Raw genomic sequence first — 115343 nt, 5'->3', positions numbered from 1 at the left:
TGTTCGCAAACCAGTTTTCTAATGCTTGGGAGTGTGTCGCTCCTAATTGTCCTGCCGAAGCCGTTGGACCACGAAAAACGATAGGCACATTAAATTGTCCACCAGTCATCTGACGCATTTTGGCAGCATTATTTATAATTTGGTCAATCCCAACTAAACAAAAATTGAACGTCATGTATTCCACAATCGGTCTGCATCCATTCATGGCTGATCCTACTGCAATACCAGTAAAACCAAGCTCAGCAATAGGAGTGTCAATCACTCTTTTTGCACCAAATTCAGCAAGCATTCCTTTAGATGCTTTATAGGCACCATTATATTCAGCAACTTCTTCACCCATTAAGTATATGGACTCATCGTGACGCATTTCTTCACTCATCGCTTCGCAAATGGCCTCTCTAAATTGTATCGTTCTCATATTATATGTTGTATGTCTATTTTTCGAAAAGCAAAAATAAATATTTTAAACCACTTAAAAGCATAAATTAACCTAAATTAATTCAGGATTTATAGTGATATTTTTCAGGAGCCATTTCCGGCTTTCCGCTGTATCTTCCTGTGGTTAAAGAAACCACAGGAAGGATGCCGCTCCTATCCGGGCTACGAAATCGAAATAGTATTAAAAAAATATTATGCATGCATAGTATATTATTCGAATTAATATTTTAAATTTGTAAAAGAAATTAAGAATAATTAAATATATACTTATGAAAATATTAGTTTGCATCAGTCACGTTCCTGATACTACTTCAAAAATTAACTTTGTCAATGGTGATTCTGAATTTGACACCAATGGAGTACAATATGTAATCAATCCAAATGATGAATTTGGTTTAACGCGTGCTATTTGGTTCCAAGAACAACAAGGCGCAACGGTTACTGTTGTAAATGTTGGAGGACCAGAAACAGAACCAACTTTAAGAAAAGCATTAGCAATAGGTGCCAATGAAGCTATTCGTGTGAACGCAACTCCTACTGATGGATTTTTCGTTGCCAAACAACTTGCTGAAGTAATTAAAAACGGAGGTTACGATGTAATCATTGCCGGAAAAGAATCTCTAGACTATAACGGTGGAATGGTTCCTGGAATGATTGCTGGGATTTTAGGATACAACTTCCTAAATTCTTGTACCAACCTGACTGTTGACGGAACAAACGTAAAAGCTGTTCGTGAAATTGATGGTGGAAAAGAAACCGTTGCTACTACTTTACCATTAATCATTGGTGGACAAAAAGGATTAGTGGAAGAAAAAGACTTGCGTATTCCAAACATGAGAGGAATTATGACTGCAAGAACAAAAGCATTGACAATTCTAGAGCCTGTTGACGCTACTGTAAATACAAAAGCAGTGAAATTTGAAAAACCAGCTCCTAAATCAGCCGTGAAATTAATTGCTGCTGACAATTTAGATGAATTAATCAATTTATTACACAACGAAGCGAAAGTAATTTAGTAATCAGTTTTCAGTCTCAGTTTTCAGTTGCAAAACTTTAAACCTGACCCGAGAGCTTTGCTCGAACAGGCGAAGCAAACTTTAAACTTTAAACAAAAAATCATGTCAATATTAATATACGCAGAATACGCAGAAGGAAAATTTAAAAAAGTAGCATTCGAATTAGCTTCTTACGCAAAAAAAGTAGCAGAATCATTAGGAACAACTGTAACTGCGGTAACTGTAAACGCAGGAGATGTTTCTGAATTATCAAAATACGGAGTAGATAAAGTTTTAAAAGTAAACAACGATAAATTATCAGGATTTACTGCAAAAGCATATGCTGATGTAATCAAACAAGCGGCTCAAAAAGAAAATGTAAAATTAGTTTTACTTTCTTCAACAACAGACAGTATTTACCTTTCGTCACTTGTTTCAGTGGCTTTAGAAGCTGGTTATGCATCAAATGTGGTTGGATTACCGGTTTCAACGTCACCTTTTCAAGTAAAAAGAAATGCTTTTTCAAACAAAGCGTTCAATATTACTGAAATTGCAACAGACGTAAAAGTGCTTGGACTTGCTAAAAACTCGTATGGGATTTTTGAAACACCTTCAACATTAACTGAAGAAGATTTTAACCCAACTATTGGAGACAATGATTTTGGTGTAAAAGTAGAATCAGTTGAAAAAGTTTCTGGAAAAGTTTCCATAGCTGATGCTGACATTGTAGTATCGGCTGGTCGTGGATTGAAAGGTCCTGAAAACTGGGGAATGGTAGAAGAATTAGCAACCGTTCTTGGTGCAGCAACTGCTTGTTCAAAACCAGTTTCTGATTTAGGATGGAGACCTCACGGAGAGCACGTAGGACAAACTGGAAAACCGGTTGCTACAAACCTTTACATTGCGATTGGAATTTCTGGAGCAATACAACACATTGCGGGAATCAACTCTTCTAAAGTAAAAGTTGTAATCAATAGTGATCCCGAAGCACCATTTTTCAAAGTGGCTGACTACGGAATTGTAGGCGATGCTTTTGAAATTGTCCCTCAATTAATTGAAAAATTCAAAGCTTTCAAGGCACACAACTCTTAAAGCATAAAGCAATAAATCGATTTATTTGCTACTTAAAAACAAGATATTTGTATCTTTGCTTTTAAGTAGCATTTTTTTGTAAAAAAATCGCACCCTATTTATTAAAAAATAAGTATAACGTACTTACCCATTTAAAAAACTATGAGCTTAGTTAAATTATCCATAAAAGGAATTTCATATAGTCAGACCCAAAACGGAGCATATGCCCTGATTTTAAATGAGGTTGACGGGGAAAGAAAGCTACCTATAGTAATTGGCGCTTTTGAGGCGCAGTCAATTGCTATTGCCTTGGAGAAAGAAATAAAACCACCGCGTCCTTTGACACATGATTTATTCAAAAATTTCGCAGAACGTTTTGACATTGTGGTCAAACAAGTCATCATTCACAAACTGGTAGATGGCGTTTTTTATTCTAGTATCATTTGCGAAAGGGATAAAATCGAAGAAATCATTGATGCAAGAACTTCAGATGCAATTGCTTTGGCGTTACGTTTTAACGCTCCAATTTTTACTTACAAAAACATTCTGGATAAAGCAGGAATCTATTTGAAGGCAAATCCTTTGGAAAGCAATAATGATTCTCAGGAAATAGATGATGTCCTTTCAAATCCTGACACTTTTGGTCTTGAGGAAGAGAGCAATCAATCTGGAGAAACCTATTCTAAACACAGTCTGCAAGAATTGAATGAACTGCTCGATCAAGCAGTTTCCCATGAAGATTATGAAAAAGCAGCTAAGATTAGAGATGAAATTTCGAAGAGAGAATCGTAAATCGTTAATACGGTTATTTGTCAATTTGATTGCAAATAACTAATTAAAAAATCACCGAACCAACCAAAAATGAAGCAATATTTAGATTTAGTGCAACACGTGATGGAAAACGGTTGTCAAAAAGGAGATCGGACAGGAACAGGAACAAAAAGTGTCTTTGGATACCAAATGCGTTTCGACTTGAATGAAGGTTTCCCAATGGTTACAACTAAAAAACTGCACTTAAAATCTATTATCTATGAATTGCTTTGGTTTTTAAAAGGCGACACCAATATCAAATATCTTCAAGAAAACGGTGTTAAAATCTGGGATGCTTGGGCTGATGCCAATGGCGATTTAGGACCTGTTTACGGACACCAATGGCGCAACTGGAATAGTGAAGAAGTTGACCAAATCACGGATCTAATTAAAGAACTAAAAACCAACCCTAACAGCCGCAGAATGTTGGTTTCGGCATGGAATCCTTCTGTTCTTCCTGATACCACAAAATCATTTGACGAAAATGTAGCCGACAATAAAGCCGCTTTGCCTCCTTGTCACGCCTTCTTTCAGTTTTATGTTTCTGATGGTAAGTTATCGTGTCAATTATACCAACGTAGTGCTGATATTTTCTTAGGCGTTCCTTTTAATATCGCTTCTTACGCCTTACTTACCATGATGATTGCACAGGTTTGCGACTTCGAACCCGGCGAATTTATTCACACTTTTGGTGACGCGCACATCTACAACAATCATTTTGAACAACTCGAATTGCAATTGTCACGTGAACCAAAACCATTGCCAAAAATGATTTTGAATCCTAATATAAAAGACATCTTCGCATTCGATTATGACGATTTCACTCTCGAAGGTTATGAACCGCATGCCTTGATAAAAGGCAGTGTTGCGGTATAATGCAATAAAAAACGGTATTTTAGTTAGACTACTAAAACACCGTTTTCGTTTCCTGCAAACTCATTCCATTTGAAAGAATCTGCTTCCGGTTCATTGACAAACGTACCGTCAATTACATATTTAAATTCGTAGGCCGCATCTTTGTTTACCCCAAGCTGGTGCGAGCATCTTGCTCGTACACGCAATCTAATTCATGACGATTTCTAAAATAGAATGGTCGTTATTACCGTAGTTCCTAGAACTGCTATATTTCCAATCTATTGAATCGATTACAAATCCTGTTTCAACGGAATTGTTATGTATGTAATTTAGTTTTTGCTCAAATACTTTAAATGACCAAATTTCAATTGGCATATTATTTTGTTGCCAAAATTGTCTGTGTTTTACATTGCTATTTTTTATTCCAGCTCTTTCAAACATCCACAACATCCATTCCTTTCCGCTTTCTTGTGCATTTTCTTCAATAATTTTCAGCATTTTTCTTGAAGTATATCCTTTAAAATCTCTCATTAGACCAGAAGGGTCTCCTAATGAAGAACGGAAAATTAAATGAACATGATTGGGTATTAAGCAATAACCATAAAGTTCCATACCTTTGTTTTTTCTACAATGCTCTAACGATTCTATATACAATCAAAATAGGCAACTCTTGTAGAAACATCGATCCAATTGACCGTTGTAAATGATACAAAATATGCTCCGTTCTTTTCTCCAAATTTATATTTCCTACTCATAGATAATGCAATTTAATAAAAAACTACAACTTTTTAGGGTTGTAGTTTCTTGTGTTTTTACTTTGTTTGTGTGTACGAGCAAGATGCTCGCACCAGCGTTTGTGTTTATTTCTGCTCGCGCTAGCTGTGAGAAAAGCCTGCTCATTTTATTTGGCAGTCTTTTAAAAAATTATTTAAATAATTAGTTATAAATATAATCTCCCATTACTCGAACAACTATCCATTTCTTTTTTTCTTTTTTCATAATTACAACTTGTGGTCGTGTACTACCAAAGAAAGATACTATATCAAAATAAAACATAATGTATTTTTTATTCATATAATACATTGGCTCAGAAATAATTACAACTTCCTCAATTCTACTGTTCATATATTTAATAAGAAAATCTTGTTTTAATATTAAACCTGTCCCTTTTTCTAAAACAAAATTATACTGGGGAAAATCTTTATTCTTCCAATACCTTTTCAAAGTATCTTGTGCATATTGAGCATATATTTTATTCCAATGTTTGGCTACAAATAAACCATTTGTATAATCTATTGGATCTGTTGGGTCGATAATATGTTCAGCCCCTTCACCTCGGTTAAAGAGCCTTAAAGCTTGCTTGTTGCTTTCTTTATCGCTTTGTAGGATATATTTTCTATTTTTGTCTAGTTTTTGTGTTTCTAAAAATACATTTATAGGCTCATAATTTTTAATATATGGGCTTCTCGCACAAGAAAATATAAAAAAAGGCAGTAATATCCAGATTTTTTTTAAGAGTTTCATTGCTATTATTTTTTACAAGGTGTTCCTACTGGAGAATAGATACCATATTGCGAACCTATTTTCTCTGTATTTATTCTGGAAAAAATTCTTTCGCGGTCTTTATAGTTTTTATGGTTGGGATCATTAGGATAGTTTTTGTTGAATATGTAAGTCCTATCAAGTCCTCCCCAAGCCATATCGAGATAAACCTGACTGGGAAAACCTGAATCAACAGATTGGCCTGTATGAAACTCCTGAATAGTAGCTGCTATTGAGTAAACATAATTGTTAGCAATTAACTCATGATGGGCATCGGGCGAAACATTAGGATCTTTGGTGATTTGGTAAGCCACGTATGCATCATAAATGGTCGGAAAATCGCAAATACCGGAAGCACCACAGGCTTTATTTTCACCAAGTAGGCTTATTAAATAAGCATGAATTATCTCGTGAGCCATGGTAGTTGCAACGGATAAATCTGTCGGAGGAGAAGGATTTCCCACACCCTTGATATAGTTTTCGTTAAAAACCATATTAATGTCAAAATTTGACCCACTAACTGGCTTGGTTTCAGCTAAATTATTTTGATTACTTACTTGTCCAGTCACCATATTAATATTAAAAATAGAGCCTGGAGCACTAAAACGGCTAATCATTTCGGCAATATCGCTTTGGTTCAAATTTTTCAGCTTAGCTAATACTCCTTTCGTACACTCATCAAGTTGTGAGTCGTCAATTTGATCTTCTATGGCTTGTGCAATAAGTTCATCAGTTGCTGGTACGCCTACCCAATTCCCTGATGCTGCATCGTAAGTATAAACAAAACCATCACCGTAAACTTTACGTTCAAATGTTGGCCAAAATATAATTAAATAAGTGTAAGTTTCGGGATTCCTACTAACTGCAACTGGAGAAAGACTAGTTAAAACAGCTACCCATTTTCCATTTTTATATATTTCTCTAACAAACCTTTCCAATTCGTCTATATATTCAAATACTTCATTTTCTACTGGATTGTCAGGATATGTTATACCACCTGCACTACCGCTACTAGTGCCTCCACCCCCGCAAGCATTTGTCATTCTATATTCCTGCTCTTCGCAATCATTGCAAGTAGTATACAAAAACGCTTCTGTCGTAGTACCATCTGAATACGTAGTCACCCAATACCAATCTGTACATCCTTGGGTTTTACCCAAAATATTCTTTTTGTTTTTTTTTCTTGCAATTCCATTTTCAGTAAGTACTCCATTTTCAAATACATCTGACAACTCTAAGTATTGAAAAACAGTGTAGAAAGAAACTTTCCCCGAATAGTTCCCTTTCTTCTTATCCATATTCCAAATGGAGCGTATTACACTGCTATATTGATTAAAAGAATTTTTATTTTTAAATGTAACAATATTCGAGCGAACAATTTTATTATTATTTAGAAAGAAAATCACTTTGTTACTGTTTGAATCTTCAAAACCTTTCAACGATTTCAAGTCAGCGATAAGTAATTTTTCTGTGGTTTTTAAGTCATATATTTTTACCGTATTGTAATCAATAGCTTTTGTAAGTATGTTGATTTTTACAATTTGATCTTTCTTAGAGTTTACAGTAAATTGTTTGAGGTAATTTGATATCACATCATTATAAAGCATCGTGCTACTGTTATCGGCACTTGTTTGATCTTCTTTTTCACAAGCAGAAAAGGAAAACAATACTAAAAAAGTAATTAAGTAAGTAAGGTTCTTCATTATTAAATTAAAATTTAGATTAAGTAGTTAAAATCTTACTCCAAATATACTTAAAACAATAATAGTCTTACAAGTTTTTTATTGATTAATCGAATCAATATTAATTTATCAGTCGTTTTTAGTCCATAAAAAATCCGCTTCACAGCGGATTAATTTTTCATTAGACATACAGAACACTATTCTCTGCTCCGGCAAATTCGTTCCACTTAAAAGAATCGGCTTCCGGCTCATTGACAAATGTTCCGTCAATTACGTATTTAAATTCGTAGGCCGCATCTTTGTTTACATCGAAAACCCCTTTGAAAGTGCCATTTTTTAATTTGCTTAAAGCACCTTCAGCAACATTCCAATTGTTGAAATCGCCAACAACAGAAGCTTGACTTGCCTCTTTTGCCACTACCGAAAAAGTAACTTTACAAACTGGTTTTGTTTTTACAAATTGTTTCTTAATTGCCATAACTAACTCATTAATAGATTTATAAAACAAAGTAAACGAAACATATTGGAGTTTCAATAGCCAAAGTAAAGATTTAATGAAATACGATAAACAATGTTAATTTTTGACAAATTAAATAATTTAAACCCTTTTAAATTTACTATTCAAAATTCAGAAAACGTTTTCTTCCAAAATAATACAGAGTCAAAAACAGTGACTTTACAAAATAAATTTTACCTTTATGAACTAAAATACGATTGATGGAAAAAGAATTACACGAACAATATGAATATGCGAGAAGAAGAATAAAACAAAAGAAACGATTGTATTATCATTTTGTTCTTTTCGTTTTAGGAAGTTTGTTATTATTTGTTGCCCATAATTTCCTTGATAGCACTGTAGTTACTGATTGGTATCTTTGGATCATTACAATCTGGCTGTTCCTATTTATTCTTCATTTTATAAAAATTTTCATCACAGACCGATTTATGAATAAAGATTGGGAAAGAGAACAAATAGACCGTCTTGTCGCTTTGCAAAAAAAGAAAGTAGATCAATTGCAAACACAAGTAGCTAATGACGAACTTAAACAATAGCAAATAATAATTATGATAATAATGATTGCGGCTGTTGCCGAAAATAATGCACTTGGGAAAGGCAATAAATTAGTCTGGCATTTGCCAAATGATTTCAAAAGATTCAAAGCACTAACTTCCGGGCATCATATCATAATGGGAAGAAAAACATTTGAAAGTTTCCCAAAACCATTACCTAACAGAACCCACATCATCATCACCAGACAAAAAGAATATCAAGCTGAAGGATGTATGATTGTTGATAGTATGGAAAAAGCACTTGAAATTTGCCCCAAAGATGAAACCTCATTTATAATAGGTGGTGGAGAAATTTACAACATAGGACTTCCTTATACTGATAAAATAGAAATTACACGAGTACACCGTGACTTTGAAGCGGACACCTATTTTCCTGAAATAGATCCTAACGAATGGAAGATAATACTATCCGAATTCAATGAAAAGGATGAAAAACATCTTTACGATTATACTTATCAGACTTTCACTAGAAAATAAAACAAAAAAACATCCTTTTTACGGGATGTTTTTTTTTAACCATGATTAGAAGAAATGAACTACTCTTGAAAGAGTATTTGATAACATAAAATAAAAATTACAAATACTAATAAGACTCCAGAAATGGAGATTACAATATTTGATGTTTTTTGAGAATACATCTCAAAAAAGCCTTTAATACCAAATACCACGAAGGTACTAAAGACGAAAAAAATTAAAATTTCCAAAAACAAATTTAATCCTAAGAACGTGTGTTGCGCTTTAACTACAATACTGCTTTGTAAAACAGTATTTTCAAAACAGCTAACAAGAACAAATGAGATGATTAGCACTAAAAACATCCATTTGATTTGGTTCACTGACTCTCTTTTAATCATTTAATATGGTTATTTCTTGAACACAAATTTGTACAATAAAAACTGGAGTTGCAATACCCACTTTTAGTGATATTTCAAATAAAAGCATTTTTTGTTTTTTAAAAGAAATAAAACTCGATTCAAATTTTTGAAACTCATTTTTAGTTCATCAAGTTTGTCCTATATTTGTACAAATTAAAAAAATGTCAGAAAAGATAACTCCCTATAAAGATTCTGCCTTAGGCAAAAAAGAACAAGTTGCGCAAATGTTCGACACTATTTCAGGAAATTATGACAATCTTAATCGTGTCATCTCTTTCGGTATAGATATAAAATGGCGTAAAAAAGTATTGCAAATGGTTGCCAAATCCAATCCTAAAATAATTTTGGACATTGCTACGGGAACTGGTGATTTAGCTATTTTGATGGCACAAACCAATGCTGAAAAAATTATTGGTTTAGACATTTCTGCTGGAATGCTGGATGTGGGAGAAAAAAAAATCGCTGCAAAAAATTTATCTGGCATTATTGAAATGATTTTAGGAGATTCCGAAAACATGCCTTTTGAAGACAACTACTTTGATGCAATCACAGTTGCTTTTGGTGTCCGTAATTTTGAAACATTAGAAAAAGGATTAGCAGAAATTTTACGAGTTCTAAAGCCAAATGGCGTTTTTGTAATTTTAGAAACTTCAGTACCTGAGAAAACACCTTATAAACAAGGATACAATTTTTATTCTAAAAATATACTTCCAATCATTGGCAAAATATTCTCAAAAGACAATGTTGCTTACGGTTATTTGTCTGAATCAGCAGCTGCATTTCCTTATGGCGAAGCATTAAACAATATTTTGAGAAAAATTGGGTTTATAGATGTTGTAGCATTACCACAAACTTTTGGCGTTGCTACCATTTATTCAGCTTCAAAAAAATAATACTGGAAATTTTCAGCATGCATATGAAAAAAATTTTTGTCTTACTTTTACTTTCCTCAATAACAAAAGGATATCCACAGTTTACTAAAAACATATTTAGTAAAGACCCAATTATTAATTTGGAAAATTTCCAAAAGCAAAAATTACATTTTGGATTTTATTTAGGATTCAATTCTTACGATTTTAAGATTGATTATAAAACCGAATCACCCGATATCCTTGTCAATAAAACTACCGGTTTTAATGTAGGACTTGTTACTGATTTAAGACTGCACGAATACGTAAATCTTCGTTTTGAGCCTGGATTATATTACACTAAAAGAGATTTAAATTATGATGAAAGCTACTTTAGCACAACAAATGTTCCATTCACATCATCAAACAGGCTAAGAGAAGTCAACAGCACATATATTAATTTCCCTCTTTTATTGAAATTTTCATCATTGAGAACAGGAAATATTCGTCCATTCCTTCTGGGAGGCGCATCAGCAACCTTAAATTTATCCAGTAATTCTAAATCTAAGGATGATAATTTAGAACAACGATTTAGGGTAAAATCTTGGACTACAAATTATGAGTTGGGATTTGGAATCGATCTTTTTTCAGAGTATTTCATCTTTTCTCCTTCGGTAAGAGGTGTTTTTGGATTAAATGATGAACTAATCAGGGACAAAGATCCAAACAGCCCTTGGACTGGCAACATTGAATCTATGAAAACGAGAGCGGTATTCATAAATTTTACTTTTCATTAAAAAGAGAAAATTTGTCCTTGATAAAGAAATTAAATTAAGAATTTCTTCGAAACTCACTTAGAATTATAGCCGTAGCAGTCGCTACATTTAAACTCTCCGTTTTTTGCAGCTCTCCAAAACGAGGAATTGTAAGTCGGTTTGAAATTAGCTCTTCCAGTCCCATTGAAATTCCATTAGCTTCATTACCCATAACAATAACTCCTTCTGTTGGCAAAATAGATTTATATATACTCACCCCATCCATAAAAGTTCCATACACAGGAAGGTTTGTTTGAGCCACAAACACATTCAAATCAACATAATTCACATTAACTCTAGCTATTGAACCCATTGTTGCCTGAACCACTTTTGGGTTGTAAAGATCAACGGTTTCTTTTGTACACAAAACCTGTCTAATACCAAACCAATCACACAATCGCAATATGGTCCCTAAATTTCCCGGATCACGAATGGAATCGAGAGCTAAAATCAAACCTTTTTGGATGATTTGTTTTTCATCTGGCATTTTAAACACTGCCAAACAGGAGTTTGCGGTCGACAAAGCACTTATTTTTTTTAAATCGGCATCGTCAATAATTGTTTTTCTTTCATTGGAAACTTCCTCAAAATCATTTTGAGTTGAATACAAATGTTCCAACACAAAATTAGATTCCAGTAGTTCGCGAATCACTTTTACACCTTCGGCAAAAAATAATTTATTAGCGGTTCGATATTTTTTTTGCTGTAAACTCGTTATAAGCTTTATTTGGTTTTTACTAACCATAAAATAATGTACTTTTGAATTAAATATTATAGAACAATTGAAAAAAGTTTCCACAAAAATAACAGCATTTATTCTAATTGCAATACTAATTTCCGCTTGTAACGCTGTAAAAAGAGTTCCTGATGGCAAACACCTGCTTACAAAAAACGAAATTCTAGTAAATAACAAAAAAACAAGCGAAGAAAATGTCTTCAATCAATTGTATCAAAAACCCAACAGCAAGCTCCTTGGCTACCGCTTACGATTGAATTTATACAATTTAGCCAATCTGAATCCAGACTCTACCTATCAGGCAAAATTCACAAATAATCCAAAAAAATATGACCATATGTCCAAATGGTTATCGGCAAAACAAGTGGACAGATTAGGCAAATCTTTTTGGTACAAAGGCATTCATGATTTTTTAAAAAGCACAGGAGAACCTCCGGTCATAATCGACAATGCAAAAACAGATAAATCCATATTACGCTTGAGATACTATTATTTCAATAATGGCTTTTTTAATGTAAAAGCTACTTATAAAGTAGACAGCTTAAAAGCAAAAAAGGCCAAGATAAATTATGTAATTACAACTGGAGAACCTTATTTTTTAGACTCATTAAACACTACTATTTCAACCCCAATTTTAGACTCATTGTATGCGATTGAGAAAAATAATAGTTTTATTAAATCCGGAAAACAATACAAAACCGAAGATTTTGAGAACGAAAAAAATCGAATCACCACACATTTCAGAAACAATGGTGTTTATTTTTTCCAACCCAATTACGTGAATTTTGATATTGATACAATCAAAAAAATAAATAAGGCAAATGTAAATTTAATCATAAACAATTATTCATATCAAGAAAGAGATTCCAGTAAAACAGAACCTTTTAAAATGTATAGAATCAGCGATGTAAACATTTATACGGATTACTCCGCTAGTACGGCAAATGAAAAATTTACAGACAGCGCGACATACAATAACTTTAATTTATTTAGTCACAAAAAATTAAAATACAAACCTAAGGCTATAACAAATGCAGTTTTCATCACAAAAGGCGGGTTATATGCGGATTACAAAACTGTTTTAACGACTCGATATCTAAATAATCTCAAAATTTTTAATTACCCATCGGTTCAGTATGAAGTGGATAAAAGAGACTCTACCGCAAGTTCCTTGATTGCAAAGGTATATTTGACTCCAAGAAAAAAATACAGTTTTGGAGCCTCTTTTGACGTAACACACTCAAACATACAGGATATTGGAATTTCATTTAGCCCTTCTTTATCGATCCGAAATGTATTTAACGGTGCTGAAACCTTAGAAATTTCAGGTCGGACCAATATTGGCTCTTCAAAAGATTTAGCCAATCCTAACAATCAATTTTTTAATGTCTCCGAGTATGGACTTGATTTCAAATTAAACATTCCACGTATTTTCATGCCATTTAGAACTGAAAAAATCATTCCCAAAAGCATGATTCCTTCCACATTAATAGCAGTAGGTTTCGCTACACAAAAAAATATTGGATTAGACAAAGAAAATTTCACTGGTGCATTCACTTACAATTGGACGCCAAAAAGATATTATACAGCCCGATTCGACCTGTTCAACATTCAATTTGTAAGAAACCTAAATCCACAAAATTATTTCAATGTATATAGTTCTTCGTACAGGGCTTTAAATAGTTTGGGTAAAGAATACAATACGGATCCTTCCTATTTTAATAATAACGTTGATAAAGATTTAATAATTGAAAAAGGAACCGCTGGATTTACTAATGACGTGTTATCCGGTAATGCTAACTTTTTGAAACCAATTACAGCCGAAAATTTTCAAACAATAAAAAGCATTGAAGAGCGAAGACTGAGACTTACTGAGAACGATTTTATTTTAGCTACAAGTTTTACTTTTTCAAAGACGACTAAAAAAGACTTAGCTGACAAAGGATTTTATCTTTTTAAAACTAAAATAGAATCTGCAGGAACACTTTTATCTCTATTTGCAAAAACCACTAATCAAGATAAAAATTCAAATGGAAATTATGATATATTCAATTTAGAATATTCAGAATACATAAAAACAGAATTTGATTATATCAAACATTGGGATTTAACCAAAGAAAAAATATTTGCAATTAGAAGTTTTTTTGGAATAGCAATTCCCTTTGGAAACTCGGACAACATTCCTTTTTCAAGAAGTTATTTTTCTGGGGGATCCAACGACAATAGAGCTTGGCAACCCTATAGCTTAGGCCCCGGAAGTAGCGGAGCAACGAATGATTTCAATGAAGCCAATCTTAAAATTGCCCTTAGTGCCGAATATCGATTTAAAATATTAGGTAGCCTTAAAGGAGCACTTTTTGCAGATGCAGGAAACATCTGGAATGTACTTGATAATGTTGAAGATGAAAAATCAAGTTTTACTAGTTTGAGTGACTTAAAAGAGATTGCATTAGGTTCTGGATTTGGCTTTCGATACGACTTGAGTTTTTTTGTAATCCGTTTTGATTTCGGATTTAAAACCTACAATCCATCCAGCGAAATAGGCAAAAGATGGTTTCGAGAATACAATTTCGGAAACTCAGTTTTAAATTTCGGAATAAATTATCCGTTCTAATGCTAATTAATTCTTATTTTTGCAAAACTAAAAACTAAAAAAATAACTAAAAAAATCACAATGGCACATAACATAAAACCAGGCGTAGCTACAGGAGATCAGGTACAAGAAATTTTTAATTATGCTAAAGAAAAGGGATTTGCACTTCCGGCAGTAAATGTTACCGGATCAAATACTATCAATTGCGTTCTTGAAACTGCAGCAAAACTGAATGCTCCGGTTATTATTCAATTCTCTAATGGAGGAGCACAATTTAATGCTGGAAAAGGACTTTCTAATGCAGGTGAAAAAGCAGCTATCGCTGGTGGAATTGCTGGCGCATTACACATTCATACATTAGCGGAAGCATACGGAGCAACGGTAATTTTACATACTGACCATTGCGCAAAAAAATTATTGCCTTGGATTGACGGTTTGTTAGATGCTTCAGAAGCACACTTTGCCAAAACCGGAAAACCATTGTACTCTTCTCACATGATTGATTTATCTGAAGAGCCAATCGAAGAAAATATCGAAATTTGCAAAGGCTATTTAGCCCGAATGAGCAAAATGGGAATGACACTTGAAATCGAACTTGGAATTACTGGTGGTGAAGAAGACGGTGTTGACAACTCAGATGTTGACAGTTCAAAATTATACACGCAACCTGAAGAAGTTGCTTACGCTTACGAAGAACTTTCTAAAGTAAGTCCTAGATTTACAATTGCTGCTGCTTTTGGAAACGTACACGGGGTTTACAAACCAGGAAATGTAAAATTGACTCCAAAAATCTTAAAAAATTCTCAAGATTTTGTTCAAAATAAATTCAATACAGGTCACAACCCAGTGGATTTCGTTTTCCACGGTGGTTCAGGTTCTACATTGGAAGAAATCAGAGAAGGAATTAGCTACGGTGTAATAAAAATGAATATCGATACTGATTTACAATTTGCTTTTACGGAAGGTATTCGTGATTATATGGTCAAAAACATCGACTATTTAAAAACTCAAATTGGAAATCCAGAAGGTGCTGATGCTCCAAACAAAAAATATTACGACCCAAGAAAATGGTTACGTGAAAGTGAAATTACTTTCAATACAAGACTTGAACAAGCATTTGCTGACTTAAACAACGTGAATACATTATAATAAAAAGTTTAAAGTTTCAGGTTTAAGGTTTCAAAACTTTAAACTTTAAACCTGAAACAACAAAAACAATAAAATATGGCTTGGTTTAAAAGAAAAGAAAAAGGGATTACTACAGCTACCGAAGACAAAATGGATATTCCAAAAGGACTTTGGTACAAATCTCCAACTGGAAAAGTTATTGATGCCGAAGAACTAGCTCGTAACTTATTTGTAAGTCCTGAAGATGGTTTCCATGTTAGAATTGGAAGTACAGAGTATTTTCAAATTTTATTTGACAACAATGAGTTTGTTGAATTAGATAAAAACATGACTTCTAAAGATCCTTTGCATTTTGTTGACACAAAAAAATATGCAGATCGATTAAAAGATGTTATGGAGAAAACTAAACTTAAGGATGCAGTTCGCACTGGAGTTGGAAAATCCAAAGGAAAAGACATTGTGATTTGCTGTATGGATTTTGCCTTTATCGGTGGTTCTATGGGAGCTGTTGTAGGTGAAAAAATTGCCAGAGGAATTGACCATGCGATCAAAAACAAACTACCCTTTGTAATGATTTCAAAATCCGGTGGAGCACGAATGATGGAAGCGGCTTATTCTTTAATGCAATTAGCAAAAACATCTGTAAAACTCGCTCAACTTGCCGAAGCAAAACTTCCGTACATTTCATTGTGTACAGACCCAACAACCGGAGGAACAACTGCTTCTTACGCGATGCTGGGTGACATCAACATTTCTGAACCAGGCGCATTAATAGGATTTGCAGGACCAAGAGTTGTAAGAGACACGACAGGTAAAGATTTACCAGAAGGTTTTCAAACTGCAGAGTTTCTTCTTGAACATGGTTTCTTAGACTTTATTACACCAAGAAAAGAATTGAAAGACAAAATCAACTTGTACATTGATTTGATTCAGAACAATAATATTAGATAAACAAAATAATCCCGATAATTCAGGGTTGTTTGTTTAATCGAAATACTTATTACATATTTAAAAAAGGGCTTCTAAATAATTATTTAGAAGCCCTTTTGTTTGATCAAATTCGAGAGTCAAATATATTACATCCCTGTTCTAATTGCCTCAACTGGATCCAATTTAGAAGCAGCTATTGCAGGAAGAATTCCAGAAATCAGTCCGATTAAAGCAGCCAGACCAGTCCCTAAGAAAATATTACCCATCCCTAAAACAAATTCAAAATCTAAAGCTTTTGTTACAACAAGAGCAATAACCCAGACCAAAAGCAGTCCTATTACCCCTCCAATAACAGATAAAATTATGGCTTCGAATAAAAACTGAAACAATATAAACCTGTTTTTTGCTCCCAATGATTTCTGAATACCAATTAAGTTGGTCCGTTCTTTTACGGAAACAAACATAATATTAGCGATCCCAAAACCACCTACAAGCAGCGAGAACCCACTTATCACCCATCCTACCAAATTCATTTGTCCTAAAATCCCATCAATAAGATCTGTAAAACCCGAAAACACATTAATAAAAAAATTATCGATTTCCCCGGCTTTTAACCCTCTGAAACTTCTTAATTTCTGAGATATTTCCCCTTTATAAGCGTCCATATCTACTCCTTCTTGAGGTTTAAAAATAATAACATTTACTAAAGAAGTATTGTTATCGCCGTACAATTGCCGAACAAAATTGACTGGAATAAAAGCCGAAGTATCATCACTATCTCCAAACAGACCTGCTCCTTGCTTTTTTAAAACACCAATAACTGTAAAACGCTTACCGTACAAACGTATGTTTTTCCCAATGGGCTCTGAACCCTCAAATAAGGACTTTGCAATTTCATTTCCTAACACAACAACCGTAGTTCCTGAATTAGCCTCAGATTCATTGTAAAACCTTCCTTTTTCAAATTCTAATCCCTGAATATCGATCAGTTCATGAGAAGCAGGCACTATGTTTACGTCACTAACCGTTTTAGAATCGTATTTAATAGATTCCCTTCTGGTAAATATTTGATACCCCATTTGATCTGTATTCGTCATTGCTCCTTTCATGTAAGTATACTCATCATACTTTACATTAGGAAACTGCTCTCTTTTCCATTGCGGAATATCTGATGGTCCGAAAGAAAATTTCATTAAATAAATCGTGTTTTTATCCAGACTGCTTAAATCTTTGGTGATTTTCCTATCCAAAGAATCTACAGCAGCAAGCACAGCTATTATTGAAAATATCCCAATAGTAACCCCTAATAAAGAAAGTAAGGTTCTTAATTTATTGTTCCGTAAAGCATTCATTGCAAAACCAAAACTCTCTTTTAATAACCGAAGATATACTAACATAAAAACTTTTTTGCGTTAAGGTAAAATTCTATATATTTTTTTCATAAACCTAATAAAAAACCACCTACCAATTGGTAGGTTTTTTTAAGATAATGTTACATAAATTCATTGAAATTTATAATCAAAAAAAAACTATTTTTGCATTTTATAATTATAACTACACAATGAACACAACAAAAACAATTCAATCTGCACTAATCTCGGTTTTTTCAAAAGAAGGTCTTGAGCCAATTGTAAGAAAACTACACTCTCAAAACGTAACGTTTTATTCAACTGGAGGCACCGAAGATTTTATAAAAAATTTAGGAATCCCTGTAGTCCCTGTTGAAGATGTAACTTCCTATCCTTCAATTCTTGGAGGAAGAGTTAAAACATTACACCCAAAAGTATTTGGAGGAATTTTAAACCGTCAGGACAACGATAGTGATGTGCAACAAATGCAAGAATTCAATATCCCTCAAATTGATTTGGTAATTGTTGACTTATATCCTTTTGAAAAAACGGTTGCTTCAGGAGCAAGTGAAGAAGATATTATTGAAAAAATAGATATTGGCGGTATTTCTTTGATACGTGCAGCTGCAAAAAACTTTAAAGACACCGTAATTGTAGCTTCGGTTGACGAATATAGTTTGCTTTTGGATATGATTACGGAACAAAACGGAGCAACTACTCTTTCCGATAGAAAATTATTGGCAACAAAAGCATTTCATGTTTCATCGCATTACGATACTGCAATATTCAATTATTTCAATACGGACGAAACTATATACAAACAAAGTATTGCTAACGGTCAAGTTTTAAGATACGGTGAAAACCCACATCAAAAAGGATTTTTCTTCGGTGATTTTGATGCTATGTTCAAAAAAGTTCACGGAAAAGAATTGTCTTACAATAATTTATTAGACGTAGATGCCGCAGTAAATTTGATTAATGAATTCAAAAATGACGGTCCTACATTTGCCATATTGAAACACAACAATGCTTGTGGTTTAGCAACAAGAAAAAACATCAATGAAGCCTATTTAGCCGCATTAGCTTGTGATCCTACTTCAGCTTTTGGAGGTGTTTTAATTTCGAATACAAAAATTGATGTAGCAACTGCCACCGAAATAAACAAATTATTTTGCGAAGTTGTCATTGCTCCAGAATACGACACAGAAGCCACCGCAATTCTACAAGAGAAGAAAAACAGAATTATATTAGTTCAAAACGAAGTAGCATTACCGCAAAAACAAGTAAGAACTTGCTTAAACGGAATTTTAGTTCAAGAAAGAAATAACATAACTGACAATAAAGAAGACTTAAGAACCGTTACTACTACAGCACCAACTGAAGAAGAAATTCAGGATTTAATTTTTGCTTCTAAAATTTGCAAAAACACAAAATCAAATACGATTGTTTTTGCAAAAAACGGCACACTTATTGCGTCTGGCACAGGGCAAACATCAAGAGTTGACGCCTTATTGCAAGCTATTGAAAAAGCAAAAACTTTTGGGTTTGATTTACATGGGGCGTCTATGGCAAGCGATGCTTTCTTCCCTTTTCCAGATTGTGTAGAAATAGCTAAAGAAGCAGGAATAACTGCTGTAATTCAGCCTGGAGGGTCCATTAAAGACGAATTAAGCATCAATTATTGTAATGAAAATAAAGTTACAATGGTATTTACAGGAACTCGTCATTTTAAACATTAATTTGTTTAACTTTGCGCGTCACAAATTTATAACTTTTTAACCCTTAAAAAACTTATGGGATTTTTTGATTTCATGACCGAGGATATCGCGATAGACCTTGGTACCGCTAATACTTTAATCATACATAATGATAAAGTCGTAATTGACAGTCCCTCAATAGTTGCTCGTGATAGAGTTTCTGGTAAAATCATTGCTGTTGGTAAAGAAGCCAACATGATGCAGGGAAAAACACATGAAAACATTAAGACGATAAGACCATTGAAGGATGGTGTAATTGCTGATTTTGATGCTTCAGAAAAAATGATTAGTATGTTTATCAAAAGCATACCAGCATTAAAGAAAAGAATGTTTACACCCGCATTAAGAATGGTTGTTTGTATTCCTTCTGGAATTACCGAAGTGGAAATGAGAGCGGTTAAAGAATCATGTGAAAGAGTGAATGGCAAAGAAGTATACTTGATACACGAACCTATGGCAGCAGCAATAGGTATTGGTATCGACATCATGCAACCTAAAGGAAATATGATTGTAGATATAGGTGGTGGAACAACTGAAATTGCCGTAATTGCCTTAGGTGGAATTGTATGTGACAAATCAGTAAAAATTGCGGGTGACGTATTTACAAATGATATTGTATATTATATGCGTACCCAGCACAATCTTTTTGTTGGAGAAAGTACTGCAGAGAAAATAAAAATTCAAATTGGTGCCGCAATTGAAGACTTAGAAACTGCACCAGAAGACATGTCTGTCCAAGGTAGAGATTTGCTTACCGGTAAACCAAAACAAGTGGAAGTTTCCTATAGAGAAATTGCCAAAGCTTTAGACAAATCAATTCAAAGGATTGAAGATGCCGTAATGGAAACTTTATCTCAAACCCCTCCAGAATTAGCAGCAGACATCTACAATACCGGAATCTATCTTGCAGGTGGAGGATCAATGTTGAGAGGTCTTGACAAAAGAATTTCGCAAAAAACAGATTTACCTGTTTACATTGCTGAGGATCCGTTAAGAGCTGTAGTTCGTGGCACTGGTATGGCTCTCAAAAACATTCCTAAATTTAAAAGTATATTGATAAAATAACAACTTTTAACACTATTAACGCCTATAAAATTTAAAGGTTTTGATAAAGCATTAAGGTTAGAACTTAATTTGAAATAATAAAATAGGAAATGCAGCAAATATTTAATTTCATATATAAAAACAGTAATAGATTACTGTTTTTGCTGCTTTTGGGTATTTCGTTGTCATTAACAATACAATCACATTCTTTTCATAGAAGCAAAATGATTAGTTCCGCCAATTTCTTAAGTGGTGGTGTTTATGAGAGGATCAATAACTTAAACGAATACCTTAACCTAAAAGTCCAAAATGATGCCTTAGCATCTGAAAACGCTAAACTTAGAAGCATTTTATTTAACGTTAAAGACACTTCAAGCATTGCCAAATTAGACAGCATAAAAGGCGTTAAAAATGAAAATATTTTAATTTCAAAAGTGATTCATAACTCCTATAATGTTCATGAAAATTATTTGACTTTAAATTCAGGAGAATTACAAGGTGTAAAACCAGACATGGGAGTAATCAACAGTTTGGGGATTATAGGAATTATAGACAACACTTCCCCCCATTATTCAACTGTAATTAGCATTTTGAATAAAAAATCTCAAATCAATGCTAAAATTAAAAAATCAAATCATTTTGGATCACTTGTTTGGGATGGAAAAAGCACAGGCTTCGTTCAATTAGTTGATGTTCCAAGACTTGCATCAATCAAAAAAGGAGATACTATTGTTACAGGCGGACAATCCGTTATTTTTCCAGAAAACATAGGCATAGGTACAATTGCTAATATCTATACTGAAAAAGAAACAAATTATTATAAAATAAACGTTAGACTATTCAATGATATGACAAATTTAGGTCATGTCTATATCATAAAAAGTAAAGATCGTGAAGAACTTACCAACTTAGAAAAAAGAGAAAAAGATGAATAGCGCCTTGTTAGTCAATATTTTCCGATTCGTTCTGTTATTGGCACTTCAGATTATCATATTCAATAATATGAATTTTTTGGGCTATATCAGTCCTTTTCCTTATATACTATTCATCATACTTTATCCTGTAAATGGCAATAAATCCGGCTTGATAATTGCCAGTTTCTTACTTGGACTTATCATGGATATGTTTAATAATTCTGGAGGAGCACATGCAACAGCCTGCTTAGTTTTAGCATATTTCAGACCATCTTTGTTTAAATTTGCTTTTGGTCTGAGTTATGAATATCAAACAATAAAACTAAATGATGTTTTAACTCCTGAACGATTTTCTTTTATATTATTATCAGTACTGATTCATCACCTCACCCTATTTTTATTGGAAGCATTCCAATTGAGTTTTATATTAGATACCCTCGCAAGAACGTTATTAAGCACAGTATTTACAATCATTATCTGTATTATCACAATATATCTTATTAAGCCAAACAAAAGATGAGAAAAGTTTTATTACCTTCCTTAATCATTCTTGCGACCTCTTTGCTTGTAATACGAATCTTTTATTTGCAGATTGTTGACGATACCTTAAAGTTAAAATCCGAAAACAATGCCATTAAGAAAAAGTACGAATATCCGGAAAGAGGATACATCTATGATAGAAAAGGAAAACTATTAGTTGCTAACCAAGCATCGTATGATATTATGGTCATACCTAGAGAAGTAAAAAATACAGATACTTTAGAATTTTGTCAATTACTAAATATTACAAAAGAAGACTTCATTAAAAAAATTGAAAAAGCTAAAATATACAGCCCACGTTTACCATCTGTTTTCTTATCGCAATTAAACAAAAGTGAATTTGCAGCTTTTCAAGAAAAAATAAGAAAATATGAAGGTTTTTATTTTCAGAAACGTTCTCTTCGCGATTACGAAGTGAATTTTGGTGCTAATATTTTTGGTTTCATCACTCAGGTAAATGAAAAACTAGTAGCAAAAAACCCATATTACAATAGCGGTGATTTAATAGGAAGACAAGGCGTTGAAGAAAGTTACGAGGATCTTTTGCGTGGAATAAAAGGTATAAAATATATCCAAAAAGACAAATACAACAGAGAAATCGGCTCTTACAAAGATGGAAAATACGATACCATCGCTGTTCAGGGAGAGGATATAAACCTCACCATTGATGCAGAACTTCAAAAATATGGAGAAGAATTGATGATTAATAAACGAGGTGGAATTGTTGCTATTGAACCGAGAACCGGCGAAATATTAGCACTCGTAACTGCTCCATCTTATGACCCTGGAATACTGGTAGGAAGACAAAGGTCTAAAAATTATACTACATTGTACCGTGATTCTATAGCAAAACCACTTTACGATAGAGGTTTATTGGCTGAATATCCTCCCGGTTCACCTTTCAAAATCCTCACCGGACTTGTTGGACTGCAAGAGGGTGTTGTAAATGAAAATACTACTTACTCCTGTTATGGTGGTTTTAGTTACGGTCGTGGTCGATTCCAAAAATGTCATTGTAAAATTTTTGGACCTGTAAAATTACATAATGGAATTTTTAGATCTTGCAATGCTTATTTTTCGAATGTCTATTTGCAAACCATTGGTAAATACGCAAAACCAGCGTATGCAGTTGATGTTTGGAGTAATCACATAAAAAGTTTTGGATTAGGACAGTTCATGGGATATGACTTACCAACTGGCAAAAAAGGAAACGTACCCAATTCTAAAACTTATAAAAAAGTGTATCCCAACGGTGGCTGGCGGGGGACAACAATTATATCAAATGCCATCGGACAAGGAGAAGTTTTGATGACACCCATTCAATTAGCCAATATGATGGCCACGGTTGCAAATGAAGGCTATTATTACACGCCTCACATCATCAAAAAAATTGAAGGCCATAAAATCGACAAAAAATTCACAACTAAACACGTTACCACAATTGACAAAAAGTATTACAAACCAATGATCAGTGGCTTATTTGATGTGTACAACCAAGGAACCGCATTTGGGTTAAGAGTGGAAGGAATCGATATTTGTGGTAAAACAGGAACCGCAGAAAATTTTGCTAAGATCAACGGCGTAAGAACAAAACTGGAAGACCACTCCATATTTGTGGCTTTTGCACCAAAAGACAACCCAAAAATTGCCATAGCAATATTGGTTGAAAACGGAGGCTATGGAGCAGCTATAGCAGGTCCAATAGCTAGTTTGATGATTGAAAAATATCTGCGACAAAAAATTACCAGAGTTGACTTGGAGAAAAAAATCCTGACTACAAGTTTACAAAGTCGATATGCGAAATTAGGTGGACTTTCTGAAGCGATTAAATTACAATTAAGAATAAGTGATTCTCTGCTAAAGAAAAAAAAAATCATTCCAAGCGTGAAAGTAAAAATTGATTCTACGAAGGAGAATAAACAAGCTATTTAATTCAAATGAAAAACCAAAGTATAACAAATAATATCGATTGGATCAGCATAGTCATCTATGTTGCATTAGTTATTTTGGGCTGGTTAAATATCTATTCATCTTCATTGTCTTCAATGCAAGATACATACGAAAAACAATTAATATTTATTGTCTTAACTATTCCTTTAATATTCATCATACTTGCAGTCGATGGTAAGTTTTACGAGAAATATGCTAGTATAATTTTCGGGATTTCCCTCCTGACACTAGCTGGATTATTTTTATTCGGAAAAACCATAGCAGGACAACGTTGCTGGTATGCCATTGGAAGTTTTACAATTCAACCTTCAGAATTTGCCAAAGCCGCGACATCTTTGGCGTTAGCAAAATTCTTAAGCGACACTCAAATCAATTTAAAAGATACGAATAGACAAATACAGGCTCTAGCAATAATCCTTTTACCTGTTTTGCTTATACTGCCGCAACCGGATCCAGGAAGCGCTTTAATATATAGCATATTCATCATTGTTTTATACCGGGAAGGTCTTCCTGGTTGGTATGTATTGACAGGATTCGTTACAATACTTTTATTCATATTAACACTGTTATTAGAGCCCCAATATGTGATTCTTATCGGATTAGGAGTGCTGATCATCGTCCATTTAAAATCAAGATTAGCCGATAGAAACATCGTTTTGAGCAGTATTCTTTTAGTGTTGATTTCTGCATTCGTATTATCTGTAGATTATGTATTTGATAATTTATTCAAACAACATCACCGAGATCGGTTCAATATCCTTCTAGGCAAAGCAGTTGACCTTAAAGGCATTGGATACAATACCAATCAATCAGAAATAGCCATTGGATCAGGAGGCTGGTTAGGAAAAGGATTTCTCGAAGGCACACAAACCAAAGGTGGATTTGTACCAGAACAACATACGGATTACATTTTTACAACAGTGGGCGAAGAATGGGGATTTGCAGGTTCATTAGTGGTAATTGCGCTTTTTACAGGCTTATTTCTTAGAATTATATATCTCGCTGAAAGACAAAAAACAAAATTCAGTAGAGTATACGGATATTGTGTTGCCGGAATATTATTTACACATTTCTTTGTAAATATCGCGATGGTTGTTGGTATTTTCCCCACAATCGGGGTACCTCTTCCTTTCTTTTCCTATGGAGGATCAGGTCTTTGGGGATTCACAATATTGCTTTTTATATTTATAAAAATGGATGCCAATAAAGTAAATGAGTGGTAATTAGGAAACTTTAACCTAAAATAAATTCTCAGCAACCTCACCATTGACTACTACTCTTCGATTTTAATCAATGATTTAAACAATGAATGTATTCATCTTATTACCAATTCAGTTGAATCTGAAGATTATTGATTCTCAACCAAAATTCAAATGGTAATTTGCAATAAATCCGGTCTTTGATCAGATACATTTCGGCAAACTAAATTGTAAACAAACAGCATCAATTTACTTATCTAATTTTCCTCCAAAAAGTTACATAAACTTAAAATGATGCAACATAAATAAAAATGCCCTATAAATTCTTTCGAATTCATAGGGCATTCCTATTATTATGACCTAAACCTTTTACAAAAAAACACTTAAGATTTAACTAATTTATCTTTTTTCAATTTAACCGGAATTCCTTTTTTAGTAATGGCTTTCGATTGTAAATCATCCAATACATTTAAAGCTTCTTCGACATAAATATCTTTAGCTAAAGATTCATGCCATCTATCTCTTTTCTCTTTTAAAACAGCATCTTTATTAAGTTCTTCAATCTCATTGGGTAGAGAATTAAATTTCAAACTATTTTTATACTCGAATATAGGTTTATACTTTTTAGCTTTCTCTTCAATAGAATTTTGAGCAACTTTGAATTTATCAATATTTAGACTGTATGTATTTTCTTCTGATCTACTGTCAATCCATTTTGCATTATCCTCAATCAATTTAAATTGACCGTTTTGGGCTATCCTCATTTTACTGTTAACAATAGCTTGGTTAAATTTAGCATTGTCATTCCAAGTAGTATATTCGGCTGCATCAATTTTATCCCATGGCATTGCATTTTCCACATCACGTTCTCCCATTTTTAAATAAGCATATCTATCCGGCATGACCACATCACTACTTACACCTTCAAGCTGAGTAGATCCGCCATTTATTCTATAGAATTTCTGAGTCGTGGTTTTCAATGCCCCCATGTCTCCCATAGAAGTATTACGAACAAATTGGTTCAAGTCAATTACATTTTGAACCGTTCCTTTTCCATAAGTCTGTTTACTTCCAATAATAATTCCTCGTTTGTAGTCTTGAATAGCAGCAGCTAAAATTTCAGAAGCGGATGCAGAGAAACTATTTACCATAATTACCAACGGTCCATCCCATTCAATTTTAGGATCCCTGTCGTAAAGCACTTCTTTTTTCTTACCTGCCGATTTTATCTGAACGATTGGCCCTTGTTCAATAAACAATCCTGCAATATCAACAACGGTTGAAAGAGACCCTCCACCATCATCACGGACATCTAAAACTATTCCATCAACACCTGCTGCTTTTAATCTTTCAACTTCTAAAGCAATATCTTTTCCGGCATCTCTTCCGTCTTTATTTTCAAAATCAATATAAAATTTTGGCAAATAAATCACACCGTATTTGAATCCATTTTTATCAACTATACTTGACTTAGCATAGGTTTCTTCAATTTCTACAATATCTCTAATAATAGAAATTATTTTAATTGTTCCGTCTACTTTTTTCACGGTCAGACGTACTTCAGAGCCTTTAGGTCCTTTGATTTTTTTTACCACGTCATCTAAACGCATCCCAACTACATCAACCGGCTCACCATTACCTTGCGCCACTTTCATAATTAAATCACCAGATTCCAATTGTTTTCCTCTCCAAGCTGGACCACCGGATATTAGCTCTGAAATTTCTGTATAATCATTTTTCTTTTGAAGACGCGCTCCAATACCTTCCAATTTCCCACTTATACTGACATCAAAACGCTCTTTTTCTTCTGGAGCAAAATAATTAGTATGCGGGTCAAATCGGGAAGTAATTGAATTTATATAAACAGAAAACCAATCATTTCTGTCCAAATCATTCATAAAACCAAAATATTCATCTAAAGATTTTTCAGCATTTAACCTGGTTTCTTTTTCTAATTCTTCAAAACTTTTAGGCGTACTATTTTCTATACTTTTATCCGTTTTGGCATTATCTGATAGATCAACTAGATTAGAATCTGACTCAATCGCTGTAGTTTCATCACTACCTTTAACTTTAGTTTCCTGAATTTTTAAACGATCTGTCAATGAGGATAAAGTAGACAACTTAATTTGCTTTCTCCATCTTTCTTTTAACTCTGAAAAATTGACTGCGTACGGAGATTTATCATAATCCGTATTAAAACTTTCATCAATAGAATAATCAAATGGTTTGGCAAGAATATCTTTATACACTTTTTTACCTTCTAACATTCTTTTCATCAAACGATCATAAGTAAGATTAAAAAAAGTTAAATCCTTACTCATTAAATGGTCATCTAATTTCGTTTCATATTTTGAAAATTCATCTATATCCGATTGTAAAAAAAATCGTTTAGATGGATCTAAAGCCTGAATGTAATCTTTATAAACCCCCTTTGAAAAGGCATCATCTATAACGGCAGGATTATAATGTCCTTTTTCTATCACAAAAGTCAGCAATTCTAAAAGCAATTTATCTTTTTCAGGATCGTTATCTTTTTTTGCATTACTATTAAACGCAAAAAATACTACCGAAAGGCATAAGATAACAACGAGGATTTTATAATTTCTTTTCATAAAGTTAAGAATAGTATTCATCAATTTTTTAATCTAAATTACGGTAAAAACTATGCCATCAATGGCAAGCTCCCTATAAATTTTTGTTAAAGATATAAAAATGTTTTTTTGTTTTATGTTATAATCAACCTACATAACAAATTTTTATCTTTTGTTTACTAATTCCCATTCTGTGTCATTACATTTGCCATCAAAATCATAAAATCAACCTTTTTTTGCCATATTAATAATGAAAAAAAACAGACCTTTAATTTTAATAACGAATGATGATGGCATCTCTGCTCCTGGACTTAGAGCCTTAATCGCTGTGATGGCAGAATTAGGAGAAATAGTCGTGGTTGCTCCAGACACACCACAAAGTGCCATGGGTCACGCCATTACCATCAACAGCACATTATATTTGAATAAAATTTCAAAAGACACGGATCCTTTTTTAGAATACAGTTGTTCCGGAACACCGGTCGATTGTGTAAAACTAGCCGTTAACGAAATTTTAAAACGAAAACCTGACTTGTGTGTTTCCGGTGTGAATCACGGTTCAAATTCTTCCATAAATGTAATTTATTCTGGAACAATGAGTGCCGCAGTTGAAGCAGGAATAGAAGGAATTCCCGCCATTGGTTTCTCGTTATTGGATTACGATTGGAATGCTGATTTTGATACTATAAAATCTTTTATCCGAAAAATTTCGGTAGAAGTTCTTGAAAACGGACTTCCGGAAGGCGTAGTGTTGAATGCCAATTTTCCTAAATTAAAAAAAGAAGATATCAAAGGAATTCGGATTTGTCGTCAAGCGAAAGCAATCTGGGTAGAGAAATTTGATAAAAGAAAAACGCCGCAGGGAAGAGACTATTACTGGCTTGCCGGGGAATTTGTAAACCAAGATAAAGGAGAAGATACAGATGAATGGGCTTTAGAAAACGGTTTTGTATCCGTGGTTCCGGTACAATTTGACTTAACTGCGCATCACGCGATACAACAACTTAATACCTGGAAATGGAATGAATAAAAAAGACGTATTGCTCGGGTTTTTCATAGGGTTTGCAACAACCCTACTTGGATCGTATCTATTTATAACCTTTTTTACGGAGTTTAAATTTATCGCCGGAATTCAAATCATGAAATCACAAGGTAATTTAGGCAAAATTATCACATTGGGATCCATTCTGACATTAATTTCATTTGGAATTTTACTCAAAATGAATAAAGAAATGATGGCTCGCGGTGTGGTTTTGGCAGTCATTGCTTTGGCTATACTCACTTTATTTATTTAAGTTTATCTTTGCCGAAGAATAAAATGATTGCAGCGAAAATGATTTTATCCGTTTGATTTTAAAAATTCCAAATCGAAAAAACATGAAATATTATATAATTGCAGGAGAAGCATCTGGTGATTTACACGGTTCTAATTTAATGAAAGAGCTGTACAAAAAAGATCCAACTGCTGACATCCGATTTTGGGGTGGTGATTTAATGAAAAATGTTGGCGGAACTTTAGTGAAACACTATCGTGAGTTAGCATTCATGGGATTTATCGAAGTGATTTTTAATCTAAAAACGATTCTGAACAACATCAAAATCTGTAAAAAAGACATTCTTGAATTTCAGCCTGATGTACTTATCTTCATTGATTATCCTGGTTTTAATTTGCGAATTGCAAAATGGGCGAAAGCATTGGGAATGAAAACCCATTACTATATTTCCCCGCAAATCTGGGCTTGGAAAGAAAGCAGAATAACAGACATCAAGCGCGATATTGATAAAATGTACGTGATTTTGCCTTTCGAAAAAAAGTTTTACGAGGAAAAACATCATTTTCCAGTGGAATTTGTTGGTCACCCTCTAATTGATGCAATTCATAACCAACCAACAGTTGATCCGGTTCTTTTTAGAAAAGAAAACCAACTGAATGACAAACCAATTATCGCTATTTTACCGGGTAGCAGAAAGCAGGAAATCACAAAAATGTTAGCCGTGATGCTAAGCGTTGTCAAAGATTTTCCAGACTATCAATTTGTAATTGCGGGTGCTCCAAGCCAGGAATTTTCTTTCTATCAAAATTTTATCACTCAGGAAAACATAAAATTCATTTCTAATAAAACCTATGATTTATTGCGAAATGCCACTGCCGCTCTAGTCACATCCGGAACTGCAACACTGGAAACCGCATTATTCAAAGTTCCTGAAGTTGTTTGTTATAAAGGAAGTTGGGCTTCCTACCAAATCGCAAAACGAATTATCACGCTGAAATACATTTCATTAGTAAATTTGATTATGGATGAAGAAGTGGTAACCGAGTTAATTCAAGAAGAATGCAATACAAAACGCATTCGGGAGGAACTCGAAAAAATATTAAAAACGGACCATCGCAATACGCTTTTAGAAAAATATGCGTTATTAGAAGAGCAATTGGGCGGAATTGGAGCTAGTGAAAAAACGGCTGCATTGATTGTAAATGACTTAAAATAATCTACAGTTTATTTCCGAACTTTAAAATCAACTTAAAAAAACTCTTTTGAAACGTTTTGTATTCCTCTTATTCCTTGTCATCTTTTTTACGGCTTGTAAATCCACATCACCCATTGTAACTTCGAAAAAAGGAGCACCAAAAGAGAAAGTATCTCGATCCGAAAAGAGAAAAACAAACCAATTAGCAGAACAATTAATTGACGCAGCTGCTGATAATTTGGACATAAAATATAAATATGCAGGAACAACTAAAGCGGGTTATGATTGTTCAGGATTAATGTACAGTATCTTTAATGCAGAAAACATTACTCTTCCGCGCAACTCATTACAACAATCAAAAATAGGGGTTGTTTTAAATCCAAAAAAAGATCAAGCTCAAAAAGGCGATTTGATATTTTTTAAAACCAATAAAAACAGAGAAATAAATCATGTTGGAATTGTGATTGAAGCATCCGATGAAGAAATAAAATTCATACATTCCTCCACTTCAAAAGGAGTAATTATTTCCTCGACCAAAGAACCATATTACCAAAAAACCTTTGTCCAAATTAACAGAGTACTTTAATTCAAACTCTTTTGAGAAAGAAGTTAGTTTTTAATTACAAGAATCTAAGAAAAAAATAAATCTGTTTCTTACTAAAAATGTGTACTTTAGATTTATGAAAGTACTACAATTCCCACTGGCAAGAATAACAATCGGGTTTATATTAGGTTTACTTTTTGCTTTTTACGTGCATCCTTCTATTTCTCACGTTTTTATTGCACTTATTACATCCGTCAGTATTTTTGTTGGGCTTTATTTTTTATCAAAAAACAGAAACCAGCTCTCCCTTTATTTTGGTGTCGGAACTTATCTCTTGTCTTTTATAATCGGTATTTCAACCCAAATAGCACATACCGATTATTTCCAAAAAAGCAATTACATTCACAATACCGCTATTTTTGAACAACCTCATTTCATTTCTTTAACGATTCGAGAAAAAATGAAAAGTTCTCCGTTTAGCGATCGTTACCTCGCCATTGTGAATCATATCGATCAGAAAGAACAAAGCGGCAGAATCATTTTGAACATACAAAATGACAGTTTGCATCATAATCTACAAGTTGGAAATTCGCTGCTGATAAAAGGCACATTAACAAAAAACAAACCGCCCAATAATCCCAATCAATTTGACTACAGCAAATACTTGGAAAACAAACAAATCTATGCACAACTATATGCTGATGTTGCCGACATAAAAATTGGAACTGAAATAGAGAAAAACATCTGGTACTATTCGTCCAAATTACGAACAAGAATTATTCGGAATTTAGAAAAAAATAACTTCAACAAAACAGAATTAAACGTTGCCATTGCCTTAATAATGGGACAACAACAAGATATTTCACCTGATATTATTCGGGATTATCAATATGCGGGAGCTGTTCATATTTTATCCGTTTCCGGATTACACATTGGATTTATATTGCTATTTGTAACCTTTATTCTAAAACCAATCCCAAACACAAAACGAGGATCTTTTATCAAACTAATCACAATCCTTATCTCTTTATCCATGTTCGGTATAATTGCGGGTTTAGCGCCTTCGGTAGTGCGTTCCGTGACGATGTTTTCCTTTGTCGCCATTGGAAATCATCTACGCAGAAGTGTCAACATTTACCACACATTGTTAGTTTCTGTGTTATTGATTCTGCTTTTTGAACCTTCTTTCCTATTTGATGTTGGTTTTCAATTAAGCTACATTGCGTTGTTTTTCATCATTTGGCTGCAGCCACTTTTATCCTCCATTTGGAAACCGAAATATAAAGTTTCAAAATATATTTGGGACATATTAACCGTTTCTTTTGCCGCCCAAATAGGAACTCTACTACTGAGCATTTACTATTTCCACCAGTTTCCGGGTTTGTTTTTTATTACTAATCTGATCATTATTCCGCTTCTGAGTATCATTATGATATTAGGCGTTTTGGTGATGCTTTTGGCGGCTTTCAATATGATTCCAGTATTCTTGTCGCAACTGTTGGAATGGAGCATTTACTATTTAAACAAAATCATCAATGCAATTGCCTCATTAGAACAGTTCATTATTCAGGACATTCCACTTCATTTTTACCTGTTGCTTAGCAGCTATTTACTACTGTTTACGGTAATCTTTTGGTTCAAAAAACCGAGTTTTAATAGATTGGCTGTGATTTTAATATCCATCACTATTTTACAATTATCTTATTTTAAAATACAGTATGAAATTCAAAACGAAGAGGAATTAATCGTTTTCAACAGTACAAAAAACACCTTGATTGCGGAAAGAAAAGGAGAAAATATTATTGTTTATGACAACGACAGCATTTTGAAAACCGCTAAAAAGAACAGTCTTTTAAAATCCTATCGAATTGGAAACTTAAGTACTTTGGAACAGAAAAAACGACTTCAAAATTTCATATTCTTTAATGGAAAAAAGATTTTTGTATTAGACAGCTCCGCAATTTATCCAAAAAATATACAACCAGATATAATCGTATTGACACAATCTGCTAAAATAAATTTAGACCGTTTGTTCCAAGAAATGAAACCCAAATTAGTTGTTGCTGATGCATCCAATTTTAAAAACATACAAAAACTATGGAAAGCCAGTTGTGAAAAACAGAAAATCCCTTTTCACGCAACTGGTGAAAAGGGATTTTATAAATTGAATTAAGAATTTTTATTTTTTCAGAAAACCATTTGCTACAGCTAACCAAGCTGATGGACCACCGGCAACATAACCTGTACTTCCAATGCCTTCAAAATTGACTTTGCCCTCTTTTGTGGTAGCATTTGCTAGTATAATGGTTGGAAATCCTTGAATTCCAAAAGCCATTTGCAATTCATTATTTTGTTTTTTAATGTCCTCCGTCTGTGGCGCTTTCCTTGGATAATCCAATTCTACTAAAACCACATTCTCCTTGGCCCAAGCCGCAAATTCAGGAGTTTTCAAAACTTCTTTTTGCAAACGGATACACCATCCACACCAATCGCTTCCCGTGAAAAATAGCAATAATGGTTTCTTGGTTTCAGTAGAAATTGCCATTGCCTTAGTGACATTGGTTTCCCAAACTAATTCTTGTGCTTCGGCGGCAAATGAGCCAGCAAACAATAACAAAGCAACTATGATTTTCTTCATATTTATAATTTTATTGATTCAAAATCAAAAATGATGCCTAAAATTTATCGAACACCGTGCATCAATTTTTTAATAACCGGAGTCATCGCAACAGAGAATAAAGCAACTACAATGGAAATGATAGTCAACATCCAAAAGAAGTAACTCAATCCGTGTTCATTGGCAATTTTATCAATATTTTCTCCAAACATACCTGCACCTTTCATACCAATTGCTACCGCTAAGTACCAAACACCAAACATGAATGCAATCATACGAGCCGGAACTAATTTACTCACGTAAGATAATCCAACCGGTGATATACACAATTCAGCCATGGTATGGAAAAGATACACTAGAATCAACCAAATCATACTTACTGAAGCGGTTTTTGCACCTGCTTCGATTCCGCTTGCGCCAAAAGCTACACAAGCCATTCCAAGCGCTAATAATCCCATTCCGATTCCGTATTTCAAGTTTGCAGAAGGATTGTATTTACTTTCCCACCATTTAGAAAATAACGGTGCTAATGAAATAATAAACAAAGAGTTTAAGGTCGAAAACCAAGTTGCAGGAACTTCTGTTAATGCAGTAGTAACTTTGTCAATTTTTAAAGCTTGCAAAGTTGAATCTGATAATGATAAATATCCTGCTGTGTAATAATCTTTTGTCAACATCCAGATTGCTATAGCCCAAATAATGATAAAACTTACGCTTAGAATAATATTTGCAAGAGCATAAAATTTAAAGGTCTGTTTGAATAATAAGATTAAAACCCAAGTGATAATAACTAAAGGTAAAATGGTAATCAATGAATTCATCACTAAAAACACTACACTCCAATTGCCTGTTAAAACACGATCCGTATAATCACTGGCAAAAATCGTTAAACTGTTTGGTGATTGTTCAAAAATCGCCCAGAAGAAAATAGTCAAAAATGCGAAAAATGTAACCGCAATTAATTTCTCCTTGGTGATTTTAGAATATTGAGTAAATCTGTAAACCAACAATATAATAAACACAACTAAAGCGGAAACAATAGCTATAGAGTTTCCATTAGGACCTAAGAATGAAAAAATATTCACTTTACCTCCCGATATTTTTGAAGCTGGATCATTTACCAGCCATAATAAAGCTAAAATAGAAGAGAAAGCGATTGCTGCTAATTGTATTGGAGAAAAAGGATTTCTTTTATCAGTATCCAAAGCTTCTGCTTTTGCTTTACTTTCTTTATTTGGTTTCAAACCAATATCTCCAAAAATATTTTGAGACAACCAAAACTGTAACATTCCAAAAAACATGAAGATTCCGGCTAAACCAAATCCATATGTCCAACCTACTTTTTCACCTAAATAACCACAAAGTAAAATTCCGAAGAATGCTCCGGCATTTACACCCATGTAAAATAAAGTATACGCACCATCTTTCTTTTCAGGACGGTCTTTATACATTTCAGATACGATTGAAGTCATGTTTGGTTTAAAAAAACCATTTCCAAAAACCAATAATACTAATCCTAAATAAATAGAAAATTCTGTTTCGACAGCCATAGAAGCGTGTCCTAAAGTCATTAAAGTGGCTCCAACAACAACAGCCCATCTAAAACCAATTACTTTATCTGCAAAATAACCTCCCAACATGGTAGATAAATAAACCAAACCTACGTAGGATCCAAATAATGCAGAAGCATTTTCACGAGTCCATTCCCAACCACCATCTGTAAAGGAAGCTGTTAAAAATAATATCAATAAAGAACGCATTCCGTAGAATGAGAAACGTTCCCACATCTCTGTGAAAAACAAAACGAATAATCCCGCAGGATGCCCTAAAACGGTACTTTTAAAAAATTGATCTGTAGTATTTTGACTCATATTATTAATTGTTTAATTCTTTATCTACTCCGTGCATTAATTTTTTTATTACTGGCGAAAGTACTAATAGTAGTAATCCAAAACCAAGTCCTGTGTAAAATAAATATTCAAAAAGCACTAAATAACTCTGTTTAGCTAAATTCAAATCTGGTGCTGTACCATTTGACGTATCGACAGAAGCGATATTCGCTAAAATGGAAGCAATAAATTCAGAACTGGCTGTTGCCAAAAACCAAACGCCCATCATGAAACCAACTATTTTTGCCGGTGATAATTTAGTCACTGCAGAAAGTCCTACCGGCGACAAACTCAATTCGCCACAAGTGTGTAAAAAGTAAGCTAATATCAACCAAATCGCAGCAACTTTTCCTGCTCCAGAAAGATTTATCCCCATCACTAATGCTCCAAAGCCTAAGCCAACGAAAGCTAATGCGAAAGCAAATTTCACGGCAGTATTCGGATTGTATTTTCCTAATTTTGGCCATATCCAAGCAAAAACTGGAGCTAACAAAATTATAAATAAGGCATTAAAACTTAAGAATTGTCCAGCAGATACTTCATATCCAAATATAGTTCGGTCTAAAATTCGGTCAGCAAATAAATTCATCGAAGTATACGCTTGTTCAAACAATGCCCAGAAGACAATCGTAAATACAATCAGAATAGTCAAAGCGATCAATTGGTGACGTGCTTTACCATCGAGTTGCGTTGCTGCGTAATAAACGATATAGATGAAAGAAATTCCACCTGCAATTTTCAAAGCCCATGAAACTGCATCGTGATTTTGGACCATTTGCCAAAACAATAACGTTGACAAAACACTTCCAATATAAATCAACCACTCATTTTTAAGTCCAAACGATTTGTTTGCTAAGAAAGATGGGTTGTTTGATTCTCCTTTTCCCATCAATAATTTTCTTCCGGAAATAAAGGTCAATAATCCAAAAAACATTCCGACTCCAGCCGCACCAAAACCATAGCTCCAACCGTATTTTTCGCCTAGCCAAACACAAATTAGTGTAGCCATAAAAGACCCTAAGTTGATTCCCATGTAAAACAAGGTAAATCCGGAATCTCTCCTTTTATCTCCTTTTTCATATAGTTCTCCCACTAATGACGAGATATTGGCTTTTAGAAAACCAACCCCAACAATAATTAAGGATAATGAAAAGTAAAATATTTGCAATGCGGTTTCGTCCCGCGTAATTTCACCTGTAATGGATTGAGTTGCGGCATTTCCTTCATAAGCCATTCCTATATGACCTAACACTAACATAATCCCACCAAAAACGATGGCTTTTCTAAATCCCAAATACTTATCGGCAATAAAACCGCCTAACACTGGAACGGCATACACCAAAGCAGCATAGCTTCCAATCAATAAATTCCCAGAAGAATCCGAAAACAAATGGTACTTTGTTAGATAAAAAATCAACAAGGCTTTCATCCCGTAGAACGAAAACCGTTCCCACATTTCGGTAAAAAACAATATAAAAAGCGCCTTTGGATGTCCAAAAAATTCTTCCTTATTCAATGCGTCGTTTGTCATAAAGCGCTGTTATAAATTTTCTTTAATAAAATTAGTCATTTTTGTGTACAACTGAACTCTGGTTTTTCCGCCGTAAATCCCGTGATTATTGTCTGGGTAAATTTGGGAATCAAATTGTTTATTGGCCTGAATCAAAGCTTCCATCATTTGCATGGAGTTTTGAACATGCACATTATCATCACCCGAACCATGAATCAAAAGGAATTTCCCTTTCAATTTATCAACATGATTTATTGGTGAATTATCATCGTATCCACTCGCATTCTCTTGCGGTGTCGTCATGTAACGCTCCGTATACACACTATCATAAAAGCGCCAGTTCGTTACCGGAGCCACAGCAATTGCCATTTTAAAAACATCGTTTCCTTTCATGATACAATTAGACGCCATAAAACCACCATACGACCAGCCAAATATACCAATTCTAGCTTTATCAACAAATGCGTAATTTCCTAATACTTTAGCAGCATCTATTTGATCTTCTACTTCGTATTTTCCTAATTGTAATTGCGTTACTTTCTTGAAATCAGCTCCTTTAAAACCAGTTCCGCGTCCGTCAACACAAGCCACAATGTATCCTTGTTGTGACAACATCATAAACCAATAATCATCCGTGCTGTTCCACTCATTGTTTACTTGTTGGGAACCCGGACCAGAATATTGGTACATGAAAACCGGATATTTTTTTGCTGGATCAAAATCTTTCGGTTTAATCATCCAAGCATTTAGTTCATTCCCTTTTGCTGTTTTCAAAACAAAAAACTCTTTAGCCGGTAAATCATAGCTTTTTAGCTTTGCAGCCAAAGATTCATTGTTTTCTATAACCTGAACTTGTTTGCCAAATTTAGCATCGTTCAACGTGTAAGTCGTAGGCTGAGCCGCGCTAGAAAAAGTATTGATATAGTATTGAAAATTTGGGCTGAAAGTCGCCGCATTAGTTCCTGTAAATTGTGACAAACGAACTTTGTTCTTGCCATCAAGATTTATTTTATAAACATCTCTGTTGATGGATCCATTTTCTACAGACTGATAGAAAACAGTATTTGTCTTTTCGTCTAAACCATAATAATTAGTTACTTCCCACTTTCCTTTGGTCACTTGATTTTTTAATTTTCCGTTTTTGTCATATAAGTAAATATGATTGAAACCGTCTTTTTCGCTGGTCCAAATAAAACTGTTGTCTTTCAAGAACGTCAAATTATCAGTCACATCAACATACGCTTTATCTTTTTCGTTCAAAACTACTTTTGCAGCTCCTGAATTTCCATCGATAAATAACAAATCTAAATTGTTTTGGTGACGATTCAATACCTGCGCAGACAATATATTTGCGTCATTAGTCCATTTCATTCTGGCGATATAAAAATCGTTGTATTTCCCTAGGTTAATATCTTTCACCGCATTTGCATTTACATCATAAATGTGCAACGAAACTAATGCGTTCTTTTCCCCTGCTTTTGGATATTTAAAGGTTTGCATCATTGGATACAACTCTTTTCCAAACATAGACATCGAAAATTCCGGAACTTGACTTTCGTCAAAACGAATGTAGGCTACTTTTTTGCTATCAGCGCTCCAGTCAAAAGCTTTCACAAAAGCAAATTCTTCTTCGTAAACCCAATCCGTAATACCGTTAATAATGCTGTTTTTTTGTCCGTCTGTAGTTATTGGAGTCGATTTATTAGAAGCTAAATCATATACATACAGATTATTTCCTTTGGCGTAAGCAATCTTTTTTCCATCAGGTGAGAAAGTAGGCTCCTGAACCTGAAAATCAAATAATTTTCTTAATTTTTTATTTGCGATATCATATAAATAATAATCAGCAGTAAACGAGTGGCGGAAGATTTGATTGGTATTGCAAGCCAATAAAATCATTTTTTCTGAAGCGTCAAAAGTGTAACTGTCAATCCCACCAGATAATTCTCTGTGCGATTTTGTATCGATTAATGTAGACACTTTTTTTAATGTAGCAAAATCATACAAATCAATCTGCATGCTTCTGGACTGCCTGTCAGCATTCAAAACCGTGTACTGATTTGTGTTTTTCAAGGACTGCAATTCATCCATTCCCTGAGCACGAAATGTACCGTTATAAAGTTCATCAATTGTGATTTTTTGTTGACCAACAACCGTAAAACACAAGAATAAAAATAATGCTATAATTTTTTTCGAATACATACTATTTATTTAAAGATAAAAACCATCAATTTTAGTGAAAAAATTACAATTATCGGTCATTTTATATGTTAAATGTAAAAAGCAATATGAAAAATAACCTTTCACTGAATATAATTTGATTGTAAATAAAACGGCTAAAACCGTATATTTGCAACTAATTACACCATAATCAATTGAGAATGAACAAGGCTATTAGCGGATTTTCTAAATTATCCAAAGAAGAAAAAATTAAATGGATTGCCAATCAATATTTTTCAACACCTACAGAAGCCGTCGCCTTGCTGAAGAACTATTGGAATTCTGATGAAAAAATACAGAAATTACACGATGAATTCATCGAAAATACGATAACAAATTTCTACATTCCACTGGGAGTTGCTCCCAATTTCCTGATTAATGGAAAATACAGCACCATTCCGATGGCCATTGAAGAGAGTTCTGTGGTTGCCGCTGCCGCAAAAGCTGCTAAGTTTTGGTCCACGCGCGGCGGATTTAAAGCAACTGTAATCAATACCGAAAAAATTGGTCAGGTTCATTTTATTTATAAAGGCGATGTGTCAAAACTGAACTTGTTTTTTGCTCAACATAAAAGCAAATTTTTCTCAGAAACCGAGTCGATTACCACAAATATGCAAAAACGCGGTGGCGGAATTTTAGACATTATTCTAAAAGACAAAACCGATCTATTGCCTAATTATTTTCAGCTACATGCCACTTTTGAAACCAAAGACAGCATGGGAGCCAATTTCATCAATTCGTGTTTGGAACAATTTTCCAAAACATTAAAAGAAGAAGCACATAATTACGACTTGTTTACAGAAACAGAGAAAGAGATTGAAGTGGTAATGAGCATACTTTCGAATTATGTTCCAAATTGCATCGTGAGAGCCGAAGTTTCGTGTCCAATAGAAGAATTAGAAGAAAAACACATTCTAAACCCTAAAGAATTTGCCGAGAAATTTGTACAAGCCGTTCAAATCGCCGAAGTTGAGCCGTATCGTGCCGTTACGCACAATAAAGGAATCATGAACGGAGTGGATGCTGTAGTTTTGGCCACAGGAAATGATTTCCGTGCTGTTGAAGCAGGAATTCACGCTTATGCTTCCCGAAACGGAAAATATTCCAGTCTTTCTCATGCTAAAATCGAAAATAATATTTTTACTTTTTGGTTGGAAATTCCTTTAGCATTAGGAACTGTTGGCGGCTTAACTTCCCTGCATCCATTGGTAAAATTGTCACTGGAAATGCTGGAAAAACCGTCTGCCAAAGAATTAATGCAGTTTGTAGCCGTAGCGGGTTTAGCACAAAACTTTGCCGCTTTACGTTCCTTGACTACAACCGGAATTCAGGAAGGACACATGAAAATGCATTTGAATAACATCATCAACCAGTTTGAAGCCACCGATGAGGAACGCATTTTAATCCAGAAATATTTCAAAAAAAATACCGTATCGCATAGCGCCGTGGTAACTTATATTGAAAGTTTAAGAAAATAATATAGATTTCCGACATCCCTATCAGGGTTTTGAACCCTGATAGGGATTAAAATAAGACTAATGAAAAAAACATTCTACAGTAACGGAAAACTTTTAATCACAGGAGAATATCTGGTTCTTGATGGTGCAAAAGCCTTTGCATTACCCACAAAAATGGGACAAAATCTCATTATAGAAGAAGGAAGCAACAAAGAAATCATCTGGAAAAGTTACGATGCCGATGGAAGCATTTGGTTTGAAGGCACGCTTTTATTTTCTGATATTTCTAAAGAATTTAATCCTGAAAACGAACCGGTCAAGAATACACTTACGACCATTTTGCACGAAGCTTTTAAACTAAATCCTGACTTTATTCTAAATTCAGATGGATACACAATCACTACTGAACTTGGATTCCCAAAAAGCTGGGGTTTGGGAACGTCATCGACTCTGATAAACAACATTGCCCAATGGTTGCAAATCGATGCTTTCACATTGCTTAAAAACAGTTTTGGAGGTAGTGGTTACGATATTGCGTGCGCACAAAACGACAGTCCAATTGTATATCAATTGGAACAAGGAAATCCTACAGTTGAAAAAGTATTCTTTAATCCGGATTTTACGGACAATCTTTACTTTGTATATCTGAATAAAAAGCAAAGCAGTAAAAGCGCAATAGCTGCTTACAATATGAATAAAAAGAATAATCTGCCGAGGACAATCGCTTTAAATGACCTGATAACTTCTGAAGTTTTGAATGCTACTACAATTCAATCTTTTACTGCAGCAATACAAAAACACGAAGTACAAATGAGTATTATTCTGGAAACACAAACGATAAAAGAATCTTTGTTTCCTGATTTTAATGGTGTGATAAAAAGCCTTGGTGCTTGGGGAGGCGATTTTGTGATGGTGATTTCAGAGGATAATCCAAAAGACTATTTTGTTTCAAAAGGATACGAAACTATAATTCCATATAATGAAATGATATGGTCTTAGTTGCTATAATTAATCATATTCCTCAAAAAACCTATTAAAAGCAAAATCCCGATACATGTAGCATGTATCGGGATTTTTATTATAACTTATTACTCTTTTAACTAGTAATTAAAATCTTGTCTGTTATCTTCAATTTTAGCATTAGCTTTCAATGCAGGAATTACTCTATTTGCATCTGAAGCACTTTGTGCTTTCAACTTAGCAACGTATGGTGCATGACTTTTCAATGCTGGCGCTTTTACTGTACTTGTGTTTTTTACCACATAAACTCCAGTATTCCCTTCAATTGGAGCAGACATTTTATTTGCTGCTAAAGCAAATGCATTTCCAACTACTTTTGGCTCTGGACCAACATTTGGTAACATTGTATTTTCCATAGTAAGACCAGTTGCTTGTTGCACCGTTCCTCCTACTGCTTTCGCAATTGCTTCAAGTGAAGAACCATTCATTTTAGCTTTGATCAGTTCTGCTTTTTTCTTGTTTTTTAGTATTTGTTCTACATAAGGTCTCGCTACTGAAACGGCAACTAAACCTGATTTATCAATACTTTTCAACTTTGCAATAACGTGTCCAACATTAGCCACTTCAAATCTTTTTACAGATCCTTCTTTAACTCCGTCTTCAAATGCCCATCTCACGATAGTTCTCTGATTTCCTAATGTTCCAAAGTTCTCATCCATTCCTTTTACAGAAACAGCTGGAGCAACTTTAAGTCCCATTTCTTTTGCAACTTTATTAAAATCTTTATCAGCAGCATCCATTTCAAATTTGGTTGCTTGTGTAAATATTCTATCAGAAGTAACTTCTGAAGCTTCTATCTTTTGAGCTACAGTAGCTAAACGAATTCCGTCTTGTTTGTCGGTAATTTTAATAATATGAAAACCAAAATCAGTTTCAACTAAACCAACTTTACCAATACCGTTATTAAAAACAAAATCATTGAAAGGTTTCACCATTTGGTTTGGACCAAAATAACCTAAATCACCACCTTGTTGTGCTGATGAATCATCAGAATTAGTGAATGCCAACATCAAGAAACTATCTGGACTAGCATTTACTTGCGCCAAAATACTTTCTGCTTTTGCTTTTGCTTGCTCTTTTGTTCTTTTTTCTTTTTGGTTAGGAACTTGTGATCCTTCGTAACCAATTAAAATATGGCTTGCTTTTGCATTAACTCCTGATTTCATTCCCATAGATTTTGAAATACAGTAGTAGTTCCCAAACATATATGGACCATAAACTGCACCTGGGGCAAGATTAAATAATTTATCTGCATCTATAGCCGGTAAATCTTTTTTAGCAATATAAGTTGAATCGTAAGGAACATCTGAATTTGAATTTACAAACTCAATTGTATTGGTCGTTGTTCTAAATCCAGGCAGAGTATCATTCTTTCCAGTTGCTTGGTTGTACACCACACTTCCTGTCAACAATGAATTTATTTTTGATTTCACTTCAGCTTCATCCGCAGGAGATGCTTTGTCTTCAATCAAAACATATTCTACTTCACGAGATTCATCTGCTTTGTATTTTTTCTCATTCTTCTTCATGAAATCCACAATCTCCGAATCAGTGATTTTTACTTCACTGTCTTTAATTGTTGAATATAAACCGGCAACATAAGCAAAGTTTACTTTATTAGCTTCCATTTCATATTTCAACTTCCCTTCGCTTTCAGTTGTAAAAACTGCCGCTTTAATCATTTTATTGTACATTTGATATTTAGCGTTTAAGTCAGCGTCTTTTTCTCTGTCTTTCAAAAACTGAGCTTGTGCAGGATTAGCTTTGAAATATTCTTTGAATTTAGCAACATCAAAAACACCGGCAGCATTTAAAAACAATGGATTTCCACCAATATTTTGATCCGCTTTCAACACTTCCAATAAATGCTTTTCACCAACTCTCAATCCTAATTTTTCAAATTCAGAAGTTAGCAAAGCAACAGAAACTTCTTGCTCCCAAACTCTGTTAGCTGCTTCAGTTGAAGTTATCCCTTGACCACTTTTTTCAACATTACTAACTTTAACTCTAAAATCTTCGAATGAAATATCTTTTCCATCGATGCTTCCTACATCTTTTGATGTACTGTTGAAACCACCACTGTTGAATATATCACCTATGATAAATGCTAATAAACAAAACCCGATAACGAGTATCAGAAGAAGTGAACGTTGTCTAATTTTTTGTAAAACTGCCATTTTATTGTTGTTAATTTTTATATTCAGTTTGCGAAAATACAATTATCTAATTAATAATTATACTAGTAGCGTTTTATTTTGCAAGAATTTTTATTTTCATAATAAAAATCACTCTTGCACGGTCATTTTTACTAATTCTATTTTCTTATTTGTAGCTTCCTCAACAACAAAACGATAGATTCCAATGGTGATTATCTCCCCTTTTTGCGGAATTTCTTTTGTAAAATCAACAATAAAACCGCCAAGTGTTCCGTAAGAATCACTCTCTGGAATTTGAAGCTTATAGGTTTGATTTAAATATTCCACATCAAAGCGAGCTGAAAACACAAAAACACCTTCGCCCAACTCTTTTTCGATCAATTCCTCATCTGAATCATGCTCATCCTCAATCTCTCCAAAAAGCTCTTCCACAATGTCCTCAATAGTAACAATACCTGACGTTCCGCCATATTCGTCCAATACAACAGCAACACTTTTTCGCTTTTTGGTAAGCAAACTCATAGCGTCTTTTATGAACATTGTTTCGGGCACAAACTCTACCAAAATAACAATTTCATTGATACTATTTGGTTTTTTAAACAAATCAAATGAATGAACATATCCAATAATATCATCGAGTGAATTTTGATATACTACTATTTTAGAATAACCCGTTTCTATAAATAATTCTTTCAGTTCCACGATTGAATCAAACAAATCAACGGCTATTATTTCAGTGCGGGGCGTCATCACATCTCTGGCCTTAACACCTGAAAATTCCAATGCATTTTGAAACATTAATATTTCAGAATCTACTGTTTCGTTATCTTCCACGCTGCTCATTTGTTCCGTAATATAATTCCCAAGTTCGATTTTACTAAAATAAAGCTGTACATTATCTCCTTCTGTTTTGAAGAATTTTTTCAAAATAAGATCGGAAACCCAAATAAAAAATGTAGAGATAAAATAGAAAAAAGTGTAAAAGAAATAGGCTGGAATCGCAAAGAATTTAAACAGCGAATTGGCGTAAATTTGAAAAAAAACCTTAGGAAAAAACTCGGCAGTAATCAATACTATTATCGTAGAGATGAGTGTTTGTAATACCAAATTTAACAAATCAGAAAATTGATATCCCAAGGCAAGAAACCATCCCATTACTAGTTCGCCCATAAAAAAACCATAAACCACCATCACTATATTGTTTCCAATGAGCATGGCAACAATAAATTTAGAGGGTTTTGCGGTAAGTTTGGTGAGAATTTTTGAAAGAAAATTATCTTGTTTTTTTTCAATCTCAAGATAAATCTTATTAGAAGAGACAAAGGCTATCTCCATTCCTGAAAAAAAAGCACTTAGTATTAGACAGAATATGATAATACTAACTTCCATAAATTAGGATTTTTTATTTCGTTCTTCGGCTTTTTTAGCAAATTTTCTTCTGAAGAAAAACATAAAAATCGCCAATCCTGCAACCATAAAACTCAACCACGGTGTGCCAGCAGGATCATTTAATTTAGTAAAGCCATCATAAATAAAAAAGGCTCCAAAAATAAGATAAACGTATTGTGTGTATTTTAAATAATTCATAATTATTATATTATTCGGCGGTTTCTACTTCGCCCGTTATTTTTTGTGAATTAATCACTTTAAAATCTTTACTAAAATCGATTCCTTGACCATTCGAAACGCCTTTGGGATCTGAAAATTTAAATTTCCTTTCCGTAAAAAACCATTCATTTTTTTGATCAAAATACAACTGCTCTGTTTCAAGAGTTTGACCCTCTTGCGTAAAAATTTTTACTTTTCCTTGTAAATCAATAATGCTGGTGCCTTTATAAGAAATAGCATAATTTGACTTAATAAATGTTTTCTTCGCTTTTTTATCAAATAAAGTAACATCTATCCCTTTTGGAAACTCCGTGAAAGGAAAATCAATATTCGAATAATCCAACATTTTCGAACTGATCAAAATAGCCGTGATACGACCTGAATCCGTGTATTTCAGATTGACAACATCCGCATCACTTGTAGGTATAAATTCCGAAAAATTTATCTTTTGTATTTCTTTAAAATTACTTTCACACCCAAAAAACAGTGTCACAGCAAAAACTGTGACAACTGATTTAATATAATATTTTTGGACTAAAGTCATATGCTATAATCGACAAAGAAGTTTGGCAATACTTACCCAATTCTTGTTTTTAATTAAATTTTCGTTTTACGAACCATGTATCATTAAGTGAAAAACTGACACTCAAATTAGTATAATTCTCTTGCACCAGATTAGACTCTGTCGTCCCTTTTTTTCCTAATTCGAAACCAATATTTACGTTCGAAAATGTTCCATTCAACGGCAATCCAAGTCCAAGAGTCAATCCCATATCATTAATAGATTGTGAATTCACCATTAATCCCGTTTTTTCATATCTCAAACCACCTCTGTAAACAATTCTTTTTGCGTAACTAGTAAATGAATTGTAATTTGGAATATAATAACCTCCCAGACTTACACTTCCATACCTACCGTAACCAACATTGTCTGCTATATTATAATAATTTTGCTGTCCTGAATTTTTTTGATACGCTATTTTTCCTCCAAAAACCCATTTTTTAGATTCTCCAATACCTGCAGAAACAGACAACCTGCTTGGCAACTTTACGTCTGTTTGATTTGTTTGTTCCCCAAGTGGATCTACAATTTGCAAATTAAAACTGGAATCATAAATCACCGTAGCAATATTTCTGGTGTTTTGAGATTTTAAATTACCTTGCAAAGTATAATTCACACTACTAAAGACGCTTAATTTTTTATTAATTTTAGTCTGATACATCATCCCAATATTAAAATTTACCCCAGACAAATCTGCTGAATTAAATTCACTGGTCCCTGCGGATACATTAGGAATAAATTCCAAACTATTCGTTTCAATTTTTCCAAAATTATAATTAACATCCGCACCAATGCTAAAGTTTGTTGCTATCTTATATCCAACTCCTAAAAAAGCTTTATTAAGCCCCCCAGTTCCATTAAATCTTCTACTATTATCAGTATTGTCTCCAGATATAGATTCAATTTTATACCCAACAGATGAATATGGAATCAATCCAAATCCCACTCCAAATTTACCTAAAGGCAAACCAACTGCTAAATAATCCAAGGTAGTTCTTGTTGCCTTTGCAGACTGAGAATCTGTTTTTAGATTTGTAGAATTATAAGTTCCTCCAATAGTGAATGACGTTAACTTTAAATTAGAATAGCTTGCCGGATTCTCTAAATTAATATGAATACTATCTTGCTCAACGGCTACGCCACCCATAGAACGACTCTCAACGGTTCCTTTGAACCTTATATCACCTATTCCATAAAAGGAGTACGGGGATGCAGTTCCTTCTTGAGCAAAAGATACTAATGACAAAAACAGACATGCAAATATTATAATTTTTTTAATCATTTTTAATTTTATATTGAAATGTTTGGTTTAAACTCTCTAAAAGAAAATTTGAATTGGCAAATATGGTATTTTTTAATCGTTTAGCCAAAAAATCTGTGTCCCCACCCGTTAAAATTATTATAAAATTTAAATACCGAGCCCTATATTCATTTATGAAACCATCAATTTCATAGACTAATCCATTTACCACACCCGAATGAATGGAATCTGAAGTTGAATTTCCAATTAAATTTTCTGGGTTTTCCAATGCTAACAAAGGCAATTTCGCAGTGTAATTGTGTAAGGATTCGTACCGTAATCGTAATCCTGGTGCTATTGCTCCGCCAAGATAATTATTATCTTGATCTATAAAATCGTATGTCACACAAGTTCCTGCATCAATAACCAGTCTGTTTTGATTCGGAAACTGCAATGTCGCTCCGGCAGCAAGTACCATTCTGTCAATTCCCAAAGTTTGTGGTGTGGCATATTTATTCTGGAACGGAAAAGGATCCGTATTCGAAATAAAATGAACATTTAACATGTTCTCAAATGCTAGAAAAGATAGTTTTTCGACATCACCCACTGATGAAACCACTAAATCTGATACTTTTTCAAAATTTTTTAAAATATTTTCAATATTTTTTTGAAGTTCAATTTTGGTAAAAACAAAAATTTCCAAAAGTATAGGACCCTCAAATACAGCGCCTTTAATTCTGGTATTTCCCACATCGATAACTAAAATCATAATTTGGTTTTTGATGTTGCGAAGGTACGAATTGATTTTTTTTAAAAAATGTTTTGGATAAACTAAAAATCATTCTATATTTGCACCCGCAATAGCGAGGTACCTTAGCTCAGATGGTAGAGCAATGGACTGAAAATCCATGTGTCCCTGGTTCGATCCCTGGAGGTACCACAAAACCCGAATAGAAATATTCGGGTTTTTTGTTTTTATACCTTTCTCTAAAATATCCTTAATCTTCTTAAATAAAGATTCACACCAATACGAAAGAATATTTCTGTTTTTTAAACGACTATTAAATTCCCACACTCGTTTAGTGAATTCAAAAAATACAGCTTATCTCTCCATATATGTTGAAAATTATTCCATCAGACAACGATTGGTTTTAAAAAATCAAACTCTTTCACAAAGCAATTTAATTTACTAAAAATGCACCAATAATCGAACAAAAATAAAGGGTTCGTATTTATTTTCTAATTTTTTTGCGAAATTCAAATAAAAATAGTTGCTAATTTATTATATTTATGCAAAATTTATATATATGGAGATTTTAACCTGCCCGAAATGCCAAGGTAACCAAATCACAAAAAGCGGCATAATCAACAGTAAACAAAGGTACTTATGTAAAAAATGTAATTATTTTTTTACAGTCAATAAAATTGGAAAAAAGATAGATGATTATTATGTTACCAAGGCATTACAGCTCTACCTTGAAGGCTTAAGCTTTCGTGAAATAGAGCGAATTATAGGTGTTTCCCATGTCACTGTAAGCAACTGGGTCAAAGCCTTTAATATAAAAAAACCATCGCACGCCAATTACCATCCTACTTATAAGATTTTAAGCCATTTAGAACTTATTGAATACCTCAAAAACAAAGAACTTCTTTCCGGAGCAGGAATGATTATAACAGAGCTTGGAGACAAATTTATGCTCATAAAATGGGAAAGATTCAAAGATTAGCTATATACTTTACACATAAATATATCTAAATTTTTTTTTAGAATAAAATAATAGAATTTGGCACTTTATTAACCAACCATTTAATAACCAAAATTTTATTTATGAAAAAAATATTTTTTATAGCGGCAGTACTCTTACTGTCACTAAAAAGTTTTTCACAAGGCTCCACTGATTACGGCAGCGGGATGAAATTCAATTTGAACGAAGATGGTTCAAAATACATGCGATTTATTGCATGGAACCAAATATGGTTTCGTTCCAGCCAAATGAACCCTGGAACAATGATTGGAAATGAAGCCGCCACAACCGGAACCGACATTGGAAATAGACGTTTGCGTTTTCTGGCCTACTCTCAATTATCCAAAAGGTACATGATTGTAACGCATTTTGGAATCAATAACCAAACCTTTACAAATGGTGGAGCAGCGGGAACTTCTGGAACTGGCGGATACGGTGCCGGTAAAAAACCGGGTTTATTTTTTCACGATGCTTGGAATGAATACGCATTAGTTTTACCTGAAAAAGACAAAAAATTCAGCTTATCTCTTGGTGGAGGATTGCATTATTACATGGGATTATCCAGAGCAACAATGGCCTCTACATTGAATTTCCTAACCATTGATGCGCCTATCTTCAACTGGCCTTTAATAGAAAATTCAGATCAGTTTGCTAGACAAATGGGTCTATTTGCTAAAGGAAAATATGGTAAATTAGAATACCGTTTGAGTTACAACAAACCTTACGCCACAAACTTAGTTCCTACTGACGCAACTGTAGCAGATAACGCAGTAGCAGTTGACAACAGCGGAAATACGAAATGGTCAAAAGCCGGTTATTTCGAATATCAATTTTTAGATCAGGAAGCTAATTTATTGCCTTACAAAGTAGGAAGCTATTTAGGAACTAAAAAAGTATTCAATATTGGCGCTGGTTTTTATACGGCACCTGACGCAACCAAATCTTCGGTTAACAGTACTATCAGCAAACACAACATCAATCTTTTTGCAGCAGATGTTTTTCTTGATTTACCTATTGGAAAAAAAGAAAACAAAATGGCTGTAACCGGATATAGTGTTTTCTATGATTATGATTTCGGTCCAAATTATTTGCGTAACGTAGCCATTATGAATATTGGATCCGTTGACCCAAACTTTACAGGAAGCAGAGCTTTGGCGGGACCTGGAAATGCACAAGCTACTATCGGATCAGGAAATATCTGGTACACACAAGCGGGAATTTTATTGCCAAGCAAAGTAGACAAACCTAAAGTACGCGTACAGCCTTTTGGAGCTTTTACTTACAAAAGTTTTGACGCTTTAGATAAGTCCAGTACCCAATTTGATCTTGGAACCAACTTTTTCTTGGATGGACAACACGCAAAAATCACCGCACAATATTCAACAAGACCCGTTTACACCACTCCATCCAACATCTCAGGATCAAAAGGAGAATTCATTGTACAACTTCAAATCTATCTATAAACTAATTTTAAAAAAATATAATTTATGAGTACTAAATCAACAAAAGGAATTTGGAAAGTCATTTCCGCATCCTCAATGGGTACAATGATCGAATGGTATGATTTCTACATCTTTGGCAGTTTAGCCGTTGTAATTTCAACTAAATTTTTCCCTTCAGATAATCCTACAGCAGCCTTCTTATCTACCTTGGCAACATTTGCAGCCGGATTCGTAGTGCGTCCTTTCGGAGCCCTTTTCTTCGGAAGATTAGGAGATTTAATTGGAAGAAAATACACGTTCATGGTGACGTTGTTATTAATGGGTGGTGCAACCTTCCTGATTGGATGTATCCCGAGTTATGAAACAATCGGATTCATGGCGCCTTTATCAGTATTAATTCTTCGTTTGCTTCAAGGTCTTGCTTTGGGAGGTGAATATGGTGGCGCCGCAACCTATGTGGCCGAGCACGCTCCCGTTGGACAACGAGGATACTGGACTTCTTGGATTCAAACTACTGCAACGGTGGGTTTATTCATCTCTTTGATGGTTATTTTAGCCACGAGAAACATCCTTACACCAGAACAATTTGACGAATGGGGATGGAGAGTTCCGTTCTGGGTTTCTATCATTATGGTTGGAGTTTCCTATTTGATTCGAAAAAACATGGATGAATCTCCAGTTTTTGCTAAAGCGAAAAGCGAAGGAAAAACAAGTACCAATCCATTGAAAGAGAGTTTTGGAAATCGCTACAACTTGAAATTTGTATTGTTGGCTTTATTTGGAGCAACAATGGGACAAGGAGTTGTTTGGTATACTGGACAATTTTACGCCATGAGTTTCATGAAAACAGTAATGTCAATTGATTCTTCTCAGGTAGATACTTTATTAGGAATTTCATTGATTCTTGGTACACCATTTTTCATCTTTTTTGGTTGGTTGAGTGATAAAGTAGGTAGAAAATACATTATGATGGGCGGAATGTTATTGGCCATTTTATTATACAGACCAATCTACAAACAAATGTACGAAACCACATCGGTGAAAAACAAAACCGAAATGGTCGAAAAAACTACGGTACTTGCTGAATTGAAAGAAAATAAAAAGCAAACCATGGATTCTATCTACACCACTAACAAAGAGTATGTGGATGGAACTACTTTTCAAGAAATAAAAACCGTACATTTAGAAAACGGAGCAGTAATAATTGTGGATGGTAAACCAAAAGTGGACACCAAAACAACTATTAAAATTAACTCTAGTGACAATTGGGCATTGATATTTCTAGTATTTGTACAAGTGATATTTGTAACGATGGTTTATGGACCAATTGCAGCGTTCTTGGTTGAAATGTTCCCTGTAAAAATCAGATACACTTCGATGTCATTGCCATACCACGTAGGAAATGGTATTTTTGGAGGATTGCTTCCTGCTATTTCAACCTATTTTGTGACCAATGCAAAAGACTTAGGCCATCCTGAATTTTACCTCGAAGGACTTTGGTATCCAATTGTTATTGCTGCAGTCAGTTTTGTAGTTGGAATGGTTTACATTAAAAATAAAGATAAAAACGCTCACGTATAAAAACACAGCTATGAATCAAATAAAAAGAGTTTTAGGATTAGTTTGGATCGCATTAGCAGTAGCTTCAGCCTATTTTTGCATCTTCACTTTTGGATTACCCAAATTTATGTCAGGAAAACAAGAGGATTTAGTATTCGGAATTATTATCCTTTTTGTACTTACGCCATTAATCGTTTTAGGATTAGGAACCTTTGGTTACTATGCCTTAATGGGAGATTATGACGAAAAAAAATAATTAAATTTCCAATAGACAGTCTCTGCATGAACTTGCAGAGATTGTTTATTTTTTACTTTAAAAGCACAGGTTCGAATACAGAATCTTTAAAAAACAAAAGCACATTCCGCTGCAAAGCAAACTGCATCTTCTTATGAAAAAGAGACATGAACAAAAGTTGGTTATTCTTTCAATGCTAATGCTATTAGCTTTGAACGTCCCACTCTTGCTGTTATTTGACAGTTCGCAACCACTTTTTGGATTCCCAATTATCTACATTTATATCTTCTCGGCATGGCTGTTTTCAATCGCCATATCGTACCTAATCATAAAAAGATATTATGAATAGCATTGGACTCTTATTAATATTAGTGCTTTATTTGTCGATTCTTTTTTACATTGCCTATTGGTCCGAAAAAAGAAGCCATTCTAAATGGACAAATAATCCCTACATCTATTCCTTTTCATTAGCCGTATATTGTACCGCCTGGACCTATTACGGAAGTATTGGTGTTGCTGCAGAATCCGGTTTGAGTTATTTACCCATTTATTTAGGCCCTATATTAATTATCCCAACGTGGATGATTATTCTCAAGAAAATTATCCGAATTTCGAGAGTAAATAAAATTTCCAGTATTGCAGATTTTATTTCTTTACGATACGGAAACAGTAGATTTCTGGGAGCAGTGGTAACTATCATTTGTATTTTTGGTATCTTACCTTACATTTCTTTACAGCTAAAATCAATTTCAGACACTTTTCATATTGTCACCAAAACGCAGGCAAGTTCTAATATTTTCACTGACACCACAACCTATGTTTGTATGGCTCTGGCATTATTTGCTTCCTATTACGGAACAAAATATGTAGATGCTTCCGAGAAAAGACGCGGAATAGTAACCGCAGTGGCCATGGAATCTATCCTGAAGTTAGTTTTCTTTTTGATCGTGGGTATTTATGTCACCTATTTTGTTTTTGACGGTTTTGATGATATTTATCAAAAAGCGGCTGTCCTTAAAGATTTCGACAAAAAAAATACAATTGGCGGCATCACAAACGGAATCAACTGGTTCTTTCTTTGTATTTTATCGATGTTTGCTATTTTCCTTTTGCCAAGACAATTCCACACTGCGATTGTCGAGAACAATAAAGAAACCCACATCCGAACAGCGATTTGGCTTTTTCCGTTGTACCTGCTACTTTTCAACCTTTTTGTTTTTCCAATTGCTTGGGGCGGCAATATTCTTTTTGAAGGAAAAGGGCATAATTCAGATACGTATTCTCTATTGATTCCACAATTTTTTGACAATAATGTATTGACAGTAATGGTTTTTTTGGGCGGATTTTCAGCAGCCATTTCGATGATTATCGTATCTTCAATTGCGCTCGCCACGATGCTGAGTAACAACTTACTGATTCCGTATGGCTTCATTGGTTCACTAGAAAATTCTTCACAGAAAAAGAACAGTAAACGGATTGTAAACAGCCGAAAAATAGGAATTTTTTCGCTTATCATTTTGGCGTATGCCATCTATAGAATATTCATTTTGGACTATTCTTTGGTTTCCATCGGGTTGGTTTCCTTTGTCGTTATAGCACAACTGGCTCCTTCCTTTTTTGGTGCATTATTCTGGAGAAGAGGTTCTAAATATGGTGCGGTTACCGGAATTATTCTTGGGTTTTTAACCTGTTTTTATACGCTGCTAATTCCGTACGCTATTGGAATCACAAAATCAACCAGCCTGTTTATTCAGGAAGGGCCTTGGGGAATTGAATTGCTAAAGCCTTTTCAACTTTTTGGTTTGGATTATTTAGACCCTATTCCACATGCTGTTTTTTGGAGCTTATTAATAAACATTCTGAGTTATGCTGCGGTTTCAGTGAGTTTCAAAGGCAATTACAGAGAACGCAATTATGCCGAAATGTTTGTGGATATTGACAAATACATCACCAATCACGAAAACGCTTTTGTATGGAAAGGAACTGCGTATATTTCTGATATTCAAAAAGTGTTGCAACGCTTTCTTGGCGAAGACCGAACAAAACGCGCACTGACTATTTTTAATTTAAAATACAACATTGACAAAGACATTACCACAGCAGATGCCCGATTTATAAAATTTGCCGAGAATTTATTGACGGGACATATTGGTACGGCTTCCGCCAAAATATTAATATCGAGTGTGGTCAAAGAAGACAAAATCAGTTTGCCCGAAGTATTGCGAATTTTGGAGGAATCCAAAGAAAACATCATTATCAATAAAAAGTTGACAGATACTTCGAATGAATTAAAAAAAATATCAGAACAACTCAAAAATGCGAATCAGGAATTAGTCAATAAAGACATTCAAAAAGATGAATTTCTAGACACGGTTACCCATGAATTGAGAACGCCAATAACCGCAATTCGTGCCGCAAGCGAAATCCTTCACGATGATGACGACATTCCCGAAGAGTTGAGAAAGCAGTTTTTGCAAAACATAATTTCCGAGTCGGACCGATTGAACCGCTTGATTGATAAAATTCTGGATTTAGAAAAATTTGAAACTGGAAAACAAAAGATTTATTTGTCTAAAAATAACATCACAAGAACGATTAAAAACACATTGGGTTCTCTCCAACAATTAATAAAAAACAAAAATATCAGCATTGAATTTGAGGATGCCTCCAAAGAAATAAAAGCTTTTTATGACGAAGAAAGAATCGTTCAGGTCATTCATAATTTAGTTTCAAATGCTATAAAATTCTGTTCGGAAACAGACGGAAAAATAGTGATTTCCATTGATGAAAATAAAGACAATATCGAAGTCAAAATACACAACAACGGCAAGGGAATTAAAAAAGAAGATTTTGAAGCCATTTTTGATAAATTCTATCAATCTCGAAACCAAAACGTAAAAAAACCCATAGGAAGTGGACTGGGTTTAGCCATTTGTAAACAAATTATTGAACATCATAAAGGTAAAATTTGGGCTGAAGATAATGTAGCTGAAGGAGCCACTCTCATCTTCACATTACCCAATTATAATACAGCAGAAAATAGTTAAAAAATGAAAAAGATTTTAATTGTAGATGACGAACCAAACATTGTAATGTCACTGGAATATACTTTCAAAAAGAACAATTTTGAAGTTTTCATAGCACGTGACGGCCAGGAAGCACTGGATATTTTACAAAAACAACTTCCGGATGTCATAATTCTGGATGTCATGATGCCCATGGTGGACGGTTTTGCCACATTAGAACAAATAAAAAAAGACGAACGACTGCGGCATTGCAAGGTCATTTTCCTTTCGGCAAAAAACAAGGAAAAAGATATTGAAAAAGGACTTTCATTAGGCGCTAATTTATATGTTGTGAAGCCCTTTTCAGTTAAAAAATTAATAGATCAAGTTCATGAATTAATTCAATAAGAAACAAATTCAACACAATGGAATACAAGGAAATTTATGAGAACAGCATTGCGCATCCAGAAAAATTCTGGGCAGAACAAGCTGATGCAATTGAGTGGTACAACAAACCGGAGACAATTTTATCGAAAGACGAAAATGGATATCCGCTTTGGTACAAAGATGGAGAATTGAACATTTGTTATTTGGCGTTAGACAAGCACATTCAGGATGGTTGTGGAGATCAGGTCGCTTTTATTTATGATTCTCCGGTGACACAAACCGTAAAAAAATATACTTTTTCGGAAGTAAAAACCGAAGTCGCAAAACTCGCGGGAGGCATGCAATCATTGGGATTAAAGAAAGGCGACACGGCCATAATTTATATGCCCATGATTCCTCAAACCGCTTTTGCGATGTTGGCTTGCGCAAGAATTGGCGTGATTCATTCGGTTGTTTTTGGAGGTTTTGCGCCACATGAATTGGCCATCAGAATTGACGATTGCAAACCCAGAGCGATTATTACTGCTTCATCCGGAATTGAAGTCGACCGTCTAATTGCGTACAAACCTTTGGTAGATGAAGCTATTGCATTAGCGAGTCACCGACCAAAAAAAGTAATCGTTTTCAATAGAAAATTAGGTGCCCGAATTCCGTTTAAGAAATATGATGTAGATTACGATGCATTGGTTTACGGCTCCGAAGAAACGCCTTGTGTTCCTGTAAATTCGAATCATCCGCTGTATATTTTATACACCTCCGGAACAACAGGAAAACCAAAAGGAATTGTAAGAGATACTGGTGGATATGCAGTAGCATTGAAATTTTCGATGAAATACATTTACAATGTAAAGGAAGATGAGACTTTTTGGGCGGCATCGGATATGGGTTGGGCAGTTGGGCACAGCTACATTCTGTACGGACCATTATTAAACCGAAATACCACCATAATTTTTGAAGGAAAACCGATAAAAACTCCGGATGCGAGTACGTTTTGGAGAATAATTTCAGAACATAAAGTAGGCACCATGTTTACCGCTCCAACCGCCATTAGAGCTATCAAAAAAGAAGATCCTGACGGAGAATTCATCAAACAATACGATTTAAGCGCTCTTAAAAATCAATTTTTGGCGGGAGAACGTTGTGATAATGCCACACTGGAATGGTACCAACAACACATTCCTATTCCCGTAATTGATCATTGGTGGCAAACAGAATCAGGCTGGCCAATGATTGCCAATTCTCTTGGTATTGAAAAAATGCCGGTGAAATCCGGTTCAGCCACAAAAGCAGTTTGCGGATATGATATTCGAATTTTTAATGAAAACGGCGACGAATTAAGCGCCAATGAAGAAGGCTTGGTTGTTGTAAAACTACCTTTACCTCCTGGAAATATGTTGGGTATTTGGGAAAACGAAGCACGTTTCAAAGCTGGTTATTTCAGCAAATTTGACGGTTATTATTTATCTGGCGACGGTGGTTATAAAGATGAAGACGGATATATTTTCATCACCGGAAGAACCGATGATGTGATAAATGTAGCTGGACATCGATTGTCAACAGCAGAAATGGAAGAAGTTGTTGCTTCCCATCATTCGGTGGCTGAATGTGCAGTTATTGGAATTCAAGATGAGTTGAAAGGGCAAATTCCTTTGGCATTGGTGGTAACCAAATCAGGAGATGAAATCGAACATTATCAATTGGAACAAGAAATCATTAAACTGGTCCGCCAGCAAATTGGCGCAGTTGCTTCGTTGAGAAATGTAGTGATTGTACAGCGATTACCAAAAACGCGCTCGGGGAAAATCCTCCGAAAACTAATGCGCAGCATTACAGATGGCGAGGAATTCCAGATACCGTCCACCATTGATGACGAATCCATTGTGGAGGAAATCATTACCACATTAAAAAAGTATAAAATAGGCGTTTATAATATTTAAAATTTACCAAAATCATGAGTTACTATAAAATTAATAATTTAGAAGAGTACTTTAAACATTACAAAAAATCAGTTCGTGAACCCAAAAAATTCTGGGACAAAGTGGCGTCTGAAAATTTTACTTGGTACCAAGAATGGGATAAAGTTGTAGACTTTAATATGGCTGAAGCCGATATAAAATGGTTTACCAATGCGAAAGTAAATATTGTAAAAAACTGTATCGACAGGCATCTTGCCAAAAAAGGAGATAAAACAGCCATCATTTTTGAACCAAATGATCCAAATGAAGAGGCATTGCATATTTCGTATAATGAATTGTACGAACGTGTTTGCAAAATGGCGAATGTCTTAAAAGAACAAGGCATACAAAAAGGAGATCGCGTTTGTATTTACTTACCAATGATTCCTGAATTAGCGATTACTACTTTGGCCTGCGCCAGAATTGGAGCCATTCACTCGGTTGTTTTTGCAGGATTTTCTGCCTCGGCAGTTGCAGCAAGAATCAATGACAGCGAATGTAAAATGGTAATCACTTCCGATGGTGGATATCGTGGGAACAAAACCATCGATTTAAAAAGTATCGTTGATGAAGCCTTATTAAATTGTCCTTGTGTAGAGAACGTTTTGGTTGCTAAAAGAATCAACTCTACTATCAAGATGAAAGAAGGTCGTGACCAATGGTTGCAGCCTCTTCTAGACCAAGCTTCGGATAATAATGTGGCCGAAATCATGGATGCCGAAGATCCTTTGTTCATCCTTTATACTTCCGGTTCAACAGGAAAACCAAAAGGAATGGTACACACCACAGCGGGTTATATGGTGTATTCCGCCTATACGTTTAAGAACGTTTTTAATTATGAAGACAATGATATTTTCTGGTGTACTGCTGATATTGGTTGGATTACCGGACATTCTTATATTCTTTACGGGCCGTTATTGAACGGAGCTACGACGGTAATTTTCGAAGGCGTTCCGTCTTATCCTGATTTCAGTCGCTTTTGGCAAACTATCGAAAAGCACAAAGTTACCCAGTTTTACACTGCACCGACAGCTATTAGAGCCTTGGCAAAAGAAAGCATCGAATACGTGCAAAGGTATCAATTGACTTCTTTGAAAGTAATTGGATCCGTGGGAGAACCAATCAACGAGGAAGCTTGGCACTGGTACAACAACCACGTAGGCGATAAAAAATGTCCTGTGGTAGATACTTGGTGGCAAACGGAAACAGGAGGAATTATGATTTCGCCAATTGCGTTTGTAACGCCAACAAAACCTACTTATGCTTCGTTACCGTTACCGGGAATCCAACCTGTTTTGATGGATGAAAAACGCAACGAAATCGAAGGCAATCAGGTTACAGGAAGTTTATGTATTAAATTCCCTTGGCCGGGAATTGCCAGAACGATTTGGGGCGATCATCAAAGATACAAGGAAACCTATTTTTCAACCTTTCCAGGTAAATATTTCACTGGCGACGGTGCTTTGCGTGACGAAGTTGGATATTACAGAATCACGGGCCGTGTAGACGATGTAGTTATTGTTTCCGGACACAATCTGGGAACGGCACCGATAGAAGATGCCATCAATGAGCATCCTGCGGTTGCAGAAAGTGCTATTGTTGGATTCCCTCATGATATCAAAGGAAATGCTTTGTATGGTTTTGTAATCCTAAAAGAAACCGGAGAATACCGCGACAGAGAAAACCTTAGCAAAGAGATTAACCAACACATATCCGATCATATTGGACCCATTGCAAAATTAGATAAAATCCAGTTTGTTTCCGGTTTACCAAAAACCCGTTCCGGAAAAATCATGCGTAGGATTCTGCGTAAGATTGCCGAAGGTGATTATTCTAATTTTGGCGATACCTCAACGTTGTTGAATCCTGAAATTGTGGATGAAATCAAAGACGGTAAAATTTAATTTTTAGTTTTAATTTGTTGTTGAAAAACTGCTTCATTTCTGGAGCAGTTTTTTTATACAAAAACGGCTGTCTTTTTAGGGACAGCCGTTTTACACTAATTCAACGTATTCTTAATTTTTCAACAGTTTCAATACCTTCATTTCATTATTTTCATCAAATGCTTTTACGATGTAAAGTCCTTGATTCAAATCACTAACCGAAAATTGAGATCCTGCCGTTTTATTAGCATCAAAACTTTTTACCAATTGTCCTGTTATAGAAAAAATCTGCACTTTAGAAGTTGTTTCATTCAATGTAAAATAATCAGAAGCTGGGTTTGGATACAACACAATCGTTGATGATTTTTCATAATCGGCTATAGCCAAAAAAGCCGTTTTGTTTCCATAGATTCGGTATTCACCAGCCGGAATTGTTATAGGATCATTTACATTAGTCACTGTGATTGTTGTATTATCCATCAAATTGTACCACTGTCCAGTATAAGGAAATCCAGTGGCCACATTTTGTGTGGTTACATTAAAATTAGCCAAGATCAAAACATCCTTAAGTTGGCTTGACGCCAAAGCACTATTAGTAATTCTGATATTTGGATACAACGAACTGGTATTCGACATGGTTGCAGTTCCTGAAAAAACAGGCTCTACAGTTTTCATCGTTATCATTTTGGCCCAATCATTATAAATTTTACTCCTATTGGCATCTCCAAGCCAATTATTTACCCATTGCGGCTGTTGTTTAGTATCTAATTTACAATCCCCAGATGTAGCATCTGACGAAGTATTTACCGTTCCATTGTTACAAGCAAAAATAGAATTTTCCCAACCCAATTCCCCAAAATGCCAAATCATCTTTGGTCCAGGAACCAATAAAGAAACCGCTCCAATTGCTGACATTCTAGACAATGCTACATTTAATGTTTTTACATTATGGGCAGCATTGGTACTATTCCCGAATTGTAAATTTTTATACATTAGTCGTTCCTCATCATGACTTTCGGCATAACCCATCAATCTATTTGAGGTAAAGCCTCTGCTCGAACTATTCATACGAGAAATATTTCCAGAATACCCCATAGACAATTCATTGTATTGGCTGGTCATTATTCCCCACATCATAATTCCTTTACTTGGCGTTTCATTAATCTTGTAATTCGCCCAAAGCTGCTCTTCATCATCATTCCCTAAGTGTTCAAAAATAGTATAATGTGTTGGGTCTAAACTCCAAGAATAACTGGCATATTTTTGCAATACTTCTACTCTATCTTGTTGTTTAACATTGGTACATGGATCTTGACCTCCAGCAACATCAGAGGGGCAATTTTGAGTAAAACCTTTGGTTAAATCCCAGCGGAACCCGTCAATTTTATATTCTTCAATCCATTGTTTAATGACGCGTTGCACATAGTTTTGAGTTCTTGGCTGTTGATGATTAAAATCTTCTCCTACACTATAACTGTGCATTGCCGTTGTATTAAAATAAGGATTTTCTGTTGAAGGAGAACCCCAACCATCACCATCAGGATCATTCATCCACATACGAAGCATTGGGTTTCTACCAAAAGCGTGATTCAATGCCACATCAAGAATAACGGCAATTCCGTTTTGATGACACAAATCAATAAACTCTTTTAACTTATCCGAAGTTCCGTAGAATTTATCCAAAGCCATGTGAAAAGAGGTATTGTATCCCCAACTTTCATTTCCTTCGTATTCCATTACAGGCATCAACTCAATCGCATTTATTTTCAAATTTTTGAAATAATCAATTTTATTAATCAAGTCTTGATAGGTTCTATTGGCATCAAAATCACGAACCAACAATTCATAAACCACTAAATTTTCTTTTTCTGGTTTAACAAAATTTGTTGTGGCACTGCTCCAAACGTAAGGCGTTTTTCCTGTTTGTAATACCGTCACCTCACGTTCCTGACCTGCAGGGTACGCCGGAAGATTTGGATAACTGGAAGCAGGAATAAAAGGATCGTCATTAGGAGATAATACTAACGTCGAATACGGATCAGCAGTCTTCACTAAAGAAGGTGTTCCAGCAATAGGTGTTGCATCAACTACCCAATACTGGTACGTATAATTTGTTCCTGAAACTAATCCGGTTAATTCTAACCAAAACTTGCCCGAAGCAGGATCTTTTTTCATGGCAAAAGAACTTGTTGGTTGCCAATTGTTGAAACTTCCCGCTACGTAAATAAAATCTTTGAACGGCGCATCCAGCACTAAAGTTGCTTTTGAAACATCTACAACATTGTAATTAATTCCGTCTAATAAGCCAGCAGGCATGGACTCACTAACAACATTTGGATTCACTATAGCGCTAAACTTTTTAGTAATTACAGTTGTCCCTTGAGTAACCTTCAATTCGTAGTTTTGATTCCCTGTGATATTTGTATGATTAAAAGCATAGCTAGAAGTAGCTGTATTTGTGTTTATAGTTGTCCCATTTGCCTTTAAAACATAACTGGCATTTCCGCCTGTATTAGTAGCTGCAATGTTCAAACTCCCACCAGATGCAATAATTGTAGAACCATTTTCTGCGGGTGTATTTAGAGTCACTTGGTACGCACCCACTTCAACAAAATTATCTTGCGATTTTTTGTCTCCGGTTCCATCCTTTGCCTTAACAAGAAAACCTATTTTACCAATACCATTTCTGTTATAGAAAACATTTGGTGTAAATGTCTTGGTATAGGTATCTGTAGCCGAATTATAGGTAAAACGATTCGCCTCGTTAGATGCGTTCCATATCCCATTCGTAGGGCAATCAATACTGTTCGCGTCATTGATATCAAAAGACCAGGTCCAGATATATAATGCGTTTCCGTTAACTCCCCAGACACCTTCATTTACTGAGGCGCCATTGATGCTAATGGTAATAGCAGTTGTCTCCTCAAAAGTAGCTGGACTAACAGAATAAACTACCGACTGTTGTTGCCCAATCGCGATAATTGAAAAGAAAAGCGATACTAAAAGTATAATTTTTTTCATAGTTTTTTGCTTTTATAAAAAAAGGGCTATCCATGAGATAGCCCTTTTACATTAATTAAAAATTACTAATTCTTAACAATGGTATACGTTTTCGCAGTAAAATCGGCTACAATAGTATAATTCCCTGCTATTTGAATCGGAATATTAGATCCACCTGACTCTAATGTTAAATTATTTCCATCATCTCCAAAGTTTGTTGCCCATGCGTCATCTAATCTAAATTTAATTTCTCCAACTGCTAAATCAATTGTGATTGAATATTTTTTAGTAGTCAATGAATAATCTAAATTTACATCTGAAGCCCAACCATCACCACCAGTTGTTGCTGCTGTTGCACTACCAATCATACCCCAGTTTGGCCAAGCTGGATAAGGCGTTACTTTGATAGTAAAAGAATTAGACACTTGAGGAATCGAACCCACTCCACCTACAGTAGATTTGATACGCACATCGATTTGAGCTTCAACAAAAGGTGCAAATCCAGCATTTAAAGCAGCTGAGTTCAGTTCCCCAACGGTAAAGCTTTTAAATTTATCGGTTGTTGTTCCAGCAACAGAAGGTGTTGCAAAATCAGTACCGGCTTTTGCCATTTCGATTGTGTAGTTTACCACAGTACTGCTTCCTTCGTATTGTGCATCATCCCAAACAAAAGTTGTTGCTAAATTTCCAGCATTAGTATTTTGGAGTACTATATTAAAATCTCCTTGAGGAGTAAGCAATACAGGAGCTGTTGCTTCAGTAATTACTGGTCTATTTTCAACATCATCACCAGAGCATGACACGGCTAATACGCCAATAAATGCGATTAAAATTTTATTTATGTTTTTCATTTTATTATGTTTTAAAATTAGTTAGTATCCAGGGTTTTGAATTAAAGTTGGGTTAGCTTGAATTGCCGTTGCAGGAATTGGCATAAGATTACGGTAAGATGCTGTAGAAGTACCGTTTTTAACGCCACCTTTCCATTGCCATATTTTACTTGAACCTGTAAATTTGTCAAATCGAATTAAATCTGTTCTTCTGTGACATTCCCAAAACAATTCTCTACCTCTTTCCGCTAGAATAAAATCAAGGGTTAAGTCTGTAGCTGTAACTGCAGTTGCACCAGCTCTTGTTCTTAACTGGTTAATATAAGTAACCGCTGTTGGAATAAGTCCACCTGCACCACCTCTTAATGTAGCTTCTGCATACATTAAATAAACATCTGACATTCTAAACATTGGGAAATCAATATCAGGAATATCGTTTCTTTGAGCAGGGCTACCATCTGCTTTTTTGTTGATATATTTTGTAACAGCATAGCCATTTGTAAAGGTACCTACTGCATCAATATCTAATGTTTGACCGTTAGTATAAAAAGTACCTCTTTTATCAGCAGTTCCTGTTTCATCCGGGAAGGATTGAACAAATTCTTTTCTTGTTCTAATTCCTTGCCATCCGCCATCCATACCTCTGTCACCTGCAACCATAGATCCTCCAATAGAAGCGTGCATAATAAAACTCATTCCTGCACCTGTTGCTCTGATTAAATTACCATCACTTACTACAGGAAAAATGATTTCATTTTGAGAACCGTTAGTATTGTTATCCGCAGAAAATAAATATCTGTAAGGGACATTTGCAAAAGAGTATGCTGAATTTATGACATCATTACAAGCAGTAATACATTCTGTGTTTTTTGCTGTACCAGTATACACTTTTGCGTTCAAGTAAATCTTAGCTAATAAAAACTTAGCGGCTGTTTTATCAATTCTTCCGTATTCATTAGCTTTAGATGCTTTTAAACTATTATCTAAATCTTTCAATTCGTTTTCAACGAAAGCGAATACTTCTGCTCTTGATTTTTGAACTGGATTATAAAATCCTACTGGATCAGCCTCGGTTGTAATAGGCACATTTCCAAATAAATCCATTAATTGAACATAGTCAAAAGCTCTTAAAAAACGAGCTTCTGCTCTAAAAGTGGCGATTTCTGCTTTCAGAGCAGCATCAACTCCTCTAGCCTCTAATTTATCATCGCTTGTCTGTCTTAAAAACTCATTCGCAAGACTGATCTGATAAAAGGATCTGGAATATACTCCATATAAAAACTCATTATTCGGAGTCCATGTTTGAGTGTTCATAGTAGGCAGTGAACCATCAGCCCAAGCAATAATTGCTTCATCAGTTGTGAACTCTTGCATCACAAAAAGCAATCTTAAGTAACTGCTAAAATCGCCTCCAATTCCAGAGATATCTCCGCTAGAATCTCCATCATTTCCTCCTACATATAAACCAGCATACAATTTTGCTAATACTTTTTTGTATGAACTAGGATCTTTAAAGAAAACTTCTGATAGAAATTCATCATCATCTTTTGGAGTTACGTTAAGGTCATCGCTACATGAAGTAAAAGCGATATTCATTCCTAAAATCATTAGAAGTAAATAACTTATTTTTTTAAATGATATTTTCATTTTATTCGTTTTTAAATTTTATTTATATAAAAAATATATAATTAGAAATTAGCATTTACGCCAAATACAAAAGTTCTAGCGCGTGGATAGACAGAACCGTCAACACCTGAGAAATTTTCTGGATCTAATCCGTCATATTTACTAAACACTAAAGCATTTTGAACCCCTAATGAAAATCGTAATGACACATCTTTAAGTAATGATTTATCCATACTGTACCCAACAGTTACGTTATCTAATTTTATAAAAGAAGCATCTTTTACAAAATAATCAGATAAATAACGTTGTGTACCATTGTCTTCAAAAGTGAAGCCTGTTGCATAATAATCAGGTGTAATATTTGCTAAATCAGAATCTCTTCTCAATGCAGCTTGTAAATATCCTTTATCAGAATTAATGTTATCGAAGATGAAATTTCCTAGACTTGCTCTCCAACTCATTGTAAAATCGAATTTTTTATAATTCAAAGTACTAAACAATCCAAAAGTATAATCGGCATTTGGTTTATGAAAACGGTATCTGTCGCTATTATCGATTTTACCATCTGCGTTTCTATCTACATAAGCACCTTGGATAGGTCTCTTGTTTGTATCATATAATTGCTCAAAAACATAAAATGCACCCGGATTAAATCCAACTGAATTAATTTTCACTTTATTATTACTCCCTCCTGCAATATTGTCGCCCGTTTCATAGCCTTGAAATCCTGGAACTGTAAGTCCTAAATCCGTAATTTCTTGGTGTATGTAAGCCGTGTTAAAAGCAAGATTCCAGTTCAAGTTTTCATTTTTAACAACATCTGCATTAATATTGAATTCAATACCTTTAGTTGTAACACTTCCGATATTTGAAAAACCCGAATTTCTTAAGTTTGCACCATCAGGATAAGCGATATCAGCTAAAAGATCATTTGCCTCTTTCTGAAAATAATTCACTGACCCATTGATTCTGTCATTGAATAAACCATAATCTAAACCAATATTAATCTCACTGGTTTCTTCCCATTTAATATCCTTATTATATCCTTCCGTTTTTGCTACCTGGTATGCTGTACTTCCAAATATGTAATTTGAATTAACCGTACCCAAAGTAACTCTTCTCAAGTAGTCATAAGATGCAGAAATATCTTGTTGTCCAGTTGTACCGTATCCTACCCTTAATTTCAAACCAGATACTGTTTCGTTATCTTTCAAAAAAGACTCTTCAGCTATATTCCAAGCAAAAGCAGCTCCAGCAAAATTACCCCATCTGTTCTCTTCTGAGAAACGAGAAGTTCCATCTCTTCTGTAATTTAGAGTAATCAAATACCTACTATCATACCCTAAATTAGCGCGGCCAAAATAAGATTGTAAATTTATATCTGGATCTGTAGCAACATCTTGAGCTGGATTTGGACGTCTTAAGTCTCCACTTACATATCCTTCTCTTTCGAACATCTGATAGTTATAACCTCCCGTTAAATCTACTTTGAATTTCCCAAATTCCTTAACATAATTTAAATAAGCATTTAAATTTTTGTTTTGACGTGTATCAGTATATTTTTTATAATCACCTGCATTAGTCCATTGCCCTGAAGAAAAAGTATTTAATTGAAATCCAGTAATACTATTAGTACTGGTTTCCTCAAAACCATTGCTGTCAAATTTATCAATTCCTAATTCAGCAACTGCTCTTAATTCTTCTAAAAAATGAAATTTATAATCAACTCTAATATTACCCCATTTTCTTGTAGATGTAGACCTTCTGTTATTTTGATTCAATAAAGCTACTGGATTTTTTGCTGCCAATAAATTCACGTCCCCATTAGCTTCTAACCATTCAAAATACCCTCCATAACGAGAACCATCTTGATAAACAGATTGCGTAGGATCAAACCCTATTGCGCTTCCAATAACTCTTCCTTCATCTTGAAATTGATTTTTACCAAATGATAAATTTCCATTAATGTCAATCTTCAAATGATTATCAAGAAAAGTTGGATTTAAAGATAATGATGTAGTAGTTCTTTCAAAACTAGTATTTTTCAAAATACCGGGCGTATTGGTGTTCCCTACAGAAATTCTTGCTGGAAGTTTCTTAAACAGAGAGCCGCTTACAGCAATATTATTGTCCGAAGTAAAAACATTGCTAAATATTTCATCTTGCCAATCCGTATTAGCAGTACCTAATTTTGCTTTTTGTGCAGCAGACCCATTGGCATTAACCAAAGTACGAAACTCATCCGCACTTAAAACATCTACTGTATTTGCTACTGTACTTAAACCGGTTTGCGAATTAAATGAAACTTTCAATCCATCTTTAGAACCTTTTTTAGTTGTAATTACAATTACCCCATTTGCTGCTCTTGATCCATAAATTGCAGCTGCAGAAGCATCTTTTAAAACAGTAAAAGTTTCAATGTCATTAGGATCTATTGTAGATAATATACTTGTAGAACCATTTGGAACAGCATTACTCAATGGCAATCCGTCTAAAACAATCAAAGGTTCATTGGAAGCATTCAAAGATGACCCACCTCTAATTCTAATGTTAGCTTTTGCACCAGGGGATCCACCTCCGGTAATACTTACTCCCGCAACACGCCCTGTAATCAAACTTTCAGCAGTAACATTTTGTCCTTTATTAAAATCTTTAGCCGCTAAAACTGTAACCGCACCGGTCGCATCTTTTTTCTTAACAGTACCGTATCCAACCTGAACTACAACTTCTTGTAATTGATTGGCATCTTCTTCTAAAGAGACATTTAATGAATTCTGAGTAACATAGTCTACAACAGTATTTTTGTATCCAATGTAAGAGAATACGATTTTATCGCCTTTCTTAATTTTAGTCAACTGGTATTTACCATCAAAATCAGTAGAAACACCATTTGCGGCACCTTGCACATTTACATTTACTCCCGGAATAGGCTGTCCTGACACTTTATCAAGAACAATCCCACTAACTGTATTCTGAGCCAGAATACTAAAAGGGAGCAGCAGTAATAAAATCAACAACTTTTTATAAATTGTTTTCATACTTTTTGTTTAAATTAATTTAATTTTTGGTTTATTTTTCATGCTTAACTATTACTTCGAATGTTAAATTTATGTAAATTTTGTTACGCTCGACAACAGCACTTTTTATTTGAGTTACGAAAACGTAATAGTGTTGAAAACTTTCTGATTTATATAAATTTTTACCACTTTAATTACCATTTGTAAAATTAAATTTTACCTTTAGTAAGAAATAAATTTTTACCACATCTTCACCATGAAAAGGAAAATAACACTTAAACAAATTGCTAAAGAACTTGACGTTTCAATTTCTACCGTTTCAAAATCTTTAAGAAACAGCTTAGAAATCGGTGAAGAAACTAGACTCAAGGTACAGGCTTTTGCTAAATTCTACAATTACAAACCTAACAATATTGCCCTTAGTTTAAAAAATAGAAAAACCAAAACGATTGGGATTATCATTCCTGAAATTGTACACCATTTTTTTTCAACTGTAATCAATGGTATAGAGCACGTAGCCAATGAAAACGGGTATAGCGTTATCATTTGCCTGTCTGACGATTCCTTTGACAAAGAGGTACTTAATATGGAAATGTTAGCTAATGGCAGTATTGACGGCTTCATTATGTCACTTTCAAAAGAAACGCAGTTCAAAGCAGATTTTCATCACATCACAGAGGTTATCGATCAGGGAATGCCCGTAGTAATGTTTGACAGAGTCACTAATGAAGTCCTTTGTGACAAAGTAATTATAGACGATAAGTTAGCAGCTTACGAAGCAGTTCAAAGTTTGATTGATAAAGGTCGGAAAAAAATTGCCTTGGTAACTACAGTAGATTACGTAAGTGTCGGAAAACTTCGAACTGACGGCTACGTAAAAGCATTACTTGACAATGAAATACCATTTGATGAAAACCTGATTATAAAAATTGAAGATGTGGACACTTGTGAAATCACCATTGGAAAACTTCTCGAAGACAAAGCTATTGATGCCGTTTTTGCAGTGAACGAACTTTTTGCAGTGACGATAATTAAAACAGCTAACAAAATAGGATTAAATGTTCCTAAAGACCTAGCAGTCATTGCTTTTACGGATGGAATTATTTCAAAATATTCTACTCCAACCATTACCACCGTAAGCCAAAGCGGAATAAAAATGGGAAATAAAGCAGCTAAAATGTTAATAGACAGACTTGAATCTGAAGATGAGGATGAGGACGAAAACTATAAAACCGAAGTAATAGAAACTCATTTGATAGAAAGAGAATCTACAAATTAGATGAGCTAGATAAAATTCTGAATTTAAAAATATTTATTTAGGTCTAATTCAAATTACCAATTTTGGAAACTAATAATCTAAGAAGTCTAAAAATATAACTAATCTAAGTAGCCCATTCTGTATTTTATTCAGTACTACAACCTTGTAGTTAAAAATGTTTCTTTTTTTTTGTTTCTGAAAAACAAAAGTTTGAAATATATTTTTATATTTACCCCATCAAAGCTTTAACTTTTACTTCGAAAATAAGATAAGTTTTGATAAGCATAGCGCTTATCGTATTCATTTTTAAATTACGATAATGGAAAAGCGTAGATTAAGTTTCTGGGAAATTTGGAACATGAGTTTTGGTTTCTTGGGAATACAGATGGGTTTTGCCCTTCAAAATGCTAATGCCAGCAGAATTCTTCAAATTTTTGGTGCTGATGTTCACGAACTTTCTTGGTTTTGGATCATTGCTCCTCTAATGGGACTTATTGTCCAACCGATAATAGGACATTATAGCGACAAAACTTGGGGTAAGTTCGGCAGAAGAAAACCTTTCTTTTTAGTAGGTGCTTTACTAGCATCCGTTGGTTTAATATTAATGCCACAAGCCGAAATTTTTATTGCATTTCTTCCTGCCTTATGGGTTGGTGCCGGAATGCTGATGATTATGGATGCCTCTTTCAATATTGCCATGGAGCCTTTCAGAGCTTTAGTGGGAGATAATTTAAGAACAGACCAAAGAACACTTGGGTTTAGCGTACAAACCGCATTAATTGGCTTTGGTGCCGTTATTGGTTCATGGTTACCCTATGTTTTAACGAATTGGTTTGGCGTTTCTAACCGAAATGAGGATGGCGGTGTTCCTATGCACTTGATTTTATCATTTGTAATTGGAGCCATTATTCTTGTAGGCTCGATCCTGGTTTCCATATTTACGACCAAAGAATATTCTCCGGAAGAATTAGTACAATTTGAGGATGAAATGGCACATCAGGAAACTAAAATTGCAGATGCCAATGCTAAAGAATCCAGTTTATTAGACATTTTTGATGATTTTAGAAAAATGCCCACCACCATGCGACAATTAAGCTGGGTACAATTTTTCTCTTGGTTTGGTCTTTTTGGAATGTGGGTTTTTACCACTCCAGCCATAGCCCATCATATTTATGGCTTACCTATTTCAGACAGCAAAAGTGAAGCTTATCAAAACGCAGGAGACTGGGTTGGAGTCCTTTTTGGAATTTACAATTTAATTTCTGCTTTCTATGCCTTTGCACTACCGTATATCGCAAAAAAAATAGGACGAAAATTAACGCATTCCATTTCCTTAATTATTGGTGGACTCGGATTAATTTCCATCTATTTTGTACCCAATGAAGACTGGCTTATCTTATCCATGATTGGTGTTGGAATCGCTTGGGCAAGTATTTTATCTATGCCATATGCCATATTAGCCGGATCAATCTCTCCAATGAAAATGGGAGTTTACATGGGTATTTTCAACTTCTTTATCGTTATTCCCCAAATCATCAACGCCTTGATTGGCGGACCGTTAGTTAAATATTTATACAATGACAATGCCATATTTGCATTAGTTACCAGTGGAGTCAGCTTCTTGATTGCTGCTATTTTAGTAGTGAAAGTAAAAGATGTTGATGACGTAATAAAACAACAATAATGAATACAAAAGCATTTATATTCGACCTTGACGGAGTGATTGTTGACACGGCTAAATACCATTATTTAGCGTGGCAAAAAATCGCAAATGAATTAAATATCGAATTTACACACGAACATAATGAATTATTAAAAGGAGTAAGCCGCGTGCGCTCTTTGGATATTATATTAGAATTAGGAAAAGTAACGGCCTCACAAGAAGATAAAGACAGATGGTTAGTTCAAAAAAATGAGGAATACTTATCCTATTTAGTTGACATGAATGAAAGTGAGATTCTTCCTGGAGTCTTTACTATTTTAAAATTTTTAAAAGAAAACAACCAACCCATCGCATTGGGTTCAGCCAGTAAAAATGCCAGACCTATTTTGGAGAAAACAGGATTGCTGTCTTATTTTGATGCTATTGTGGATGGAAATGATGTGACCAATGCCAAACCAGATCCTGAAGTTTTCCTAATGGCTGCAAAACTATTGAACATCATTCCAGAAAATTCAATTGTTTTTGAAGATTCAGTGGCGGGAGTTCAAGCGGCGAATATTGGTAATATGACCAGTATAGGAATAGGGGAAGCAACTACTTTGCATGAAGCAAAATACATCTTCAACGATTTTACAGCTATCGATACGCACTTCATAGAAGAATTAATTAAAGAATAAAAAACAAGATTCAAAAACAAGAAAAAGGATCAGATTGTATGTGACCAACAACAATCATTGAATTTTTAATCATTGAATTTTTAAATAAAAAAAGAATGAATCAAGATTATATAAAACCAGACAATTGGTCTATCATAGAAGAAGGATTTGATGCCGAGTGTGTAAAATCATCTGAAAGCCTGTTCAGCATCGGTAATGGTGCTATGGGACAACGTGCTAATTTTGAAGAAAATTATAGCGGCGAAACATTTCAGGGAAGTTACATTGCCGGAATCTATTATCCTGATAAGACTAAAGTGGGCTGGTGGAAAAACGGATATCCGGAATATTTTGCCAAAGTTTTAAATGCGCCAAACTGGATTGGAATCGACATTGAAATCAATGGTGAAAAATTCGATTTGAATACTTGTTCCGAAGTCAAAAATTTTCGTCGTGAATTAAATATGAAAGAAGGTTGGTACAATCGTTCTTTTGAAGCCACTTTGAAAAACGGGACTGAAATTTCAGTTACTATTCGTCGCTTTCTTTCTATCGTTTTGGATGAAGTTGGGGTTATCAATTATGAAATCACACCTTTGAACAAAGATTCAAAAATAATTTACAAACCGTATATCGATGCAGGTGTAACGAATGAAGATGCCAACTGGGAAGAAAAATTCTGGGAACCACTTGATGTGAAAAAGTCAGGAAATGAAGCTTTTGTAACAGCACAAACGTTCAAAACACATTTTAAAGTAACCACATTCATGCACAACAGCATTTTGAATAATGGTGAAAAAACGGCTATTTCTCCTTCTAATATTGATGCAACTGCTGATAAAATTCAATTCAGTTATGATGTAATTGTGGGGCAAGGCCAAAAATCATCCATCCAAAAAATTGGCGGGTACACGGTTTCCTTAAACCATGAAAACACCACTACTGCTGCTGAGAAAGCTATTCAATCCGCTTTAGCAGTAGGATATGAACAAATGTTACAGGACCAAATTGATGCTTGGGCAAAAATTTGGGAAATGTCAGATATTACCATTGATGGTGATGTAAAAGCACAACAAGGAATTCGTTTCAATATTTTTCAATTGAACCAAACCTATTTAGGAAAAGATTCCCGTTTGAATATTGGGCCAAAAGGTTTCACTGGCGAAAAATACGGTGGATCTACGTATTGGGATACCGAAGCCTATTGCATTCCGTTTTACATGGCGACCAAAGATCAGGAAGTGGCTCGGAACTTATTGACATACCGCTACAATCAATTGGACAAAGCCATTGAAAATGCCGCAAAATTAGGATTTACTAATGGTGCTGCTTTGTATCCAATGGTGACCATGAATGGTGAAGAATGTCATAACGAATGGGAAATTACTTTTGAAGAAATTCATAGAAATGGAGCCATTGCATTTGCTATTTATAACTTTTACAGATACACAGGTGATTACAGTTACATTCCTGAAAAAGGATTGGAAGTATTAATAGGAATTGCACGTTTTTGGCATCAAAGAGCGAATTTTTCGACTAATTTAAACCAATACGTAATTCTTGGAGTTACCGGTCCAAACGAATATGAGAACAACGTAAACAATAATTTCTACACGAATTATATTGCAAAATGGTGTCTGGAATACACGTACGAACAAATTCAAAAAGTGTCTCTGGAATATCCTTCGGACCACAAAAGAATTTCGGAAAAAGTGAAAATCTCGGATTCCGAATTACAATCTTGGAAAAAAGTTTCGGATAATATGTACTTCCCTTTTTCGGAAGAACATAATGTATATTTGCAACAAGACGGTTTCTTAGATAAAGAATTGGTTCGCGTAGCTGATTTGGATAAAAGCCAAAGACCAATCAATCAAAAATGGTCTTGGGATAGAATTTTGCGTTCCCCTTATATCAAACAAGCCGATGTTTTGCAGTGTTTCTATTTCTTCGAAGATCATTTTTCGAAAGAAGAATTGAAAAATAATTTTGAATTTTACGAATCCTTTACGGTTCATGAAAGTTCACTTTCGCCTTGCGTACACTCGATTCAAGCCGCTTTATTGGACAAAATGGACATGGCATACACGTTCTATTTAAGAACGTCACGTCTGGATCTTGATGATTACAATAAAGAAGTAGAAGAAGGCTGTCATATTACCTCAATGGCCGGAACTTGGATGAGCATCGTAGAAGGTTTTGGCGGAATGAGAGTTAAAGAAGACACGCTTCATTTCTCTCCAAAAATCCCGAAAGAGTGGGAAGGATATTCGTTTAAAATTAATTTCAGAAACCAAATTTTGAAAGTAGCAATCAATCATAATGAAACTACTTTCTCTATTGTTGGCGATACCGATTTGGCAATCGTAGTAAACGGAAAATCCGTTTTAGTAACGCCAGAAAGTTTAGCTACCGTTTAGAAACAATTACTAGAACTTGTAGTTCATTCTATAACTTGATCCACGCTTTAACAGGCAACATAGCAATCCCAATTCACATTGGGATTGTTTATATAAGACTGATTCTTATTCGAATTATCCAATACATAATTCCCTGAAACAGCAATTTTTTTTATAATCCTCATTAAAATTTAATGTAAACAATCTATTTCACCATGAATAAAATTATTTCTTTACCTTTCCAAAATAGGAGCTTTCTAAAAAAAATAACCTTATTCCTTTTTTTTATGTCTGTAACGTTACACGCTCAAATCGATAAAATGGAGCCGCCGTTTTGGTATGCAGGAATGCAAAATCCAGAACTGCAGATTCTTTTTTACGGCAAAGACATTTCTCAAAACCAAGTCACCGTTTCTAATGGCATAAAAATAACCAACGTAAAAAGAACCGAGAATCCCAACTACATTTTTGTTACAATCGACACTAAAAAAGTTGCGGCATCTGATTTCGTTTTTACTTTTAAAAGCAACAACAAAGAAACATTCACACAAAAATATTCTCTGAAGCAAAGAAGAGAAAACTCAGCGCAACGCAAAAGCTTTGATTCTTCGGACATGATGTATTTATTGATGCCGGATCGCTTTGCTAATGGAAACAGGAATAACGACAGCGAAAATTCGACACAAGAAAAATATAACAGAGAATTACCGGGCGGAAGACACGGTGGCGACATCGAAGGAATCATAAAAAATCTGGATTATATAGCAGAACTAGGTGCAACTACTATTTGGAGCACGCCGTTATGTGAGGATAACGATGCTAAACATTCTTATCATACTTATGGTCAATCTGACGTTTATAAAATTGATCCTCGTTTTGGAACCAATGCTGATTATGCTCGATTGGCTGCCGAAATGCACAAACGAGATATGAAACTGGTGATGGATTATGTGACGAATCACTGGGGAATTGAGCATTGGATGATGAAAGATTTACCTACAAAAGAATGGATTAATCAATTTGAAACTTACACGCAAACTAATCATAAAAGAACGGTCATTCACGACACAAATGCTTCAGAAATTGATAAAAAAAACGCTATTGACGGTTGGTTTGTTCCATCGATGCCCGATTTAAATTTAAAAAACCCTTTGACTTTAAAATACCTGATCCAAAATGCGATTTGGTGGATTGAATACGCTGATTTGGATGGTTTCAGAGTCGACACCTATAACTATTCAGATCCAAAAGGCATCGCACAATGGACAAAATCCATCACCGATGAATACCCAAATTTTAATATTGTAGGGGAAGTTTGGATGCAAAGTCAGGCGCAAATGGCGTATTGGCAAAAAGACAGTAAAATTGCTGAAATACAAAATTACAACTCCTATTTGCCAAGCGTAATGGATTTTACTTTATATGAGGCAACTACCAAAGCTTTCAACGAAGATGAAGGAACTTGGGACAAAGGAATGGTGAAAATGTATGACAATTTCACCAATGATTTTCTGTATCCAAATATCAATAATATGTTGATTTTTGTCGAAAATCACGACACCAATCGCATCAATCAAACTTACTCAAACGACATTAGAAAATACAAAATGGCAATGACTTTGATGGCTACCGTCCGTGGGATTCCGCAATTGTATTATGGAAGTGAAATAGGAATGGCCGGTAACAAAGACAAAGGTGATGCTGATATTCGTCAAGATTTTCCTGGCGGTTGGGAAGGCGACGAGAATAATGCTTTTGTCAAAGAAGGAAGGACTCCGGGACAAAGTGAGTATTTTGACTTTACCTCCAAATTATTCAATTGGAGAAAAACAAAAGCGGCGGTACATTTTGGAAAAATGACACATTACATTCCGGAGAACAATATTTACGTTTATTTTAGATACAATACGAATGAAACGGTAATGGTTTTAATGAACAACAGTAACGAAACCAAAACGGTAAAAACCAATCGTTTCAAAGAAAACATCAAAGACTTTAAAACCGGAAAAGATGTAATTTCTGAACTTACATTTGACGTTACAAACGAAATAATAATAGAACCTAAATCGGTTTTGATTTTAGAGTTGAAATAATTTAAACCATATAAGGCATTTAAGAAAAAAAGAAGAACTAATCTTTAAACTTAAATCAACTTACATGCCTTATATGTTTCAAAAAAAAATAATCATTTAATCCTAAAAAAAATGAAAAAATATTCAATCCCACTTTTACTATTAACCATGACAATTATAAGTAGCTGCTCCAGTACAAAAACGGTCGCTGAGAGTAACAAAACACCTTTCGTTTGGGAAGGAGCCAATGTTTATTTCCTAATGACAGACCGTTTTAATAATGGTGACACTTCAAATGATATAAACTTCAACAGAAACAAAACAACGGGGAAACTTCGTGGTTTTGAAGGTGGCGATATCAAAGGTATTTCTCAAAAAATTGACGATGGTTATTTTGATAAATTAGGAATAAATGCTATTTGGTTTACACCAGTAGTGGAACAAATTCACGATGGCGTTGACGAAGGAACTGGCTTGAGTTATGGCTTTCATGGCTATTGGGCCAAAGACTGGACAAACTTAGATCCTAACTTTGGAACCAAAGAAGACTTGGCTACATTAGTTCAAAAAGCACACGCTCATGGAATCCGAATCATTCTTGATGGCGTAATCAATCATACCGGTCCCGTAACTCCAGAAGATACCGTTTGGCCAAATGATTGGGTGCGAACAGGACCCAATTGCGATTACAAATCTTTTGAAAACACAACCGCCTGTACGCTGGTTTCTAATCTTCCGGATGTAAAAACAGAAAGCAATCAAGCTGTAGCGTTGCCTCCTTTTTTAATCGAAAAATGGAAAAAAGAAGGGCGTTACGAACAAGAAATGAACGAACTGGATGCATTTTTTGCTCGTACAGGTTATCCAAGAGCACCAAAATATTACATCATCAAATGGTTGACGGATTATATTGCGGATTACGGAGTTGACGGTTACAGAGGCGACACCGTAAAACATACGGATGAAACGGTTTGGGCTGATTTTAAAACCCAATGTGATTATGCTTTTGCAACTTGGAAAAAAAATAATCCAAGAAAAGTTTTAGACAATAATCCTTTTTACACGATTGCTGAAGTATACAATTATGGCATCAGCGGCGGACAAGATTTTGATTTTGGAGACAAAAAAATAAACTATTTTAAAAATGGTTTCAACAACATGATCAATTTCGAATTCAAATGGGATGCACAAAAAGACTATGAATTTATATTCTCCAAATATTCAGACAAGCTGAACAATGACTTGAAAGGATATAGTGTTTTGAATTATTTGTCTTCACACGATGACGGCGGACCATTTGATGCAAATCGTACCAAAACTATAGAAAGCGGAACAAAATTATTACTGAGTCCTGGACTTTCTCAAGTATATTATGGTGATGAAAGCGCTCGTTCTTTAGTTATACAGGGCACTCAAGGCGACGCAACCTTGCGTTCGTTTATGAATTGGGAAGCCATTAAATCAAATCCTGAAACCCAAAAAACACTGTTACATTGGCAGAAATTAGGTCAATTCAGAAAAAATCATCCATCAGTTGGAGCAGGAATTCACAAACAAATTTCGGCTCAACCGTATACTTTTTCCAGAACTTTCTCTAAAGGAGATTTTACGGATAATGTTGTAGTTGGATTGGATTTGGCAATTGGTACCAAAGAACTTTCAGTAGATTCAATTTTCGCAAACGGCACCTTATTAAAAGATGCGTATTCCGGAAAAGAAGTACTTGTTGTGAATGGAAAAGTGACAATCGATTCTGAATTTGATATCGTTTTATTGGAATTGAAAAAATAATTCGAAAATAATTTCATCCAAACGCCTTTAGAAATGAAGGCGTTTTTTTTATGTTTACCTTTACCAAAAAATAAAAGACAATGCTCAAAATTGGACATCGTGGCGCAAAAGGATATGAACCCGAGAATACCTTTGTTTCGTTCCAAAAAGCATTAGACATGCAAGTGGACGGCATTGAACTCGACGTGCATTTAAGTGCTGATGGCGAAATAATCGTAATTCATGACGAATCCATTGACAGAACGACCAATGGAAAAGGATTTGTAAATGCTTTATCTTTGCGCGAATTGAATGCTTTTCGAATAGATGGGAAATACGAAATTCCAACTCTGAAGGAGGTTTTTGATTTGGTAAACCAAGACTGTTTTATCAATATTGAACTCAAAAGTTATGAAGTAACAGATAAAGTGGTTTCACTGATTGAAAAGTATGTCGCTAAAAAAGGCTGGAAATATGACCGTTTTCTAGTTTCCAGTTTTGATTGGAATGCGCTGCAACAAGTGGCGTTTTTAAATGATAAAATTCCTATTGGCGTTTTAACGGAAACCGATTTAGACTTGGCTTTGGCTTTCGCCAAATTCATTCAGGCAAAATCCATTCACCCGAATTTTCATTTATTGACAAAAGAAAACACGGCGCAAATACAAGAAAAAGGATTGCAGGTTTTCCCATGGACCATCAATGAAACAGAAGACATTCAAAAAATAAAAACATTCAACGTAAACGGAATCATCACTGATTTCCCAAATAGAATATGAACCAGAATTTCGATATAATAATAGTAGGCGGTGGCGCAGCAGGTTTTTTTACAGCGATTAATATTGTGGAGAAAAATCCAAAACTGAAAGTCGCGATTTTAGAACGAGGTGCAGAAGTATTGCAAAAAGTTCGGATTTCCGGTGGCGGAAGATGCAACGTAACGCACGCTTGTTTTGAACCGAATGAATTGGTAAAATTTTATCCACGTGGCGAAAAAGAATTACGCGGTCCTTTTCATCAGTTTTGTTCTGGCGATACGATTGAATGGTTCGAGAAACATGGCGTAGAACTCAAAATTGAAGCGGACGGACGTATGTTTCCCGTTTCAAATTCTTCACAAACCATTATCGATTGTTTCCTAAAAGCCACACAAAAACTGGGAATCGCAGTACTTACAGGACAAAGTGTGCAATCTATTTTCAAAAAAGAAAGCGAATGGAAAATCGAAACCCAAACTGAAAACTATCTTACCGAAAAACTGATTCTGGCCACAGGAAGTAATCCTAAAGTATGGGAAATGCTACAGACTTTTGGACATGCTGTTGTCAGTCCGGTTCCTTCCCTATTCACTTTCAACATCAAAGATTCCAGAATAAAAGAATTACCCGGAGTTGCGGCACAAGTAACCGTAAAAGTAAAAGACACCAAACTTACTTCAACGGGACCGTTGTTAATCACGCACTGGGGAATGAGTGGCCCAGCGATTTTGAAACTCTCCGCTTGGGGCGCCCGAATCTTGCATGACAAAAATTATCAGTTTACTATTTTGGTAAATTGGTTGAATGATGAAGACACTGCTGATGTCGAGAAAAAGCTAAAAGTATTAAAACAAGAACACGCAAAAAAATCAGTTTCCAAGAAATCCCCATTCGAATTAACCAATAGATTATGGGAAAGTTTAGTGCTCGCTTCCGGAATTGAATCAGAAACTAAATGGGCTGATTTATCTAAAACACAATTGCAAAATCTTGCGAATCAGTTGACAAACGGAACTTTTCAAGTGAATGGAAAAAGTACCTTTAAAGAAGAATTTGTGACGGCAGGCGGAATTGATTTAAAAGAAATCAACTTCAAAACCATGGAAAGTAAATTACACGAAAACCTATATTTTGCTGGAGAAATCGTAAATATTGATGCTATTACAGGCGGATTTAACTTTCAGAATGCGTGGACAAGCGGGTTTATTGTGGCAAGCGCTATATAAAACCAAAGTCATTAAATCTCAATACTTTAATTAAGATAAATTTAGTTTTAGCTTAACAAGACTTTACCATTCTGTTTTCATTTTCATGAAACGATTTGAATATGTTTGTAATCAAATCACTACGAATGATTAAAAATTACTTTTTTGCTTTCTTACTATTATTTGTATTTCAATCTGGTTTCTCGCAACGCGAAAAATTAATCACCGGAAAAGTTTTACACGGGCAATTTCCCTTAGAAAAAGTTGACGTTATAAATAAAACAACACAAAAAAGTACTAGTACCGATATCAAAGGTGACTTTGTATTATCAGCCAAAACCAATGATAGTATTATTTTCTATAGAAAAGAATATTATTTAAAGGAAATTCTATTAAGTCTAAACGATATTGCGACCAATAACATTTCAATTTCAATGGTTAAAAAACCAGAAGAACTGGAAGAAATTATCATAAAACAAACTCCAAAAATTGATTGGAATTTAAACACAAAATGGGAGCAAGTAAAGAGAGATGAAATTACTGCAGAAAGAGATGAAAAAAGACTGAAAAATACAAGGATTGACGACCTTACCATTGACAAAGGACTGAATTTAGCTCGAATTGGAAAAACTATATTTAAGGCTTTGTCGAAAGAAAAGACCAGTAAAAAAGAACCTCAAATTGAATTCAAACAATTGGCAAAAAGTACCTGTGATGAAAAGTTTTACATCAAAACTTTAAAATTAAAACCAGACCAAATAGAGCTGTTCTTGGAATTTTGTGATGCTGACCCAAAATCAAAAACACTACTGGAAAATAGTAATGTTTTATCTATGATGGATTTTTTATCGTCCAAGAATATTGAATTTAAGAAGTTATGAGACTTTAAAAAAAACTAGCTTTTAATCCCTAAATAAACTGATTAGTGCGACTGAAAACCGCCAACTATCTATTCAACCACCAAATACTTCCATTCAAAACCGCTGCAAAACTTACCCACGCTAAGTACGGAATGAATAAATAACCCGCAATTTTATTGATTTTAGAAAACTGAATGTACGTTTCAAAAATCATCAACCACAATACAATAATTTCTAATCCGGCTAACATCGGGTTGTGTAATCCAAAGAATAAATAGGACCACAAAGCATTTAGTGCTAATTGTATTGCAAAGAAAATCAACGCTTTTTTCACGGCTTCTTTCTCAACTTCAATTCGGTCCCAAACTAACCCTGCGGCAACACCCATCATTACGTACAACATACTCCAAACTGGCGCAAATATCCAATTGGGCGGATTAAAACTTGGTTTTATCAAAGTGGGATACCAAGTAGTAATAGCAGAACGAGTAACCGTTCCAGAGAAATATCCAATCGCAAGACACGTAACAACAACAGCTAATATTCGGGTGATTTTATTCATTTTTATAATTTTTAAAATGTACTATTTTCTTGAAACATATAAGCCATTTAAGAAACAATAAGTGTATTAATTATCTCGTAAACTTTATATTTCTCACAATTACGGAATTAAGAAAAATTAAGCTCAGTACCTAATGAAGCTTAATTCCTCAATGGTTAAAAAATCCTTGGTGGACTTATATGATTATTTTTATTGTCCAAATTTACTTAAATCTTTCTAACGATTAACCATCTAATCGAATAAACAAATAACGCAAAAAAAGTATCTTTGCGTAAATTTTTCATTTTATGATTTCAGTAAACGATTTTATTCCATCAAAATATATGCATTTAGTTGAAAACGGAAATTTTCAATGGAGCGCACCCAGCAACATTGCCCTTGTAAAATATTGGGGAAAAAAGGACAATCAAATTCCAGCGAATCCTTCGGTGAGTTTTACGTTGAATAATTGCAAAACAATCACCAAATTGGCTTTCGCCAAAAAAGACATTTCGACTGCGCTCAATGTAAAGGGTAATAATTTCTCTTTTGATTTACTTTTTGAAGGACAACCAAAAGAAGATTTCAAGCCGAAAATCCAAAAATTCCTGGAGCGAATTGAAATCTATTTGCCGTTTCTAAAAGACTACCATTTTACGATTGACACGGAAAACACCTTTCCGCATAGTTCCGGAATTGCTTCATCGGCATCTGGAATGGCAGCTTTGGCGATGAATTTGATGAGTTTAGAAAAAGTATTGAATCCTGAAATGACTGAGGAATATTTCTATCAAAAAGCGTCCTTATTAGCGCGTTTGGGTTCTGGAAGCGCTTGCAGAAGTGTAAAAGGACAAGTAGTAGTTTGGGGAAATCATACTAATATCTCCGGAAGTTCTGATTTATTTGGAGTTGAATTTCCAAATGCAATTCATGCCAATTTTAAGAATTTTCAAGATACTATTTTACTGGTTGATAAAGGAGAAAAACAAGTTTCAAGTACCATTGGACATGATTTAATGCACAACCATCCTTTTGCCGAAAGGCGGTTTGCACAAGCGCATGAAAACTTGGACCAATTGATTTCAATTTTTGAAAGTGGAAATCTGGAAGAATTCATCAAAATTGTAGAGAGTGAAGCTTTGACTTTACATGCCATGATGATGACATCGATGCCTTATTTTATATTGATGAAACCAAACACTTTGGAGATTATAAATGCAATTTGGAAATTTAGAAATGAGACTAAAATTCCAGTTTGTTTCACACTGGATGCTGGTGCAAATGTGCACGTTTTGTATCCTGAAAATGTTGCCGAAACAGTTTTACAATTTATTAAGAACGAATTAGTTGGCTATTGTCAAAATGGTCAGTACATTTGTGACGAAATTGGAAATGGCGCTGTGTTGATTTAAACTATTTTTTTCCTATCTTTATTTTTTAAAGAGCTGAAATTATGGATATTCAATCGGAGAAATTAGAATTGATTAAGTTATTGTTAGAAACGAATGACAACGCTATAATCGAGGCTGTAAAAAATATTTTCAAAGCACAAAAAAAAGACGTTTGGAAAGATTTATCTCCCGAACAACAAGAAGAAATTGACCTAGGAATCTTAGAAGCAAATCGCGGAGACCAAGTTGATTTATAAAATAGCATATTAAAAAACACCTAATTACCAACCCCAAATTGTTAATTTACAACACTATATGAAAGGACCTTTGTTTTACTCAAAAATACTACTCTTTGGAGAATACGGAATTATTCGTGACTCAAAAGGGCTTTCAATTCCTTATAATTTTTACAACGGAGCACTTAAAAAAGAAGAAAATCCATCTGACGAAGCGATTAAATCAAACGGTCACTTGAAACGATTTGTAACGTATTTAGAAACGTTACAAAACGAGCAACCGGGTTTAGTAACTTTCGATTTAGACATGTTGAAAAGCGATGTTGAAACTGGAATGTATTTTGATTCCAGTATTCCTCAAGGATACGGAGTGGGCAGCAGTGGCGCACTTGTAGCCGCTATTTATGATAAATATGCTCACAATAAAATCACGGTTCTAGAGAATTTGACTCGTGAAAAATTATTGCAATTAAAAAATATATTCTCCCAAATGGAGAGTTTTTTCCATGGAAAAAGTTCTGGTTTGGACCCATTGAACAGTTATTTGAGTATCCCGATTCTTATTAATTCGAAAGATAATATTGAAGCAACCGGAATTCCTACACAAAGTTTTGACGGAAAAGGCGCTGTCTTTTTATTAGATTCAGGAATTGTGGGCGAAACTGCTCCGATGGTAAATATTTTCATGGAAAGCCTAAAAGACAAAGGTTTCCGTGCGATGTTGAAAAATCAATTTGTAAAATATACAGATGCTTGTGTAGAAAATTTCCTTGGTGGAGACATGAAATCATTGTTCATGAATACCAAGAAATTATCAAAAGTAGTTTTGAATAACTTCAAACCAATGATTCCGGAACAATTTCACGGAATTTGGCAACAAGGAATTGACAGCAATGATTACTATTTGAAACTATGCGGTTCTGGTGGTGGCGGTTACATCTTAGGTTTTACCGAAGATTTAGAAAAAGCCAAAGCATCGCTGAAAGATTATAAACTTGAAGTAGTATATCAGTTTTAGCTCCTAACCTCTGAAGGGGAATTTAAAAATTAAATTATATTTCTATAATGTTAAGCAGGCAGCACAAACTTCTCCTAATGAAAATTGCAAGTTTGTTCTCTGTGGTTAGAGGCTATAACATTCCGGTAATTATTTTAGCCCAATACCTTTCGGCAATATTTATTCTTGCTCCCGAAAAAAGAGCGCTGGATATTCTGCTCGATTTCAATTTATTTATTCTGGTTTTTGCATCGTCACTTACGATTGCTTCCGGATATATCATCAACAACTTTTATGACAGTCAAAAGGATTTAATCAATCGGCCTAACAAGTCGATGTTGGATCGATTAGTAAGTCAAAAGACTAAACTAAACGTCTATTTTACGTTGAATTTTATTGTTGCTTTAATGGCTTTATTTGTTTCCTGGCGTGTATTTTTATTCTTTTCAGGATATATATTTTTCATCTGGTTTTATTCCCATAAAATAAAAAAATACCCAATAATAGGAAACCTAATGGCTGCTTTATTGGCTATTTTACCTTTTTTTGCGATACTATTATATTTTTATACTCGGATTCCATTTGAAGAAATTGAAAATTACAAAAGACAGCTTGGAGTTATTTTTTCGCATGCCACTTTTTTGTTTTTGTTACTATTGATTCGGGAAATGATAAAGGATTTAGAAAACCTAAAAGGGGATTTAGTCAATGATTATAAAACGATTCCTATTGTTTATGGTGAGGAAGTATCAAAAAAAACCATCACGGTATTAACCATTCTGACTGTTTTACCAGTTTATGCTTTGATTGATATTTACGATGTGGGTTACATGGATATTTATTTTTACTGTTGCCTAATCGTTTTGATATTTTTCCTGTTATACTTATGGAAATCAAATGCGAAACCACAGTTTTTGCTGCTTCACAATGTGTTGAAATTCCTTATTGTTGCCGGAGTATTTTGCATTGTTTTGATTAATCCAAGTGTTTTATGGCACGGAAAAAGATTGTTGATGGTTTAATTTTGCCTTTTTGTAAATTATAAAAAGGATAAAAAACCATTCCCGAAATTCTTATATATTGCCCGATTAGCATAGCCCCGATAGTAGAGGAAATCCTTTCTAGTCCTGAACTTGTTTCAGGATCCTGAAACAAGTTCAGGACTAGAAAGATTGAAACGATAGCGGGAAATAGCTCCAAAAAAACACGCTAAAATATATTAATTAGCTTATTAACTAGATAGTTAGCGTTTTTATAATTGGTGGTTATTGATTGTCAAGTATATAAATAGTATCTTTGCACAAATTATTGGAATATTATGAATAACAAGGAAGGCAATAATAAGAAAAGTGGTCCAAGAGCACCTAGCTCAAGACCAAGTTCGAATAAGCCAAAACCTGCCATGCAGAAGCGCGCTCAAGGGCCGAAAAAAGTTAAAGTAAATACTAAAGTTGCCGATATCGCTACTGATAAAGTAGAGAAAAAACCAAATCAAGCGCCAAAGAGACCGAAAGTAAAAGACGAAATTCGTTTGAATAAATACATTGCTAATTCTGGTGCGTGCTCGCGTCGTGATGCAGATATTTATATTCAATCCGGGACGGTGAAAGTAAACGGAATTCCTGTTACCGAAATGGGATACATGGTAAAACCGGGAGATGTTGTAAATTTTGACGGTGCGACTTTGACTCCGGAGAAAAAAGTATACATCTTACTGAACAAACCTAAAAACTTTACCACTGCGATGGACGAAGGTCAGGAATATCGTAATGTATTAGAATTGGTAAAAGGTTCTACGACTGCAAAAATTGGCGCAGTAGGAAGAATGGACAAAAATACAACTGGTTTGTTATTGTTCACGAATGACACGGATATGATTCGTAAATTTACGTTACCAAGTCAAAAATCATCTAAAATTTACCAAGTTTCATTGGATAAAAACTTGAAATTTGAGGATTTAGAAAAAATAAATAAAGGGTTAACTCTTGACGGACACCGCGTTTTTGTAGAAGATGTAAGTTACATTGAAGGAGAAGCGAAAAGTGAAATTGGATTGCAATTGCGTTCAGCAAACGTAAAAGTAGTTCGTTCTATTTTTGAACACTTTAGTTATGATGTATTGCGTATTGACAGAGTTTCTTTTGCTGGTTTGACCAAAAAGAATTTACCAAGAGGAAACTGGAGATTGCTTACTGAACAAGAAATTATCAATTTGAAGAACGTTTAATATTTCTTTGAAATTATAAAAATGAAATCCCTTTCGCATAGCGAAATGGGATTTTTTTAATTAAAAATTCAATCCTAAATAAGTATGACACCAGAAAAATTACAATCAATTGCTTTTAAATGGTTTGAAACTTTCAATAATAAAGAATTAGAAAAATTATTGTCTTTATATGATGAAGATGCGGTGCATTTTAGTCCAAAACTAAAAATGTACAAACCGGAAAGTAACGGTTTTGTTACCGGTAAAGAAGCCTTGCGAGAATGGTGGAAAGATGCTTTTGAGCGTTTACCAAGCTTGAATTACAAAGTAAAATCGCTTACTGCCAATGGCGACCGCGTTTTTATGGAATACATAAGAACGGTTACTGGCGAGGAAGATTTGCTTGTAGCGGAAGTATTAGACATCAGAGAAGACAAAATAATTGCTTCCCGAGTGTATCACGGATAAAAACCAATTTTGATTAGAAACAAAAAACCCTACGACAATTTATTTATGTCGTAGGGTTTTTGCTTTAAAAGAAAATTACAGTTATCCTTTAATTTTTTTAAGTGGTTCTGCTTTTTTGTCCAGACCACGTTTTCTCAACAGCGGTTCGATACTTGGCTCGGCACCACGGAAACGTTTGTACAAAACCATAGGGTCCTCGGTTCCTCCTTTTTCCAAAACATTCTCACGGAATAATTTTGCTTTTTCAGGATTGAACAAAGTAGTTGTTTTGAACGCTTCAAAAGCATCCGTATCTAAAACACCTGACCATATGTAACTGTAATATCCAGAAGAATAACCTCCTGAGAATATATGGCTAAAATATGTGCTGCGGTATCTTGGAATAATAGAAGAAATTAAACCAATTTTTGTCATTGCTGCTTTTTCGAAAGCATTTGCATCAACAGTAATATCTTTGGTTTGAGAATGGTATTCTAAATCCAATAAAGACGCAGCAAGATATTCTGTTGTGGTAAAACCTTGGTCGAAAGTACCTGCTTTCTTCAATTTATTCACTAGCGTTTCCGGAATCACTTCGCCAGTTTTATAATGCTTCGCGTACATTTTTAAAACTTCTGTTTCAGCCGCCCAATTCTCCATAATTTGAGAAGGAAGTTCCACGAAATCTCTTGGAACGCTTGTTCCTGCTAAACTTTTATACGTCACATTCGACAATAATCCGTGTAAAGAATGTCCAAATTCATGGAAGAAAGTCGTCACTTCGTCAAAAGTCAAAAGTGCTGGCGCATTTGCTGAAGGTTTCGTGAAATTACATACGATAGAAACTACCGGAGCAACACGTTTGCCATCCACCGTTTTCTGACTTCTGTATGAGGTCATCCAAGCGCCGCCACGTTTCGATTCACGCGGATGAAAATCCATGTATAGAACCCCAATATGCGATCCATCTTTTTCTAAAATCTCCCACACGGTCGCATCTTCGTGATATTTTGGAACATTAGATAACTCTTTGAATTGTATTCCGTATAATTTTTCGGTTACTTGAAAAACACCTTTTCTAACATTATCTAAACTGAAATATGGTTTCAATTCTTCTTCGTCAAGATCAAAACGTTCTTTTCTGATTTTCTCCGTGTAATATCTCCAGTCATACGGTTGTACCGCGCCTTTAATTCCATCTTTAGCCATCATTTTCTGAATATCGGCGGCTTCTGTTTTGGCTATTTCCAAAGCTGGTTTCCACAAATCATTCAACAGCTTGTTCACATTTTCCGGTGTTTTAGCCATTGATTCCTCCAAAACATAATTGGAATGCGATTTAAATCCTAACAATCTCGCTTTTTGTCCACGAAGATTTGCTAATGCTACTGCATTCTTCTTATTATCAAATTCATTATCTTGATTCCCTCTCGTTTGGTACGCATTCCAAATCTGCTTACGCAATTCTCGATTGGAACTGTATTGCAAAAACGGCATCACACTGGAATTAGAAAGTGTAAAAACCCATTTTCCTTCTTTCCCTTTTGCTTTAGCATCAACAGCGGCAGCGTCAATTAATCCTTGTGGCAATCCGGCTAAATCTTTTTTATTATCAATAACCAACTCGTATGAATTGGTCTCCGCCAAAATATTCTGACCGTATTTTAAACTGGTTAGCGAAAGATCTCCGTTTATTTTACGCAATATTTCTTTATCAGCATTTGATAAATTGGCTCCACTTCGAACAAAATCTTTATAAGCATTGTCTAAAATTTTAGCTTGTTCTAAATTCAGACCCAACGTCTCTTTTTTGTCCCAAAGCGTTTTTACTTTTGCGAATAATTTCTCATTCAAATAAATATTATCTCTATGCGCGGAAAGATTTGGTGCCATTTCTTTGGCAATGTTTTGAATCTCTTTATTGGTATTCGCCGAATTCAAATTAGAAAAAACCGTATTAACATTCGACAATAATTCCCCTGCATTTTCCATGGCAAGAATCGTATTTTCGAAAGTGGCAGGCTGCGTATTATTTGCAATAGCATTAATCTCCGCTTGATGTTTACTGATTCCCTCTAAAATAGCGGGTTTAAAATGTTCATTTTTAATTTTGTCGAAAGGCGGCACATTAAACGGCGTGTCGTAAGCTTGAAAAAATGGATTCATAGTCGTGTTTTCTTTTTTCTCTTGTGCTTCAATTGTTAGCATATTCCCAATGACTAACAAAATGAAAAAGGATTTTTTTCTCATTTAGGTGTGATTAATTAGAATAGTAAATTTAGCCGAAATCTATTTAAAATAAGAACTACAACGGCGCCTTAACTAAATTTTATGAAAAAGAGAAGGTCTTTTCTCAAACCAAAAACTATTCTTACATTTGAAATTCAAAAAAAATCAATAAATTAGCTCAATCTATTACCAAATATACATTATGAGAAAAATAACCACTCTTTTACTTTTCGTAACCACTTCTTTATTGCTGGTTAACTGTAAATCTGAAGATAAGAAACAAGACTTCAGCAGTCTGACGAAAAACTATTTTGACGACAAAAATGCCATGAGTCCATTGGATGCGACTCAAAGTGGTCAAAATCAATACAACGATCAGCTGCAGTTTGAAATGACAGACAGTTTCAGAAAATCGCAAGCAGCTTTCTTTGACAAATACCAATCTGCACTGCAAAATATCACTGTCGAAGATTTATCAGAAGAAGAAAAAAACAGTTACGAAATCATCAAATGGGAAGTTGAGATTGGTAAAGACTTATTAAAACAACCTACAAATTTGCTTTCTGTTCATCAATTTTGGGGAACACATCTGACTATGGGGCAATTTGCAGGCGGAACCGGAGCACAACCTTTTAAAACAGAAAAAGACTATACAAATTTCCTAAAAAGAATGGACAAATATGCTGTTTGGATTGATTCAGCTATGGTCTACATGAAAAAAGGAATTGCAAAAGGTGTTGTGTTACCAAAATCGTTAACGGTAAAACTAATTCCACAATTTGCAGAAATGGCTACGCCAAATATAGAAGACAATCTATTTTACTCGGCAATAAAACTAATGCCAGCCTCTTTCCCTGACAGCATAAAAGAAGATTTAACAGCAAAATACACAGCGACAATCAATACCAAACTGATTCCGCAATACAAGAAAATGGCTGATTTCCTGAATAAAGAATATCTTCCTGCTTCCAGAGCAACCAGTGGAATAGGAAGTTTACCTTTTGGAAAAGAGCTATATGCCACTTATGTAAAACAATGGACTACTACCGAAATGACTCCCGAGCAAATTCATGAATTGGGATTAAAAGAAGTAGCGCGATTGAATGCCGAAATGGAAAAGGTAAAAAACCAAGTCGGTTTCAAAGGCACATTATTAGAATTCTTTGAGGAAGTTCGAAACAAAAAAGAATTAAAACCTTTCACTAAACCAGAAGAAGTGATTGCTAATTTTCAAAGTATTTATACACGCATCAAACCAAATGTAGATAAATTATTCGCATTGCAACCCAAAACGAAATTTGAAATCAGACGAACGGAAGCTTTTAGAGAGAAAACAGCCAGTGCCGAGTACAATCAAGGAACTGCTGACGGCACGCGTCCCGGTATTTTCTATGTTCCAATTCCTGATGTAGCGAATTATAACATGTATGGCGATGAAGATTTGTTTTTGCATGAAGCGATTCCGGGACATCACTTTCAAATCTCTTTGCAACAAGAAAACGAAAATCTACCTGATTTCAGAAAATTCAACTGGTTTGGTGCTTACGGCGAAGGTTGGGCTTTGTACACGGAAAGCTTAGGAAAAGAACTTGGATTGTATCAAGATCCGTATCAGTATTTTGGAATGCTGGGCAATGAAATGCACCGAGCAGTTCGATTAGTTGTTGACACCGGATTACATTCCAAAGGTTGGACCAGAGAGCAAGCGATTAAATATTCGTTAGCAAACGAAGCTGAAAGTGAAGCGAGCATTATTCCTGAAATTGAGCGTTATATGGCGATTCCAGGACAAGCTTTATCGTATAAAATTGGTCAGTTAAAAATCATGGAGCTACGCAAAAAAGCGGAAACTAAAATGGGAACTAAATTTGATATTAAAAAATTCCATGAAAAAGTATTGGAATCCGGAGTAATGCCATTAGCATTATTGGAAAAGAAAATTAATGCTTGGATTGAAAACAAATAATTTTCAGGTATAGGTAAAAAAAAAGCTTCTCAAATTGAGAAGCTTTTTTTATGTTGTTGGCTCACTATTAAAGAAACTAGAGATAAAGAAATTAAGCAACAACATTTTTACCCTAGAAAAAAACTAAAAATATTTGACGTAAAACTTGATTCGCTTTTTTCCTCTATAATTTCAAAAGTGGAAACTCCAAGAAGAAGTCGGATTCCTTCCGGCACAGTGCTCAAAATCATTCTTTTTTGGTCATTTATAAGCAACTGAAGGCTTTTAAAATTCTGATTTTGACTTTTAAAATATGAAAAAACAAACATTGCTGAAAAATTTAGTATAGCAGAAGCTGTTTCGCTTTTTACACCAATTTCGTTTGAAATCATTTCTGAAATCCTGTCTTTTTTATTTGAAAAAATTAAATTTAGTGGTTTACAACCTTCTTTATTGAAGGAACTATTTATAATTAAAGTTTTTGTAGCTTCAAATTTAACATCGATATAAAACTCAGAATTAGAAATATATTCCATAAGTTCATCATAAAGATTTTTATCATCAAACTTATTATTCAATCCTATCAAGATAGTAGAAATACTTGTTTCTATCGACTTTTTCATCAGCACTTCAGTCTCATTGTATTCCTTACTAAATTTTGAAACAAGAAATGGTGAAATAAAACTTCTCAATTGATTATGTAAATATGCAACCATAGACCACCTGTTTAATTAATTTAAAATATCGACTAAATGTTATTTTTCACCGTTCAAGTGTTAAATTTATAAAAAATAATACTGATTTTTAATAAAATTTATATATATTTTACATCTAGTAGCTTTTAAACAGACACAAGTTCAAAATAAGTAATTTTTTTCTTTCAATAATACTTTTATACAATTTAAAAAACAAAATACATCTGAAGTCAAAATAATATTTAATTCATTTTGTCATAAAACAAATTCCAAATTCTAAAATGCATTTAACTACATCATTACTAACTAAAAAGAAAGTAATAAAAATAGAAAACAATTTTAAAAAGGGTCAATTTACAGCTAAATTTTCAGGAAATTAATGGTAAAAATACGAAAATAAAAAACCCTTTAAACGTTAGAATAACGATTAAAGGGTTTTTAAAGTGCGGATAATAGGACTCGAACCTACACGCCTTGCGGCACCAGATCCTAAGTCTGGCATGTCTACCAATTTCACCATATCCGCGCAATTGTGGGTGCAAAGATACACTTAACTTCCAATTTTCAAAACAATTTTGATAAAAAATATTCATACTCTTTTTTGTACTTTTGAAATATAAACAAAATTCAAATAATGGAAAATATTAAAGGATACGTTCAAGAACACAAAGACCGCTTTATCAATGAGTTAATCGAATTATTAAAAATCCCATCCGTAAGTGCCGACACTGCTTATTCGCACGATGTTTTTGAAACTGCAGATGCCGTAAAAGCCAGTTTAGAAAAAGCAGGATGTGATTTTGTTGAAATTTGTGATACTCCGGGTTATCCAATCGTCTATGGTGAAAAAATTATAGACAAATCATTGCCAACTGTTTTAGTCTACGGACATTATGATGTGCAACCACCAGATCCAATCGAATTATGGACTTCTCCACCCTTTGAACCCGTAATCAAGAAAACCGAAATTCATCCCGAAGGCGCCATTTTTGCCCGTGGATCTTGTGATGACAAAGGCCAAATGTACATGCACGTAAAAGCATTAGAATATATGGTTCAATCCAATACTTTGCCTTGCAACGTGAAATTCATGATTGAAGGCGAAGAGGAAATTGGTTCCAAAAGTTTGAGTTGGTTTGTCGAACGCAATCAGGAAAAATTAAAGAATGATGTGATTTTAATTTCGGATACCGGAATGATTTCTAATCAGCAACCGTCAATTACAACTGGTTTGCGTGGCTTAAGCTATGTAGAAGTAGAAGTTACGGGACCAAACCGTGATTTACACTCTGGACTATACGGTGGAGCAGTAGCCAATCCTATCAATGTGTTATCTAAAATGATCGCTTCGCTTCATGACGAAAACAATCACATTACCATTCCCGGTTTCTATGATAATGTAGTAGAATTATCGCTGGAAGAAAGAGCTGAAATGGCAAAAGCGCCATTCAATTTAGAAAACTATAAAAAAGCATTAGACCTTAATGACGTTTATGGCGAAAGCGGCTATGTAACGAATGAAAGAAATTCCATTCGTCCTACGCTGGATGTCAACGGAATCTGGGGTGGTTACACCGGAGAAGGGGCCAAAACAGTTATTGCGAGTAAAGCTTTCGCTAAAATCTCGATGCGTTTAGTACCAAATCAAGATTGGGAACAAATCACCGAATTGTTTACCAAACACTTCACAAGCCTTGCTCCTGCCGGCGTTACCGTAAAGGTAAAACCGCATCATGGCGGACAGGGTTACGTAACCCCAATAGACAGCATTGGCTACAAAGCCGCAAACATGGCGTATACTGAAACCTTTGGCGTTCCCGCAATTCCGGTGCGTTCCGGAGGAAGTATTCCCATCGTAGCGCTATTCGAAAAAGAACTGAAAAGCAAGACTATTCTAATGGGATTTGGTCTGGACAGCGATGCCATTCACTCGCCAAACGAACACTTCGGGATCTTCAATTACCTAAAAGGAATTGAAACCATTCCGTTGTTTTACAAATATTTTGTGGAGTTATCAAAATAAATTCCTTTCATCAAATACTAAATCCGCTCTACACAGGGCGGATTTTTTTTGGGCGTTTCCCGCTGAAAATAGCGGGTCAGGCTGTCCGTTCTCAATCTTTTTATTTTTTGAAACAAAAAAATAAAAAGGATTTCCACTTCCATCCTTAACGCAAACCGCTGACTACCATAATATTTTTTTCTTTAAAACTTGTTTATTTTAATTTTTATTCTACATTTGTAGAGCAAACTCTATTTTCGTAGAACAAAATCATTTTATGCGACAAACTGTAATTGTAATCGGCTTGGTATTTTTGTTATTTGGTTGCAAGACCAATCAAATGAAAAATAAACGTAGAGAAGGACTTTGGATTGAACAATACGCACAGGATAGTTCCCACTATAAATCAATTGGAAAATACCGAAAAGGTGATCCCATAAAAAAATGGAATTATTACTTAAATGGCAAAATCATTAAAAGAGAAAAATACAAAGACAACATTTGCAGCACTACTTTTTATCATGAAAATGGAAAAATAAAGTCCAAAGGAAAAACAAAAATGGAAACGAGCGACAAGTACGCGCATTGGTTTTATTTTGGAGACTGGAACTTCTTTAATGAAGATGGAAAACTAATAACGATAAAGAAATACAATAACGGGGAATCATTTTCCGAAATAGAAATTAAACAAACATGCAACAACTCACGAACGCCGAAGAACAAGTAATGGAGCACCTTTGGAAACTCGAGAAAGCCTTCATGAAAGACTTGCTTGAAGCCTACCCAAAACCAAAACCCGCAACCACAACCATTGCTACTTTATTAAAAAGAATGATTGACAAGCAATTTGTAGCCTACAATGAATTTGGGAACTCTCGGGAATATTATCCTTTGGTCAAGAAAACCGACTATTTCTCGAAACACGTCAATGGATTGATTAGCAATTTCTTCAACAATTCGGCATCTCAATTTGCCTCTTTCTTTACTAAAGAAACGAATTTGTCTCAAACGGAATTGGAAGAACTCAAGAAAATAATCGATAGTGAAATTTTAAAAAAGAAAAAATGACCGACTTTCTAATCAAATCGACAATTACTTTATTCGTGCTACTGGCAGTGTATTATTTGTTTCTAGAAAAAGAAAAAATACATGTATTTAACAGGTTTTACTTGTTATTCAGCCTTGTTTTTTCACTGGTAATTCCATTCATAACTATTGAAGTGATTCAGGAAATAGCACAACCTACAGTCAATCCGGGAAATATCCAGATACTGCAAGGAAGCGCAGTAATCATAGAGGAAACTAACTATCTGGCAATAGGATTATGGAGTTTGTATGCTTTAGTAACACTCGTTTTGGCGGTACGTTTTATCAGCAATATCATCAAGATTTCGTCTAAAATGAAGTCGAATACACCAATTGAATATAAGAATGCCAAATTGATTTTGGTTCCCGAAAAAACATTGCCACACACTTTCCTGAATACGATTTTCATCAACGAGACGGAATACATCAACCGTCAAATTGAAGCTGAATTATACACTCACGAACTTACGCATGTAACCCAAAAACACACTTTAGATATTTTATTCATCGAAATATTGAAAACCCTTTTCTGGTTCAACCCTATTTTTATTTTTTACAAAAAAGCCATACAACTCAACCACGAATTTCTTGCCGATGAGAAAGTAGTGAACTCCTATAACAATGTTCCGTTTTATCAATCTTTATTGCTATCGAAAGCGAACGAGAACCAAACTTTTTACTTGGCCAGTAATTTGAATTATTTAATAACTAAAAAACGATTACTTATGATGACAAAAACCACATCAAATTCAAAATCATTTGCGAAGAAAATTATTTTGATACCGTTATTTACTGGACTAATAATATTTTTATGTGTCCAAACAGTTGCACAACCCGCAAATAATAAAGATGTGTCTTCACTATCTGAAGATAAAAGAAGAGATACCTATTACGAAGATGTTCGATTAATTGTGAAAGACAACCGTAAAAAAGTTTTAATCGATAAAAAATATGAAGACCTTACTTCAAGTGAAAAGAGATTGTACATTGGAAATGCTCCAGCACCAATCAAAAAGAAAAGTCCAACGGAAAAAGAATTTGAAGGCTGGACAAATGATAGTAAATTTTCAGGTATATTAGATGGCAAAAAAATAAACAATATCGATTTAAAAAAATACAATGCCAATTATATTGTACGTTATTCAAGATACTACAATCCTACTTTCAATGGAAAAGCTATTGAAACTGATTTAAATCATTACCTACTATTTAGCAACCCTTATTTCGAAAAACATATAAAGAATAAAGATAAAAAATTTTCTTTTAAAGTAATAGAGGAAACAATAAAAGAAGGTCCCGTTGCAAAACCAGTAATCACAAGAGATGTACAAAAAAACAAAACATCAAGCATTTATTATAATCCACAACCTAAATACCCAGGTGGAATAGAGAAATTTTATCAATTTGTGGGTAAAAATTTCAAAATACCTGAAGAAGCGTCAAAAAATAACGTGAATGGAAGAGTTTATTTAAAATTTATAGTTGAAATGGACGGAACACTTTCTAACATTAAAATTATTAGAGACATGGGTTATGGAATTGGAGCAGAAGCGATTCGTGTATTAAAAACATGTCCAAAATGGATTCCTGCAAAAATCAACAACAAACCTGTTAGAACAGAATATAGTTTGCCTATTACCGTTCAATCTGGTAAAGCATAATAAAAAACAAATCCGCTTCAAGAGGAGCGGATTTATCAAACTAAAAATCTAAAAAAAACTACTAACTAAACTCTTTATCCGGATTGTATCCTAAATACGGCATGGATTGTTCCTTGAAAACAACACCGTATTCTTCTAATTCTTTCAAAATAGGCTCATAAACTTCTTTACGAATAGGCAATTGCACTCCCGGAGTCGTGATTCTGCCATTCAAGATTAATAAGGTCGCCATTGCAACGGGTAAACCCACTGTTTTTGCCATGGCTGTATAGGTTTGATCGTCGCCAATGCAAACCATTTTGGAATCTATTTGTTCTTTTTTGCCATGTATTTCGTATCCAAATTTGTGATACATGACAATCATATCTTTATCATCTTGCTGAAGCGTCCAACTATCTGTCAATATTTTTTCCAGAATTTGAGCCGGCGTGGCATTTTTCAAACCTACTTTCTTGTTTGGATTGAACAAATCGAGTTCCAATAATTTGTCCCACATGATATCATCTTGGTCAATTTTCAGAATCAAACGCGTCTTGATTTCTACAGAATCCGTGGGATGATATGGCAGGAAAGAATTCACAAATTCTCTGTAACTCATGTTCTCTGAATCCTCCATAACGTAACTGTCATCCGTCATTCCTAATTGCACAAACATATTCCAAGCTTTAGAAAAACCCACTCTCCGAATCGTTCCTCTGTATAACGTAAGTACATTATCTAAACCATACACACTGCGGTATTTCAACGAATCCCGATTCGAATAGCCTTCGAATCGACCATATCCTTCCACTTGCAAAAACTCGGTTCTGCGAAACAAATTACAGTACGGAATGTATTTATAGGTTCCTTCCTGAATAAACTTAGCAGCGCCACCCTGACCAGCAAGAACTACATTGCGCGGTGCCCAGGTAAATTTATAATTCCAAAGATTCGTATCGGATTCCGGAGCTACAAGTCCGCCGCAAAAGGATTCGAATAAAATCATCTCACCGCCTTTTTCCTTAATCGCATCAATCACTTTCATGGCACTCATGTGATCAATGCCAGGATCAAGTCCAATTTCATTCATGAAAATCAGATTATTTTCCTTTGCGGCAGCGTCCAATTCCTGCATCGCATCACTCACGTAAGAAGCGGTAACTAAGTGTTTTTTATAAATAATACAATCTTTGGCCACCTGAATGTGCAAATGAGCCGGCAACATTGAGATGACAATATCAGCAATTTGCACCGCTTTTTTTCTTTGATCTTCATCAAAAATATCTAAGGCAATTGCCGTTGCATTGGGGTGATTGTTTGTCTTTTTTTGGGCTAAAGCCAAAGACAAATCACCAATAACAAGATGCAAATTCTCTTTTTCAGATTTATTTAAAAGATACTGAATCAAAGATGAAGCTGATCTTCCTGCCCCAATGATTAAAATTGTTCTCATTTTTATATATTTATAACACAAACATACAAAAATGTTGTATTTATAACAAATAGAAGTAAAATATTTTATGCGGGTTCGTAAAATTTAATCTACAATTCATCAATAGACAGAAAAAGTAACCCAGAAAACATTTTCAATTTAAGCACGGATGAGATACTTTTGTAATAAAATAAAATCAACATGGACAAAAAGATACTTTCAACAGGAGCTATTTTAGGAATGATTGCAATAATTCTTGGTGCTTTTGGCGCACATGCCCTAAAAAAAGTACTGTCTATCGAACAACTTTCCACTTTTGAAACCGGTGTACGGTACCAAATGTACCATGCACTCTTTTTATTGTTTATTGGTCTAATGAAAAATATATCTCTTAAAGCAAAAAAAACAATCTATTTTTTGGTGCTTTTTGGCATTCTTTTGTTTTCAGGTTCCATTTATTTATTAGCGACCAATGACCTTACCGCTTTTGATTTTAAAGTAATCGGATTTGTAACACCAATCGGAGGATTGCTATTAATAGTGGCTTGGGTGGTTTTATTTATAAACATAAATAATAAACAGTCACAAATTTAAGAGAATCAAAGGCTATCTAGAATTAAATTTCTATTTTTGCACTCTAGAAAAAACCCACACAACAACAATTATATGGACAATAAAACGCTTTCTACGCAATCGATTTCGTTAAAAGAACTAGGAATTGAAAATACAACGATTAATTACCAGTTAACTCCTGATGAATTACACGAAATAACTATAAAATCAGGGCAAGGAATTGAGGTTTCGACTAAATCATTAGCTGTTAATACAGGAGAATACACCGGGCGTTCCCCAAAAGATAGATTTATAGTAAAAGATAGTCTGACTGAAAATGAAGTTTGGTGGGGAAAAGTCAATATTCCATTTGCACCAGAAGCTTTTGAAGCATTGTATAATAAAGTTACAGCGCATTTATCTAATAAAGAAATTTTCGTTAGGGATTCCTATGTATGCTCAGATCCAAATTACAGATTAAATGTAAGAGTAATTACTGAAACGGCTTGGGCAAACTTATTTTGCTACAATATGTTTTTGAGACCTGAAATTCAGGAATTAGCAGATTTTACTCCTGAATGGACGCTACTTTGTGTACCAAGTTTTATGGCAGATCCTGCTGTGGATGGAACACGTCAAAGCAACTTCGCCATTCTTGATTTTACCAGAAAAGTAGTATTGATAGGTGGTACCGGTTACACTGGAGAGATGAAAAAAGGAATTTTTTCTGCTTTGAACTTTATTTTACCTGTTTTCAAAAATACTTTGCCTATGCACTGTAGTGCCAATGTAGGAAAAGAAGGTGATACAGCAATTTTCTTCGGGTTATCAGGAACTGGAAAAACAACTTTGTCTGCAGATCCCAACCGTAAATTAATTGGTGATGACGAACATGGATGGACTAATGAAAATACCGTTTTCAATTTTGAAGGAGGTTGCTACGCAAAAGTTATCAATCTTTCGGAAGAAAATGAACCGGATATCTTTAAAGCCATTAAAAAAGGATCTATTTTAGAAAACGTAGGGATCAAACCAGGAACAAACGAAGTTGATTTCGAAGACATTACAATAACAGAAAACACACGAGTAAGCTACCCAATTTATCATATTGACAACATTCAACCAGGTTCAATTGGTAAAAACCCAAAAAACATTTTCTTTTTAACCGCTGATGCCTATGGAATTCTGCCTCCAATTTCCAGATTAACTCCTGGACAAGCGGCCTATTATTTCATATCAGGGTATACTGCAAAAGTAGCAGGAACAGAAGCAGGAATTACGGAACCTCAACCTAATTTTTCTACTTGTTTTGGCGCTCCATTTATGCCATTACACCCAACACGATATGCTGAAATGTTGAGTAAAAAAATGAAAGATGCTAATGTAAAAGTTTGGCTTATCAATACGGGTTGGACAGGTGGTCCTTACGGAGTAGGAAGCCGAATGAAATTGAAATACACGCGTGCTATGATTACCGCTGCACTAGAAGGTCAGTTAAACGATGTAGCATATGAGAACCACAAAGTGTTTGGAATGGCAATACCACAAACCTGTCCAAATGTTCCAAGTGAAATATTAGACCCTAGAAACACATGGGAAAACCAAGAACTATATGACCAGAAAGCAATTGAATTGGCACACAAGTTCAAAGAAAACTTTACTCAATTCGAAGAGTTTGCTAATGCTGAAATTATGACTGGAGCTCCATTACTATAAGTACAATTATAGTCCCAAATTAAAAAAAGCTGTTCTAGATGAACAGCTTTTTTTATGCAAAAAAAGCTAATTAAAAACATATCAACTATTTATACCAAAATTCATTTTTTTGGCGTTAAATTTGTAATCATCAATCACCCGAGCTAGAATAGCGAACTAGCGAAGCAATCAAAAAAAATTAATCATGTTAAAACAATTTTTCATCCTTTGTTCCGGAGCCGATAAAGACCTACTTGAAGGGTGTTCCGAAGGCGAACAAACCAAATATGTAGGTATTGGCGCCACTGTTTTCTTCACCGCGGTCATGGCTTTTCTTGCCAGTTCGTATGCACTGTTTACCGTCTTTGACAGTATATATCCCGCAATCGCGTTTGGAATCGTTTGGAGTTTACTTATTTTTAATTTAGATCGTTTTATTGTTTCCACTATTCGAAAAAGAGACAAAATAGGAAGTGAATTTCTACAGGCAACTCCCCGAATTATTTTGGCGGTAATTATTGCGATAGTAATTTCGAAACCATTAGAAATTAAAATCTTTGAAAAAGAAATCAATACCGTTTTGTTGAAAGAGAAAAATGCGATGGCTTTGAATAACAAAAAAGAAGTGGCGAATTATTTCAAGTCGGATTTGGATAAAAATAAAGCAGAAATCGATAAATTAAAATCAGAAATCATAAACAAAGAGAAAGAAGTAAATACGCTGTATGAAACCTACATCACTGAAGCCGAAGGAACCGCAGGAACCAAAAAATTAGGCAAAGGTCCTGTTTTTAAAGAAAAAATTGCCAAACATGATTTAGCAAAAAAAGAACTGGACACCTTACAAAAAACCAACTTGGTTAAAATTGCTGAAATGGAGAAAAATACCAAAACGCTGCAAACCGATTTGGACAAGAAAGTTACCGAAACCCAACCTATTATTGATGGATTTGACGGTTTAATGGCACGAATCAATGCCTTGGATAAATTGCCGTGGCTGCCTTCTTTTTTTATAATGTTGCTGTTTTTAGCCATAGAAACCTCCCCTATTATTGCTAAACTTCTATCTCCAAAAGGCGAATATGATTATAAACTGGAAGATCTTGAAACGGCGTTGAAAGCAACAATCGAACAAGACAAATACCAACGCACTTTGTTGGTAAAAACTAGCGCAACCATGCATGACAAAGTATACGGCGACATTGCTGACGACAAACAATTGTATGATTTACAACGCAAAAACGCTACTGATTTATTAGAATTACAATCTAATAATTTTGTAGAAAAGCAGAAAAAAACGCTTTAGTCTATATATTAGAAAATCGAAAGTCACAAAGTCAAAAAGGTAGTAGAATATCTTTTGACTCTGTGACTTTTGCCTTTAAGACTAATTACATAAAACTATATTCATCTTGAAGTTTGAACAGGAATTTGATCTATTTAAATCAAAAAAAGATCAAGAGCAAGAATGTCTAGAAAACTCCAATAAAAGAAAGATAATTTTGTAATCTTATTAAGTTTTCTGAAACTGATGGGTGTAAATCCATAAAACAGTTTAAAAGCTGCCGAAAAATGAGATACATCTTTGTAGCCACACTTATACGCTACTTCGCCTACATTTGAAGCTTTGTTCTTAAATAAATCTTTAGCACATTCCATTCGGAGTTTAGTGATATAGCCTTTCACTGTTGTTTCAAAACAAGATTTAAACCCTTTTTTCAATTTAAATTCGTTAAGCATTATTGCCCTGGAAAGTTCCGGAAGGGATGGCGCATCTGTAAAATTAGCTTCTAAAATCAATTTCGCTTTCAGAAGTTTAAGATAGTCTTCTTCATTTACAAGTACTTTTTCTTGAGGTTTTTTTACCAAGGTATCCAGTTGTAAAATTAAAAGCTCTTTTATTTTAGCCTCAAGATACATTTTCTTGATAGTCCCTTTGTATGTACAGTTTTTGATTTCATGAATAACCCATTGCATAACCGGACTAAACGGAACGTATTTTGGAGTTAAATAACTGGATTTTTTTTGAATAATAGTTGCAGAGAATTTTTGATGAAGCTCCCAATCTTCATTGATTAATTGATAATAATAATCCCGCGATAAAATAATGGACAAATAATTAATCTCTTCAAAAGCGGGAATTTCAAAGGCTCCATTAAAATTGTCTGTGTATAGAATATTATGGGTGTTTTCCGTTGTATATTTCTCGCTTTCTACTTGGTCAATAGTAGTTTCTACATTGTTACAACAAATAAAATTCATAACAATAGATTCGCCAATTATTTCAGATTGCATCGTTTGTGGAGTCGAAAAATACATTTTAAAATCCAGAATCACTACACCTTCACTAATCAAATTAGTGCTCGTTATTTGCTCCATTTTTCCATTCTGAATGCTAATTTTCTCTTCGACAAAATGACTTTTTTGATTATACGAATCCCCTATCTCTATAGCAATCAGTGGTTTTTCGTGTGCTAAAATTTTCGATTTAAGTTTCAAAATAATAATCCGTTTTTACAAAATAATAATCCGTTTTTCCCTACCTATTTCGTGGATGTTAATAGTAGTTTTGCAGCAAAGTTATTTATAATAAGTCTAATTAAGAATAATATTTTAATAAAAAATATTTATAAAATCAATAATGCATAACAACGCTATTTTTTCTATCCTTTTCATTTTAATGGTTTTTCCTGTGTTTTCACAGCAAAATCCAACTAGAGTTTTTGGAAAAATCACCTCATCCGAAAAAGTTTTATCGGGAATAATCGTTTCTTTAGAAGGCACCTCATTTGAAACAAAAACAGACTCAGAAGGTACCTTTAGCATTAATGCTCCATCTGGAAGATACAAACTTATTTGTAACGGCATTGGATACCAAAGCCAAACATTTAAAGTTACCATTAAGAAAAATACACCTAAAGAAATAAATATAACACTACTTCCAAATGCCATTGCTTACCCAAAAGAGTTGAAAACAAAATCAACACTATCCTCGGAAGTCCCACAAGCTTTAAATAATGTAGCAATTAAAGGAAAATCATTCGCAAAGAAATTAGAAAGTAAAGGTTTTGCAGTTACTGTTATAGAGACTAAAGAAGCGTACTTAAGAAATTTACAAACTAACGAATTATTAAATCAAACCGCAGGAGTAAAAGTGCGTCAAAATGGTGGATTAGGATCTAGCGTGGAGTATAACTTGAATGGCATGTCCGGAAGTTCTGTGGGAATATTTATTGATGGGATAGAAATTTCTACTTATGGTTCTTCTTTTAATCTGAATACTATTCCGCCAGCAATGATTGAGCGCATAGAAGTTTACAAAGGTGTTCTTCCTGCGCATCTGTCTGGTGACTTCCTAGGAGGAGCCATCAATGTTATCCTTAAAAAAGGAGGAATGCGTAATAATTTGACTGCTTCTGTGTCCTACGGTTCGTTTAACACTACGCAAGCTGATATTAGTGGTATGTATAGGGACAGCAAAACGGGATTCACGGCAAGAGGTTCTGGATTTTACAATTATTCTGATAACAACTACGAAGTTTGGGGGAAATTTGTTAGTAATCAGTTACCAAATGGTCGTGTAGAAAATGTTAGAGCGAAACGCTTTAACGATGCTTTCAAATCTGTAGGAGGTCGTTTAGAGCTTGGCTTTACAGATGTAAAATGGGCAGACAACTTCATGATTAACTACATTGGTTCCGATACGTACAAAGAAGTACAACACGGACAATACATGTCTACTCCATACAAAGGCAGATTTACAGAATCCCAAGCTCATGTAATAAGCCTGAATTACAATAAGAAAAATCTTTTTACAAAAGGTTTAGAGTTCAACTTCAACGGCGTGTATAGCGATCGAAATCAGTACATACAAGACACCGTAAAATGGGCTTATAATTGGTTTGGCGAAAAAGTTATTGGCTTGCATGGAGATCCTTTGCCTACCCTAAATGGTGCACAACAAGGTCGTCCTACAATGAATACAATTACCAGAAAAATCACAAATTTACGATCTGACCTACAATACAAGATAGCACAAAATCACAAATTAGAATTAAATCATTCATTCTACATAGCTGACAGAGAAGACTCTGATGAATTAAGAAATATATTGGAAAGCTCGTATTTAGCGACAAGTGACATCACCAAAAATGTAACTTCATTAGGGTATGAAATGCAAGCTTTTAATTCGCGTTTAAAAACAAACCTGTTTGGTAAATATTACCGGCAAAAGGTGGAAAGAGTAGAACCAAAAGTGGAGGTAGTAGATGGTCAAAATGTTCGTGTAGAACAACGGATTAATGATCTGAGAACTACAACCGGATACGGATTTGCTTCTTCGTACTCGATTAATTCAACCATTGTAATTCTTGCCTCGGCAGAAAAAGCAGTAAGAATGCCATCAGAAGGAGAGATTTTTGGTAATCAAGCCGAAAACTTAGTTGGAAACCCTAATCTTAGACCTGAAATCAGTACTAATTTCAATTTAGGATTTAGGATTGATTCCTATTCTGTAAACAAGCATCGAATTTCATTTTCGGTTTCAAGTTTCATAAGAGACACTAAGGATAAGATTGTTATTTTATCAAACGACAGACCTGTTTCTGCAGTGGAAACCTTTCCATACGAAAACCTTAATAAAACTCAGGCAATTGGGTTTGAAGCAGAAATGAATTACATGTTAAATAACAATTTGAATATCATGTTGAATATGTCAAAATTCAGCTCTCTTTACAAAAATAAATACGCGCCTAATGGTCAATTTCTTAGTACGAGATATAATGTACAGTTGCCAAACGAACCCTTTTTAACAGCCAATGGCTCTGTACAGTATAAAATGAACGACATCCTACAGAAAAAATCAATCCTAAACTTGCATTATAACTTCAGCTATGTGCATCCCTTTAATACCATTTGGGCAAAATCTGATCATTTTATGACGCCTCCTCAATTCATACAAGATGTAGGAGCAAGTTATATATTTCCTAACAAAAAAATTGTAGTGAGTTTTGATGCGAAAAATATATTCAACCGTGAGGCTTATGACAATTTTGCCGTACAAAAACCAGGCAGGGCTTTTTATCTAAAATTAAACTATACCATTAATAATTTCTAAATAAATATACTATGAAGAATCGAATTTTAAATTTTTTTATATGTGCAGCTGTACTAACAACTTTATCATTAACTAGTTGCAATACTGACAATGACAATTCAGAAGACTCTGTTAATCCTGGCAATACGGATCGCTGGATTACTTTGAGTGGCGCTATGATGGGAACTAATCCTGGAGACGGAAACGGTGGTACTATGGTGTACTCTGTAAGTGTAGCTGATGCAAAAAATCCTGAAAAATCAATCAATGTTTATGACGACGGTTTTCATGTAAGATCTCAAAGAACGGCTCGTTTACAATCTTCAGAAGATGGCAATACTCTTTTCAACATTGCTTATACTGGGCCAAATGGAGGTGAGTTTTCTAAGTATTCAGTAAATGGAGGAAAAAATCATGCGGAATCAGATGTTAAGGTAAACATAGCTGCTTATGCTACCACTGCACCTAGATGGGTAAAATTATTTGATGGAGATAAAACAGGTATTGCAGTAAATCTTTCTGGTATAAAAGTAACAACAGATGAAAATAAGGTTTACAAACATTCAAGAGGTCTTTCAACTGTATTAGCTTTACACTTAAAAGACGTTCTAATTAACAACTACAAACAATATGAAATCCCTTTTTCAGCTGAAGAAGAAGTTTTAGGGCACTACATTTCACGTTTAGATGGTCCAGTATTAAACAAAGCAGGAAATAAATTAATCATTGGTATTGGAAAAGGAAAACACAATCCAGCAACCGGTTTAGCTGATGCTACTGCATATACAAAAATAGGCGCAAAATCTGTAGTGGTGGATTATCCTTCATTAGAAAATCCTACAATAATTTCATCTACTATCAGCGTTGGAAATACTAACGGCTACCGTAGCTTCAACGCATTTTTAGGTGAAGATGGTAATATCTATCAAGCAACTCAAAATGACAATGGTGGTTCCCGCATCTTAAAAATCAACCAAAACAATCAATACGACAACTCTTATGTATTCAGTTTAGATGCAGCATTAGGTATAACAGGTACTTATGTAGATGCATGGAGATATGCTGGCAACGGAATTGGTTACATTTTGTACACTCATGACAATGCAAACGGTCAAGGTTTTATTGCTCGTGTAGATTTAAACACTCAAAAAGCAACTATTGTAGACATTCCTTATGATGCTGATCTTGATTTTGGCCAATATCAAGGATTTGTAGTGAATGGAGATGACGTTTATATTGCTATTACTCCAGTAGGTAAAGATGGTAACATCTACATTATTAATAGCAAAACCAATGTGGTTACTAAAGGAGCGAAATTGATTAACAAACCTGGAAATCATTATATTGGGGTATTTTAATCTTTAATCCATGAATTATTTAATCTAAACTAAAAAGTCGAAAGCGGTAAAATACTACTTTCGACTTTTTTATATTTAAAGAATAAGTCTTTCAACTTTAAGACTGACTACATATAACTCAAAATTTCTTTCTTAAAAGCATCGTATTCGCCTTGTAAAATCAATCCGTTGTCCAATAATTTTTTATAATTCTGTAATTTTTCAAAAAGTTCGTCTTGTGATAAATCGCTTAAGGATTTGTCTTTTGGGCTTGTTGAAACCTCTTCGAATTCTTGATTTTCAGCAATAAAATTTGGCTGTGAAACTGGCATTATTTCAGCAAAACTTGTTACTTCTTCCGTTTCCATTTCCTCAATAATCTCCACTTCTTCTATTGGTAAAACTGGAACTTCATCCATCATGGTTGCGTTTAATACAGACCCAACTTTCAGTATATCCAATTGTTCTTTAGCATAGGTAAAAATCTTTCGCGCCTGGATTTTAGGAATATAATCAATAGAAACCTCCATATTAGTTCTCGTAGTAAAAGAAAACTCTGAACCTAAAATATTTTCTTTCACAAAAGTGCCTTCAATCTCATCCCAAGTGTAATCAATAAAATTCATTGAAAGTCCCAGATTTTTAGGCTGACAAATGATAATTCTTTTATTGGTCATCACAATACTATCCGGCAAAACGGTAATCGCAGGTTTTTTTTGAACAGCTATATAGCCTATTTCTTCATTTTTCATCAATAAATCACTCAATTTTGAAGCGATTTTTTCAATAGCTTTTGGGTCTTGTTCTTCGTTCAAAAACTTCTTAAATTGTTCTTTCATATGATATGCTGAATTTATTTCAGTAAGTATTTATAATTTTATTCTGAATTTCTTCGCAAAAGTAATGCCTAATTTTCTAATTCTTGAATTTCACTTTGCAATTTCTTTGTTAAACTTTTGAAAACCAATTCATAGGAATCATCGATCAATTCTTTGACAAGCGCATCCGAAACTGATGCATTTATTGAAATTGTATTCCAATGGGTTTTACTCATGTGAAAACCCGGTTGAATGTCATCATATTCAGCACGCAATTCCTCAGCACGCTCCGGATCACATTTTAAATTGACTGACGGCTGCCCATTCTCCCATTGACTTAAAGACGATAATGCAAACATTTTTCCGCCTACTTTAAAAACTAAAGTATCTTCATCAAAAGGGAAATGTTCCGTCACTCCTTTTTTAGACAAACAATATTCGTAATATGTTTCTAAGTTCATTTATGAAATTATTTTCATTCAAAATTTATAATTCATCATTTAAAATAGCATACAAAACCGGTTTACTGGGACTCGCATCATTCTCGAAAGATGCGATTTGTAAATTCAGCAAATAACTTCCGTCTTTCACTTCGTCAAATACAAAAATCATTTCGGTAATCGTGCAATCCAATCGTGCATCAGCATTCAGATTATTAATATCGGTTACATTCCAAAATGCTTTGTGTGCCAGTAATTTCCCATCATCTTTTTCTTTATCCACACTTGGTAAATCAATCAATAAATGTTTAATTCCGCTTTCGCGAATGAAACGCGCAGCATCTTCCTCCAAATATGGCGGATTGGTATTCGAATATTTTAAAGATTTTTTTATTTTAAAATTAGGTAGCGTTCTGATGATTAGGGCTTCTTTTGGAACACCTAACTTCAATGTCACATCGAGCGCAGTCAAGATGTTTTCTAACGTTATTACCAAATCTTCTCCTTGCAATTCCGGCACAACCGAAATTAATTCAGCCAAAAAGAAAAACTGTTTCAACGATTGATTAATGCTGTAAAATTCTCGTGTAATGTGCCCCAAACATTCTGTGTGAGTCCCATGTCCGTGTGGATTGAAGAAAATATTATTGAAATTGGTAGACGATTTTCCTTCCGAAACTTTTCCTATCCAATCCCCAAAAATTACAGGTTCAATTACTGGTTTATCAATATACCAAGCAATTGGATTTTCATCTGTATTCGTCAATGGAATCGAAATATCAATGGGTTTTGATAAATCGACTTTAATTGTTTGATTGTTATGTTGAACTGTTGCTAACATTTATGCTGAATTTATTTCAGCATCTCATCTGGAGATACTTTATAAGTTCAAATATAAATCTTTTAATTCAGGATTTGAAAGTTTTGCAATATTCCATTTCCAGTCTTTATGCCAATTTTTAAGTTGTTTTTCCCTTTTAAAAGCATCGCTTAAATCATCAAATACTTCAAAATAGATTAAAATAGTAGCATTATATTTTTTTGTAAAAACTGCACCTGTGCCATTTCTATGACAATCAACTCTATTTTTAAGATTTTTGGTTGCTCCAACATATAAAACCGTAGCATTTTTATTAGTCAAAATATAAGTAAATCCTTTTTCCATAAAAATCAATTAAAAATCAACAGATCCTGAAACTAGTTCAGGATAAAAAAATCACTTGCAATTCCATCCGTCAAAAACTTTCCTTTTGGTGTTGGTTTCAAGATATTGTTTTCGACAAAAACTAAATCATCATCAAGGAATTTCTGAGTCTGTTTATTCAAATATTCCAAATATTCACTTCCAAATTCAGTTTTGATTCTATCCAAAGAAACGCCCCAAATCGTTCGTAAACCCGTCATAACATATTCGTTGTAACGATCAGCTGTCGAAAGAATTTCAGTTTCGTTTGGTAATTTATTTTCTTGAATCGATTTTAAATAAATCGCATTATTCGACACGTTCCAACTTCGGGAAATGCCATCATAACTGTGCGCCGAAGGACCAATTCCAATGTATTTTTTCCCTAACCAATACGCCGAATTATTCTTGGAGAAATAGTTTTCCTTCCCAAAATTTGACAATTCGTAATGAATGAAATCATTGGCTTCGAGCGTTTCGACCAAAATAGCGAAATGCTCTTGCGCAACTTCGTCTTTAGGCGCAGCAATTTTTCCCGTTTGAATGAGTTTATTCAAAGCGGTTTTTGGTTCTACCGTCAAAGCATAACTCGAAATATGCGGAATCCCAAAAGACAATGCTGTTTCAATATTTTGTTTCCATTTCTCATTGCTCATTCCCGGAATTCCGTAAATCAAATCGAGGGAAATATTGTCGAAATACTGAGTAGCTTCTTCCAAACATTTTTTGGCTTCCGCCGAATTATGAGCGCGGTTCATCAGTTGTAAATCCTCTTCAAAAAACGATTGAATCCCAATACTTAATCGGTTGATTTTACTTTTAGACAATTCAATTATTCGTTCACTTGACAAATCATCAGGATTGGCTTCCAGTGTAATTTCAGGATTTTCAATCACAGAATAATTGCTATAAACTGCAGCAATCAAAAAATTAATTTCTACTGAAGTCAAAACACTTGGCGTTCCTCCACCAAAATAAATAGTCTCAACTTGTTCCTTTTCAAATTCGCTTTTACGCATTTGAATTTCTTTGGCAATAGCACAAACCATTTCTTCTTTCTTCTTCATCGAAGTCGAAAAATGAAAATCACAGTAATGACAAGCCTGTTTGCAAAAGGGTATGTGTATATAGATTCCTGACATAATAAAAAAAGAGCAAGTTAAATCTTGCTCTTGAATAAATATCATTAATCCCCAATAAAATTAAAATTATCTTTTAAATTCAGTATTCTTCATTATCTACATGACAATAATGGGATACCTGTTCCTTTTATCGGGAAATAATAATTCCTTTTTTTCTAAACAGCATGTTGCCAAAAAAAATAAACTAATATTCTTACTAAAATAGAAATAATTATCTAAGTTTGTCTAAACCTATTATTTCTATTATGAAAAAAATTACTCAATTACTTCTTATCTTACCATTTATTCTTTTTTCTTGTTCTTCTGATGACAACAATAGTGAGGATACCAAATCAGAATTTGCTATGACAGCCACAATTGATGGTAAGTCTTTTAATGCCAACAATCCTTCTGGAAATAACCTTTTTTCTACAACAAATATTTGGTCTTATTACCCAATAGAGGATTTTGTTATGCTTCAAGGCCGCCAAGGTGGAATACTGGGAAATCCGGAAATTAATATTTGGTTAAAAAGGACAAAAATTGCTTTAGGAACGTATGCGTTTACTACCGATGAAAACAATCCTACATCACACGCAGTAGACTTAACAGACACTTCAGATGATTTATTTGAATATACTAAAGAAGGTACTATCACAATAACAGAAGTTAATACTAAAACAAAAATTGTAAAAGGAACCTTTAAGTTTACTACCTCTTCAACTTTTACCAATCAAATTGATACTAATAACACCATTACCAATGGTACTTTTAATTATCAATATGAAGAAATAAAATAATTAGAATTTCAAATATTTAGTAGCCAGATTATCTAAACATAGTCTGGCTATTTTTTTACTCGTTCCTCATTTTGTTTCACAAAAGCATCCCAACCGGTATAACTTTTGGCGCCCACCACTTTTCCAGAATTGAAAAAATGACAAACCGCAGCTGCCAATCCATCGGTGCTATCAAGGTTTTTAGGTAATTCTTTCAGTCCTAATAATTGTTGCAACATTTTAGCAACTTGCTCTTTACTAGCGTTTCCGTTTCCGGTAATCGCCATTTTTATTTTTTTTGGTTCGTATTCGGTAATTGGAATATCTCTCGAAAGTCCCGCTGCCATGGCTACGCCTTGCGCACGTCCCAACTTCAGCATCGACTGCACGTTTTTACCAAAAAAAGGCGCTTCAATTGCGATTTCATCTGGATTATGCGTATCAATTAACTCAATCGTACGTTCGAAAATGATTTTTAGTTTTTGATAATGATTGTCGTATTTGGACAATTGCAGTTCATTCAATTGCAAAAATTCCATTTTTTTATTGACAATTTTTATCAATCCAAAACCCATAATCGTTGTTCCGGGGTCAATTCCTAATATGATGCGTTCGTTTGCCAATTTTAATTTGTTATTTTGCAGTAATGATTACAATTCCACACAAAACTAAGCAATTCCTCGTACTTCTAATCAAACTTTTGATTGTGGGTGGTGCGTTTTATTTTATTTACAATCAATTGGCTAATAACGACAAACTGGATTGGCAGAAATTCATTGTTTTATTCCAAAAAAATCAATCTATTGGCGGAATCGCCTTTATTTTGTTATTGAGTGTTTTGAATCGTTTTTTTGAAATATTGAAATGGCAAAACTTAGTCGAATTTATCCATAAAATCTCTTTGGGAGAAGCAACCAAACAAGTTCTTGGCGCATTAACCGCAGGACTTTTCACGCCGAATGGAGTTGGAGAATATGCCGGGAAAGCATTATTTTTTGATAAATCAAACACTAAAAAAGTCATTTTCTTGAATCTGATTTGCAACGGAATCCAAATGATATTGACTGTTATTTTTGGAATTTTTGGGTTGTTGTATTTTAATGCGAAGTACAATGTGATTACCTCAAAAACGGTAGTGCTGCTTTTTGGATTTCTAATACTCCTTTTCATAGTTTTATTTTCGGTCAAAAAAATTACTATCAAAGGCTATTCTATCGAGAAACTGATTCATAAGATTAATGAAATCCCAAAATCGATTCATCAAAAAAACATCTTTTTAGGCATTTGCCGCTATCTCGTTTTCTCGCATCAATACTACTTTTTGTTTCTGGCTTTTGACGTTGATTTACCTTATTTCACCTTGATTTCGACCATTTCGTCTGTTTATTTTTTAGCTTCTTCCTTACCTACTTTTCAGTTTTTGGACTTTGCTGTAAAAGGAAGTGTCGCCGTTTATTTTTTCGGAATTCTTGGCGTAAACGAATGGATTGTGATTTTCATTTCGACTTTAATGTGGTTTTTGAATGTGGTTTTACCGGTGATAATTGGCACTTATTATGTATTGAATTTTAAAATTCTCTCCAAAGTAGAAGGAGACAAAACGCAATAAAAGATGATGATTACCATTGTTTTATACATCATAATCTTCATGTATTGTTTGGCGATAATTGTACTGATTTATGGTTTTACCAAAGTGAATACAATTGAATATACCGGCTTAACGCCAAAAACAAAATTCTCCATTATTGTTCCTTTCCGGAATGAAGCCGAAAATCTGCCTATTTTACTAGCAAGTTTAGCAAAATTGAATTATCCGATAGAATTATTTGAAGTGATTTTAGTTGATGATTTTTCTGAAGAAGAGTTCAGCATTCCATTGTCATATCGAGCGCAGTCGAGAGACAATATTCAAATAATAAATAACATTCGAGTTTCCAATTCACCGAAGAAAGACGCCATCGTAACTGCGATGCAAATTGTAAATACGGATTGGATTATCACTACCGATGCCGATTGTGTAGTCAATACAAACTGGTTATTGACCTTAGACAATTACATTCAACTTCATGATGTTGCTATGATTGCCGGCGCGGTTACTTACGATTGTGGCAATTCATTTCTTCATCATTTCCAACAGTTGGATTTGGCGAGTTTACAAGGAGCAACCATCGGGAGTTTTGGCATTAACAAAGGATTTATGTGCAATGGCGCCAATTTTGCGTATACCAAATCCTATTTTCAAGAGCTGAATGGTTTCGAAGGAAACGATGGAATTGCCAGTGGCGATGATGTATTCTTGTTGCAAAAAGCGATTGCAAAATCCACCGAAAAAGTGCATTATTTGAAAACCCAAAACAATATTGTTATCACAAAATCATTGAATGATTGGAAATCATTATTCTATCAGCGCGTCCGTTGGGCATCCAAAACAAGCTCGTATCAAAGTACTTTCGGAAAAGGATTGGGGGTGTTAGTTTTTGCGGGAAATTTAGGTTTGATTGTAGGTGTTGGATATTGGGTGTTGGGCGTTATTCCGTTTCAAAATATAGTTTTGCTATTCCTTTTAAAATTTCTTGTTGATACCGTTTTGATTTACAAAGCCAATTATTTTTTAACCAAGACCAAAATACAGTATTTGATTTTGAGCAGTTTGTTGTATCCCTTTTTTAGTGTGAGCGTGGCTTTGTATTCTTTGTTTGGAAAATACGAATGGAAAGGCAGAAAATTCTAATATGCACTAAAACCCTAGCCCAGATGGAAACGGCATCCTTTTTCTTTTTTTTTAAAGAAAAAGATACAGTGAACAGCTGGAAATAGCTCCAAAAAATCTACTCCACTTTAAGAATAACCGGAAGAATAAATTGTGTTTTTACTGGAATACCACGCTTGATGGCTGGGTTAATTTTTGGAAAATCAACTAAACGGACTTTAAGAATACTGTCGATTTTGATTTTGTCGTAAGCAACGGAATCTTTAGGAAATTGAGGCTCGAATTGCATCGTTGCATTAGGAAAAACAGTAACCTTTACCTCAATCGTATCCAGTTCAGGGTAGAGAACCGAAAGAGTATCAACGCTCAATTTTTCCTGAATCAACTGGGTTAAAACCTCAAAAAAACACTGTTGGCGTTGGGCTTTATTATCAATTTTTTCACAATCTACTACCGATGGGTATTCATCGACTTCTTTCCAGTTGATGGATTTCAGTTCCTTTTGTAACAATTCCTTTTCCGAAGGGATTTGTTTGTCAAAGTATTGACAGGAATTAAAAAATATAAATACTAAAAAGAGGTAATACTGCTTCAAGGTTTTGTTTTTGAATGGAACTAATATTTTATAAAAATACAATTATTTTTTTTGAGATGCTTTCGAAAGCAAATAATCTTCGTAGTTTTCAGCAAACCATTTCTTTTTGTTTTCGGTAGCAATTTCTTTTTGATCTGGATACAGAGCCGCCAATCGATCTGAAAAAACAGCAATTTGAATCGTATAATTATAGAATTCTTCCTTTGTCAATAGTAAATTTGGGTTTGATTTTTTATCAAAAAACTCAAAAAAAAGCGCATCAAACTCTTTCAAGGAAAAATTCAATACTTTTACTCTGTTTTCGTTGTAAATGGTCTCTTTCAAAAGCATATCATTATCGCTTACTATTTTCTCTTGAGCGTTTACCGACCAAAAAGAAAAAGTAAAGAAGAGCGTTACTGAAAATAGTTGTATTAATTTCATCTTATTCATTAGCTAAATACGTGTTGCTTTTGTGTTTTCAAAATTACTAAAAATAAATTTATGGATATCCTACTTTTAATTCTAGGTTTCGCATGCATTATTACAGGTTTAATTGGCAGTTTTTTACCTGTTTTACCCGGACCAAGTTTGAGTTGGGTTGGGCTTGCACTTCTTTATTTTACAAATGCTGTTCCGGCAAATTATTGGATTTTAGGAATTGCTCTATTGATTACAGTTGTTATTTCCGTTTTAGATTACGTGATTCCAGCAAAGGGAACCAAGAGATTTGGCGGTAGCTCGTATGGGATTTGGGGAACAAACATCGGCTTAGTTGTCGGGATCCTTGCTCCAATACCTTTTGGCTTCCTCATAGGACCTTTTATTGGTGCGCTGATAGGTGAACTTATTTATGATTTTAAAGACCACAATAGGGCTTTGAAAGCAGCTGCAGGTTCTTTTGTGGGGTTTCTGGCTTCCAGTTTCATGAAGTTTGTGATTTGCGTAATGTATTTGGGATTGTTTGTGTGGATTGTATGGAACTATAAATCCGAGTTGTTTTAATCTACCATTATAAAAGAAAAAGTCTTTCCGCTATAGTAGTCTCGTTTTTGGAACGAGAGGACTCAAACCCGTCTAGTCCCAAAAAGACGAGATGACAGGGCATATGTTCTATTCAACTTGAAAACCGCTTAATAATCTTTCTATCGAAGCAACATTAAGCTTTTTTAATCGTAATTCCTCTTTTAATGCTTCTGTTTTTGTTTCAAATTCTTTGAAATAAACCAAAATCCATGGACTTTTTCCAGACGTATATCGGCTTAAATCATTATTATGTTCAAAAATACGCTTATCAAGATCTTGTGTAAATCCTTTGTAAAATAATCCTTGATGATTTTTTATGATGTAAACAAAATACATATCGACTACTATTTAAATTTTACAAAAACAAAAAAAGCTTTTCTATTACGAAAAGCTTTTTATTACTGGTCTCGTTTTTGGAACGAGAGGACTCGAACCCGTCTCGTCCCAAAAGACGAGATGACACGCATGTGTTCTATTAAACTTGAAAACTGCTTAATAATCTTTCTATCGAAGCAACATTAAGCTTTTTTAATCGTAATTCTTCTTTCAATGCTTCCGTTTTTGTTTCAAATTCTTTGAAATAAACCAAAATCCATGGACTTTTTCCAGACGTGTATCGGCTTAAATCATTATTGTGTTCAAAAATACGCTTATCAAGATTTTGAGTAAATCCTTTGTAAAATAATCCTTGATGATTTTTTATGATGTAAACAAAATACATAACGATTACTATTTGAATTTTACAAAAACAAAAAAAGCTTTTCTTAACAGAAAAGCTTTTTTATTACTGGCGGTCTGGACGGGACTCGAAC

General features: G+C 34.4%; 98 protein-coding genes, 2 tRNA genes and 1 pseudogene (1 of these 101 running past the window's edge). 62 read left to right on the top strand and 39 right to left on the bottom strand.

Translation table 11 applies throughout. The features are described from left to right. Window positions 1-418, bottom strand: the beginning of a protein-coding gene (locus BMX64_RS13610; protein ID WP_091173186.1) for a pyruvate dehydrogenase complex E1 component subunit beta. It extends 563 nt beyond the left edge of the window; 418 of the gene's 981 nt are visible here — the first part of the coding sequence; it begins with the start codon at window positions 416-418; its stop codon lies beyond the left edge, outside the window. Window positions 419-707: 289 nt separating this feature from the next. Here BMX64_RS13610 and BMX64_RS13605 point away from each other — a divergent pair, with 289 nt between their 5' ends. The 4 genes from BMX64_RS13605 to BMX64_RS13590 all read left to right on the top strand — a co-directional run bounded on the left by BMX64_RS13605 (window position 708) and on the right by BMX64_RS13590 (window position 4190). Further along, window positions 708-1454 (top strand): electron transfer flavoprotein subunit beta/FixA family protein, encoded by a 747-nt coding sequence (locus BMX64_RS13605; protein ID WP_091173183.1) that lies wholly within the window; start codon window positions 708-710, stop codon window positions 1452-1454. Window positions 1455-1556: 102 nt separating this feature from the next. Next, window positions 1557-2525 carry an electron transfer flavoprotein subunit alpha/FixB family protein gene (locus BMX64_RS13600; RefSeq protein ID WP_091173429.1) on the top strand — a complete coding sequence of 323 codons (969 nt, stop codon included), beginning with the start codon at window positions 1557-1559 and terminating at the stop codon, window positions 2523-2525. Window positions 2526-2666: 141 nt separating this feature from the next. Next, a complete protein-coding gene (locus tag BMX64_RS13595; protein ID WP_091173180.1) occupies window positions 2667-3296 on the top strand; it encodes a bifunctional nuclease family protein in 630 nt (209 codons plus the stop codon). A 69-nt stretch (window positions 3297-3365) separates the two neighbouring features. Continuing rightward, entirely contained in the window at window positions 3366-4190 is an 825-nt protein-coding gene (locus BMX64_RS13590) for a thymidylate synthase (RefSeq protein ID WP_091173177.1), read from the top strand. A 23-nt stretch (window positions 4191-4213) separates the two neighbouring features. Here BMX64_RS13590 and BMX64_RS13585 read toward each other — a convergent pair whose 3' ends face one another. From BMX64_RS13585 to BMX64_RS13560, 5 genes and pseudogenes are all read right to left on the bottom strand, one after another. Further along, window positions 4214-4375 carry an early set domain-containing protein gene (locus BMX64_RS13585; protein ID WP_244273304.1) on the bottom strand — a complete coding sequence of 54 codons (162 nt, stop codon included), beginning with the start codon at window positions 4373-4375 and terminating at the stop codon, window positions 4214-4216. 1 nt (window position 4376) lies between these two features. Then, window positions 4377-4924: pseudogene (locus BMX64_RS13580) on the bottom strand (REP-associated tyrosine transposase). A 181-nt stretch (window positions 4925-5105) separates the two neighbouring features. Beyond that, window positions 5106-5693 (bottom strand): hypothetical protein, encoded by a 588-nt coding sequence (locus BMX64_RS13570; RefSeq protein ID WP_091173170.1) that lies wholly within the window; start codon window positions 5691-5693, stop codon window positions 5106-5108. Window positions 5694-5698: 5 nt separating this feature from the next. Then, complete coding sequence (locus BMX64_RS13565) at window positions 5699-7414, bottom strand: hypothetical protein (RefSeq protein WP_091173165.1); 1716 nt, start codon at window positions 7412-7414, stop codon at window positions 5699-5701. A 160-nt stretch (window positions 7415-7574) separates the two neighbouring features. Beyond that, window positions 7575-7871: an isoamylase early set domain-containing protein gene (locus BMX64_RS13560; protein WP_091173162.1), complete on the bottom strand. Its 297-nt coding sequence runs from the start codon at window positions 7869-7871 to the stop codon at window positions 7575-7577. A 239-nt stretch (window positions 7872-8110) separates the two neighbouring features. On the opposite strand from BMX64_RS13560, the gene BMX64_RS13555 reads away from it, so the two are divergent. The 4 genes from BMX64_RS13555 to porT all read left to right on the top strand — a co-directional run bounded on the left by BMX64_RS13555 (window position 8111) and on the right by porT (window position 10984). Further along, window positions 8111-8446, top strand: a complete 336-nt coding sequence (locus BMX64_RS13555) for a 2TM domain-containing protein (protein ID WP_091173158.1) — start codon at window positions 8111-8113, stop codon at window positions 8444-8446. A gap of 12 nt (window positions 8447-8458) precedes the next feature. Next, complete coding sequence (locus BMX64_RS13550) at window positions 8459-8941, top strand: dihydrofolate reductase (protein ID WP_091173155.1); 483 nt, start codon at window positions 8459-8461, stop codon at window positions 8939-8941. A gap of 559 nt (window positions 8942-9500) precedes the next feature. Then, complete coding sequence (ubiE, locus tag BMX64_RS13540) at window positions 9501-10232, top strand: bifunctional demethylmenaquinone methyltransferase/2-methoxy-6-polyprenyl-1,4-benzoquinol methylase UbiE (RefSeq protein WP_091173151.1); 732 nt, start codon at window positions 9501-9503, stop codon at window positions 10230-10232. A gap of 23 nt (window positions 10233-10255) precedes the next feature. After that, a complete protein-coding gene (gene porT / locus BMX64_RS13535) occupies window positions 10256-10984 on the top strand; it encodes a type IX secretion/gliding motility protein PorT/SprT (protein WP_091173420.1) in 729 nt (242 codons plus the stop codon). A gap of 34 nt (window positions 10985-11018) precedes the next feature. Here porT and BMX64_RS13530 read toward each other — a convergent pair whose 3' ends face one another. Next, entirely contained in the window at window positions 11019-11747 is a 729-nt protein-coding gene (locus BMX64_RS13530) for a TrmH family RNA methyltransferase (protein WP_091173416.1), read from the bottom strand. 37 nt (window positions 11748-11784) lie between these two features. Between BMX64_RS13530 and tamL the strand changes: the two genes are divergently transcribed. The 3 genes from tamL to accD all read left to right on the top strand — a co-directional run bounded on the left by tamL (window position 11785) and on the right by accD (window position 16410). Continuing rightward, complete coding sequence (gene tamL / locus BMX64_RS13525) at window positions 11785-14352, top strand: translocation and assembly module lipoprotein TamL (RefSeq protein ID WP_091173148.1); 2568 nt, start codon at window positions 11785-11787, stop codon at window positions 14350-14352. A 60-nt stretch (window positions 14353-14412) separates the two neighbouring features. Next, window positions 14413-15480: a class II fructose-bisphosphate aldolase gene (gene fbaA, locus BMX64_RS13520; RefSeq protein WP_091173145.1), complete on the top strand. Its 1068-nt coding sequence runs from the start codon at window positions 14413-14415 to the stop codon at window positions 15478-15480. Window positions 15481-15555: 75 nt separating this feature from the next. Next, complete coding sequence (accD, locus tag BMX64_RS13515; RefSeq protein WP_091173142.1) at window positions 15556-16410, top strand: acetyl-CoA carboxylase, carboxyltransferase subunit beta; 855 nt, start codon at window positions 15556-15558, stop codon at window positions 16408-16410. Between the two features lie 125 nt (window positions 16411-16535). On the opposite strand, the gene BMX64_RS13510 is transcribed toward accD, so the two are convergent. Further along, window positions 16536-17786: an ABC transporter permease gene (locus BMX64_RS13510; protein WP_091173139.1), complete on the bottom strand. Its 1251-nt coding sequence runs from the start codon at window positions 17784-17786 to the stop codon at window positions 16536-16538. A 164-nt stretch (window positions 17787-17950) separates the two neighbouring features. On the opposite strand from BMX64_RS13510, the gene purH reads away from it, so the two are divergent. The 6 genes from purH to rodA all read left to right on the top strand — a co-directional run bounded on the left by purH (window position 17951) and on the right by rodA (window position 25166). After that, window positions 17951-19477 carry a bifunctional phosphoribosylaminoimidazolecarboxamide formyltransferase/IMP cyclohydrolase gene (gene purH, locus BMX64_RS13505; protein ID WP_091173414.1) on the top strand — a complete coding sequence of 509 codons (1527 nt, stop codon included), beginning with the start codon at window positions 17951-17953 and terminating at the stop codon, window positions 19475-19477. A gap of 54 nt (window positions 19478-19531) precedes the next feature. Then, window positions 19532-20560: a rod shape-determining protein gene (locus tag BMX64_RS13500; RefSeq protein WP_091173134.1), complete on the top strand. Its 1029-nt coding sequence runs from the start codon at window positions 19532-19534 to the stop codon at window positions 20558-20560. An 89-nt stretch (window positions 20561-20649) separates the two neighbouring features. Further along, window positions 20650-21474: a rod shape-determining protein MreC gene (gene mreC / locus BMX64_RS13495; RefSeq protein WP_091173131.1), complete on the top strand. Its 825-nt coding sequence runs from the start codon at window positions 20650-20652 to the stop codon at window positions 21472-21474. Continuing rightward, complete coding sequence (locus tag BMX64_RS13490) at window positions 21467-21973, top strand: rod shape-determining protein MreD (protein ID WP_091173128.1); 507 nt, start codon at window positions 21467-21469, stop codon at window positions 21971-21973. Before mreC ends, BMX64_RS13490 begins: the two co-directional genes overlap by 8 nt. Next, a complete protein-coding gene (mrdA, locus tag BMX64_RS13485; RefSeq protein WP_091173125.1) occupies window positions 21970-23925 on the top strand; it encodes a penicillin-binding protein 2 in 1956 nt (651 codons plus the stop codon). Before BMX64_RS13490 ends, mrdA begins: the two co-directional genes overlap by 4 nt. A 5-nt stretch (window positions 23926-23930) precedes the next feature. Beyond that, window positions 23931-25166: a rod shape-determining protein RodA gene (gene rodA, locus BMX64_RS13480; RefSeq protein WP_091173121.1), complete on the top strand. Its 1236-nt coding sequence runs from the start codon at window positions 23931-23933 to the stop codon at window positions 25164-25166. A 359-nt stretch (window positions 25167-25525) separates the two neighbouring features. Here the strand turns inward: rodA and BMX64_RS13475 are convergent, their stop codons facing one another. After that, window positions 25526-27778 carry a carboxy terminal-processing peptidase gene (locus BMX64_RS13475; RefSeq protein WP_091173117.1) on the bottom strand — a complete coding sequence of 751 codons (2253 nt, stop codon included), beginning with the start codon at window positions 27776-27778 and terminating at the stop codon, window positions 25526-25528. A gap of 208 nt (window positions 27779-27986) precedes the next feature. On the opposite strand from BMX64_RS13475, the gene surE reads away from it, so the two are divergent. From surE to BMX64_RS13450, 5 genes are all read left to right on the top strand, one after another. After that, window positions 27987-28766 carry a 5'/3'-nucleotidase SurE gene (gene surE / locus BMX64_RS13470; protein ID WP_091173113.1) on the top strand — a complete coding sequence of 260 codons (780 nt, stop codon included), beginning with the start codon at window positions 27987-27989 and terminating at the stop codon, window positions 28764-28766. Next, window positions 28759-29031: a hypothetical protein gene (locus BMX64_RS13465; RefSeq protein WP_091173109.1), complete on the top strand. Its 273-nt coding sequence runs from the start codon at window positions 28759-28761 to the stop codon at window positions 29029-29031. The genes surE and BMX64_RS13465 overlap by 8 nt, the downstream gene beginning before the upstream one ends. Window positions 29032-29113: 82 nt before the next feature. Next, window positions 29114-30226, top strand: a complete 1113-nt coding sequence (lpxB, locus tag BMX64_RS13460) for a lipid-A-disaccharide synthase (protein ID WP_091173410.1) — start codon at window positions 29114-29116, stop codon at window positions 30224-30226. Window positions 30227-30272: 46 nt separating this feature from the next. After that, complete coding sequence (locus BMX64_RS13455; RefSeq protein WP_091173105.1) at window positions 30273-30791, top strand: C40 family peptidase; 519 nt, start codon at window positions 30273-30275, stop codon at window positions 30789-30791. 94 nt (window positions 30792-30885) lie between these two features. Beyond that, window positions 30886-32922, top strand: coding sequence for a ComEC/Rec2 family competence protein (locus BMX64_RS13450; RefSeq protein WP_091173102.1), 2037 nt, complete (start codon window positions 30886-30888; stop codon window positions 32920-32922). Window positions 32923-32928: 6 nt separating this feature from the next. Here the strand turns inward: BMX64_RS13450 and BMX64_RS13445 are convergent, their stop codons facing one another. From BMX64_RS13445 to BMX64_RS13430, 4 genes are read right to left on the bottom strand one after another with little or no spacing between them, the layout of a single operon-like run. Further along, complete coding sequence (locus BMX64_RS13445; RefSeq protein ID WP_091173097.1) at window positions 32929-33387, bottom strand: thioredoxin family protein; 459 nt, start codon at window positions 33385-33387, stop codon at window positions 32929-32931. Between the two features lie 44 nt (window positions 33388-33431). Next, entirely contained in the window at window positions 33432-35237 is a 1806-nt protein-coding gene (locus BMX64_RS13440; protein WP_091173092.1) for a peptide MFS transporter, read from the bottom strand. Between the two features lie 4 nt (window positions 35238-35241). Then, window positions 35242-36786 carry a peptide MFS transporter gene (locus tag BMX64_RS13435; RefSeq protein ID WP_091173089.1) on the bottom strand — a complete coding sequence of 515 codons (1545 nt, stop codon included), beginning with the start codon at window positions 36784-36786 and terminating at the stop codon, window positions 35242-35244. Window positions 36787-36795: 9 nt separating this feature from the next. Continuing rightward, window positions 36796-38967 carry a S9 family peptidase gene (locus BMX64_RS13430; RefSeq protein ID WP_091173083.1) on the bottom strand — a complete coding sequence of 724 codons (2172 nt, stop codon included), beginning with the start codon at window positions 38965-38967 and terminating at the stop codon, window positions 36796-36798. 179 nt (window positions 38968-39146) lie between these two features. On the opposite strand from BMX64_RS13430, the gene BMX64_RS13425 reads away from it, so the two are divergent. Together BMX64_RS13425 and BMX64_RS13420 are read left to right on the top strand one after the other, a co-directional pair. After that, window positions 39147-40463: a hydroxymethylglutaryl-CoA reductase, degradative gene (locus BMX64_RS13425; protein ID WP_091173079.1), complete on the top strand. Its 1317-nt coding sequence runs from the start codon at window positions 39147-39149 to the stop codon at window positions 40461-40463. Window positions 40464-40523: 60 nt separating this feature from the next. Continuing rightward, window positions 40524-41441: a GYDIA family GHMP kinase gene (locus BMX64_RS13420; protein WP_091173074.1), complete on the top strand. Its 918-nt coding sequence runs from the start codon at window positions 40524-40526 to the stop codon at window positions 41439-41441. 101 nt (window positions 41442-41542) lie between these two features. On the opposite strand, the gene BMX64_RS13415 is transcribed toward BMX64_RS13420, so the two are convergent. The 6 genes from BMX64_RS13415 to BMX64_RS13390 form a co-directional block, all read right to left on the bottom strand. Then, complete coding sequence (locus BMX64_RS13415) at window positions 41543-43639, bottom strand: peptidylprolyl isomerase (RefSeq protein ID WP_091173070.1); 2097 nt, start codon at window positions 43637-43639, stop codon at window positions 41543-41545. A gap of 108 nt (window positions 43640-43747) precedes the next feature. After that, window positions 43748-45007, bottom strand: a complete 1260-nt coding sequence (locus BMX64_RS13410) for a hemolysin family protein (RefSeq protein WP_091173067.1) — start codon at window positions 45005-45007, stop codon at window positions 43748-43750. Window positions 45008-45010: 3 nt separating this feature from the next. Further along, window positions 45011-45205 (bottom strand): hypothetical protein, encoded by a 195-nt coding sequence (locus BMX64_RS13405; RefSeq protein WP_091173063.1) that lies wholly within the window; start codon window positions 45203-45205, stop codon window positions 45011-45013. A 10-nt stretch (window positions 45206-45215) separates the two neighbouring features. Continuing rightward, window positions 45216-45770: an LPS export ABC transporter periplasmic protein LptC gene (gene lptC, locus BMX64_RS13400; RefSeq protein ID WP_091173061.1), complete on the bottom strand. Its 555-nt coding sequence runs from the start codon at window positions 45768-45770 to the stop codon at window positions 45216-45218. A 49-nt stretch (window positions 45771-45819) separates the two neighbouring features. Further along, window positions 45820-47070 (bottom strand): BamG family beta-barrel-assembly machinery protein, encoded by a 1251-nt coding sequence (locus BMX64_RS13395; protein WP_091173058.1) that lies wholly within the window; start codon window positions 47068-47070, stop codon window positions 45820-45822. Beyond that, a complete protein-coding gene (locus BMX64_RS13390; RefSeq protein WP_091173055.1) occupies window positions 47063-47797 on the bottom strand; it encodes a type III pantothenate kinase in 735 nt (244 codons plus the stop codon). Before BMX64_RS13390 ends, BMX64_RS13395 begins: the two co-directional genes overlap by 8 nt. A 98-nt stretch (window positions 47798-47895) precedes the next feature. Here BMX64_RS13390 and BMX64_RS13385 point away from each other — a divergent pair. From BMX64_RS13385 to acs, 9 genes are all read left to right on the top strand, one after another. After that, window positions 47896-47968: transfer RNA gene (locus tag BMX64_RS13385), tRNA-Phe, on the top strand. A 367-nt stretch (window positions 47969-48335) separates the two neighbouring features. Further along, complete coding sequence (locus BMX64_RS13380) at window positions 48336-48755, top strand: IS1/IS1595 family N-terminal zinc-binding domain-containing protein (protein WP_091173051.1); 420 nt, start codon at window positions 48336-48338, stop codon at window positions 48753-48755. 101 nt (window positions 48756-48856) lie between these two features. Then, window positions 48857-50236, top strand: a complete 1380-nt coding sequence (locus tag BMX64_RS13375) for a porin (protein ID WP_091173047.1) — start codon at window positions 48857-48859, stop codon at window positions 50234-50236. Window positions 50237-50260: 24 nt separating this feature from the next. Beyond that, the gene (locus tag BMX64_RS13370) at window positions 50261-51796 is read left to right on the top strand and encodes an MFS transporter (protein WP_091173044.1); all 1536 of its coding nucleotides are present in this window, start codon (window positions 50261-50263) and stop codon (window positions 51794-51796) included. Window positions 51797-51806: 10 nt separating this feature from the next. Beyond that, a complete protein-coding gene (locus BMX64_RS13365; protein WP_091173407.1) occupies window positions 51807-52031 on the top strand; it encodes a DUF6814 family protein in 225 nt (74 codons plus the stop codon). Between the two features lie 320 nt (window positions 52032-52351). Next, window positions 52352-55057, top strand: a complete 2706-nt coding sequence (locus tag BMX64_RS13355; protein WP_091173037.1) for a sensor histidine kinase — start codon at window positions 52352-52354, stop codon at window positions 55055-55057. Window positions 55058-55060: 3 nt separating this feature from the next. Beyond that, window positions 55061-55423, top strand: coding sequence for a response regulator transcription factor (locus BMX64_RS13350; protein ID WP_091173032.1), 363 nt, complete (start codon window positions 55061-55063; stop codon window positions 55421-55423). A gap of 17 nt (window positions 55424-55440) precedes the next feature. Further along, a complete protein-coding gene (locus tag BMX64_RS13345) occupies window positions 55441-57339 on the top strand; it encodes an acetate--CoA ligase (protein ID WP_091173028.1) in 1899 nt (632 codons plus the stop codon). A gap of 14 nt (window positions 57340-57353) precedes the next feature. Further along, window positions 57354-59261, top strand: coding sequence for an acetate--CoA ligase (acs, locus tag BMX64_RS13340; RefSeq protein ID WP_091173025.1), 1908 nt, complete (start codon window positions 57354-57356; stop codon window positions 59259-59261). 111 nt (window positions 59262-59372) lie between these two features. Here acs and BMX64_RS13335 read toward each other — a convergent pair whose 3' ends face one another. The 4 genes from BMX64_RS13335 to BMX64_RS13320 all read right to left on the bottom strand — a co-directional run bounded on the left by BMX64_RS13335 (window position 59373) and on the right by BMX64_RS13320 (window position 67734). Further along, the gene (locus BMX64_RS13335) at window positions 59373-62261 is read right to left on the bottom strand and encodes an alpha-amylase family glycosyl hydrolase (protein WP_091173021.1); all 2889 of its coding nucleotides are present in this window, start codon (window positions 62259-62261) and stop codon (window positions 59373-59375) included. 65 nt (window positions 62262-62326) lie between these two features. Next, on the bottom strand, window positions 62327-63091 hold the full coding sequence (locus BMX64_RS13330) for a SusE domain-containing protein (protein ID WP_091173017.1): 765 nt from the start codon (window positions 63089-63091) through the stop codon (window positions 62327-62329). Window positions 63092-63112: 21 nt separating this feature from the next. Next, window positions 63113-64717 (bottom strand): RagB/SusD family nutrient uptake outer membrane protein, encoded by a 1605-nt coding sequence (locus BMX64_RS13325; protein WP_091173014.1) that lies wholly within the window; start codon window positions 64715-64717, stop codon window positions 63113-63115. Window positions 64718-64758: 41 nt separating this feature from the next. After that, on the bottom strand, window positions 64759-67734 hold the full coding sequence (locus BMX64_RS13320) for a SusC/RagA family TonB-linked outer membrane protein (RefSeq protein WP_091173010.1): 2976 nt from the start codon (window positions 67732-67734) through the stop codon (window positions 64759-64761). 235 nt (window positions 67735-67969) lie between these two features. On the opposite strand from BMX64_RS13320, the gene BMX64_RS13315 reads away from it, so the two are divergent. From BMX64_RS13315 to BMX64_RS13275, 9 genes are all read left to right on the top strand, one after another. Further along, on the top strand, window positions 67970-68992 hold the full coding sequence (locus tag BMX64_RS13315) for a LacI family DNA-binding transcriptional regulator (protein ID WP_091173007.1): 1023 nt from the start codon (window positions 67970-67972) through the stop codon (window positions 68990-68992). A gap of 298 nt (window positions 68993-69290) precedes the next feature. After that, window positions 69291-70655, top strand: coding sequence for an MFS transporter (locus BMX64_RS13310; protein WP_091173004.1), 1365 nt, complete (start codon window positions 69291-69293; stop codon window positions 70653-70655). Continuing rightward, window positions 70655-71311 (top strand): beta-phosphoglucomutase, encoded by a 657-nt coding sequence (gene pgmB / locus BMX64_RS13305; RefSeq protein WP_091173000.1) that lies wholly within the window; start codon window positions 70655-70657, stop codon window positions 71309-71311. Before BMX64_RS13310 ends, pgmB begins: the two co-directional genes overlap by 1 nt. Window positions 71312-71406: 95 nt before the next feature. After that, entirely contained in the window at window positions 71407-73710 is a 2304-nt protein-coding gene (locus tag BMX64_RS13300) for a glycoside hydrolase family 65 protein (RefSeq protein ID WP_091172996.1), read from the top strand. 266 nt (window positions 73711-73976) lie between these two features. Further along, entirely contained in the window at window positions 73977-75782 is a 1806-nt protein-coding gene (locus tag BMX64_RS13295) for a glycoside hydrolase family 13 protein (RefSeq protein ID WP_244273303.1), read from the top strand. Between the two features lie 111 nt (window positions 75783-75893). After that, the gene (locus tag BMX64_RS13290; protein WP_091172991.1) at window positions 75894-77552 is read left to right on the top strand and encodes an alpha-amylase family glycosyl hydrolase; all 1659 of its coding nucleotides are present in this window, start codon (window positions 75894-75896) and stop codon (window positions 77550-77552) included. An 80-nt stretch (window positions 77553-77632) separates the two neighbouring features. Beyond that, entirely contained in the window at window positions 77633-78310 is a 678-nt protein-coding gene (locus BMX64_RS13285) for a glycerophosphodiester phosphodiesterase (RefSeq protein ID WP_091172987.1), read from the top strand. Continuing rightward, window positions 78307-79515, top strand: a complete 1209-nt coding sequence (locus BMX64_RS13280) for a BaiN/RdsA family NAD(P)/FAD-dependent oxidoreductase (protein ID WP_091172984.1) — start codon at window positions 78307-78309, stop codon at window positions 79513-79515. The genes BMX64_RS13285 and BMX64_RS13280 overlap by 4 nt, the downstream gene beginning before the upstream one ends. A gap of 125 nt (window positions 79516-79640) precedes the next feature. Further along, the gene (locus tag BMX64_RS13275; protein WP_091172981.1) at window positions 79641-80375 is read left to right on the top strand and encodes a hypothetical protein; all 735 of its coding nucleotides are present in this window, start codon (window positions 79641-79643) and stop codon (window positions 80373-80375) included. Window positions 80376-80439: 64 nt separating this feature from the next. Here the strand turns inward: BMX64_RS13275 and BMX64_RS13270 are convergent, their stop codons facing one another. Next, on the bottom strand, window positions 80440-80916 hold the full coding sequence (locus BMX64_RS13270) for a TspO/MBR family protein (RefSeq protein ID WP_091172978.1): 477 nt from the start codon (window positions 80914-80916) through the stop codon (window positions 80440-80442). A gap of 287 nt (window positions 80917-81203) precedes the next feature. On the opposite strand from BMX64_RS13270, the gene BMX64_RS13265 reads away from it, so the two are divergent. The 6 genes from BMX64_RS13265 to BMX64_RS13240 all read left to right on the top strand — a co-directional run bounded on the left by BMX64_RS13265 (window position 81204) and on the right by BMX64_RS13240 (window position 86193). Further along, the gene (locus BMX64_RS13265; RefSeq protein WP_091172974.1) at window positions 81204-82307 is read left to right on the top strand and encodes a diphosphomevalonate decarboxylase; all 1104 of its coding nucleotides are present in this window, start codon (window positions 81204-81206) and stop codon (window positions 82305-82307) included. 41 nt (window positions 82308-82348) lie between these two features. Next, window positions 82349-82543, top strand: coding sequence for a hypothetical protein (locus BMX64_RS13260; RefSeq protein ID WP_091172971.1), 195 nt, complete (start codon window positions 82349-82351; stop codon window positions 82541-82543). Between the two features lie 58 nt (window positions 82544-82601). Continuing rightward, window positions 82602-83540 (top strand): mevalonate kinase family protein, encoded by a 939-nt coding sequence (locus BMX64_RS13255; RefSeq protein ID WP_091172967.1) that lies wholly within the window; start codon window positions 82602-82604, stop codon window positions 83538-83540. Between the two features lie 47 nt (window positions 83541-83587). Next, window positions 83588-84541 (top strand): geranylgeranylglycerol-phosphate geranylgeranyltransferase, encoded by a 954-nt coding sequence (locus BMX64_RS13250; RefSeq protein ID WP_091172964.1) that lies wholly within the window; start codon window positions 83588-83590, stop codon window positions 84539-84541. 296 nt (window positions 84542-84837) lie between these two features. Next, entirely contained in the window at window positions 84838-85746 is a 909-nt protein-coding gene (locus BMX64_RS13245) for a pseudouridine synthase (RefSeq protein ID WP_091172960.1), read from the top strand. An 84-nt stretch (window positions 85747-85830) separates the two neighbouring features. Continuing rightward, on the top strand, window positions 85831-86193 hold the full coding sequence (locus BMX64_RS13240; RefSeq protein WP_073352809.1) for a nuclear transport factor 2 family protein: 363 nt from the start codon (window positions 85831-85833) through the stop codon (window positions 86191-86193). Between the two features lie 81 nt (window positions 86194-86274). Here the strand turns inward: BMX64_RS13240 and BMX64_RS13235 are convergent, their stop codons facing one another. Beyond that, a complete protein-coding gene (locus BMX64_RS13235) occupies window positions 86275-88422 on the bottom strand; it encodes a M3 family metallopeptidase (protein ID WP_091172958.1) in 2148 nt (715 codons plus the stop codon). A 181-nt stretch (window positions 88423-88603) separates the two neighbouring features. On the opposite strand from BMX64_RS13235, the gene BMX64_RS13230 reads away from it, so the two are divergent. Further along, window positions 88604-90367: a DUF885 domain-containing protein gene (locus BMX64_RS13230; RefSeq protein ID WP_091172954.1), complete on the top strand. Its 1764-nt coding sequence runs from the start codon at window positions 88604-88606 to the stop codon at window positions 90365-90367. 107 nt (window positions 90368-90474) lie between these two features. Here the strand turns inward: BMX64_RS13230 and BMX64_RS13225 are convergent, their stop codons facing one another. Then, window positions 90475-91062, bottom strand: a complete 588-nt coding sequence (locus tag BMX64_RS13225) for a DUF937 domain-containing protein (RefSeq protein ID WP_091172950.1) — start codon at window positions 91060-91062, stop codon at window positions 90475-90477. Between the two features lie 423 nt (window positions 91063-91485). Continuing rightward, window positions 91486-91567 (bottom strand) — tRNA-Leu (locus BMX64_RS13220). Window positions 91568-91675: 108 nt separating this feature from the next. Here BMX64_RS13220 and BMX64_RS13215 point away from each other — a divergent pair. The 4 genes from BMX64_RS13215 (at window position 91676) to BMX64_RS15870 (ending at window position 95790) form a co-directional block, all read left to right on the top strand. Beyond that, on the top strand, window positions 91676-93064 hold the full coding sequence (locus BMX64_RS13215) for a dipeptidase (RefSeq protein ID WP_091172947.1): 1389 nt from the start codon (window positions 91676-91678) through the stop codon (window positions 93062-93064). A gap of 319 nt (window positions 93065-93383) precedes the next feature. After that, window positions 93384-93770 carry a toxin-antitoxin system YwqK family antitoxin gene (locus BMX64_RS13210; protein ID WP_244273302.1) on the top strand — a complete coding sequence of 129 codons (387 nt, stop codon included), beginning with the start codon at window positions 93384-93386 and terminating at the stop codon, window positions 93768-93770. After that, window positions 93737-94111, top strand: a complete 375-nt coding sequence (locus tag BMX64_RS13205) for a BlaI/MecI/CopY family transcriptional regulator (protein WP_091172939.1) — start codon at window positions 93737-93739, stop codon at window positions 94109-94111. Before BMX64_RS13210 ends, BMX64_RS13205 begins: the two co-directional genes overlap by 34 nt. Beyond that, window positions 94108-95790, top strand: coding sequence for a M56 family metallopeptidase (locus tag BMX64_RS15870; protein ID WP_091172936.1), 1683 nt, complete (start codon window positions 94108-94110; stop codon window positions 95788-95790). The genes BMX64_RS13205 and BMX64_RS15870 overlap by 4 nt, the downstream gene beginning before the upstream one ends. A gap of 61 nt (window positions 95791-95851) precedes the next feature. Here the strand turns inward: BMX64_RS15870 and BMX64_RS13195 are convergent, their stop codons facing one another. After that, window positions 95852-97222 (bottom strand): saccharopine dehydrogenase family protein, encoded by a 1371-nt coding sequence (locus BMX64_RS13195; RefSeq protein WP_091172933.1) that lies wholly within the window; start codon window positions 97220-97222, stop codon window positions 95852-95854. Window positions 97223-97402: 180 nt separating this feature from the next. On the opposite strand from BMX64_RS13195, the gene BMX64_RS13190 reads away from it, so the two are divergent. The 3 genes from BMX64_RS13190 (at window position 97403) to BMX64_RS13180 (ending at window position 100754) form a co-directional block, all read left to right on the top strand. Beyond that, window positions 97403-97795 (top strand): DUF423 domain-containing protein, encoded by a 393-nt coding sequence (locus tag BMX64_RS13190; RefSeq protein WP_091172929.1) that lies wholly within the window; start codon window positions 97403-97405, stop codon window positions 97793-97795. A gap of 72 nt (window positions 97796-97867) precedes the next feature. Beyond that, the gene (gene pckA, locus BMX64_RS13185) at window positions 97868-99469 is read left to right on the top strand and encodes a phosphoenolpyruvate carboxykinase (ATP) (RefSeq protein WP_091172926.1); all 1602 of its coding nucleotides are present in this window, start codon (window positions 97868-97870) and stop codon (window positions 99467-99469) included. Window positions 99470-99653: 184 nt separating this feature from the next. Then, the gene (locus tag BMX64_RS13180) at window positions 99654-100754 is read left to right on the top strand and encodes a DUF4407 domain-containing protein (RefSeq protein ID WP_091172922.1); all 1101 of its coding nucleotides are present in this window, start codon (window positions 99654-99656) and stop codon (window positions 100752-100754) included. A 134-nt stretch (window positions 100755-100888) separates the two neighbouring features. Here BMX64_RS13180 and BMX64_RS13175 read toward each other — a convergent pair whose 3' ends face one another. Then, window positions 100889-101947, bottom strand: a complete 1059-nt coding sequence (locus tag BMX64_RS13175) for a helix-turn-helix domain-containing protein (RefSeq protein ID WP_091172918.1) — start codon at window positions 101945-101947, stop codon at window positions 100889-100891. A gap of 142 nt (window positions 101948-102089) precedes the next feature. Between BMX64_RS13175 and BMX64_RS13170 the strand changes: the two genes are divergently transcribed. Both BMX64_RS13170 and BMX64_RS13165 read left to right on the top strand, forming a co-directional pair. Further along, on the top strand, window positions 102090-104564 hold the full coding sequence (locus BMX64_RS13170; protein ID WP_091172915.1) for a TonB-dependent receptor: 2475 nt from the start codon (window positions 102090-102092) through the stop codon (window positions 104562-104564). An 11-nt stretch (window positions 104565-104575) separates the two neighbouring features. Further along, window positions 104576-105901: a hypothetical protein gene (locus BMX64_RS13165; protein ID WP_091172911.1), complete on the top strand. Its 1326-nt coding sequence runs from the start codon at window positions 104576-104578 to the stop codon at window positions 105899-105901. Between the two features lie 107 nt (window positions 105902-106008). Here BMX64_RS13165 and BMX64_RS13160 read toward each other — a convergent pair whose 3' ends face one another. The 5 genes from BMX64_RS13160 to hemW form a co-directional block, all read right to left on the bottom strand. After that, window positions 106009-106719, bottom strand: a complete 711-nt coding sequence (locus tag BMX64_RS13160) for a PH domain-containing protein (RefSeq protein ID WP_091172908.1) — start codon at window positions 106717-106719, stop codon at window positions 106009-106011. Between the two features lie 68 nt (window positions 106720-106787). Next, window positions 106788-107159 (bottom strand): MmcQ/YjbR family DNA-binding protein, encoded by a 372-nt coding sequence (locus tag BMX64_RS13155; protein WP_091172904.1) that lies wholly within the window; start codon window positions 107157-107159, stop codon window positions 106788-106790. Between the two features lie 25 nt (window positions 107160-107184). Then, window positions 107185-107979, bottom strand: coding sequence for a cyclase family protein (locus BMX64_RS13150; RefSeq protein ID WP_091172901.1), 795 nt, complete (start codon window positions 107977-107979; stop codon window positions 107185-107187). A 39-nt stretch (window positions 107980-108018) separates the two neighbouring features. Further along, on the bottom strand, window positions 108019-108303 hold the full coding sequence (locus BMX64_RS13145) for a GIY-YIG nuclease family protein (RefSeq protein WP_091172898.1): 285 nt from the start codon (window positions 108301-108303) through the stop codon (window positions 108019-108021). A gap of 32 nt (window positions 108304-108335) precedes the next feature. Beyond that, complete coding sequence (gene hemW, locus BMX64_RS13140; RefSeq protein ID WP_091173404.1) at window positions 108336-109463, bottom strand: radical SAM family heme chaperone HemW; 1128 nt, start codon at window positions 109461-109463, stop codon at window positions 108336-108338. 245 nt (window positions 109464-109708) lie between these two features. Between hemW and BMX64_RS13135 the strand changes: the two genes are divergently transcribed. Beyond that, window positions 109709-110242: a Riean_0653 family protein gene (locus BMX64_RS13135; protein WP_091172895.1), complete on the top strand. Its 534-nt coding sequence runs from the start codon at window positions 109709-109711 to the stop codon at window positions 110240-110242. 47 nt (window positions 110243-110289) lie between these two features. Here BMX64_RS13135 and ruvC read toward each other — a convergent pair whose 3' ends face one another. Next, the gene (gene ruvC / locus BMX64_RS13130; RefSeq protein WP_091172893.1) at window positions 110290-110844 is read right to left on the bottom strand and encodes a crossover junction endodeoxyribonuclease RuvC; all 555 of its coding nucleotides are present in this window, start codon (window positions 110842-110844) and stop codon (window positions 110290-110292) included. 23 nt (window positions 110845-110867) lie between these two features. On the opposite strand from ruvC, the gene BMX64_RS13125 reads away from it, so the two are divergent. Continuing rightward, window positions 110868-111830 (top strand): lysylphosphatidylglycerol synthase domain-containing protein, encoded by a 963-nt coding sequence (locus tag BMX64_RS13125; protein ID WP_091172889.1) that lies wholly within the window; start codon window positions 110868-110870, stop codon window positions 111828-111830. A gap of 9 nt (window positions 111831-111839) precedes the next feature. Further along, window positions 111840-112952 (top strand): glycosyltransferase family 2 protein, encoded by a 1113-nt coding sequence (locus tag BMX64_RS13120; RefSeq protein ID WP_396180379.1) that lies wholly within the window; start codon window positions 111840-111842, stop codon window positions 112950-112952. A 97-nt stretch (window positions 112953-113049) separates the two neighbouring features. Here the strand turns inward: BMX64_RS13120 and BMX64_RS13115 are convergent, their stop codons facing one another. Both BMX64_RS13115 and BMX64_RS13110 read right to left on the bottom strand, forming a co-directional pair. After that, a complete protein-coding gene (locus BMX64_RS13115) occupies window positions 113050-113526 on the bottom strand; it encodes a hypothetical protein (protein WP_091173396.1) in 477 nt (158 codons plus the stop codon). Window positions 113527-113568: 42 nt separating this feature from the next. Continuing rightward, on the bottom strand, window positions 113569-113949 hold the full coding sequence (locus BMX64_RS13110; protein ID WP_143056082.1) for a hypothetical protein: 381 nt from the start codon (window positions 113947-113949) through the stop codon (window positions 113569-113571). Window positions 113950-114009: 60 nt separating this feature from the next. Here BMX64_RS13110 and BMX64_RS13105 point away from each other — a divergent pair, with 60 nt between their 5' ends. Continuing rightward, window positions 114010-114510, top strand: coding sequence for a DUF456 domain-containing protein (locus BMX64_RS13105; RefSeq protein ID WP_091172883.1), 501 nt, complete (start codon window positions 114010-114012; stop codon window positions 114508-114510). Between the two features lie 108 nt (window positions 114511-114618). Here BMX64_RS13105 and BMX64_RS13100 read toward each other — a convergent pair whose 3' ends face one another. Together BMX64_RS13100 and BMX64_RS13095 are read right to left on the bottom strand one after the other, a co-directional pair. Next, window positions 114619-114867, bottom strand: coding sequence for a GIY-YIG nuclease family protein (locus BMX64_RS13100; protein WP_091172879.1), 249 nt, complete (start codon window positions 114865-114867; stop codon window positions 114619-114621). Between the two features lie 139 nt (window positions 114868-115006). Next, on the bottom strand, window positions 115007-115252 hold the full coding sequence (locus BMX64_RS13095; protein WP_091172875.1) for a GIY-YIG nuclease family protein: 246 nt from the start codon (window positions 115250-115252) through the stop codon (window positions 115007-115009). Window positions 115253-115343: the final 91 nt, after the last annotated feature.

This window comes from Flavobacterium sinopsychrotolerans (assembly GCF_900110375.1).
GTDB lineage: Bacteria > Bacteroidota > Bacteroidia > Flavobacteriales > Flavobacteriaceae > Flavobacterium > Flavobacterium sinopsychrotolerans.
This window is presented reverse-complemented; position numbering and strand designations above follow the sequence as displayed.

Coding starts and splice junctions, on each gene's coding strand:
- BMX64_RS13350 (WP_091173032.1), top strand. CDS start 55,061: ATGAAAAAGATTTTAATTGTAGATGACGAACCAAACATTGTAATGTCA.
- BMX64_RS13425 (WP_091173079.1), top strand. CDS start 39,147: ATGAACAAGGCTATTAGCGGATTTTCTAAATTATCCAAAGAAGAAAAA.
- rodA (WP_091173121.1), top strand. CDS start 23,931: ATGAAAAACCAAAGTATAACAAATAATATCGATTGGATCAGCATAGTC.
- BMX64_RS13490 (WP_091173128.1), top strand. CDS start 21,467: ATGAATAGCGCCTTGTTAGTCAATATTTTCCGATTCGTTCTGTTATTG.
- BMX64_RS13170 (WP_091172915.1), top strand. CDS start 102,090: ATGCATAACAACGCTATTTTTTCTATCCTTTTCATTTTAATGGTTTTT.
- BMX64_RS13590 (WP_091173177.1), top strand. CDS start 3,366: ATGAAGCAATATTTAGATTTAGTGCAACACGTGATGGAAAACGGTTGT.
- accD (WP_091173142.1), top strand. CDS start 15,556: ATGGCTTGGTTTAAAAGAAAAGAAAAAGGGATTACTACAGCTACCGAA.
- BMX64_RS13325 (WP_091173014.1), bottom strand. CDS start 64,717: ATGAAAATATCATTTAAAAAAATAAGTTATTTACTTCTAATGATTTTA.
- BMX64_RS13155 (WP_091172904.1), bottom strand. CDS start 107,159: ATGAACTTAGAAACATATTACGAATATTGTTTGTCTAAAAAAGGAGTG.
- BMX64_RS13410 (WP_091173067.1), bottom strand. CDS start 45,007: ATGGAAGTTAGTATTATCATATTCTGTCTAATACTAAGTGCTTTTTTT.
- BMX64_RS13565 (WP_091173165.1), bottom strand. CDS start 7,414: ATGAAGAACCTTACTTACTTAATTACTTTTTTAGTATTGTTTTCCTTT.
- BMX64_RS13555 (WP_091173158.1), top strand. CDS start 8,111: ATGGAAAAAGAATTACACGAACAATATGAATATGCGAGAAGAAGAATA.
- BMX64_RS13240 (WP_073352809.1), top strand. CDS start 85,831: ATGACACCAGAAAAATTACAATCAATTGCTTTTAAATGGTTTGAAACT.
- BMX64_RS13215 (WP_091172947.1), top strand. CDS start 91,676: ATGGAAAATATTAAAGGATACGTTCAAGAACACAAAGACCGCTTTATC.
- BMX64_RS13510 (WP_091173139.1), bottom strand. CDS start 17,786: ATGTTAGTATATCTTCGGTTATTAAAAGAGAGTTTTGGTTTTGCAATG.
- BMX64_RS13180 (WP_091172922.1), top strand. CDS start 99,654: ATGTTAAAACAATTTTTCATCCTTTGTTCCGGAGCCGATAAAGACCTA.
- BMX64_RS13440 (WP_091173092.1), bottom strand. CDS start 35,237: ATGAGTCAAAATACTACAGATCAATTTTTTAAAAGTACCGTTTTAGGG.
- BMX64_RS13605 (WP_091173183.1), top strand. CDS start 708: ATGAAAATATTAGTTTGCATCAGTCACGTTCCTGATACTACTTCAAAA.
- BMX64_RS13395 (WP_091173058.1), bottom strand. CDS start 47,070: ATGATTAAAAAAATTATAATATTTGCATGTCTGTTTTTGTCATTAGTA.
- BMX64_RS13300 (WP_091172996.1), top strand. CDS start 71,407: ATGAATCAAGATTATATAAAACCAGACAATTGGTCTATCATAGAAGAA.
- BMX64_RS13260 (WP_091172971.1), top strand. CDS start 82,349: ATGGATATTCAATCGGAGAAATTAGAATTGATTAAGTTATTGTTAGAA.
- BMX64_RS13500 (WP_091173134.1), top strand. CDS start 19,532: ATGGGATTTTTTGATTTCATGACCGAGGATATCGCGATAGACCTTGGT.
- BMX64_RS13235 (WP_091172958.1), bottom strand. CDS start 88,422: ATGAGAAAAAAATCCTTTTTCATTTTGTTAGTCATTGGGAATATGCTA.
- BMX64_RS13270 (WP_091172978.1), bottom strand. CDS start 80,916: ATGAATAAAATCACCCGAATATTAGCTGTTGTTGTTACGTGTCTTGCG.
- BMX64_RS13355 (WP_091173037.1), top strand. CDS start 52,352: ATGAATAGCATTGGACTCTTATTAATATTAGTGCTTTATTTGTCGATT.
- BMX64_RS13285 (WP_091172987.1), top strand. CDS start 77,633: ATGCTCAAAATTGGACATCGTGGCGCAAAAGGATATGAACCCGAGAAT.
- BMX64_RS13475 (WP_091173117.1), bottom strand. CDS start 27,778: ATGAATACTATTCTTAACTTTATGAAAAGAAATTATAAAATCCTCGTT.
- BMX64_RS13320 (WP_091173010.1), bottom strand. CDS start 67,734: ATGAAAACAATTTATAAAAAGTTGTTGATTTTATTACTGCTGCTCCCT.
- BMX64_RS13190 (WP_091172929.1), top strand. CDS start 97,403: ATGGACAAAAAGATACTTTCAACAGGAGCTATTTTAGGAATGATTGCA.
- BMX64_RS13335 (WP_091173021.1), bottom strand. CDS start 62,261: ATGAAAAAAATTATACTTTTAGTATCGCTTTTCTTTTCAATTATCGCG.
- BMX64_RS13345 (WP_091173028.1), top strand. CDS start 55,441: ATGGAATACAAGGAAATTTATGAGAACAGCATTGCGCATCCAGAAAAA.
- surE (WP_091173113.1), top strand. CDS start 27,987: ATGAAAAAAAACAGACCTTTAATTTTAATAACGAATGATGATGGCATC.
- BMX64_RS13225 (WP_091172950.1), bottom strand. CDS start 91,062: ATGGTTGCATATTTACATAATCAATTGAGAAGTTTTATTTCACCATTT.
- BMX64_RS13375 (WP_091173047.1), top strand. CDS start 48,857: ATGAAAAAAATATTTTTTATAGCGGCAGTACTCTTACTGTCACTAAAA.
- BMX64_RS13420 (WP_091173074.1), top strand. CDS start 40,524: ATGAAAAAAACATTCTACAGTAACGGAAAACTTTTAATCACAGGAGAA.
- BMX64_RS13445 (WP_091173097.1), bottom strand. CDS start 33,387: ATGAAGAAAATCATAGTTGCTTTGTTATTGTTTGCTGGCTCATTTGCC.
- BMX64_RS13370 (WP_091173044.1), top strand. CDS start 50,261: ATGAGTACTAAATCAACAAAAGGAATTTGGAAAGTCATTTCCGCATCC.
- BMX64_RS13280 (WP_091172984.1), top strand. CDS start 78,307: ATGAACCAGAATTTCGATATAATAATAGTAGGCGGTGGCGCAGCAGGT.
- hemW (WP_091173404.1), bottom strand. CDS start 109,463: ATGTCAGGAATCTATATACACATACCCTTTTGCAAACAGGCTTGTCAT.
- mreC (WP_091173131.1), top strand. CDS start 20,650: ATGCAGCAAATATTTAATTTCATATATAAAAACAGTAATAGATTACTG.
- BMX64_RS13560 (WP_091173162.1), bottom strand. CDS start 7,871: ATGGCAATTAAGAAACAATTTGTAAAAACAAAACCAGTTTGTAAAGTT.
- BMX64_RS13595 (WP_091173180.1), top strand. CDS start 2,667: ATGAGCTTAGTTAAATTATCCATAAAAGGAATTTCATATAGTCAGACC.
- BMX64_RS13550 (WP_091173155.1), top strand. CDS start 8,459: ATGATAATAATGATTGCGGCTGTTGCCGAAAATAATGCACTTGGGAAA.
- BMX64_RS13405 (WP_091173063.1), bottom strand. CDS start 45,205: ATGAATTATTTAAAATACACACAATACGTTTATCTTATTTTTGGAGCC.
- BMX64_RS13160 (WP_091172908.1), bottom strand. CDS start 106,719: ATGAAAGAACAATTTAAGAAGTTTTTGAACGAAGAACAAGACCCAAAA.
- BMX64_RS13150 (WP_091172901.1), bottom strand. CDS start 107,979: ATGTTAGCAACAGTTCAACATAACAATCAAACAATTAAAGTCGATTTA.
- BMX64_RS13245 (WP_091172960.1), top strand. CDS start 84,838: ATGAATAACAAGGAAGGCAATAATAAGAAAAGTGGTCCAAGAGCACCT.
- BMX64_RS13110 (WP_143056082.1), bottom strand. CDS start 113,949: ATGAAATTAATACAACTATTTTCAGTAACGCTCTTCTTTACTTTTTCT.
- BMX64_RS13465 (WP_091173109.1), top strand. CDS start 28,759: ATGAATAAAAAAGACGTATTGCTCGGGTTTTTCATAGGGTTTGCAACA.
- BMX64_RS13380 (WP_091173051.1), top strand. CDS start 48,336: ATGGAGATTTTAACCTGCCCGAAATGCCAAGGTAACCAAATCACAAAA.
- BMX64_RS13365 (WP_091173407.1), top strand. CDS start 51,807: ATGAATCAAATAAAAAGAGTTTTAGGATTAGTTTGGATCGCATTAGCA.
- BMX64_RS13570 (WP_091173170.1), bottom strand. CDS start 5,693: ATGAAACTCTTAAAAAAAATCTGGATATTACTGCCTTTTTTTATATTT.
- BMX64_RS13600 (WP_091173429.1), top strand. CDS start 1,557: ATGTCAATATTAATATACGCAGAATACGCAGAAGGAAAATTTAAAAAA.
- BMX64_RS13095 (WP_091172875.1), bottom strand. CDS start 115,252: ATGTATTTTGTTTACATCATAAAAAATCATCAAGGATTATTTTACAAA.
- BMX64_RS13315 (WP_091173007.1), top strand. CDS start 67,970: ATGAAAAGGAAAATAACACTTAAACAAATTGCTAAAGAACTTGACGTT.
- pckA (WP_091172926.1), top strand. CDS start 97,868: ATGGACAATAAAACGCTTTCTACGCAATCGATTTCGTTAAAAGAACTA.
- BMX64_RS13255 (WP_091172967.1), top strand. CDS start 82,602: ATGAAAGGACCTTTGTTTTACTCAAAAATACTACTCTTTGGAGAATAC.
- BMX64_RS13145 (WP_091172898.1), bottom strand. CDS start 108,303: ATGGAAAAAGGATTTACTTATATTTTGACTAATAAAAATGCTACGGTT.
- BMX64_RS13330 (WP_091173017.1), bottom strand. CDS start 63,091: ATGAAAAACATAAATAAAATTTTAATCGCATTTATTGGCGTATTAGCC.
- BMX64_RS13100 (WP_091172879.1), bottom strand. CDS start 114,867: ATGTATTTTGTTTACATCATAAAAAATCATCAAGGATTATTTTACAAA.
- BMX64_RS13230 (WP_091172954.1), top strand. CDS start 88,604: ATGAGAAAAATAACCACTCTTTTACTTTTCGTAACCACTTCTTTATTG.
- BMX64_RS13135 (WP_091172895.1), top strand. CDS start 109,709: ATGAAAAAAATTACTCAATTACTTCTTATCTTACCATTTATTCTTTTT.
- BMX64_RS13390 (WP_091173055.1), bottom strand. CDS start 47,797: ATGATTTTAGTTATCGATGTGGGAAATACCAGAATTAAAGGCGCTGTA.
- BMX64_RS13310 (WP_091173004.1), top strand. CDS start 69,291: ATGGAAAAGCGTAGATTAAGTTTCTGGGAAATTTGGAACATGAGTTTT.
- BMX64_RS13450 (WP_091173102.1), top strand. CDS start 30,886: ATGAAAGTACTACAATTCCCACTGGCAAGAATAACAATCGGGTTTATA.
- BMX64_RS15870 (WP_091172936.1), top strand. CDS start 94,108: ATGACCGACTTTCTAATCAAATCGACAATTACTTTATTCGTGCTACTG.
- BMX64_RS13265 (WP_091172974.1), top strand. CDS start 81,204: ATGATTTCAGTAAACGATTTTATTCCATCAAAATATATGCATTTAGTT.
- pgmB (WP_091173000.1), top strand. CDS start 70,655: ATGAATACAAAAGCATTTATATTCGACCTTGACGGAGTGATTGTTGAC.
- BMX64_RS13210 (WP_244273302.1), top strand. CDS start 93,384: ATGAAAAATAAACGTAGAGAAGGACTTTGGATTGAACAATACGCACAG.
- BMX64_RS13415 (WP_091173070.1), bottom strand. CDS start 43,639: ATGGCAGTTTTACAAAAAATTAGACAACGTTCACTTCTTCTGATACTC.
- mrdA (WP_091173125.1), top strand. CDS start 21,970: ATGAGAAAAGTTTTATTACCTTCCTTAATCATTCTTGCGACCTCTTTG.
- lpxB (WP_091173410.1), top strand. CDS start 29,114: ATGAAATATTATATAATTGCAGGAGAAGCATCTGGTGATTTACACGGT.
- purH (WP_091173414.1), top strand. CDS start 17,951: ATGAACACAACAAAAACAATTCAATCTGCACTAATCTCGGTTTTTTCA.
- porT (WP_091173420.1), top strand. CDS start 10,256: ATGAAAAAAATTTTTGTCTTACTTTTACTTTCCTCAATAACAAAAGGA.
- BMX64_RS13295 (WP_244273303.1), top strand. CDS start 73,977: ATGTCTGTAACGTTACACGCTCAAATCGATAAAATGGAGCCGCCGTTT.
- BMX64_RS13125 (WP_091172889.1), top strand. CDS start 110,868: ATGATTACAATTCCACACAAAACTAAGCAATTCCTCGTACTTCTAATC.
- BMX64_RS13530 (WP_091173416.1), bottom strand. CDS start 11,747: ATGGTTAGTAAAAACCAAATAAAGCTTATAACGAGTTTACAGCAAAAA.
- BMX64_RS13250 (WP_091172964.1), top strand. CDS start 83,588: ATGTTAAGCAGGCAGCACAAACTTCTCCTAATGAAAATTGCAAGTTTG.
- BMX64_RS13275 (WP_091172981.1), top strand. CDS start 79,641: ATGATTAAAAATTACTTTTTTGCTTTCTTACTATTATTTGTATTTCAA.
- acs (WP_091173025.1), top strand. CDS start 57,354: ATGAGTTACTATAAAATTAATAATTTAGAAGAGTACTTTAAACATTAC.
- BMX64_RS13290 (WP_091172991.1), top strand. CDS start 75,894: ATGAAAAAATATTCAATCCCACTTTTACTATTAACCATGACAATTATA.
- lptC (WP_091173061.1), bottom strand. CDS start 45,770: ATGACTTTAGTCCAAAAATATTATATTAAATCAGTTGTCACAGTTTTT.
- BMX64_RS13435 (WP_091173089.1), bottom strand. CDS start 36,786: ATGACAAACGACGCATTGAATAAGGAAGAATTTTTTGGACATCCAAAG.
- BMX64_RS13430 (WP_091173083.1), bottom strand. CDS start 38,967: ATGTATTCGAAAAAAATTATAGCATTATTTTTATTCTTGTGTTTTACG.
- fbaA (WP_091173145.1), top strand. CDS start 14,413: ATGGCACATAACATAAAACCAGGCGTAGCTACAGGAGATCAGGTACAA.
- BMX64_RS13165 (WP_091172911.1), top strand. CDS start 104,576: ATGAAGAATCGAATTTTAAATTTTTTTATATGTGCAGCTGTACTAACA.
- BMX64_RS13195 (WP_091172933.1), bottom strand. CDS start 97,222: ATGAGAACAATTTTAATCATTGGGGCAGGAAGATCAGCTTCATCTTTG.
- ubiE (WP_091173151.1), top strand. CDS start 9,501: ATGTCAGAAAAGATAACTCCCTATAAAGATTCTGCCTTAGGCAAAAAA.
- BMX64_RS13105 (WP_091172883.1), top strand. CDS start 114,010: ATGGATATCCTACTTTTAATTCTAGGTTTCGCATGCATTATTACAGGT.
- BMX64_RS13205 (WP_091172939.1), top strand. CDS start 93,737: ATGCAACAACTCACGAACGCCGAAGAACAAGTAATGGAGCACCTTTGG.